Source organism: Streptomyces sp. NPDC096040 (assembly GCF_040303265.1).
GTDB lineage: Bacteria > Actinomycetota > Actinomycetes > Streptomycetales > Streptomycetaceae > Streptomyces.
The window spans coordinates 1-111,972 of sequence record NZ_JBEOTA010000019.1 but is presented as its reverse complement, the minus strand read 5'-3'; the positions used below and the strand labels follow the sequence as shown (position 1 = coordinate 111,972).

Annotated in this window: 107 protein-coding genes, 1 tRNA gene and 1 pseudogene (1 of these 109 only partly in view); 57 read left to right on the top strand and 52 right to left on the bottom strand. The window is 70.0% G+C overall.

The genetic code is table 11. The features are described 5' to 3' along the window. Positions 1-518 carry the end of a phosphatidylglycerol lysyltransferase domain-containing protein gene (locus tag ABTY98_RS26010; RefSeq protein WP_352223378.1) on the top strand. Its footprint begins 1,279 nt before the window's first position, so 518 of the gene's 1,797 nt are visible here — the last part of the coding sequence; the start codon falls outside the window, past its left edge; it ends in the stop codon at positions 516-518. Between the two features lie 10 nt (positions 519-528). Continuing rightward, positions 529-1,254, top strand: coding sequence for a hypothetical protein (locus ABTY98_RS26005; RefSeq protein ID WP_352223377.1), 726 nt, complete (start codon positions 529-531; stop codon positions 1,252-1,254). Here the strand turns inward: ABTY98_RS26005 and ABTY98_RS26000 are convergent. Next, positions 1,191-1,958: a hypothetical protein gene (locus ABTY98_RS26000; protein ID WP_352223376.1), complete on the bottom strand. Its 768-nt coding sequence runs from the start codon at positions 1,956-1,958 to the stop codon at positions 1,191-1,193. The genes ABTY98_RS26005 and ABTY98_RS26000 overlap by 64 nt on opposite strands. A gap of 60 nt (positions 1,959-2,018) precedes the next feature. On the opposite strand from ABTY98_RS26000, the gene ABTY98_RS25995 reads away from it, so the two are divergent. Further along, a complete protein-coding gene (locus tag ABTY98_RS25995) occupies positions 2,019-2,813 on the top strand; it encodes an adenosylcobinamide-GDP ribazoletransferase (protein ID WP_352223375.1) in 795 nt (264 codons plus the stop codon). Positions 2,814-2,834: 21 nt separating this feature from the next. Here the strand turns inward: ABTY98_RS25995 and ABTY98_RS25990 are convergent, their stop codons facing one another. Further along, the gene (locus ABTY98_RS25990; RefSeq protein WP_352223373.1) at positions 2,835-3,647 is read right to left on the bottom strand and encodes an endo alpha-1,4 polygalactosaminidase; all 813 of its coding nucleotides are present in this window, start codon (positions 3,645-3,647) and stop codon (positions 2,835-2,837) included. A gap of 288 nt (positions 3,648-3,935) precedes the next feature. Between ABTY98_RS25990 and ABTY98_RS25985 the strand changes: the two genes are divergently transcribed. The 7 genes from ABTY98_RS25985 (at position 3,936) to ABTY98_RS25955 (ending at position 14,456) form a co-directional block, all read left to right on the top strand. Next, positions 3,936-5,462, top strand: coding sequence for a leucyl aminopeptidase (locus ABTY98_RS25985; protein WP_352223372.1), 1,527 nt, complete (start codon positions 3,936-3,938; stop codon positions 5,460-5,462). 235 nt (positions 5,463-5,697) lie between these two features. Next, the gene (gene lpdA, locus ABTY98_RS25980) at positions 5,698-7,086 is read left to right on the top strand and encodes a dihydrolipoyl dehydrogenase (RefSeq protein ID WP_350790338.1); all 1,389 of its coding nucleotides are present in this window, start codon (positions 5,698-5,700) and stop codon (positions 7,084-7,086) included. Between the two features lie 60 nt (positions 7,087-7,146). Then, positions 7,147-8,979: a 2-oxoglutarate dehydrogenase, E2 component, dihydrolipoamide succinyltransferase gene (gene sucB, locus ABTY98_RS25975; protein ID WP_352223371.1), complete on the top strand. Its 1,833-nt coding sequence runs from the start codon at positions 7,147-7,149 to the stop codon at positions 8,977-8,979. 187 nt (positions 8,980-9,166) lie between these two features. Further along, on the top strand, positions 9,167-9,790 hold the full coding sequence (locus tag ABTY98_RS25970) for a GntR family transcriptional regulator (RefSeq protein WP_352223370.1): 624 nt from the start codon (positions 9,167-9,169) through the stop codon (positions 9,788-9,790). Between the two features lie 317 nt (positions 9,791-10,107). Continuing rightward, positions 10,108-12,810: a pyruvate dehydrogenase (acetyl-transferring), homodimeric type gene (gene aceE / locus ABTY98_RS25965; protein ID WP_352223369.1), complete on the top strand. Its 2,703-nt coding sequence runs from the start codon at positions 10,108-10,110 to the stop codon at positions 12,808-12,810. Between the two features lie 81 nt (positions 12,811-12,891). Further along, positions 12,892-13,881: a helix-turn-helix transcriptional regulator gene (locus ABTY98_RS25960; RefSeq protein ID WP_352223368.1), complete on the top strand. Its 990-nt coding sequence runs from the start codon at positions 12,892-12,894 to the stop codon at positions 13,879-13,881. A 56-nt stretch (positions 13,882-13,937) separates the two neighbouring features. After that, complete coding sequence (locus tag ABTY98_RS25955) at positions 13,938-14,456, top strand: DUF4240 domain-containing protein (protein ID WP_352223431.1); 519 nt, start codon at positions 13,938-13,940, stop codon at positions 14,454-14,456. A gap of 3 nt (positions 14,457-14,459) precedes the next feature. On the opposite strand, the gene ABTY98_RS25950 is transcribed toward ABTY98_RS25955, so the two are convergent. Next, the gene (locus ABTY98_RS25950; RefSeq protein ID WP_352223430.1) at positions 14,460-14,705 is read right to left on the bottom strand and encodes a hypothetical protein; all 246 of its coding nucleotides are present in this window, start codon (positions 14,703-14,705) and stop codon (positions 14,460-14,462) included. Between the two features lie 72 nt (positions 14,706-14,777). Continuing rightward, a complete protein-coding gene (locus tag ABTY98_RS25945; protein ID WP_502994350.1) occupies positions 14,778-15,722 on the bottom strand; it encodes a peptidoglycan recognition protein family protein in 945 nt (314 codons plus the stop codon). Positions 15,723-15,912: 190 nt separating this feature from the next. Here ABTY98_RS25945 and ABTY98_RS25940 point away from each other — a divergent pair, with 190 nt between their 5' ends. After that, on the top strand, positions 15,913-17,097 hold the full coding sequence (locus ABTY98_RS25940; RefSeq protein ID WP_352223367.1) for a MarP family serine protease: 1,185 nt from the start codon (positions 15,913-15,915) through the stop codon (positions 17,095-17,097). A 3-nt stretch (positions 17,098-17,100) separates the two neighbouring features. Here the strand turns inward: ABTY98_RS25940 and ABTY98_RS25935 are convergent, their stop codons facing one another. Beyond that, positions 17,101-17,589 carry a GNAT family N-acetyltransferase gene (locus tag ABTY98_RS25935; RefSeq protein WP_352223366.1) on the bottom strand — a complete coding sequence of 163 codons (489 nt, stop codon included), beginning with the start codon at positions 17,587-17,589 and terminating at the stop codon, positions 17,101-17,103. A gap of 72 nt (positions 17,590-17,661) precedes the next feature. Here ABTY98_RS25935 and ABTY98_RS25930 point away from each other — a divergent pair, with 72 nt between their 5' ends. Continuing rightward, the gene (locus ABTY98_RS25930) at positions 17,662-18,555 is read left to right on the top strand and encodes a TIGR01777 family oxidoreductase (protein ID WP_352223365.1); all 894 of its coding nucleotides are present in this window, start codon (positions 17,662-17,664) and stop codon (positions 18,553-18,555) included. 160 nt (positions 18,556-18,715) lie between these two features. After that, on the top strand, positions 18,716-20,074 hold the full coding sequence (locus tag ABTY98_RS25925) for an NAD(P)/FAD-dependent oxidoreductase (RefSeq protein ID WP_352223364.1): 1,359 nt from the start codon (positions 18,716-18,718) through the stop codon (positions 20,072-20,074). 228 nt (positions 20,075-20,302) lie between these two features. On the opposite strand, the gene ABTY98_RS25920 is transcribed toward ABTY98_RS25925, so the two are convergent. Beyond that, a complete protein-coding gene (locus ABTY98_RS25920; protein ID WP_352223363.1) occupies positions 20,303-21,769 on the bottom strand; it encodes an NsdA family TPR-like regulatory protein in 1,467 nt (488 codons plus the stop codon). A gap of 249 nt (positions 21,770-22,018) precedes the next feature. Between ABTY98_RS25920 and lipB the strand changes: the two genes are divergently transcribed. The 6 genes from lipB to ABTY98_RS25890 all read left to right on the top strand — a co-directional run bounded on the left by lipB (position 22,019) and on the right by ABTY98_RS25890 (position 27,470). Further along, entirely contained in the window at positions 22,019-22,816 is a 798-nt protein-coding gene (gene lipB / locus ABTY98_RS25915; protein ID WP_352223362.1) for a lipoyl(octanoyl) transferase LipB, read from the top strand. Positions 22,817-22,923: 107 nt separating this feature from the next. Then, positions 22,924-23,889, top strand: coding sequence for a lipoyl synthase (lipA, locus tag ABTY98_RS25910; protein ID WP_352223361.1), 966 nt, complete (start codon positions 22,924-22,926; stop codon positions 23,887-23,889). 248 nt (positions 23,890-24,137) lie between these two features. Beyond that, a complete protein-coding gene (locus ABTY98_RS25905; protein ID WP_181806529.1) occupies positions 24,138-24,335 on the top strand; it encodes an SCO2195 family GlnR-regulated protein in 198 nt (65 codons plus the stop codon). A 69-nt stretch (positions 24,336-24,404) separates the two neighbouring features. Beyond that, positions 24,405-25,106: a DUF4191 domain-containing protein gene (locus tag ABTY98_RS25900; protein ID WP_352223360.1), complete on the top strand. Its 702-nt coding sequence runs from the start codon at positions 24,405-24,407 to the stop codon at positions 25,104-25,106. 146 nt (positions 25,107-25,252) lie between these two features. After that, positions 25,253-26,338, top strand: a complete 1,086-nt coding sequence (locus tag ABTY98_RS25895) for a right-handed parallel beta-helix repeat-containing protein (protein WP_352223359.1) — start codon at positions 25,253-25,255, stop codon at positions 26,336-26,338. A 136-nt stretch (positions 26,339-26,474) separates the two neighbouring features. Continuing rightward, positions 26,475-27,470, top strand: coding sequence for a methyltransferase (locus ABTY98_RS25890; RefSeq protein WP_502994356.1), 996 nt, complete (start codon positions 26,475-26,477; stop codon positions 27,468-27,470). A 77-nt stretch (positions 27,471-27,547) separates the two neighbouring features. Here ABTY98_RS25890 and ABTY98_RS25885 read toward each other — a convergent pair whose 3' ends face one another. The 7 genes from ABTY98_RS25885 to ABTY98_RS25855 are packed head-to-tail and all read right to left on the bottom strand — an operon-like array spanning position 27,548 to position 32,721. Next, complete coding sequence (locus ABTY98_RS25885; RefSeq protein ID WP_352223357.1) at positions 27,548-27,880, bottom strand: TcmI family type II polyketide cyclase; 333 nt, start codon at positions 27,878-27,880, stop codon at positions 27,548-27,550. Positions 27,881-27,916: 36 nt separating this feature from the next. After that, positions 27,917-28,396, bottom strand: coding sequence for an SRPBCC family protein (locus tag ABTY98_RS25880; protein ID WP_352223356.1), 480 nt, complete (start codon positions 28,394-28,396; stop codon positions 27,917-27,919). A gap of 1 nt (position 28,397) precedes the next feature. After that, positions 28,398-28,649, bottom strand: coding sequence for an acyl carrier protein (locus ABTY98_RS25875; protein ID WP_352223355.1), 252 nt, complete (start codon positions 28,647-28,649; stop codon positions 28,398-28,400). 45 nt (positions 28,650-28,694) lie between these two features. Next, positions 28,695-29,939 carry a ketosynthase chain-length factor gene (locus ABTY98_RS25870; protein WP_352223354.1) on the bottom strand — a complete coding sequence of 415 codons (1,245 nt, stop codon included), beginning with the start codon at positions 29,937-29,939 and terminating at the stop codon, positions 28,695-28,697. Then, complete coding sequence (locus tag ABTY98_RS25865; protein ID WP_352223353.1) at positions 29,936-31,204, bottom strand: beta-ketoacyl-[acyl-carrier-protein] synthase family protein; 1,269 nt, start codon at positions 31,202-31,204, stop codon at positions 29,936-29,938. Before ABTY98_RS25865 ends, ABTY98_RS25870 begins: the two co-directional genes overlap by 4 nt. Further along, entirely contained in the window at positions 31,201-31,617 is a 417-nt protein-coding gene (locus ABTY98_RS25860; protein WP_502994349.1) for a cupin domain-containing protein, read from the bottom strand. The genes ABTY98_RS25865 and ABTY98_RS25860 overlap by 4 nt, the downstream gene beginning before the upstream one ends. A gap of 42 nt (positions 31,618-31,659) precedes the next feature. Beyond that, positions 31,660-32,721, bottom strand: a complete 1,062-nt coding sequence (locus tag ABTY98_RS25855) for a SchA/CurD-like domain-containing protein (RefSeq protein ID WP_352223351.1) — start codon at positions 32,719-32,721, stop codon at positions 31,660-31,662. A 201-nt stretch (positions 32,722-32,922) separates the two neighbouring features. On the opposite strand from ABTY98_RS25855, the gene ABTY98_RS25850 reads away from it, so the two are divergent. Beyond that, complete coding sequence (locus ABTY98_RS25850) at positions 32,923-34,566, top strand: FAD-dependent oxidoreductase (RefSeq protein WP_352223350.1); 1,644 nt, start codon at positions 32,923-32,925, stop codon at positions 34,564-34,566. Positions 34,567-34,821: 255 nt separating this feature from the next. Here ABTY98_RS25850 and ABTY98_RS25845 read toward each other — a convergent pair whose 3' ends face one another. Further along, positions 34,822-35,289, bottom strand: a complete 468-nt coding sequence (locus ABTY98_RS25845) for an RDD family protein (RefSeq protein ID WP_352223349.1) — start codon at positions 35,287-35,289, stop codon at positions 34,822-34,824. Between the two features lie 211 nt (positions 35,290-35,500). Between ABTY98_RS25845 and glnA the strand changes: the two genes are divergently transcribed. Next, positions 35,501-36,910, top strand: a complete 1,410-nt coding sequence (gene glnA, locus ABTY98_RS25840) for a type I glutamate--ammonia ligase (RefSeq protein WP_352223348.1) — start codon at positions 35,501-35,503, stop codon at positions 36,908-36,910. A gap of 170 nt (positions 36,911-37,080) precedes the next feature. Here glnA and ABTY98_RS25835 read toward each other — a convergent pair whose 3' ends face one another. From ABTY98_RS25835 to ABTY98_RS25765, 15 genes are all read right to left on the bottom strand, one after another. Continuing rightward, positions 37,081-38,328, bottom strand: coding sequence for a tyrosine-type recombinase/integrase (locus ABTY98_RS25835; protein ID WP_352223429.1), 1,248 nt, complete (start codon positions 38,326-38,328; stop codon positions 37,081-37,083). A gap of 86 nt (positions 38,329-38,414) precedes the next feature. After that, a complete protein-coding gene (locus ABTY98_RS25830) occupies positions 38,415-38,672 on the bottom strand; it encodes a helix-turn-helix domain-containing protein (protein WP_352223347.1) in 258 nt (85 codons plus the stop codon). Positions 38,673-38,713: 41 nt separating this feature from the next. Continuing rightward, positions 38,714-40,156 carry a DNA primase family protein gene (locus tag ABTY98_RS25825; RefSeq protein ID WP_352223346.1) on the bottom strand — a complete coding sequence of 481 codons (1,443 nt, stop codon included), beginning with the start codon at positions 40,154-40,156 and terminating at the stop codon, positions 38,714-38,716. Beyond that, complete coding sequence (locus ABTY98_RS25820; protein ID WP_352223345.1) at positions 40,153-40,500, bottom strand: hypothetical protein; 348 nt, start codon at positions 40,498-40,500, stop codon at positions 40,153-40,155. The genes ABTY98_RS25825 and ABTY98_RS25820 overlap by 4 nt, the downstream gene beginning before the upstream one ends. Next, positions 40,497-41,390, bottom strand: coding sequence for a bifunctional DNA primase/polymerase (locus tag ABTY98_RS25815; protein ID WP_352223344.1), 894 nt, complete (start codon positions 41,388-41,390; stop codon positions 40,497-40,499). The genes ABTY98_RS25820 and ABTY98_RS25815 overlap by 4 nt, the downstream gene beginning before the upstream one ends. After that, positions 41,387-42,211: a deazapurine DNA modification protein DpdA family protein gene (locus ABTY98_RS25810; RefSeq protein WP_352223343.1), complete on the bottom strand. Its 825-nt coding sequence runs from the start codon at positions 42,209-42,211 to the stop codon at positions 41,387-41,389. Before ABTY98_RS25810 ends, ABTY98_RS25815 begins: the two co-directional genes overlap by 4 nt. Positions 42,212-42,354: 143 nt before the next feature. Beyond that, the gene (locus tag ABTY98_RS25805) at positions 42,355-42,675 is read right to left on the bottom strand and encodes a MazG-like family protein (protein WP_352223342.1); all 321 of its coding nucleotides are present in this window, start codon (positions 42,673-42,675) and stop codon (positions 42,355-42,357) included. A 15-nt stretch (positions 42,676-42,690) separates the two neighbouring features. Beyond that, positions 42,691-43,194, bottom strand: coding sequence for a hypothetical protein (locus ABTY98_RS25800; protein WP_352223341.1), 504 nt, complete (start codon positions 43,192-43,194; stop codon positions 42,691-42,693). Positions 43,195-43,397: 203 nt separating this feature from the next. Then, positions 43,398-45,524: an ATP-binding protein gene (locus tag ABTY98_RS25795; RefSeq protein ID WP_352223339.1), complete on the bottom strand. Its 2,127-nt coding sequence runs from the start codon at positions 45,522-45,524 to the stop codon at positions 43,398-43,400. Next, positions 45,521-45,799: a hypothetical protein gene (locus tag ABTY98_RS25790; protein WP_352223338.1), complete on the bottom strand. Its 279-nt coding sequence runs from the start codon at positions 45,797-45,799 to the stop codon at positions 45,521-45,523. The genes ABTY98_RS25795 and ABTY98_RS25790 overlap by 4 nt, the downstream gene beginning before the upstream one ends. A 62-nt stretch (positions 45,800-45,861) precedes the next feature. Continuing rightward, entirely contained in the window at positions 45,862-46,179 is a 318-nt protein-coding gene (locus tag ABTY98_RS25785; protein ID WP_352223337.1) for a hypothetical protein, read from the bottom strand. Between the two features lies 1 nt (position 46,180). Beyond that, complete coding sequence (locus ABTY98_RS25780; protein WP_352223335.1) at positions 46,181-46,558, bottom strand: RRQRL motif-containing zinc-binding protein; 378 nt, start codon at positions 46,556-46,558, stop codon at positions 46,181-46,183. Beyond that, complete coding sequence (locus ABTY98_RS25775) at positions 46,558-47,433, bottom strand: protein spdB (protein WP_352223334.1); 876 nt, start codon at positions 47,431-47,433, stop codon at positions 46,558-46,560. Before ABTY98_RS25775 ends, ABTY98_RS25780 begins: the two co-directional genes overlap by 1 nt. After that, positions 47,430-47,723: a DUF6303 family protein gene (locus ABTY98_RS25770; protein ID WP_352223332.1), complete on the bottom strand. Its 294-nt coding sequence runs from the start codon at positions 47,721-47,723 to the stop codon at positions 47,430-47,432. Before ABTY98_RS25770 ends, ABTY98_RS25775 begins: the two co-directional genes overlap by 4 nt. After that, a complete protein-coding gene (locus ABTY98_RS25765) occupies positions 47,720-47,989 on the bottom strand; it encodes a DUF6284 family protein (protein WP_352223330.1) in 270 nt (89 codons plus the stop codon). The genes ABTY98_RS25770 and ABTY98_RS25765 overlap by 4 nt, the downstream gene beginning before the upstream one ends. Positions 47,990-48,564: 575 nt before the next feature. On the opposite strand from ABTY98_RS25765, the gene ABTY98_RS25760 reads away from it, so the two are divergent. From ABTY98_RS25760 to ABTY98_RS25745, 4 genes are all read left to right on the top strand, one after another. Further along, a complete protein-coding gene (locus ABTY98_RS25760) occupies positions 48,565-49,347 on the top strand; it encodes a GntR family transcriptional regulator (RefSeq protein WP_352223329.1) in 783 nt (260 codons plus the stop codon). Continuing rightward, on the top strand, positions 49,344-49,871 hold the full coding sequence (locus ABTY98_RS25755; protein WP_352223328.1) for a GNAT family N-acetyltransferase: 528 nt from the start codon (positions 49,344-49,346) through the stop codon (positions 49,869-49,871). Before ABTY98_RS25760 ends, ABTY98_RS25755 begins: the two co-directional genes overlap by 4 nt. 112 nt (positions 49,872-49,983) lie before the next feature. After that, positions 49,984-51,015 (top strand): GNAT family N-acetyltransferase, encoded by a 1,032-nt coding sequence (locus ABTY98_RS25750; protein WP_352223327.1) that lies wholly within the window; start codon positions 49,984-49,986, stop codon positions 51,013-51,015. A 28-nt stretch (positions 51,016-51,043) separates the two neighbouring features. Further along, a complete protein-coding gene (locus ABTY98_RS25745; RefSeq protein WP_352223326.1) occupies positions 51,044-51,451 on the top strand; it encodes a hypothetical protein in 408 nt (135 codons plus the stop codon). 134 nt (positions 51,452-51,585) lie between these two features. On the opposite strand, the gene ABTY98_RS25740 is transcribed toward ABTY98_RS25745, so the two are convergent. Continuing rightward, a complete protein-coding gene (locus ABTY98_RS25740) occupies positions 51,586-53,154 on the bottom strand; it encodes a PIN domain-containing protein (RefSeq protein ID WP_352223324.1) in 1,569 nt (522 codons plus the stop codon). A gap of 365 nt (positions 53,155-53,519) precedes the next feature. Here ABTY98_RS25740 and ABTY98_RS25735 point away from each other — a divergent pair, with 365 nt between their 5' ends. The 3 genes from ABTY98_RS25735 to pspAB all read left to right on the top strand — a co-directional run bounded on the left by ABTY98_RS25735 (position 53,520) and on the right by pspAB (position 55,514). Continuing rightward, positions 53,520-53,777 carry an SCO2583/SCO2584 N-terminal domain-containing protein gene (locus ABTY98_RS25735; RefSeq protein WP_352223323.1) on the top strand — a complete coding sequence of 86 codons (258 nt, stop codon included), beginning with the start codon at positions 53,520-53,522 and terminating at the stop codon, positions 53,775-53,777. Positions 53,778-54,006: 229 nt separating this feature from the next. Further along, positions 54,007-54,927 (top strand): zinc metalloprotease HtpX, encoded by a 921-nt coding sequence (htpX, locus tag ABTY98_RS25730; RefSeq protein WP_352223321.1) that lies wholly within the window; start codon positions 54,007-54,009, stop codon positions 54,925-54,927. Between the two features lie 2 nt (positions 54,928-54,929). After that, the gene (pspAB, locus tag ABTY98_RS25725) at positions 54,930-55,514 is read left to right on the top strand and encodes a PspA-associated protein PspAB (RefSeq protein ID WP_352223428.1); all 585 of its coding nucleotides are present in this window, start codon (positions 54,930-54,932) and stop codon (positions 55,512-55,514) included. Positions 55,515-55,532: 18 nt separating this feature from the next. On the opposite strand, the gene ABTY98_RS25720 is transcribed toward pspAB, so the two are convergent. Beyond that, positions 55,533-55,817 carry a hypothetical protein gene (locus tag ABTY98_RS25720; protein WP_352223320.1) on the bottom strand — a complete coding sequence of 95 codons (285 nt, stop codon included), beginning with the start codon at positions 55,815-55,817 and terminating at the stop codon, positions 55,533-55,535. A gap of 226 nt (positions 55,818-56,043) precedes the next feature. Here ABTY98_RS25720 and ABTY98_RS25715 point away from each other — a divergent pair, with 226 nt between their 5' ends. Beyond that, the gene (locus tag ABTY98_RS25715; RefSeq protein ID WP_352223319.1) at positions 56,044-56,772 is read left to right on the top strand and encodes an alpha/beta hydrolase; all 729 of its coding nucleotides are present in this window, start codon (positions 56,044-56,046) and stop codon (positions 56,770-56,772) included. Between the two features lies 1 nt (position 56,773). On the opposite strand, the gene ABTY98_RS25710 is transcribed toward ABTY98_RS25715, so the two are convergent. Together ABTY98_RS25710 and ABTY98_RS25705 are read right to left on the bottom strand one after the other, a co-directional pair. After that, positions 56,774-56,962, bottom strand: a complete 189-nt coding sequence (locus tag ABTY98_RS25710) for a DUF2252 family protein (RefSeq protein WP_502994347.1) — start codon at positions 56,960-56,962, stop codon at positions 56,774-56,776. A gap of 4 nt (positions 56,963-56,966) precedes the next feature. Continuing rightward, positions 56,967-57,281 carry a hypothetical protein gene (locus ABTY98_RS25705; RefSeq protein WP_352223318.1) on the bottom strand — a complete coding sequence of 105 codons (315 nt, stop codon included), beginning with the start codon at positions 57,279-57,281 and terminating at the stop codon, positions 56,967-56,969. 230 nt (positions 57,282-57,511) lie between these two features. On the opposite strand from ABTY98_RS25705, the gene ABTY98_RS25700 reads away from it, so the two are divergent. The 9 genes from ABTY98_RS25700 (at position 57,512) to ABTY98_RS25660 (ending at position 66,826) form a co-directional block, all read left to right on the top strand. After that, positions 57,512-57,880, top strand: coding sequence for an arsenate reductase family protein (locus ABTY98_RS25700; RefSeq protein WP_352223317.1), 369 nt, complete (start codon positions 57,512-57,514; stop codon positions 57,878-57,880). Between the two features lie 130 nt (positions 57,881-58,010). Continuing rightward, the gene (locus tag ABTY98_RS25695; protein ID WP_352223316.1) at positions 58,011-58,721 is read left to right on the top strand and encodes an SCO2207 family protein; all 711 of its coding nucleotides are present in this window, start codon (positions 58,011-58,013) and stop codon (positions 58,719-58,721) included. A 284-nt stretch (positions 58,722-59,005) separates the two neighbouring features. Then, positions 59,006-60,037 (top strand): glutamine synthetase, encoded by a 1,032-nt coding sequence (gene glnII, locus ABTY98_RS25690; RefSeq protein ID WP_352223315.1) that lies wholly within the window; start codon positions 59,006-59,008, stop codon positions 60,035-60,037. Positions 60,038-60,116: 79 nt separating this feature from the next. Beyond that, positions 60,117-61,055, top strand: a complete 939-nt coding sequence (locus ABTY98_RS25685) for a DUF6891 domain-containing protein (RefSeq protein WP_352223314.1) — start codon at positions 60,117-60,119, stop codon at positions 61,053-61,055. A gap of 329 nt (positions 61,056-61,384) precedes the next feature. Then, positions 61,385-61,966: a winged helix-turn-helix domain-containing protein gene (locus ABTY98_RS25680; protein ID WP_352223313.1), complete on the top strand. Its 582-nt coding sequence runs from the start codon at positions 61,385-61,387 to the stop codon at positions 61,964-61,966. A gap of 65 nt (positions 61,967-62,031) precedes the next feature. Continuing rightward, positions 62,032-63,042 carry an SDR family oxidoreductase gene (locus ABTY98_RS25675; RefSeq protein ID WP_352223312.1) on the top strand — a complete coding sequence of 337 codons (1,011 nt, stop codon included), beginning with the start codon at positions 62,032-62,034 and terminating at the stop codon, positions 63,040-63,042. Between the two features lie 171 nt (positions 63,043-63,213). Beyond that, complete coding sequence (locus ABTY98_RS25670) at positions 63,214-64,485, top strand: sensor histidine kinase (RefSeq protein WP_352223311.1); 1,272 nt, start codon at positions 63,214-63,216, stop codon at positions 64,483-64,485. Next, entirely contained in the window at positions 64,470-65,120 is a 651-nt protein-coding gene (locus ABTY98_RS25665; protein ID WP_352223310.1) for a response regulator transcription factor, read from the top strand. The genes ABTY98_RS25670 and ABTY98_RS25665 overlap by 16 nt, the downstream gene beginning before the upstream one ends. Before the next feature lie 173 nt (positions 65,121-65,293). Continuing rightward, the gene (locus ABTY98_RS25660; protein WP_352223309.1) at positions 65,294-66,826 is read left to right on the top strand and encodes a DUF1996 domain-containing protein; all 1,533 of its coding nucleotides are present in this window, start codon (positions 65,294-65,296) and stop codon (positions 66,824-66,826) included. 80 nt (positions 66,827-66,906) lie between these two features. Here ABTY98_RS25660 and ABTY98_RS25655 read toward each other — a convergent pair whose 3' ends face one another. Beyond that, positions 66,907-67,314 carry a hypothetical protein gene (locus tag ABTY98_RS25655; RefSeq protein ID WP_352223308.1) on the bottom strand — a complete coding sequence of 136 codons (408 nt, stop codon included), beginning with the start codon at positions 67,312-67,314 and terminating at the stop codon, positions 66,907-66,909. Positions 67,315-67,472: 158 nt separating this feature from the next. Between ABTY98_RS25655 and ABTY98_RS25650 the strand changes: the two genes are divergently transcribed. From ABTY98_RS25650 to ABTY98_RS25635, 4 genes are all read left to right on the top strand, one after another. Beyond that, the gene (locus ABTY98_RS25650; protein ID WP_352223307.1) at positions 67,473-69,401 is read left to right on the top strand and encodes a hypothetical protein; all 1,929 of its coding nucleotides are present in this window, start codon (positions 67,473-67,475) and stop codon (positions 69,399-69,401) included. 79 nt (positions 69,402-69,480) lie between these two features. Beyond that, a complete protein-coding gene (locus tag ABTY98_RS25645) occupies positions 69,481-70,386 on the top strand; it encodes a metal-dependent hydrolase (protein ID WP_352223306.1) in 906 nt (301 codons plus the stop codon). Further along, entirely contained in the window at positions 70,386-71,414 is a 1,029-nt protein-coding gene (locus ABTY98_RS25640; protein ID WP_352223305.1) for a PDR/VanB family oxidoreductase, read from the top strand. Before ABTY98_RS25645 ends, ABTY98_RS25640 begins: the two co-directional genes overlap by 1 nt. A 56-nt stretch (positions 71,415-71,470) precedes the next feature. After that, positions 71,471-72,160, top strand: a complete 690-nt coding sequence (locus ABTY98_RS25635; RefSeq protein WP_352223304.1) for a TetR/AcrR family transcriptional regulator — start codon at positions 71,471-71,473, stop codon at positions 72,158-72,160. Positions 72,161-72,297: 137 nt separating this feature from the next. On the opposite strand, the gene ABTY98_RS25630 is transcribed toward ABTY98_RS25635, so the two are convergent. Further along, on the bottom strand, positions 72,298-72,654 hold the full coding sequence (locus tag ABTY98_RS25630; RefSeq protein ID WP_352223303.1) for a 5-carboxymethyl-2-hydroxymuconate Delta-isomerase: 357 nt from the start codon (positions 72,652-72,654) through the stop codon (positions 72,298-72,300). Positions 72,655-72,746: 92 nt separating this feature from the next. On the opposite strand from ABTY98_RS25630, the pseudogene ABTY98_RS42400 reads away from it, so the two are divergent. Then, positions 72,747-72,893: pseudogene (locus tag ABTY98_RS42400) on the top strand (carbamoyl phosphate synthase preATP-grasp domain-containing protein); the annotation flags it as partial. A 15-nt stretch (positions 72,894-72,908) separates the two neighbouring features. Here the strand turns inward: ABTY98_RS42400 and ABTY98_RS25625 are convergent. Then, entirely contained in the window at positions 72,909-74,531 is a 1,623-nt protein-coding gene (locus ABTY98_RS25625; RefSeq protein WP_352223302.1) for a SpoIIE family protein phosphatase, read from the bottom strand. A gap of 72 nt (positions 74,532-74,603) precedes the next feature. Next, complete coding sequence (gene pulA, locus ABTY98_RS25620; protein WP_352223301.1) at positions 74,604-79,970, bottom strand: pullulanase-type alpha-1,6-glucosidase; 5,367 nt, start codon at positions 79,968-79,970, stop codon at positions 74,604-74,606. A 325-nt stretch (positions 79,971-80,295) separates the two neighbouring features. On the opposite strand from pulA, the gene ABTY98_RS25615 reads away from it, so the two are divergent. After that, the gene (locus tag ABTY98_RS25615; RefSeq protein ID WP_352223300.1) at positions 80,296-80,886 is read left to right on the top strand and encodes a DUF4232 domain-containing protein; all 591 of its coding nucleotides are present in this window, start codon (positions 80,296-80,298) and stop codon (positions 80,884-80,886) included. 28 nt (positions 80,887-80,914) lie between these two features. Here ABTY98_RS25615 and ABTY98_RS25610 read toward each other — a convergent pair whose 3' ends face one another. After that, entirely contained in the window at positions 80,915-81,691 is a 777-nt protein-coding gene (locus tag ABTY98_RS25610) for an SDR family NAD(P)-dependent oxidoreductase (protein ID WP_352223299.1), read from the bottom strand. Positions 81,692-81,778: 87 nt separating this feature from the next. Here ABTY98_RS25610 and ABTY98_RS25605 point away from each other — a divergent pair, with 87 nt between their 5' ends. Beyond that, positions 81,779-82,642 (top strand): helix-turn-helix transcriptional regulator, encoded by an 864-nt coding sequence (locus ABTY98_RS25605; protein ID WP_352223298.1) that lies wholly within the window; start codon positions 81,779-81,781, stop codon positions 82,640-82,642. On the opposite strand, the gene ABTY98_RS25600 is transcribed toward ABTY98_RS25605, so the two are convergent. From ABTY98_RS25600 to ABTY98_RS25580, 5 genes are all read right to left on the bottom strand, one after another. Then, positions 82,618-83,991 (bottom strand): alpha-amylase, encoded by a 1,374-nt coding sequence (locus ABTY98_RS25600; RefSeq protein WP_352223297.1) that lies wholly within the window; start codon positions 83,989-83,991, stop codon positions 82,618-82,620. The genes ABTY98_RS25605 and ABTY98_RS25600 overlap by 25 nt on opposite strands. A gap of 150 nt (positions 83,992-84,141) precedes the next feature. After that, positions 84,142-85,872 carry a glycoside hydrolase family 13 protein gene (locus ABTY98_RS25595; protein ID WP_352223296.1) on the bottom strand — a complete coding sequence of 577 codons (1,731 nt, stop codon included), beginning with the start codon at positions 85,870-85,872 and terminating at the stop codon, positions 84,142-84,144. A 224-nt stretch (positions 85,873-86,096) separates the two neighbouring features. Beyond that, on the bottom strand, positions 86,097-87,008 hold the full coding sequence (locus tag ABTY98_RS25590) for a sugar ABC transporter permease (RefSeq protein WP_352223295.1): 912 nt from the start codon (positions 87,006-87,008) through the stop codon (positions 86,097-86,099). 13 nt (positions 87,009-87,021) lie between these two features. Further along, the gene (locus ABTY98_RS25585) at positions 87,022-88,026 is read right to left on the bottom strand and encodes a carbohydrate ABC transporter permease (protein ID WP_352223294.1); all 1,005 of its coding nucleotides are present in this window, start codon (positions 88,024-88,026) and stop codon (positions 87,022-87,024) included. A gap of 103 nt (positions 88,027-88,129) precedes the next feature. Continuing rightward, the gene (locus ABTY98_RS25580; protein ID WP_352223293.1) at positions 88,130-89,404 is read right to left on the bottom strand and encodes an extracellular solute-binding protein; all 1,275 of its coding nucleotides are present in this window, start codon (positions 89,402-89,404) and stop codon (positions 88,130-88,132) included. Between the two features lie 393 nt (positions 89,405-89,797). Here ABTY98_RS25580 and ABTY98_RS25575 point away from each other — a divergent pair, with 393 nt between their 5' ends. Together ABTY98_RS25575 and ABTY98_RS25570 are read left to right on the top strand one after the other, a co-directional pair. Then, positions 89,798-90,835, top strand: a complete 1,038-nt coding sequence (locus ABTY98_RS25575) for a LacI family DNA-binding transcriptional regulator (RefSeq protein ID WP_352223292.1) — start codon at positions 89,798-89,800, stop codon at positions 90,833-90,835. A 129-nt stretch (positions 90,836-90,964) separates the two neighbouring features. After that, positions 90,965-91,786 (top strand): phosphatase PAP2 family protein, encoded by an 822-nt coding sequence (locus ABTY98_RS25570; RefSeq protein ID WP_352223291.1) that lies wholly within the window; start codon positions 90,965-90,967, stop codon positions 91,784-91,786. Between the two features lie 127 nt (positions 91,787-91,913). Here ABTY98_RS25570 and ABTY98_RS25565 read toward each other — a convergent pair whose 3' ends face one another. Both ABTY98_RS25565 and ABTY98_RS25560 read right to left on the bottom strand, forming a co-directional pair. Next, positions 91,914-92,501 (bottom strand): LysR substrate-binding domain-containing protein, encoded by a 588-nt coding sequence (locus tag ABTY98_RS25565; RefSeq protein WP_352223290.1) that lies wholly within the window; start codon positions 92,499-92,501, stop codon positions 91,914-91,916. A gap of 443 nt (positions 92,502-92,944) precedes the next feature. Then, complete coding sequence (locus tag ABTY98_RS25560; RefSeq protein WP_352223289.1) at positions 92,945-95,962, bottom strand: bifunctional [glutamine synthetase] adenylyltransferase/[glutamine synthetase]-adenylyl-L-tyrosine phosphorylase; 3,018 nt, start codon at positions 95,960-95,962, stop codon at positions 92,945-92,947. Between the two features lie 147 nt (positions 95,963-96,109). On the opposite strand from ABTY98_RS25560, the gene ABTY98_RS25555 reads away from it, so the two are divergent. Further along, positions 96,110-96,616 carry a pyridoxamine 5'-phosphate oxidase family protein gene (locus tag ABTY98_RS25555; RefSeq protein WP_352223288.1) on the top strand — a complete coding sequence of 169 codons (507 nt, stop codon included), beginning with the start codon at positions 96,110-96,112 and terminating at the stop codon, positions 96,614-96,616. A gap of 7 nt (positions 96,617-96,623) precedes the next feature. On the opposite strand, the gene ABTY98_RS25550 is transcribed toward ABTY98_RS25555, so the two are convergent. After that, entirely contained in the window at positions 96,624-97,538 is a 915-nt protein-coding gene (locus tag ABTY98_RS25550) for a DUF72 domain-containing protein (RefSeq protein WP_352223287.1), read from the bottom strand. 163 nt (positions 97,539-97,701) lie between these two features. Between ABTY98_RS25550 and ABTY98_RS25545 the strand changes: the two genes are divergently transcribed. From ABTY98_RS25545 to ABTY98_RS25535, 3 genes are read left to right on the top strand one after another with little or no spacing between them, the layout of a single operon-like run. Continuing rightward, a complete protein-coding gene (locus tag ABTY98_RS25545; RefSeq protein ID WP_352223285.1) occupies positions 97,702-98,589 on the top strand; it encodes an alkaline phosphatase family protein in 888 nt (295 codons plus the stop codon). Between the two features lies 1 nt (position 98,590). Continuing rightward, positions 98,591-99,862: an MFS transporter gene (locus tag ABTY98_RS25540; RefSeq protein ID WP_352223284.1), complete on the top strand. Its 1,272-nt coding sequence runs from the start codon at positions 98,591-98,593 to the stop codon at positions 99,860-99,862. Beyond that, positions 99,859-100,878, top strand: a complete 1,020-nt coding sequence (locus ABTY98_RS25535) for a TolB family protein (RefSeq protein ID WP_352223283.1) — start codon at positions 99,859-99,861, stop codon at positions 100,876-100,878. The genes ABTY98_RS25540 and ABTY98_RS25535 overlap by 4 nt, the downstream gene beginning before the upstream one ends. Before the next feature lie 75 nt (positions 100,879-100,953). Here ABTY98_RS25535 and glnA2 read toward each other — a convergent pair whose 3' ends face one another. Next, positions 100,954-102,315, bottom strand: a complete 1,362-nt coding sequence (glnA2, locus tag ABTY98_RS25530) for a gamma-glutamylpolyamine synthetase GlnA2 (protein WP_352223282.1) — start codon at positions 102,313-102,315, stop codon at positions 100,954-100,956. A gap of 418 nt (positions 102,316-102,733) precedes the next feature. Here glnA2 and ABTY98_RS25525 point away from each other — a divergent pair, with 418 nt between their 5' ends. From ABTY98_RS25525 to ABTY98_RS25515, 3 genes are all read left to right on the top strand, one after another. Further along, entirely contained in the window at positions 102,734-103,396 is a 663-nt protein-coding gene (locus ABTY98_RS25525) for a thioredoxin-like domain-containing protein (protein WP_352223281.1), read from the top strand. Next, positions 103,396-104,016, top strand: a complete 621-nt coding sequence (locus ABTY98_RS25520; protein ID WP_352223280.1) for a DUF305 domain-containing protein — start codon at positions 103,396-103,398, stop codon at positions 104,014-104,016. Before ABTY98_RS25525 ends, ABTY98_RS25520 begins: the two co-directional genes overlap by 1 nt. Before the next feature lie 285 nt (positions 104,017-104,301). Next, a complete protein-coding gene (locus ABTY98_RS25515) occupies positions 104,302-106,245 on the top strand; it encodes a S53 family peptidase (protein ID WP_352223279.1) in 1,944 nt (647 codons plus the stop codon). Positions 106,246-106,299: 54 nt separating this feature from the next. Here the strand turns inward: ABTY98_RS25515 and ABTY98_RS25510 are convergent, their stop codons facing one another. The 3 genes from ABTY98_RS25510 to ABTY98_RS25500 form a co-directional block, all read right to left on the bottom strand. Beyond that, positions 106,300-106,530 (bottom strand): DUF397 domain-containing protein, encoded by a 231-nt coding sequence (locus tag ABTY98_RS25510; protein ID WP_352223427.1) that lies wholly within the window; start codon positions 106,528-106,530, stop codon positions 106,300-106,302. Positions 106,531-106,534: 4 nt separating this feature from the next. Next, positions 106,535-108,280 carry a S8 family serine peptidase gene (locus ABTY98_RS25505; RefSeq protein ID WP_352223278.1) on the bottom strand — a complete coding sequence of 582 codons (1,746 nt, stop codon included), beginning with the start codon at positions 108,278-108,280 and terminating at the stop codon, positions 106,535-106,537. Between the two features lie 133 nt (positions 108,281-108,413). Next, positions 108,414-108,881, bottom strand: coding sequence for a hypothetical protein (locus tag ABTY98_RS25500; protein ID WP_352223277.1), 468 nt, complete (start codon positions 108,879-108,881; stop codon positions 108,414-108,416). 519 nt (positions 108,882-109,400) lie between these two features. On the opposite strand from ABTY98_RS25500, the gene ABTY98_RS25495 reads away from it, so the two are divergent. Next, positions 109,401-109,472 (top strand) — tRNA-Gln (locus ABTY98_RS25495). A 421-nt stretch (positions 109,473-109,893) separates the two neighbouring features. Here ABTY98_RS25495 and ABTY98_RS25485 read toward each other — a convergent pair. Both ABTY98_RS25485 and ABTY98_RS25480 read right to left on the bottom strand, forming a co-directional pair. Further along, positions 109,894-110,097 (bottom strand): DUF397 domain-containing protein, encoded by a 204-nt coding sequence (locus ABTY98_RS25485; protein ID WP_352223276.1) that lies wholly within the window; start codon positions 110,095-110,097, stop codon positions 109,894-109,896. Next, the gene (locus tag ABTY98_RS25480; RefSeq protein WP_352223275.1) at positions 110,069-110,932 is read right to left on the bottom strand and encodes a helix-turn-helix domain-containing protein; all 864 of its coding nucleotides are present in this window, start codon (positions 110,930-110,932) and stop codon (positions 110,069-110,071) included. Before ABTY98_RS25480 ends, ABTY98_RS25485 begins: the two co-directional genes overlap by 29 nt. Positions 110,933-111,067: 135 nt before the next feature. On the opposite strand from ABTY98_RS25480, the gene ABTY98_RS25475 reads away from it, so the two are divergent. Both ABTY98_RS25475 and ABTY98_RS25470 read left to right on the top strand, forming a co-directional pair. Beyond that, positions 111,068-111,292, top strand: coding sequence for a hypothetical protein (locus ABTY98_RS25475; RefSeq protein WP_352223274.1), 225 nt, complete (start codon positions 111,068-111,070; stop codon positions 111,290-111,292). After that, entirely contained in the window at positions 111,289-111,690 is a 402-nt protein-coding gene (locus tag ABTY98_RS25470; RefSeq protein WP_352223273.1) for an ATP-binding protein, read from the top strand. Before ABTY98_RS25475 ends, ABTY98_RS25470 begins: the two co-directional genes overlap by 4 nt. The last annotated feature ends 282 nt before the right edge of the window (positions 111,691-111,972 follow it).

The window sequence follows — 111,972 nt, the reverse complement described above, 5'->3', positions numbered from 1 at the left end:
TCGGGGACGCCCGGGACGGGCGGTGCGTGATGCTGGAGTGCACGGACGGGGAGGGACGGCTGCGGGCGCTGCTCTCCTTCGTGCCGTGGGGGCCCGGCGGGCTCTCCCTCGACCTGATGCGGCGGGACCGGGCCTGCGACAACGGGCTGATGGAGTTCATGGTCATCGAGCTGCTGCGGCGCGCCGGAGAGATCCGGATCACCCAGGTATCGCTCAACTTCGCCATGTTCCGATCGGTCTTCGAACGTGGCGCGCGTCTCGGCGCGGGGCCGGTGCTGCGGCTGTGGAGGTCCTTGCTGAGCTTCTTCTCCCGGTGGTGGCAGATCGAGTCCCTGTACCGGGCCAACGCCAAGTACCGGCCCATCTGGGAACCCCGTTTCCTGCTCTTCGAGAAGAGCGCGGACCTGCCACGCATCGGCCTCTCCGCGGCCCGTGCGGAGGGGTTCCTGGAGGCGCCGGTGCTGCCGAAGTGGCTGCACCGACGGCATCTGGACACGGACCGAGACTCGCACGGATGAGGACCACCGCATGAAGCCGCTCGCCCGCTGGGCCCGCGCCGAGTGGGGGCTGCTGTACGCCACCGTGCGCGGCCCGTTGGTGAAGCGGCGGCTGCGGGCGGCGCCGATGACGGTCGCGGCGGTCTGCCTGACGGCGCTGCTGCAGTTCGTCCAGAACCAGTCGTGGGGTTATCGGTTCGTCCAGGACATCGGTGGCGTGCGGGCCGAGGACCCGCTCGGGCTGGCCCTGCTGCGCACTCCCCTGTCGCTGTTCGTGCCGGCGCTGGACCTGCCGGTGTGGGGCGCGCTGGCGCAGATCCTGGTCGTCTTCGGCATCGCCGAGATGTGCCTGGGCTGGTGGCGGACGCTGACCGTCGCGTACGTCGCGACCCTCGCCGGCACGCTGTACGCCCGCGCCGGCGTCGCGCTGGGTCCGCACAGCCCCCTGGGCCTGGCCGCCTCGGACGCCCGGGTGGTGGACACCGGCCCCTCGGCCGCGGTCGTCGGGCTCGCGGTCTGCCTGGGCTGGCGGTACGGCGCGTATGTCACCGCGGGCGCGGTGGCGGCGGCGATGGTGGTCGAGGCGGTACTGAAGGACAACCTGGCCGGCAAGGAGCACCTGGCGGCCATCGCGGGCGTGGTCGTGCTGTACGCGGCGGTGGCGGTGGGGCGGCGGCTGCGGTCCCGGTGGCGTCAGCGGCGGCCGGGCAACCGGGCCGGTTCGGGGCGGTCGGGCTTGCCGCCGATCCAGTCCTGAAGGGTCCTGCTGAGCCGGGCCCAGCGGCGGTCGTGGCGGTAGGACCGCAGCCCGGCCCTGGCCCGGGCGCGCGGGCGGTTGCCGTAGAAGCGGCGGGCCCAGGCCGAGCCGGGGCGGGCCAGGCGGACCGCGCCGACGAGACCGACCAGCGGGACGACCACCCCGAAGATCGCGGTACGGGCCTTGCCCTTGCTCAGGGCGACGAGGGAGAAGAGGAAGTTCGCCACGACGTTGGCGATGACGGTGCCCCGGTCCTGGAGTTCGCCGGCCGAGATGTCGTTGACGCCGAACGGCGAGAAGCCGGCGAGCAGCAGCCCGACCAGCGCGGCGGTGATGACGACCACCTCGACGCTCTGGCGGCCCTCCTCGGTCCAGTAGACGTCGTCGAGATGCAGGATCAGCGCGAACTCGTCGAGGACGAGCCCCGCGCCGATACCGAAGACGATCGCGGCGAGGGCCGCGCCGAAACCCTGGCGGGCGCCGGCGACCGCGCCGAAACCGCCGACGATGACGAGGACGACCCCGGGGACCACGTGGTGGATGTGCAGCCCGCCCGCCTTCACATTCCCGAACGGGCCCCTTCCGGCGCGGATCAGCCGGGTGATGACCCGTGTGATCACAAAGGTCAGGACGAAGGCCGTCAGGGCGAGCAACAGGGGGAGTTTGCCCGGCTCGATGATGTTCCGTTCCAGCCAATGTCCCATGTGCGCACTTTATCCCTGGCCATGGCATGGACCCTTCTGGCCACCGGATAACCTGCGCCGGTGGCTGCGACCTCTGCGACTCCCTGGCGTGACGGCCTCCGTTTCGCCTTCGGCACACTCACCGTGTTTCCCGTGAGGGTGACCCGCTGGGACCGCGAGGCAGCCCGCGGCGGCATGCTGCTCGCGCCGCTGGCCGGCCTCGCCGTCGGGCTCTGCGCGGGAGCGGTCGGTGCGCTGCTGGCCCTGGCCGGGGCGAGTGCCTTGCTGGCCGCGGTCGCCGCGGTCGCGGTACCGGCCGTGCTCACCCGGGGGCTGCACCTGGACGGCCTCGCCGACACCGCCGACGGGCTGGGCAGCGGCAAGCCCGCCGAGGAAGCGCTGCGGATCATGAAGCAGTCGGACATCGGGCCGTTCGGGGTGATCACGCTCGTCCTCGTGCTGCTCGGTCAGGTGGCCGCGCTGGCCCAGGCCTACGGCGGCTCGTGGCAGCGGGGAATGCTGGCTGCGGTCGTCTCGGCGACGGTGGCCCGGCTGGCGATGAGCCTGGCCGCGGTGCAGGGGGTGCCCGCGGCCCGGCCCGAGGGGCTGGGGGCGGCGGTGGCCGGGGTGGTGCCCAGGGTGGGGGCGTCGGTGGTCACGGTCGCGGTGATGGTGGTGGCGGCGGGGGCCGGGGCGCTGGTGGGGTCGGCCGACAGTCTGCGGGCGTTGCTCGCGGTGGTGGTGGCGGAGGCGGCGACGGACGTGCTGCTGCGGCTCTGCAGGCGGCGGTTCGGCGGGGTGACGGGAGATGTGTTCGGGTGCCTCGCCGAGACCGCGGCGACCACCGCGCTTGTGGTGTTCTCGCTGGGTGGCTGAGGAGTCCCTGAAGGGGGCGCTTCAGCAGGCCTTTCTCCACACCCCCAGCTCGTACTTCTTCTCCAGTGAGCTCAACTTCAGCTTCCGCGACTGTGCGCAGAACCTGTTCGTCGGCAGTTCGTACTCCACGTGGAAGACGGCCTTGTCCGCCTTGACGAACGGCTTCAGGTCGCGGCACTCGCCGTACTGGGCGCACTGCTCGTTCACCGCGAAGTCGAAGTCGTCGACCAGCTGCGGTATCTGGTCCAGGTCGTTCTTCAGGCCCACCGACATGCCCCGGTCGTGGGCAAGTCGGGCGATGAGCCGGTTGTAGCGGAGCTGGTCGGCGGCCTTGAGGGGGAAGCCCGTGCGGTTCTTGTAGCCGTCCATGTTGTCGGGTTCCACCGCGTCGAAGCCCTTGTCCTTGCACATGTCGAAGCGGGCCGCCATCAACGGCTCCAGGACGTCCGTACGGCGGATGTCGAGCCAGCGCTCGCCCTCCCAGCCGTTGCCGCGCCCCAGCACCGACTCGGGGAACTTCTTCGCGTCGGGGCGCCAGTCCTCGAAGGCGCCGGTGGACAGGTAGCAGATGACCTTGCGGCCCTTGCCGTGCAGCGTGCCGACCGTCGCCTTGGACTGGTCGAAGCCGTCGATGTCGTACACCGACGCCGGCACGGACGTGTCCACACGGCCGCTCAGTTGCCACTGCCAGGTGACCCCGGGTTTCGGCTGCCAGCGTCCGGCGTCGTCCGCGGACCGGGTGCAACCGGTGAGCAGGGCCAGCGGGACGAGCAGGGGTGCGGTGGTGCGGAGTTTCACCGGGCGGCCTCCAAGGCGTGCGGCAAGGTACCCCATCGATGATCTCCCACGCCGGGTATCGCGCGGTACACCAAGGCCCCGTGCGGGGCCTCGGTTCAGAAGGTGAGAGAGGCGGGAAGTGGCCACGGCGCCACCCCCAGATGAACACCCGCAGGAATGAGCGAACGCATACACACGCGTAGGCTCGTCCCGGGTGTTCGCCGACAGGGTGAAGGCCCCGGTGGTAAAACGCCCCCAGGCCACTGCCTAGGGTCGCTTCCCGGGCCCGGTCGACCCACCCACTCGGCCACAGCAACTCAACATCGGAAGCGAGATCCCACCACCGTGACTGCTCTCACTCTCAGCACCTCAGCGGCGCCCGGCCTCCGGGCCGACGCGATCGTGATCGGTGTCGCCAAGGGCGCCAAGGGCCCGGTCGTCGCCCCGGGCGCCGAGGCCGTGGACAAGGCCTACGACGGCAAGCTCGCCGACGTCCTGGAGACCCTCGGTTCCTCGGGTGCCGAGGGCGAACTGACGAAGCTGCCCGCCCCGGCAGGCTTCAAGTCCCCGCTCGTCATCGCGGCCGGCCTGGGCGCCGAGCCCGACGCCGGCGCCGGCTACGACGCCGAGGCGCTGCGCCGGGCGGCCGGTGTCGCGGCCCGCACGCTGAACGGGGCGAAGAAGGCGGCCTTCGCGCTGCCCGTCGAGGACGCGGCCGCCGTCGGCGCGATCGCCGAAGGCGTGCTGCTGGGCGCGTACTCCTTCGACGTCTACAAGGACAACGGCGGCAACGGGAAGGCGAAGAACGGCAAGGCGCCGCTCGCCGAAGGCGTGCTGCTCGGCGGCAAGCCGCGGGACGCGGCCCACAAGGCGGCCCTCGCCCGCGCCACCGCGGTCTGCGAGGAGCTCAACCGCGCCCGCGACCTGATCAACACCCCGCCGAACGACCTCACCCCGGCCGCGTTCGCCGCCCTCGCGCAGGGCGCGGCCAAGGAGCACGGCCTCAAGATCCAGATCCTGGACGACAAGGCGCTCGCCAAGGACGGCTACGGCGGCATCCTCGGCGTCGGCGTCGGCTCCGCGGCGCCCCCGCGGCTGGTGAAGCTGTCGTACACGAGCCCCAAGGCGGACAAGCACCTCGCCTTCGTCGGCAAGGGCATCACCTACGACTCGGGCGGTATCTCGCTCAAGCCGGCCGGCCACAACGAGACGATGAAGTGCGACATGAGCGGGGCGGCGGCGGTCTTCGCGGCCGTCGTCTCGGCGGCACGACTCGGCCTCAAGGTCAATGTGACCGGGTGGCTGGCGCTCGCCGAGAACATGCCGTCCGGCTCCGCCGTGCGCCCGGGCGACGTGCTGCGCATGTACAGCGGCAAGACGGTCGAGGTCCTCAACACGGACGCGGAGGGCCGGCTGGTCCTTGCCGACGCGCTGTGGGCGGCGTCGGCGGAGAAGCCGGACGCGATCGTCGACGTGGCGACGCTGACCGGGGCGATGATGCTGGCGCTGGGCAGCCGGACGTTCGGGATCATGGCCAACGACGACGCGTTCCGTGCGTCGATCCACGAAGCGGCCGAGGAGGTCGGCGAGCCGGCCTGGCCGATGCCGCTGCCGGAGCACCTGCGCAAGGGGATGGACTCGCCCACGGCGGACATCGCGAACATGGGCGAGCGGATGGGCGGCGGACTGGTCGCCGGGCTCTTCCTGCGCGAGTTCGTGGGCGAGGGCATCACCTGGGCGCACCTGGACATCGCGGGGCCGGCGTTCAACGAGGGCGGCCCGTTCGGATACACGCCGAAGGGCGGGACGGGGTCCGCGGTACGGACGCTGGTGCGGCTGGCGGAGCTGACTGCCGAGGGTGACCTGGGCTGACGGTGCCGACGGGACCTCGTGTGCGGGCAGGGCGGGGTCCCGTCGCCTGACGGGCCGGGGCGCTGCATGTGGTGTCTCACACCCCGGCCCGGCGTCTCGTTCACCTCCGACAAGTGCGAAGATGGGGCTCGGCAGGACAGGGCCCCACCACAGGGCCGAAGAAGAGCGGCCGGACACCAGCCGCCGCCCGGTCACTGTTGACCGGCGTACGGCGCACATGCATGGAGGACGTGACGTGGCGAACGACGCCAGCACCGTTTTCGACCTAGTGATCCTCGGCGGTGGTAGTGGCGGTTACGCCGCGGCCCTGCGCGGGGCGCAGCTGGGCCTGGACGTCGCCCTGATCGAGAAGGACAAGGTCGGCGGTACCTGCCTGCACCGGGGTTGCATCCCCACCAAGGCCCTGCTGCACGCGGGCGAGATCGCCGACCAGGCCCGCGAGAGCGAGCAGTTCGGTGTCAAGGCCACCTTCGAGGGCATCGACGTGCCGGCCGTCCACAAGTACAAGGACGGTGTCATCGCCGGCCTGTACAAGGGCCTGCAGGGTCTGATCGCCTCCCGCAAGGTGACGTACATCGAGGGCACGGGGCGTCTCTCCTCCCCGACCTCCGTCGACGTGAACGGCCAGCGCATCCAGGGCCGGCACGTGCTCCTCGCGACCGGCTCCGTGCCGAAGTCGCTGCCCGGCCTGGAGATCGACGGCAACCGCATCATCTCCTCCGACCACGCCCTCGTCCTGGACCGCGTGCCCAAGTCCGCGATCATCCTGGGCGGCGGGGTCATCGGCGTCGAGTTCGCCTCCGCCTGGAAGTCCTTCGGTGCGGACGTCACCGTCATCGAGGGCCTCAAGCACCTCGTCCCGGTCGAGGACGAGAACTCCTCCAAGCTTCTTGAGCGCGCGTTCCGCAAGCGCGGCATCAAGTTCAACCTGGGCACCTTCTTCTCGAAGGCCGAGTACACCGCCGACGGCGTCAAGGTCACCCTCGCCGACGGCAAGGAGTTCGAGGCCGAGGTCCTGCTCGTCGCCGTCGGCCGCGGCCCGGTCTCCGCCGGCCTCGGCTACGAGGAGCAGGGCGTCGCCATGGACCGCGGTTACGTCCTGGTCGACGAGTACATGCGGACGAACGTCCCGACCATCTCCGCCGTCGGCGACCTGGTCCCGACGCTCCAGCTCGCGCACGTCGGCTTCGCCGAGGGCATCCTGGTGGCGGAGCGTCTGGCCGGTCTGAAGACCGTTCCGATCGACTACGACGGTGTCCCCCGGGTCACGTACTGCCACCCGGAGGTCGCCTCCGTGGGTATCACCGAGGCCAAGGCCAAGGAGATCTACGGTGCGGACAAGGTCGTCGCCCTGAAGTACAACCTGGCGGGCAACGGCAAGAGCAAGATCCTCAACACCGCGGGCGAGATCAAGCTCGTCCAGGTGAAGGACGGTGCCGTGGTCGGCGTCCACATGGTCGGCGACCGCATGGGCGAGCAGGTCGGCGAGGCCCAGCTGATCTACAACTGGGAGGCGCTGCCCGCCGAGGTCGCCCAGCTCATCCACGCCCACCCGACGCAGAACGAGGCGATGGGCGAGGCCCACCTGGCCCTGGCCGGCAAGCCGCTTCACTCGCACGACTGACCCTCGGTCGACACACGCGACGACTCAGACTTCCGCAATTCGTAAGGAGCAACCGAAACCATGGCGGTTTCCGTAACCCTTCCGGCGCTCGGCGAGAGCGTCACCGAGGGCACCGTCACCCGCTGGCTGAAGGCCGAGGGTGAGCGCGTCGAGGCCGATGAGCCGCTGCTCGAGGTGTCGACCGACAAGGTCGACACCGAGATCCCGGCCCCCGCCTCGGGCGTGCTGGCCTCGATCAAGGTCGCCGAGGACGAGACCGTCGAGGTGGGCGCCGAGCTGGCGATCATCGACGACGGCACCGGCGCGCCCGCCCCGGCCGCCCCGGCCCCGGCCGCCGAGCCGACTCCGACCGCTGCACCCGCCCCGGCCCCGGTGGCCGAGGCCCCCGCCGCCCCCGCCCCGGCCCCCGCCGCCGAGGCCCCCGCCGCTCCGGCCGGTGGCGCCTCCGGCACGGACGTGGTCCTGCCCGCGCTCGGTGAGTCCGTCACCGAGGGCACCGTCACCCGCTGGCTGAAGTCGGTCGGCGAGGAGGTCGCGGAGGACGAGCCGCTGCTCGAGGTCTCCACCGACAAGGTCGACACCGAGATCCCCGCGCCGGTCGCCGGTGTGCTCCTTGAGATCGTGGTCGGCGAGGACGAGACCGCCGAGGTCGGCGCCAAGCTCGCCGTCATCGGCGCCCCGGGTGCCGCTCCGGCGGCCGCCCCGGCCCCCGCCGCTCCGGCTCCCGCCCCCGCTGCCCCGGCCCCCGCCCCGGCCGCCCCGGCTCCGGCTGCCGCTGCTCCGGCCCCGGCTCCCGCCCCGGCTGCTCCGGCTCCCGCCCCGGCTGCTCCGGCTCCCGCCCCGGCCGCCGCCGCTCCCGCCCCGGCCGCCGCCGCTCCCGCCCCGGCCGCCCCGGCCCCCGCGCCGACGGCTCCGGCCCCGGTCACCCCGGCCGCGGCTCCTGCCGCTCCGGTCGACGAGGGCGCCTACGTCACCCCGCTGGTGCGCAAGCTCGCCGCCGAGAACGCTGTCGACTTGGCCTCCGTCAAGGGCACCGGCGTCGGCGGTCGTATCCGCAAGCAGGACGTCGTCGCCGCCGCCGAGGCCGCGAAGGCCGCCGCCGCTGCCCCGGCCCCCGCGGCCGCCGCTCCGGCCGCCGGTGCGAAGAAGGCCCCGAAGCTCGAGGTCTCCCCGCTCCGTGGCCAGACCGTCAAGATGCCCCGCATCCGCAAGGTCATCGGCGACAACATGGTCAAGGCGCTGCACGAGCAGGCCCAGCTGTCCTCGGTCGTCGAGGTCGACGTGACCCGCCTGATGCGCCTGCGCGCCCAGGCCAAGGACGCGTTCGCGGCCCGCGAGGGCGTCAAGCTCTCCCCGATGCCGTTCTTCGTCAAGGCCGCCGCCCAGGCGCTGAAGGCCCACCCGGTCATCAACGCCCGGATCAACGTGGACGAGGGCACGATCACCTACTTCGACACCGAGAGCGTCGGTATCGCGGTGGACTCGGAGAAGGGCCTGATGACCCCGGTCATCAAGCACGCGGGCGACCTGAACATCGCCGGTATCGCCAAGGCCACCGCCGAGCTGGCGGGCAAGGTCCGGGCGAACAAGATCACCCCGGACGAGCTGTCCGGCGCGACCTTCACCGTCTCCAACACCGGTTCGCGCGGCGCGCTGTTCGACACGATCATCGTGCCGCCGAACCAGGTCGCGATCCTCGGCATCGGTGCCACGGTCAAGCGTCCGGCCGTCATCGAGACGGAGGAGGGCACGGTCATCGGCGTCCGCGACATGACGTACCTGACCCTGTCCTACGACCACCGCCTGGTGGACGGCGCCGACGCGGCCCGCTACCTGACGGCCGTCAAGGCGATCCTGGAGGCGGGCGAGTTCGAGGTCGAGCTCGGCCTCTGATCCCCCGAGGGTTCTACGGTGCCCCGTCCGGAGCTGCTCCGGACGGGGCACCGTCGTCTCACCCTGGTCCACACGGCCGGGAAGCGTGTAAGTCTCGTCTCACCTGCATGAAAGCGCCCCCGTGCGCCCTTCCTGAAAGGCAGTCCGGGCTTATTGTCTAAGCGTCAAACGCCCTTAAGGAGCTCCCATGACCGCGCCCGTCGTCCACTCGCTGCGCGAACAGATCCGCGAGCACATCGTGGAGGGAATCGTCAGCGGGCGCTGGAAGCCGGGCGAGCGGATCGTGGAGCGGCGGATCGCCACCGAGCTGGAGGTCAGCCAGACGCCGGTGCGGGAGGCGTTGCGGGAGCTGGAGTCGCTGCGGCTGATCGAGTCGGCGCCGAACAAGGGCGTGCGGGTACGGAACCTGACGGCGGCCGACCTGGAGGAGAGCTACCCGGTGCGGGCCGGCCTGGAGGCGATCGCGGCGGAGTTGGCGGCGGAGAAGCTGGCGGGTGACTGCTCGGCGCTCGAACCGCATGTCGCCGCGCTCTACGAGGCCGACCGGAACACCGACGGCACGGCGCAGGTCCGCCACACGGTCGGCTTCCACCGCGAGCTGGTCCGGGCGGCCGGCAACTCGGTGCTGCTGCACACCTGGGAGGGCCTGGGCATCGAGGTCTTCACGGCGCTGTCGATCCGCTGGCTGGGGACGGTCCAGCAGTCGTACGCCGAGGAGCACCAGGAACTGGTGGCCGCGTTCCAGCGCCGCGACCCGAGAATCGCGGACATCGTGAAGGCCCATGTGCTGGGGTGCGCGCCGAGGCCGTGAGCTGTCGGGGGATTGCGGCGAGCACCGCCTCCGGCCCCCCTCCCCCGCACAAGAGCGCACCCCCGCTCAAACACCGCCTCACCTGCGCAAACGCCGGTCAGCTCACGTCACCCGGTGCCACCGCCGGGGGCACCCCGTGCCGACTTTCTCGGAATCGAGAAGTTTTGCCCCTCAACCCTTTGATCGATCATCGATCAGAGAGTTAGAGTCACCGACGGACTTCCACCGAAGTCCGCTGCCCTGTCCTGCCAAAGACCAAGGGCACCCCCGAACCCTTACCGATGAGGGAACCCCCTTCGACTGAGGAAGGCGGCGACATGACCGACCCCAACGCCATCCAGCCGAGCGCGCTCGACCAGCTCCCGGACCGGGATCCGGAGGAGACCGCCGAATGGCAGGCCTCGCTGGACGCCGTGGCCAGGGAGGCCGGGCCGCACCGCGCCGCATACCTGATGCGCCGCACGCTGGAGCGCGCCGAGGCGGGCGGCATCGCGCTGCCGAAGCTTCTTGAGACGGACTACGTCAACACCATCCCCACCGCCGCCGAGACGGCCGTCCCCGGCGACGAGGAGATGGAGCGGAGGATCACCGCGTGGAACCGCTGGAACGCGGCCGCGATGGTCACCCGGGGCAGCAAACACGGCGTAGGCGGCCACATCGCCACCTTCGCCTCCGCGGCGTGGCTCTACGAGACCGGCTTCAACCACTTCTTCAAGGGCAAGGAGGCGGACGGGTCGGGTGACCAGCTCTACATCCAGGGCCACGCCTCCCCCGGCATCTACGCCCGCGCCTTCCTCGACGGCCGGCTGACCGAGGCGCACCTCGACAACTTCCGCCAGGAGGCCGGCGGCAACGGTCTCCCGTCGTACCCGCACCCCCGCCGCCTCCCCTGGCTGTGGGAGTTCCCGACGGTGAGCATGGGCCTCGGCCCCCTGTCGGCGATCTACCAGGCCCGTTTCAACCGCTATCTGACGGCGCGCGGCATCAAGGACGTCTCGTCCTCGCATGTCTGGGCGTTCCTCGGTGACGGCGAGATGGACGAGCCGGAGTCGACGGCCGCCCTCGCACTGGCCTCCCGTGAGGGCCTGGACAACCTCACCTTCGTCATCAACTGCAACCTGCAGCGCCTCGACGGCCCGGTGCGCGCCAACTTCAAGATCGTGCAGGAGCTGGAGGCCCAGTTCCGCGGCGCCGGCTGGAACGTCGTCAAGTCGCTGTGGGGCACGGCGTGGGACGAGCTGTTCGCACTCGACGCCACCGGTGCGCTGGTACGGCGGCTGCGTGAGGTACCGGACGCGCAGGTGCAGACGTACCAGACCCGCGACGCCGCCTACATCCGCGCCGACTTCTTCGGCAAGGACCCGGCGCTTGCCGAGATGGCGAAGCTGATCGGCGACGACAAGATCATCGAGTGCTTCCACCTCTCGCGCGGTGGTCACGAGGCCCGCAAGGTCTACGCGGCCTACAAGGCGGCCCTGGACCACAAGGGCGCGCCGACCGTGATCCTCGCCCAGACCGTCAAGGGCCACACCCTCGGCGACGGCTTCGCGTCGAAGAACGCCAACCACCAGATGAAGAAGCTGACGGTGGACGAGTTCAAGACGATGCGTGATCTGCTCGAACTGCCCATCAGGGACAGCGACTTCGTCGACGGCAAGGTGCCCTACGGCCACCCCGGCGCCGACTCCCCCGAGGTGCGCTACCTCCAGGAGCGCCGGGCGGCCCTCGGCGGCCCGGCCCCGGCCCGCCGTACGCACGCCCTGGCCCCCCTCCCGGCCCCCGACGACAAGGCGTTCGCCTCCTTCGACAAGGGCTCCGGTTCGCAGAACGTGGCGACGACGATGGCCTTCGTCCGGCTCGTCAAGGACCTGGTCCGCGACAAGGAGACGGGTAAGCGCTGGGTGCCGATCGTCCCGGACGAGGCGCGCACCTTCGGTATGGAGAGCCTCTTCCCCTCGCTGGGCATCTACTCGCCCAAGGGGCAGACGTACGAGCCGGTCGACCGCGACCAGCTGATGTACTACAAGGAGGCCGAGAACGGCCAGATCCTCAACGAGGGGATCACCGAGGCCGGTTCGATGGCCGACTTCATCGCCGCGTCGACCGCGTACGCGACGCACGGCGAGGCGATGATCCCGTTCTACATCTTCTACTCGATGTTCGGCTGGCAGCGCACGGCCGACCAGATGTGGCAGCTCGGCGACCAGCTCGGCCGCGGCTTCCTGGTCGGCGCGACCGCCGGCCGTACGACCCTGACGGGCGAGGGCCTCCAGCACGCCGACGGCCACTCCCCGGTGATCGCCGCGACCAACCCGGCCGCCCTGTCGTACGACCCGGCCTTCGCCTACGAGATCGCGACGATCGTCAAGGACGGTCTGCGCCGTATGTACGGCGAGCCGGCCCCGGGCGAGGACCCGAACGTCTTCTACTACCTGACCGTCTACAACGAGCCGCTCCCGCAGCCCGCGAAGCCGGCCGGTCTCGGCATCGACGAGGGCATCGTCAAGGGCCTGTACCGCTTCAACACGGCGGAGTCGGCCGGGCTCTCGGTGGTGGCGAACGCCCCGCGCATCCAGCTGCTCGGCTCCGGTACGGCGATCCACTGGGCGCTGAAGGCGCAGCGGTTGCTCGCCGAGGAGTGGGGTGTGGCGGCCGACGTCTGGTCCGCCACCTCCTGGACGGAGCTGCGCCGTGACGCCATGGAGGCGGACGCCGCGCTCCTGCGTGGCGAGGAGCGGGTGCCGTACGTCCGTCAGGCGCTGCAGGGCGCCGAGGGCCCGGTGCTGGCCGTCTCCGACTACATGCGTCAGGTCCCGGACCAGATCGCGCAGTGGGTCGAGCAGGACTACTCCTCCCTGGGCGCCGACGGCTTCGGCCTCTCCGACACCCGGGACGCGGCCCGCCGCCACTTCGGTGTCGACGCGGAGTCGGTCGTCGTCGCGGCCCTGGCCCAGCTGGCCAGGCGCGGCGAGGTGAAGGCGACGTCGGTGAAGGAGGCCCGGGAGGAGTACGGGCTGTAGGCACCGAGGTCCGGTGAGGGTGAAGGGGTACGGCGGCCGCCGTGCCCCTTCCTTGTCGGTGGGCCCCGGCATCATGAAGGCATGCGCGCCGCCCGTCTGATCAGAATGGTGCTTCTGCTCCAGTCCCGGTCCGCCATGACCGCCGGTGAACTGGCCGCCGAGCTGGAGGTGTCCGAGCGGACCGTGATGCGGGACGCGCAGGCCCTGTCGGAGGCGGGGGTGCCGGTGTACGCGGACCGGGGGCGCGGGGGCGGGTACCGGCTGGTCGGGGGGTATCGGACGGGGCTGACGGGGCTGGGGCGGAGTGAGGCCGAGGCGCTGTTTCTGAGCGGGGTGCCGGTGGCGTTGCGGGAGATGGGACTGGAGGACGCCGCCAGTGCCGCCCGGCTGAAGGTGTCCGCCGCGTTGATGCCGTCGCTGCGTGACGCGTCCCGGGCCGCCGCCCAGCGGTTCCATCTGGACGCGCCCAACTGGTTCGCCGAGCCCGGGACGCCCGCGCTGCTGCCGGCCGTCGCCGGCGCGGTGTGGGACGACCGGCGGGTCGTCGCGTACTACCGGCGCGGGGAGTCGGAGGTTCGGCGGGAGCTGGAGCCGTACGGGCTCGTGTTGAAGGCCGGCGTCTGGTATCTGTGCGCGCGGGTCGCGGAGACCGACTCCTACCGGGTGTACCGGATCGACCGGTTCCGCTCGGTCGAGGCCGGCGACGAGCGGTTCCATCGGGACGAGGAGTTCGACCTGCCGGGGTTCTGGGACCGGCGGGCGGAGCAGTTCGCGCGGTCGATCCTGCACGCCGAGGTGGTGGTGCGGCTGTCGGCGGTCGGCGTGCGCAGGCTGTCGTACGCCGTCGATCCGGTGGCCGCGCGGCAGGCGGTCGCGGGCGCCGGTACCCCGGACGGGCGGGGGTGGGTGACGGTGACTCTGCCGGTGGAGAGCGAGGAGGTCGCGCACGGTCAGCTGACCGCGCTCGGGCCGGAGGCCGAGGTGCTCGCGCCGCCGGGGCTGAGGGCACGCTTCGCGGCGGACGCACGGCGCCTGGCGGGGCTGTACCCACCGGCGGGTGACGGTGGATAACAATCCGCACCACTCCGCGTGCGCCCCCGGCGCCCAGGCACGATGCTTGACCCGTGATGGACGAGACGGAGTTCTGGGAGCTGATCGACGCCACCCGCGAGGCCGCCGAGGGCGACCCCGAGGACCAGGCGGATCTGCTCGTGGAACGGCTGCTCCAGCTGGACCCGGACATGGTGCTGGACTTCGCCCGTCACTTCGAGGCCCGCTACAACCGCGCCTACCGCTGGGACCTGTGGGGTGCCGCGTGGGTGCTGCTCGACGGGGCCAGCGACGACGCGTTCGACTTCTTCCGGTGCTGGCTGATCGGCCAGGGCCGGGAGGTGTTCGAGGGCGCCGTGCACGACCCGGACGGGCTGGCTGAGTCGCTGGGCGACTTCGACGAGGAGATCGACGGCGACGGCGAGGAGCTCGGGTACGCGGCGGACGAGGCGTACGAGCAGCTCACCGGGACCGTGGCCCCGGACCTGGGCATCGCCCCCGCGCCCTCCGAACCGGAGGGCACCCCGGTCGACTTCGAGGACGAGCGGGCGCTCGCGGAGCGGTTCCCCAGACTCTGGGAGCGCTTCAAGGAGTGAGTGCTAGGCGGTGCGGCGCCGGGTCACGTCCGACGGGATGTACGCCTGGGTCTGCTCGGCCTTGACCGGGTGGTGCATGGGCGCCGCGTTGGCCTGGTCGAGGGCGGACGCGGTGACCGCGGCCGGGCCGAGGACGACCGTCGCGACCGCGCAGACCACGGCCCAGGGGCCGCGTGCGGACCTGGCCCAACCGTCCTTCTCCGTGGTCCCCTTGGTGTCCTTGCGGGCTTCGGTACGACTGCTGTTCATGATCCCCGCCTCCAGTCGGCTTGTGTTGTCCATGACGTTAGGACGCGGGGATCTGAGCTGCCTGCGTGCCACCTATGGGATTCCTGTGGACGCCTTCACGGGCGCCCTCAGGGGTGTTTTCACCGGTGTTCCCGGGGGCGTTCGCACCGGGGTCGCCGGGGTCGCCGCGGGTGTGCTCGCCGGGGTCGCCGTGCGCGGTCCCGTCGGGGTCGCGGTGGCCGCTCCCGCCGGCACCCTGCCCTGCAGCCGGGCCGCCGCCTCCCTGATCTCGGGGAGGCGGGCGGTGAGGGCGGCACCGGGGCAGTTGGTCCGGTAGCCGTCCTGGTGGCCGGCCACGGCGGGCAGGGTGACGACGGTGCCTTCCCGGAAGCGGCTGAGCCCGTTGCTGGAGACCAGGCGGGTCCTGGCGCGGGGGTCGATGTCGGCCAGGCCGAGCTTCCAGGCGGCGACGGCGGCGATCGAGTCGGTCATGGCGCGCGGCACTGGGACCCCGGCGGTGAAGGTGCCGAGGGCGGCGATACCGGCGGTGCGGTGGTTGAAGCCCTGGGTGTGGGCGCCGGTGACCGCCCGTTCGGCGCCGCCCGCGCGGCCCTCGTAGATGGTGCCGCAACGGTCGACGAGGAAGTTGTAGCCGATGTCGTCCCACGCACGGTCGCCGGTCTGGCCGGTGTAGAGGCGGCGGATGATCTCGGGCACCTCGGCGCAGTCGTAGCCGTTGGGCGAGTCGGTGTGGTGCACGAAGACGGCGACGACCTTGTCGTCGTAACGCGGCGGCGGCTGGTTGCGGCGGACGGTGGCGTCCAGCCAGACCGAGCGCGGCACGATACGCGGCCGGGGCGCCCGGTAGCGGGTGGCGGGGCTGGCGGGCGCGGGCGCGGCGAGGTGGATCGCGACGGGGCGGTCGGCGCCCTGGACGCACAGCACCAGCGCGAGGACGGCGGCGAAGCCGGGCAGGCAGCCGAGCAGCGTCAGGACGGTGATTCCGCTGCGCCGCCCTGCTCTGGGGAAGACACGCATGGCACCCACTCTCGGGTTGATCCACTCCGCCCGCGATGTGTGCTGTGCCACCTGGTGGAACCAAGGTCCCGGTCCGAGGCGTTTCAGGGGGTACACGCACGCGTGGCGGGTTCCCGGGGTTCTCGCGCGCGTCGACTGATCACCGGACCTGTCCGGACCGTATTAAGGGCACCGAGAGAAAGGCGGCTTCGTGGACCTGCTCGACCTGGTGCTCGTACTGGTGGTCCTCGGCTACGCGGCGTCCGGTTACCGGCGCGGGCTGGTGGCCGGCTGTGTCTCGCTGGCCGGGTTCGTGGGCGGCGCGGTCATCGGCGTGTGGGTGCTGCCGTGGGTGATGGAACTGGTCACGCGCGGCACGGCGACGGCGACGGTGGTCGCGGTGCTGGCGGTGCTGGTGCCCGCGGTGCTCGGGCACGAGCTGGCGGGGCGGCTGGCGCTTCGGCTGCGCCGTGAGCTGGACCAGGGGCCGCTCCGGGTGGCGGACGGGGTCGGCGGGGCGGCGGCCAACTCGGTGGCGGTGCTGATCGTGGCCTGGGTGGCGGCGAGCGTGCTCGGCGCGTCCTCGTCGCCCGCGGTGACGACGGCGATACGGGACTCGAAGCTGCTCGGCGCGGTCCAGGACACCATGCCGGACACCACTCCGGCCTGGTTCTCGCGGGCCACCTCGGCGCTCACGGAGGCGGGTTTCCCGCAGGTCTTCAACCCGTTCGAGAACGAGTCGACGGCGCAGGTCGCCAGGCCGACCGGCGACAGCGTCACGGCGGCCGCCACGAATGCGGCCAAGCGCAGCACGGTCAAGATCGAGGGTGTCTCGGGCTCCCAGGGCCGCGAGGGCAGCGGGTTCGTGTACGCGCCGGAGCATGTGATGACCAACGCCCACGTGGTGGCCGGCATCACCGACCCGAGCGTGCGGATCGGCGGGGTCGGGACGTCGTACGAGGCGCGGGTGGTGCTCTTCGACCCGGACCGGGACGTGGCGGTGCTGTACGTGCCGCAGCTGCGGGCGCCGGTGCTGAGGTTCGACACCGGTGCGTCGCGCGGCGACTCGGCGGTGGTGGCCGGCTATCCCCAGGACGGCGACCTGAACCTGCAGGCGGCCACGGTGGCGAACAAGGTGCCGGCCACCGGGCAGAACATCTACAACGACGCCACCGTGACCCGGGAGATCTACTCGATCCGCTCCACGGTCCGCCCCGGCAACTCCGGCGGCCCGCTGCTGACCACCGGCGGCGAGGTGTACGGCGTGGTGTTCGCCCGGTCCACGTCGGACAACGAGACGGGGTACGTCCTGACGGCCGACGAGGTGGCCTCGGACGCCACGCGCGGGGCGAACGCCACGTCGTCGGTCGACACCGGCGAGCTGATCACGTCCTGACGGTCACAGCGCCCGGCCCATGATGACGTCGTCGACGTACTGGCCGTCCAGGAGGAACTCCCCCGGCAGCACGCCCTCGACGGCGAAGCCCTCCGACTCGTAGAGCCTGCGCGCCGGGGCGTTGTGCGCGAGGACGCCCAGCCGGATCCGGCGGGCGCCACGGCGGCGGGCCTCCTCCATCACCGCCCGCAGCAGCGCGCGGGCGACCCCGTGGCCGCGGGCCTCCTCGGCGACCGCGAGGCCCTGGATCTGCCGGACGTGCGCGTTGGAGGCGATCTTGTGGCCGAAGCCGAGACGGATGTAGCCGACGATGCGCCGGTCGAGCTCGGCGACCAGGGTGTCCTCGGGGGCGTGGCGCTCACTGAAGAAGGGGTCGTACGGCGGCTGCGGCTCGGGCAGCACGGCGTGCAGATACGACCAGGTGGCGCGGTCGAGGGCGCAGAGTTCCTCGTCGTCGTCGGGCAGGGCGGTGCGTATGTACGGTTCCGGCATGGAGTCACCCTAAGTCGGGCGACACCCGGGGCCCACGGGTTTTCGGGTGCCGGGCCCGGCATGCTGGGAACCATGGAACGCTCTCGTATCGCGGTGGCCGGTGCGTCCGGTCTGATCGGCAACGCCCTGGTGCGCTCCCTGCGGGCGGACGGGCACGAGGTGGTGCGCCTGGTGCGGCGCGCGGCCCACGGCGCCGACGAGGTCTGCTGGGACCCAGGCGGGCAGTACGTGGACACGGCCGGGCTGGCCGGGTGCGACGCGGTGGTGAACCTCGCCGGGGCCGGGATCGGCGACCGGCGTTGGACGGCCGCCTACAAGCGGGAGATCCGGGACAGCCGGGTCCTCGGCACGGCCGCGCTCGCGGAGGCCGTGGCCGCCTTGGAAGAGCCGCCGCGGGTGTTCGTGAGCGGCAGCGCGATGGGCTTCTACGGCGACACGGGCGACCGGGTCGTCGACGAGGACGCGCCGCCCGGGGACGGCTTCCTGCCGTCGCTGTGCGTGGAGTGGGAGGAGGCGGCGGCCCCGGCGCGGGAGGCGGGTGTACGGACGGTGTTCGTCCGCACGGGCCTGGTGGTCGCCCGCGGGGGCGGGGCCTGGGCCCGGCTGTTCCCGCTCTTCAAGGCGGGCCTGGGTGGCCGGCTGGGCGACGGGCACCAATACTGGTCGTACATCGCGCTGCACGACGAGGTGGCCGCGATCAGGTTCCTGATGGACGCCGAAGGTCTGGCGGGCCCCTTCAACCTCACCGCGCCCCACCCCCTGACGAACCGTGAGATCACCGCGGCGATGGCCCGGGTGCTGCGCCGTCCGGCGCTCTTCCCGGTCCCCTCCGCGGCGCTGCGGCTGGCGCTCGGCGAGATGGCGGGGGACGTGCTGGGCAGTCAGCGCGTGGTGCCGAAGCGGCTGCTGGAGTCGGGGTTCACCTTCGCGTTCCCGGGCATCGAGGACGCGATTCGCGCGGCCTGACAACACATGTGACCGTATGCGACCGGTGTGCGACCGTGCTCTGTCCATGCGCGACTGCCCTTGACCGGTCACCGCCCTAACCTCGACCCGAACTCGGGTATCCCCGGAGCTGGTTGGGGGCATCACGTCTCCACCGGACGCGCAATCGAGGAGGGGCCTCGTGCATGAGCCCGCGTACCAGGCGGACGTCGTCATCGTGGGAGCCGGTATCGCCGGGCTCTCCGCGGCTCATCGGCTGAACAGCGCAGGAGTAACGACCGCGGTCCTGGAGGCCGCCCCTTACGCCGGCGGCCGTATGTCGACCGAGAAGGTCGATGGCTTCCGGCTGGACCGGATAGGACAGCTCCTCTCCACGTCCTACCCGGAGCTACGGCTGGCGCCGGGACTGGACGCACTGGTTCTGCGCCGGTTCGCGCCCGGCGTACTGCTGCATCGCGACGGGCGCAGGCACCGGGCGGGCGCTCCGGCGGGCGGCGGGAGCGCGAGGGGCGCACTGCACGCGGTGCGCGCCCTGGCAAGCGCCCCCAGGGGCGGCTCGGCCGTGTCACCCGCGCGGGCGACCGCGCCGATGGGCGGCGCGGTCGACCAGGCGCGGCTCGGCGCGGCGCTGGGCCGGATCGCCACCACACCTGTGGAACGCATCCTCGCCCGCCCCGAACTCCCGGCCGCGGACGCCCTCGCGGAGCGCGGGGTGCCCGCCCGGACGATCGACGGCTTCCTGCGCCCGCTGCTCGCGGCCCTGCTCTGCGACCCGGAGCTGACGACGTCCAGCCGCTGCGCCGACCTCGCCCTGCGCTCCTTCGCGAGCGGCCGGCTGTGCGTGCCGGAGGGGGGCGCCGAGGTCCTCCCGGAACTCCTCGCCCGCGCCCTCCCTCCCGGCACAGTACACACGGGCGTACGGGTCACCTCGGTCTCGACGACGTCGGTGACGACGGCCGAACACGGCCAGATCCACTGCCGGGCGGTGCTGCTGGCGACGGACGCGCGGGCCGCCGCCGAGCTGCTGCCCGGCCTGCGCGTCCCGGACTTCCACCAGGTGACGGTGGTCCACCACACGACGGACGAACCGGCGGCGCTCACCACGGGCACGTCGCTCCTCCTCGACGCCGACCGGGGCGGGCCCGTCTCCCACACCTCGGTCGTCAGCAACATCGACCCGAGCCGGGCCCCGCAGGGCCGTGCGCTGATCTCCTCGACGGTCCTCGGCACCCCGCCCTCCGGCATCGACACGGCGGTCCGTATGCACCTGGCCCGGCTCTACGGCACGTCGACGCACCGCTGGGAGACCCTGGCCGTCCACCACACCCCGGAGGCGATCCCGGCGATGCGCCCCCCGCACGACCTCCGCCGCCCGGTCCGCCTCCTGGCAGGCCTCTACGTCTGCGGCGACCACCGGGACACCAGCACGGTCCAGGGAGCGCTGCACTCGGCCCACCGGGCGACGGCGGCGATCCTGACGGACCTGGGCGTATCAGGATCGATGCACAGCGCGGAGACCATGCAACGCCGGGCAGCGTAACCGCGCCCCGCCGGGGCGCGGGGCTGTATTCGGCATGCGGCTCCGCCGCGCGGGCGCGACCAGCCACGACGGCCGCACCCGGCGGCGAACCGGAACCGGCCACGGCGAGTGGCACCGGCCGCCCCGGCACCGCCGGACAACGCCGTCGTGGCCGATCACCGCCGCAGCGGACAAGACCCCCAGGGGTCGGCGGACCGGTGCCGAGCCGCGCGCCGACCCGACCGGTGGTCAGCTCAGCGCGGCGACCTTGTCGCGGTAGCCCCTCACCGGTGCCGCGTCCTTGTACGGCTCCAGTCGGCGTTCGAAGTCCCTGACGTACTCGATCGCCCGTACCGAGCGCATCTCCGCGGCGGCGCCCGCCGCCTCCGCCCCGAGCGCGCACGCCTGGTCGAGTTCGCCGAGGCCCAGGCGGGCCGTGGCGAGGACGACGCGGCAGAAGAGGCGGCTGCGCGCATAGGAGGGCGCACGGAGTTGCAGCGAGCGCTCCGCGTGCTGCGCGGACGCCCGGAACTGCTGGAGATCCCGGTGGCAGTGGCCGAGCTCGTCGGCGAGCTGCGCCTCGTCGAAGAAGCGTGCCCAGTGCGGGACCTCGTCGCCGGGCCGGGCCGCGTCCAGGGCGCGTTCGGCCCGGACCAGCGCGCCGGTGCACGCCCGCACCTCGCCGAGGACCCCGTGGGCGCGGGCCTCGGCCGCGTGCAGGAGTGCCTGGACGATCGGCGGGGCGCTGGTGCCCACGCCCTGCTGGGCCACGCGGGCCAGCTGTACGGCCTCCCGGCCGTGGCCGAGGTAGACGGCCTGGCGGCTCATGGTGACCAGGACGTAGGAGCCGTAGGAGCGGTCCCCGGCCGCCTGGGCGAGGCGGAGGGACTGGACGAAGTAGCGCTGGGCGAGACCGTGCGCGGCGATGTCGTACGACGTCCAGCCCGCGAGCCGGGTCAGGTCCGCGGCCGCGCCGAACAGCTTGCGGCCGGTCTGCTCGCCGTACGTGCCGCGCAGCATCGGCTCGCACTCGTGCTCCAGATAGCGCACCAGGGCCTGCCGGGCGTGCCCGCCGCCGTACTGGTCGTCGAGGGAGCGGAACAGCTCGCCGACCGAGCGGAGGGCGGCGATGTCCCCGCCGGTGACCCGCTGGCCGGGCCCGCGTTCGGCCTGCCCGCGCGAGCGTCCCGGCAGGGCCGGCGGCTTGGGTGCGGCGGGCCGGATCTGCGCCGGCACCCGGACCGCCGGCGTTGCCGTCTCACCGCGGGCCACCTTGTCGTCGGCACGGCCGATCAGCCAGTCCCGGCTGGGCACCACGAGCCCGGCCGGGGTGAACGCGATCTTGCGGAGTTCGGCGTGGCTGCCGGAGTCCTTGCGCCACAGCCCGCTGACGATGTCGACGGCCTCCTCGGGGGTGGCCGCGAACTCCAGCCCGGCGTACACCGGGGCGCAGGCGTCCAGGCCCAGGTCCTGGGCGGTGAGCCGGCGGCCGAGGCGCCGGGTGAAGACCTCGGCGATCAGGGCGGGGGTGGTGCCCCGGGGCTGCTGGCCGCGCAGCCACCGGGTGACCGAGGTCTTGTCGTATCTGAGATCCAGCCCGTGTTCGAGACCGAGTTGGTCGACGCGACGGGCCAGACCCGCGTTGGAGAACCCCGCTTCTGCGATGAGCGCGGCGAGCTGGCGGTTGGGGGTGCGCTGCGCGGGTCGGTCCGTCATCTGCGGTGCGGTCTCCTGCCTTTCGGGCTCAGCTCGGTCGCTTGTGCCCGGATTGCCGGTGAGCTGCCCTTTTGGCACTCATGGACGGCGCGAATGTAGCGGAGAGTGAGCAGGTGATCGCACTCTTCGCCGTTCATTCATCCGATCGTGTGAGGATTGACCCCAAGGCTGACGCGCGACGGGCGGACGTACAGTGGCTTGGGCGCGTTATGTGCCTGACACACCCATCGCCTGAGGGAGGCGCTTGCCGTGAGTGAGTTGCGGTTCGTCCGCGTGGGGTTCGGCGTGGACGCCGTCGAGTACCAGGAGGCGTGGGACGAGCAGCGCCGCGTGCACGCGGCGCGGTTCGCGGACGAGGTGCCCGACACGGTGCTGCTGCTCGAACACCCCCCGGTGTACACGGCAGGCCGCCGCACCGCGGACAACGAGCGGCCGCTGGACGGCACCCCGGTCATCGACGTGGACCGCGGCGGCAAGATCACCTGGCACGGCCCGGGTCAGCTGGTGGGCTACCCGATCCAGAAGCTCCCGCGTCCGGTGGACGTGGTCGCGCACGTACGGCGCCTGGAGGAGGCACTGATCCGGGTCTGCGCCGAGTTCGGCCTGGCGACCACCCGGGTCGAGGGGCGCAGCGGGGTCTGGGTGCTCGGTGACCCGGTCGAGCAGCGGCCGGCGTCGGGCGGGCTTTCCCTGGACTTCGACCCCCGGCTGCAGGACGAGGAGTTCGACCCGCGGCTGAACGGCCCGGAGTACGCGCCCTCCAACGCCGGGCAGCGCCGCGAGGACCGGAAGATCGCCGCGATCGGCATCCGGGTGGCCAAGGGCGTCACCATGCACGGCTTCGCGCTCAACGTGAACCCCGACAACAAGTGGTTCGACCGGATCATCCCGTGCGGCATCCGGGACGCGGGTGTCGCCTCCCTCGCCGGCGAGCTCGGCAGGGACGTGACGATCGAGGAGGTGCTGCCGGTGGTCGAGCGGCACCTGAAGGACGTCCTGGAGAACGCGGAGCTCAAGCCGCGGGAGATCGAGAAGGCCTCCGCCTGACCGAAGGAATGCGGCCTGCGGCTGAGGGGTTGGCCTCTCAGGAAAGGCCCGGCAATCACGGGCGTACCCTGGTGTACGCCGAGGAATCGAAGTTACAGGGAGCCGACGTGTCCGCAGTCTCACCCGACGGACGCAAGATGCTGCGCCTGGAGGTCCGGAACGCCCAGACCCCCATCGAGCGCAAGCCCGAGTGGATCAAGACCCGGGCGAAAATGGGCCCCGAGTACACGAAGATGCAGAACCTCGTGAAGAGCGAGGGCCTGCACACGGTCTGCCAGGAAGCCGGCTGCCCGAACATCTACGAGTGCTGGGAGGACCGCGAGGCGACCTTCCTCATCGGCGGCGACCAGTGCACCCGGCGCTGTGACTTCTGCCAGATCGACACCGGCAAGCCCGAGGCGCTGGACCGCGACGAGCCGCGCCGCGTGGGTGAGTCCGTGGTCACCATGGACCTGAACTACGCCACCATCACCGGCGTCGCCCGCGACGACCTGGAGGACGGCGGCGCCTGGCTGTACGCCGAGACCGTGCGCCAGATCCACGCGCAGACGGCGGAGCGCGAGGCCGGCCGTACCAAGGTCGAGCTGCTCGCCCCGGACTTCAACGCCGTCCCGGAGCTGCTGCGCGAGGTCTTCGAGTCCCGCCCCGAGGTGTTCGCGCACAACGTCGAGACGGTGCCCCGGATCTTCAAGCGGATCCGTCCCGGCTTCCGCTACGAGCGCTCGCTGAAGGTCATCACCGAGGCCCGTGACTTCGGCCTGGTCACCAAGTCCAACCTCATCCTCGGCATGGGCGAGACCCGCGAGGAGGTCAGCGACGCGCTGCGCCAGCTGCACGAGGCGGGCTGCGAGCTGGTCACCATCACGCAGTACCTGCGCCCGAGCGTGCGGCACCACCCCGTGGAGCGCTGGGTCAAGCCGCACGAGTTCGTGGAGCTGAAGGAGGAGGCCGAGCAGATCGGCTTCTCCGGTGTGATGTCCGGGCCGCTGGTCCGCTCCTCCTACCGGGCCGGGCGGCTGTACCGGATGGCCATCGAGAAGCGGGGTGCGTTCGTCGCCGCACAGGCGGTCTGATCCCCGCCCGCTTCCCCACGGCTCCGAGCGTGTGAATTCGCGCACGAGCTACTACCGGCCAGTAATGACCGAATGGACGCGGTCCTGACCGTCCTCGCTGATGAGGACGCCCGTCAGGACCGCGTCAGCGTGCGGAGCCCGCGTATCAAGGTTTCATTGGTGTTTGACCGGTCGGTCACGCCCTGGTAACACCGAACAGTGACCCTGGTATCACAGCATGTACACCCACTTCGAGGGGGACCTCCACCATGCAGGCCGCGCCCGTTCGCGCCACCGCGATCCCGTCCTTCACCGACGCGCTGCGCGCCGTCGAGTCCCTCCTGATGAGCGGCGGCCAGCGCACCGCCCGCCAGAACGCCTGGACCTCCGTGCTGGAAGACCGCCGTCGCGCCAAGGACCGGGTCGAGGCGCAGCGCTTCCTCGAGCAGGCCGCCGGCCGCTCCTGACGGCCCCCTGCGGCCCTTCTCCGGGCACTGCCGTCGTCGGCACTCCCGGGGCCACGTAGACTTCGGGGCATGGCGAGGAAGGAACCCGCAGCGGACGCTGCGAATGCCGGGCGACTGAAGCAGATCGTCCTGACGTACAAGATGACCCGCAAGGCCGATAAGACGATCGGCCTTGTACTCGCGGGTGTCGGTCTCGGCACCCTTGCTGTCTTCCTCGTGATCGGCTTCCTGATCGGGCATCCGGTCTATGCGGGCATCCTGGGCCTGCTGCTCGCCCTCCTCGCGACGGCGATCGTCTTCGGCCGGCGGGCCGAGCGGGCGGCCTTCGGCCAGATGGAGGGCCAGCCGGGCGCCGCGGCCGCCGTCCTGGACAACGTCGGGCGGGGCTGGACGACGACACCGGCGGTGGCGATGAACCGCAGCCAGGACGTGGTGCACCGGGCCGTCGGCAAGGCCGGCATCGTCCTGGTCGCCGAGGGCAACCCGAACCGGGTGAAGACCCTGCTGGCCGCCGAGAAGAGGAAGATGGCCCGGATCGTGGCCGACGTGCCGGTGCACGATGTGATCGTGGGCACGGGTGAGGGCCAGGTCGAGCTGAAGAAGCTGCGGACCACGATGCTGAAGTTCCCGCGCGTGCTGACCGGTCCGCAGGTGACATCCACCAACGACCGGCTTCGGGCGATGGGTGACCTGATGTCCAACATGCCGCTGCCGAAGGGGCCCATGCCGAAGGGCATGCGGATGCCCAAGGGCGGCCCTCGGGGGCGGTAGAGGCCCAGGGATTCGGGGCGCGGCGGTCGCTGGTGCGACCGCCGCGCCTTCGTCGTTTCCGGACCGGTTTTCCGCGGCCCGGATGACACGCCGCCGAACGGAGTATCCAGCGGGTAATCGGGTCATCCACTCCTAGCCTGCTAAATGTGACAAAACGCCATATCTCATACCTCGCCTGTGCCGCCGCCCTGTGCGGCTCCCTCCTCGGCGCCGCCCCGGCGACCGCCGTCCACCGCACCCTTGTGGTGCATCCGGGTGAGTCGATCCAGAAGGCCGTGGACGCGGCCGAGCCCGGCGACACCGTCCTCGTGCTGGCCGGCACGTACCACGAGAGCGTCAAGGTGACCACGCCCCAACTCACCCTGCGGGGTATGGGCCCGGACACCGTGCTCCAGCCGGCGGCCAAGAAGGCCAAGAGCACCGCGAAGAAGGCCGCCGAGAAGTCCTGTGCCGCGATGGGCAACGGCATCTGCGTGGTCGGGACCAAGAGCAAGGCCGTCGACGACGTCACCATCGCCCGGATGACCGTGACCGGGTTCTCCCGGACCGGCGTCATGGCCGTCGGCACCGCCAACCTGAACGTGCACGGCGTGGCCGCCGTGAAGAACGGGCAGTGGGGCATCGCCGAGGAGCGCTCGGTGCACAGCACCTACCGCAACAACGTCGCCCGGAGCAACGGCGACGCAGGCCTGTTCCTCGCCAACACCATCACGGCCGAGAAGGGCGCCACCGACACCGACGGCACGGTGGTCGAGCACAACCTCCTGGAGAAGAACCGGATCGGCGTCACCGTGCGCCGGCTGCGCAACCTGACCGTCTCGGACAACTCGGTCACCGGCAACTGCGCGGGCGTGTTCGTCGTCGGCGACGAGAACAAGCCGAAGGCCGGTCGCATCACCGTCGCCGACAACCAGGTCGTCAAGAACAACAAGTACTGCAAGAAGACGGCCAAGCTGTCCTTCCTGCAGGGCTCCGGCATCGTGCTGACCGGCGCCGAGGACACCCTGGTGACCGGGAACGTGGTCACCGGCAACTCCGGCAAGTCCCCGCTGTCGGGCGGTGTCGTGCTCTTCAAGAGCTTCGTGGGTGCCACCAGCGACAAGAACCAGATCACCCGCAACAACCTGTCGGGCAACGCCCCCGCCGACCTGATCAACCAGGAAACCGCCAAGCGCGGCAACGCCTTCAAGGACAACACCTGCAAGAAGTCCAAGCCCGCCGGCCTGTGCTGACCTGACGGCCGTACGGCACGCCCAGAAGGCCACACAAGGCCCACCCAAGGAAGGAAGGCGGCACATGACCGCACCAGCACGTGACCTCCCGGCGGCGCCGCAGGAGGCGCAGGCGGAGGGCGCACCGCCGCCGTCGATGCGGCTGCGCGAGCTCGTGTTCGGGGCGGCCTGTGCCGCCGCCGTCCGCGCGGCCGCCCGGCTGCGCGTCGCCGACGCGCTCGGGGACGCCCCGATGACCGTGGAGGGCCTGGCGTCCGCGGTGAGGACCGACCCGAGGCCGCTGCGCCGGCTGCTGCGGGCCCTGTCCTGCTACGGCGTCTTCGCCGAGCGCCCGGACGGGACGTTCGCCCACACCGAGACCTCCCGGCTGCTGCGGGAGGACGACCCGCACAGCCTGCGTTACATCGCCCTGTGGTGCACCGAGCCGTGGACCTGGGACGCCTGGCCGAAGCTCGACGAGGCCGTGCGCAGTGGCCGTAACGTCGTCGAGGATCTCTACGGCAAGGAGTTCTTCGTCTACCTGAACGAGGACGCCCCGGAGTCGGCGGACGTCTTCAACCGGGCGATGACCACCTCCAGCGAGCAGTCAGCCCGTGAGGTCGCCGCGCTGCTCGACCTGTCCGGCAGCCGGTCGGTCGCCGACCTCGGCGGCGGCCAGGGGCACGTGGTGGCCTGTCTGCTGGACAAGTACCCGGCGATGAAGGGCTATCTGCTTGATCTCCCCAAAGTGGTGGAGAAGGCCCTGCCGCGGCTGCGCCCGGGCGGCGACCTGGAGGACCGGGCGCGCATCGTGCCGGGTGACATCCGGGAGGCCGTGCCGGTCGACGCGGACGTCTACATCATCAAGAACATCCTGGAGTGGGACGACGACTCCACCGCCCGGCTGCTGGCCAACGTGGTCGCGGCGGGCGGTCCGGGAGCCCGGGTCGTGGTGATCGAGAACCTCGTCGACGACACCCCGTCGATGCGGTTCAGCACCGCGATGGACCTGCTGCTGCTCCTGAACGTCGGCGGGGCCAAGCACACCACCGACAGCATGGTGCGCCGGCTGACCGACGCGGGTCTGAGCGTCAACGACATGCGGCCGGTCAACCCGTATCTGCACGCCTTCGACTGCACGGTGCCCGCCTGAGGCGGGGCCGGACACGCCGGTGCCGGGCCCGCGTTCTGCGCGGGTCCGGCACCGTCGGCGTACGGCGGTACGACGGTTCACGCGCCGCCGTCGCGCTCCCAGAGGTAGAAGCGCTGGGCCATCGCGTCCTTCGGGGAGCGCCAGGTCTCCGGGTCGTACGCGCTGACGTACGCCTGGAGACGGTCGCTGACGTCCCTGAACTCGGGGTGCGAGGTGACCTTGGCGATGGCCGGTCCCGGCTCGCGCTCGGACTCGATGAGGTGCATGTACACATCACCGAACTGGAAGAGGCTGCGCCGGACCACCCCGACGAGGTTCGGCAGCTCTCCCCGGTCGGACTCCGCGAACACCTTCGCGATGTCGGGAGCGGAGCCCGGTGCCATACGGGCGACGATCAGGGCCTGGTGCACGGTGTCTCTCCGTTCTTCGCTTTCCTGACGGCCGGCTCAGTCGGCCAGGGCCGGGTCGGGGCGCCGGCCGGTGGCCGCCTTCTCGATCTTGTCGCGGATCAGGGCCATCTGGACCTTGGAGTTCTTGTTGATGTTGTCGGTCATCCACTCGTCGTCGACGGGGGCTTCCGGCTTCATCGCGAAGTCCTGGACCCAGACCATCCGGGTGCCGGCCGGTACTTCCTCGTACTGCCAGCGGATGTTCATGTGCGCGAAGGGACCGGTCTCCACCCGGCGGGCCCGGACGGTCAGGTTGGGGCGGTCGGTCTCGCGCTCGGAGACCCAGCTCCACACCTTGCCGTTCTCGTCGGGGTGCATGGTCAGCCGGAAGGTGACCTTGTTCCCCTCCTCGGAGAGGATCTCGACACCGGCGTACTCGCTGAACAGCTGCGTCCAGTTGGCCACGTCGTTGGTCATGTCCCAGACCAGGTCGACGGGCGCGGCGATGGTGATCTCGTTCTGGGTGTGTCCGGTCATGTCAGGCTCCCGCGGGCATGGCGCTGTTGACGAGGTCGAGGAACTGGCGGGGGGTCTTGCACCGCTCGGCGTCCACCGGCATGGGCACGCCGTGCCGGTTCTCCAGCTCGCCGACGATGCCGAGCAGGCCGAGCGAGTCGACACCGAACGCGTCGAAGCCGGTGTCGCGCCGGTCCTGCAGGTCGGCCGGGGCGACGGTGACGCCGGCGGCCTTCTTCATGAGTTCGGACAGTTCGTCCACGGTGATGCTCATAGGGACTCCTTCTTCTTAGCTGCAGGGCAGCTGGTTTTCTCCGGCTCACCCGGCCGTGCCGTGGCGCAGCACGAGTGCCGAGTTCGACCCCATGAGTCCCCGGCTGAGGACCAGCGCCGTGCGTGGTGCGGCGGCGCGGGCGCTACCGGTCACGAGGTCGAGGTCGTGGCAGATGTCGTGGACACCCGGGGTCGGAGGGATCAGGCCGTGTTCCATCGCGAGCACCGCGGCGGCGGTGTCCAGGACGGGGGCCGCGCAGTACCCCCGGCCGATCCCGGTCTTGGGCGCGGTGACGGGCACGCGCCGGCCGTGCGCGCCGAGGGCGTCGGTGATGGCCAGCGCCTCCGCCCGGTCGGCCGCCGGGACCCCGAGGGCGTCGGCGAAGACCACGTCGATCTCCTCCGGGGCGCAGCCGGCCTCGGCGAGGGCGCCGCGGATCGCCTGGGCGAGCCCTGCCCTCGACTCGGCCCAGCGGGAGGCCCCGGTGAAGGTCGACGCGTGACCGTCGAGGGTGGCCCGTACCGGCAGCCCGCGTTCCCGGGCCGAGCCGACGTCCTCCACGACGAGCATGGCGCCGCCCTCGGCCGGTACGAACCCGCAGGCCTGCTCGGTGAACGGGCGGTAGGCGCGGGTCGGGTCGGTCTCCCGGCTGAGCTCCTCGTATCCGAGCTGGCAGACCATCGAGTACGGAGCTATCGGCGCCTCGGTGGAGCCGGCCACGATGACGTCCGTGCCGCGCCGCACCGCGCGGGCGGCGTGTGCCAGGGCGTCCAGGCCGCCGGCCTCGTCGGCGGCGACCACCGAGCAGGGTCCCTTGAAGCCGCGCCGGATGGAGATCTGGCCGGTGCTGGCCGCGTAGAACCAGGCGATGGACTGGTAGGGGCCGACGAACCGGCTGCCCTTGCCCCAGAGTTGCTGGAGTTCGCGCTGGCCGAACTCGCCGCCGCCGGAGCCGGCCGCGGTGACCACGCCGACGTCGAACGGCGAGCCGTCGGTGTCACCGCGGCCGAGCCGGGCATCTTCGAGTGCCAGGTCGGCCGCGGCCATCGCGAAGTGCGTGAAGCGGTCGGTCTGGACGATGAGGCGTTCCTCGACGGCGGCCGTCGGGTCGAAGTCGCGGACTTCTCCGGCCACCTTCATGGGCAGGTGCTCGCAGCCGTCGCGGGTCACCTTGTCGAGGACGTTGCGTCCCTCCTGGACGGATTTCCAGAAGGTCTCGGTGCTGGTTCCGTTGGGCGCGACGACACCGATGCCGGTGACAGCCGCCCGCCGAGGACGGGATCCGCTCATCGTGTCCTTCCTCTCGGCCGGGTCAGGATCACCGCGGACTGGAATCCGCCGAACCCGCTGCCCACGGACAGGACGCCGCCCAGGGGCCGTTCGCGGGCGACCCGCGGTACGTAGTCGAGGTCGCACTCGGGGTCGGGGGTCTCGTAGTTCGCGGTGGGCGGGACCACCTGGTGGACCAGGGCGAGCACGCAGGCGACGACCTCGATCGCGCCGATGGCGCCGAGCGAGTGGCCCACCATCGACTTGATGGAGCTCATGGGTGTGTCGTACGCGTGCTGCCCGAGCGCCTTCTTCACGGCCGCGGTCTCGTGGCGGTCGTTCTGCCGGGTGCCGGAGCCGTGCGCGTTGACGTAGTCGATGGCGGTGGGGTCGAGGCGGGCGTGGTCGAGGGCGGTCTCGATGGCGCGGGCCATCTCCAGGCCCTCACTGGTGAGACCGGTCATGTGGTAGGCGTTGCCGAAGGTGGCGTAGCCGTCGAGCTGGCAGTAGATGTGCGCGCCGCGGGCCTTGGCGTGCTCCAGCTCCTCCAGGACGAGCACCGCGCCGCCCTCCCCCATGACGAACCCGTCACGGCGGTTGTCGAAGGGGCGCGAGGCGTGCTCGGGGTCGTCGTTGTTCGGGGAGGTGGCCTTGATCGCGTCGAAGCAGGCCATGGTGATCGGGGAGATCGGGGAGTCCGAGGCACCGGCGATACAGATGTCGGCGCGGCCCTCCTGCACGGTGTGGAAGGCGTAGCCGACGGCGTCCAGGCCCGAGGTGCAGCCGGTGGAGACGGTCTGCACCGGACCCTGGGCGCCGAAACGTTCCGCCACCGCGGAGGCGAGGGTGCTCGGCGAGAACGCCCGGTGCAGCTGGGGCCCCGCCTGCCGGTGGTCCACGTCCCAGTGCTGGCCCCCGGCGCTCACCAGGACGTAGTCGTGCTCGAGGCGGGTGGTGCCACCGACCGCCGTACCCAGGGACACCCCGACCCGCCAGGGGTTCTCCCGGCCCAGGTCGAGACCGGAGTCCCGGACCGCCTCGTCACCGGCGACCAGGGCGAACTGTATGTAACGGTCCGCCCGTTCGATCTCCTCGGCGTCCAGGCCGTGCGCCGCCGGGTCGAAGTCGCACTCGGCGGCGATCCGCGACCTGAGGCCGGAGGGGTCGAAGAAGGTGATGCCGCGCGTCGCGGTCCGGCCCGAGGCGAGCAAGTCCCAGAACGCCGGTACGCCCACACCCCCCGGAGCCACGATGCCTATGCCCGTAACCGCCACGCGCCGGGTCACGACCGGACCTGCCCCACGGCGACGGCGGCTTCCGTCTCCTCCGTGTCGACATGACCCTGGCTCGGGCGCGGGGCCAGCGGACCGAGGTGGAAGACGATCCGCGCCTCGACATTCCCCACGTTGCGGAAGCGGTGGCGCATGTTGATGGGGATCATCAGCCCCTGCTCGGGCCGCAGCGAGTGCGGCTCGCCGTCCAGGTCGACCTCCATTTCACCGCAGACCACGTACACGAACTCCTCGGAGTACGGGTGGTAGTGCTCGGCGATGCGGTCGCCCGGCTGCACGATGGCCACACCCATGAAACCGCTGGTGGAACCCACCGTGGCCGGGGTGAGCATGGCGCGCACATCGCCGCCGCGCCGCGTGTTGGGCTCGACCTCGCTGAGGTCCACGATCTTCGGAATGGGCTTCATCACTACGTTCCTCCGTGAGTGTGATCCGACGGTGGTGGGGGGTCAGGCGTCCGGCGAACGGCGGTCGGTGATGAGCCGCATCCGCACCGCGTCGCCGTCCAGCAGGGCGGTCAGCGCATGAGCCGGGGTGACGTCCACGGGCGTACCGGACCGCTGCTCGACCAGCCGTACGACGACGTCGTCGCGCTGGAAGACCGTGCTGTGCAGCATCGGGCTCGCCTGGTCCTCGGCCGCGGCCTCGTCCTGCTGCGCGAGCAGCTCCGCGAGCCGCATCCCGCAGCCCGGCCGGGCCGGGTAGTACAGCGCGTGGCGGTCGCCGTCGGCCGGCGCCTCGGGACCGACGTGGTGCACGGCCGGCAGCGCCGCCCGGGTGAAGAACACCCGTGCCGAGTCCTGGTCGTCGAGGTCGCGGTCCTGCTCCAGGTAGGGGTTGATGGCCTCCTCGACGGCCCGCACCTCGGGCTGCCGGGCGACATGGCGCAGGGCCGCCATCAGGTCGCCGCGCACCTCGATGGCCCGCACCACCCGGTTGCCGTGCATGAACAGGGAGGTACGGCACAGCCGGGTGGACGCGTCGACCTCCGCCTGGGGCGAGGCGTAGTCCGCGAGGATCTTCGCGACCTCGGCCTCACTGCCCGGCCGGACCGTGAAGGTGAGCGCGTGGCGGATCACGCCGTCGCCCATCCGCGGCTCGGCCTGCAGGACACGCACGGCGTCCGCCGCCGGCCCGCCCGTCTCGCGTACGACGTGGAAGCGCAGCGAACGGGTGTCGCGGACGCAGTTGTGCAGCGGCTTCACCATCTCCACGTGCTCCTCGCTGTTCACCCAGGCGAGGAACGGCGGGGCGCTCTCCCACTCGCTGGTGATCAGCCACTGCGAGGGGGTCTCGATCGACTGGCAGAGCTGGTCGCTGACGTGGCCGGGCACCTGGGCGACCTGGTTGCACAGCTGCTCGTAGGCCTTCAGGAACTGATGCTGCGCGCCTTCGTAGACGTCCACCAGCAGGACGACCCGGAGCCGGGAGCCGTCGAAGACGGACTGGGAGACCCGTTTCGACACCGGGCGGGTCAGCTTTTCCGAAACCTTTTCCGAGATCGTCGTCATGCTTCGCACATCTCCTTCGCGGGGGCAACGGCCTGCGCCTTCGCCGATGACGCGGCGTCAGCGCTTTTTGATCCTGTGCCGGTCCTCCGAAGCGCGCGACTCGCGTGAACCAGGTGGGTGATTGGTACGCGGAACCCCTCCGGAAGGGGCATGGAAGTTCCGACGCACCTGACGCACCACCATCCGCCCCTGGAGACCCCGATGCAGCAGAGAACCGATCACCAGGTCCCCGTCCTCGTCGTGGGCGGCTCCCTCGTGGGCCTGTCCATGTCCCTCTTCCTGGGCCGTCTGGGCGTACGTCACATGCTCGTCGAACGGCACTCCGGGACCTCGATCCATCCCCGCGGCCGTGGCAACAACGTGCGGACGATGGAGCTGTTCCGGAAGGCCGGGATCGAGCCCGACATCAGGTCCGCCGCCTCACTCCTCGCGGACAACCACGGCATCCTGCAGACCCCGACGCTGGTCGGCGACGCCGGCGAATGGCTGTTCAAGGAGATCGACCCCGGCGGCGGGCTCGCGAAGTTCAGCCCTACGGGTTGGTGCCTGTGCAGCCAGAACGACCTGGAGCCGGTGCTCCGCCGGGCGGCCGAATCCCTCACCGGCGACCTTCGCTACTTCCACGAGATGGAGTCCTTCGAACAGGACCCCGAAGGAGTGACGGCGTACGTCCACGACCGTGACTCCGACCGGATGTACACGGTCCGCGCGGACTACCTGGTCGCCGCCGACGGCCCGCGCAGCCCGGTCCGGGGCCGGCTCGGTATCGGCCAGACGGGCCCCGGCGACCTGTTCGCGAACGTCAGCATCACCTTCCGCTCCAAGCTGCTCGCGGAGACCGTCGGGGAGCGGCGGTTCATCTGCTGCTACCTCACCGACCCCGAGGCCGACGGTGCGCTGCTGCCCGTCGACAACAAGGAGCGCTGGGTCTTCCACGCTCCGTGGCACCCCGAACGCGGCGAAACCCTCGACGAGTTCACCGAGGAACGCCTCACCCGGCACATCCGCCGGGCCGTCGGCGTCCCCGACCTCGACGTCGAGATCACCGGCCGCGCCTCCTGGCGGGCCGCCGAACGGGTCGCCGAACGGTACTCGTCCGGGCGGGTCTTCCTGGCCGGCGACTCCGCGCACGAGATGTCCCCGACCGGCGCGTTCGGCTCCAACACCGGCATCCAGGACGCGCACAACCTGGCGTGGAAGCTGGCGGCCGTCCTCGACGGCTGGGCCGGCCCCGGGCTGCTGGAGTCGTACGACAGCGAGCGCCGCCCCGTGGCCGTCGCCACCAGCGCCCGCGCCTCGGCCCGCTCCGTGGAGCACAGCCACCCCGGCTTCGCGCCCGCGCCCGGTATCGGCGCCGGCAAGCGCGGCGGCATCCTCAACATCGTTCTCGGCTACCGGTACCCGAAGGGCGCGGCCGTCGGCGCGGAGCCCGGCCGGCCGGTCGTACCCGACGGGATGAACCTGACCGGACAGCCGGGCAGCCGGGCCCCCCACCTGTGGCTGCGCCGCGCGGACGAACGGCTCTCGACGCTCGACCTGTACGAGCGGTCCCTGGTACTGCTCAGCGACGCGGGCTCGGCGGCGGGCGCGGCCTGGCACGCGGCCGCCCGCCGGATCGCGGACACGGAGCGGCTACGACTGGACACGTATCGCATCGGGGAGGCGGGGGCCGACCTCGTGTACGACGGGGAGGCCGGTGACTGGGCGGCGGCACACGGCACGACGGCGGACGGCGCGGTGCTGGTACGGCCGGACGGATTCGTGGCGTGGCGCTCGGAGGCCGCGGTGCCCGATCCGGAGGGAGAGCTGAGGGACGTACTGGCGCGGCTGCTGCGGAGGAGGTGAGCCGGGGCGGGGGCTGAGGTGGAGCCGGAGGCGAGCCGGGGCGGAGGCTGAGGTGGAGCCTTACCGGCGCTTGCAGGGTGCCGCCGCGCCCACCCGTGCCGCCTGGGGCGGGATTCTCCGCAGCTGGTGGCTGACGCGACTACGGCGCCCCGTAAGGGGCGCGGGGAACTGCGCGACCAGAGCCCCCACCGGTCCGCACCCCGCCGGCGAAGCAGCACCGGCAGACGAGTGGGGCACGCGCTCCCACCCCTCGCCTCAGATACGGACCTCCACGGTCCCCGCCAGCCGGTCGTGCAGCCCCCTGCCGTCCCGGTCCCACACCAGCGCCGGGATCGCGAGGCACAACAGCGCCGTGCGGGCCAGCGCGCGCAACGGCTGCACCCGCCCCGTCCCGACACCGACCACCCGCAGCCGGAAGAGCCGCTTACCCGGCGTAAAGCCGACCGTACCGACGGTCAGGATTCCGAGGATGAAGAACACGAGGAGCGCCCAGTTGCTGGTAGCGGGGCTGTAGCCGTCGGTGATCAGGCCGTATGCGATCAACACGCACAGCGCCCAGTCCACGACCAGCGCGCCGAGCCGCCGCCCCGGACGGGCGATGGAGCCAGGGCCGTCCTCCGGCAGTCCGAGCTGCTCGCCCCGGTACCCGAACTCCGCACCGGCCTCTTCCATGGCCGCGCGGGGCCCCGAGAGCCACGATCCCATTGCTTGCCTGTTGTCCACCCGAACACGGTACTGCCCGGGCGAACGCCCGCGGTCCTGCGGGGTGCCCCGGGGCTACGGTGGAACAAGGCCGGTTAACTTCAGCGAAACAAATGGGTCACGCCCGAGAAATCACCCGTCCCTAGGGTCGGGGACAGCGTGTGCCACCGCACTGGCCGCACGAACGAACTACCACCCCGGCACGGGAACGGCCGGGAGTAGGAGGAGCTGGATGTTCCAGAACGCCGACGAGGCCAAGAAGTTCATCGCGGACGAGGACGTCAAGTTCGTCGACGTCCGGTTCTGCGACCTGCCGGGCGTCATGCAGCACTTCACGGTGCCCGTCGAGGCGTTCGACCCGGATGACGAGCTCGCCTTCGACGGATCCTCGATCCGTGGTTTCCAGGCGATCCACGAGTCCGACATGGCGCTGCGCGCCGACCTGTCGACGGCCCGGGTGGACGCCTTCCGTCGCGACAAGACGCTCAACATCAACTTCTTCATCCACGACCCGATCACGGGCGAGCAGTACTCCCGTGACCCGCGCAACGTGGCGAAGAAGGCGGAGGCGTACCTCGCGTCGACGGGCATCGCCGACACCGCGTACTTCGGCCCCGAGGCCGAGTTCTACGTCTTCGACAGCGTCCGTTTCGCCACCACCGCGAACGAGTCCTTCTACCACATCGACTCCGAGGCGGGCGCCTGGAACACCGGTGCCCTGGAGGACAACCGTGGTTACAAGGTCCGCTACAAGGGCGGCTACTTCCCGGTCCCGCCGGTCGACCACTTCGCCGACCTGCGCGCCGAGATCTCCCTGGAGCTGGACAAGGCCGGCCTGAAGGTCGAGCGCCAGCACCACGAGGTGGGCACGGCCGGCCAGGCGGAGATCAACTACAAGTTCAACACGCTGCTCGCCGCCGCCGACGACCTCCAGCTCTTCAAGTACATCGTGAAGAACGTGGCCTGGCGCAACGGCAAGACCGCGACCTTCATGCCGAAGCCGATCTTCGGTGACAACGGCTCGGGCATGCACGTGCACCAGTCGCTGTGGGCCAACGGCGACCCGCTGTTCTACGACGAGGCCGGCTACGCGGGCCTGTCGGACACCGCCCGCTACTACATCGGCGGCATCCTGAAGCACGCCCCGTCGCTGCTGGCCTTCACCAACCCCACCGTGAACTCGTACCACCGCCTCGTGCCCGGGTTCGAGGCCCCGGTGAACCTGGTGTACTCGCAGCGCAACCGTTCGGCTGCGATGCGTATCCCGATCACGGGTTCGAACCCGAAGGCCAAGCGCGTCGAGTTCCGTGCGCCCGACTCCTCCGGCAACCCGTACCTCGCCTTCTCGGCCCTGCTGCTCGCGGGTCTGGACGGCATCAAGAACAAGATCGAGCCGGCCGAGCCGATCGACAAGGACCTCTACGAGCTGGCCCCCGAGGAGCACGCGGGTGTCCCGCAGGTCCCGACCTCCCTCCCGGCCGTCCTCGACTCCCTGGAGCGCGACCACGAGTTCCTGCTCGCCGGTGACGTCTTCACGTCCGACCTGATCGAGACGTGGATCGACTTCAAGCGCACCAACGAGATCGCCCCGCTGCAGCTGCGCCCGCACCCGCACGAGTTCGAGCTGTACTTCGACGTGTGATATCGCCCCAGGTCAGAGCGGGTATCCGCTCCCCTGGGCCGTCTGTGGGCCGTCGGCCGTGCTCTTCCTCCGCTGGAAGGGCACGGCCGACGGCCTGTTTCGGGCCCAGCACCGCTGGGCCGGTGCCGGGAGCTCCCGGCCGCGCCGTCGCTCAGGTCAGCCCAGCGGCCTCACCTGGGCCCCGTGTCCGCGCCCGGTACGCCGAACGCGGCGTCGATGGCCTTGCGCGCACGGTCCTGGCTGTTGGGCATGAGGTGCGTGTACGTCCGGAGCGTGAATCCGGGGTCGGAGTGACCGAGGTACTCGGCCAAGGCTTTGATGTTCTCCCCCGAGTCCAGCAGCACCGACGCGTAATAGTGCCGCAACGCGTGCATACCGTGCTCGCGCGACTGTTTGAACCGCTCCCCCGGAGCCCGTTCCGGAATGACGCCGGCGGCGATCAGGGCGGGCTTCCACAGGTACATGTTGAAGTAGTTCCTGTTCAGCGCCTTCCGTTCCCGTGAGTAGAAGAGCAGTTTCGCCGTGACCGGCGGTCCGTCCGGCGTCTTCCACGGCAGGGTGACGTCGATAGGCGACCGATGGGTGATGTGCGCGGCAAGCACGTCCGACACCACGTCGGGCAGCGGTACGTCACGCAGTTTGCCGCCCTTGGGTGGGGCGAACACCATCTGTGGCCCAACCAACTTGACCTGTCGCACGACGTGCACCACTCCCCCGACGAAGTCGACTTCGTCCACGGCGAGCCCGAAAATCTCGCCCTGTCGCAAGCCACACCCGGCACCGATGTCGACGGTCGTCGCGTACTGAGTCGGGAGTCCGTCCCGGACGGCGACCACCCGGTCACGCGTCCACGGCTTGAGCTTCCGCCGATCCAGCTTGGGCGCCCGCACGGAGCCCGCACGGCAGGGGTTCCGAGCCAGAATGCCATCGTCCACGGCGGCGCCGAACACAGCGGAGACGTTCGCAAAGACCGTCCGCTGATATGACGCCGCCATCCCGGAGTCTGCGAGGGCCCGTGCCCACGTTCGGATATGGGCGGGTTGGAACGCGCTCAAGGAGCGGGAACCGATGTAGGGGAAGGCATGCAGCCGGAACCTCAGCTCCATGTTCACGATGGTGGAAGGGTCCGTGGTCTGGGATGCCAGCCACTGAGTGGCAAACTCCCTGAACGTCACCTTGCCGGCGGACGGGTCGACATACTGACCGCGGGTCATGTCAGCTGCGATCTGCGTCAGCCACGTCTCTGCGAGTCGCTTCTGTTTGTCCGGGAAGGATTTGCTTCGTTCGCTCCCGTCCGGAGCGACGTAGCGGGCCCGGTAGCGCAGGCCCGTCCCATAGCGGTCGGTCTTTGCCCTGGTGGTCTTGCCGTTGGATGCGGTTTCGGTCCTGAACCAGCGGTCTTGAATATGGCCCGGCATGTGGAACAGCGGCCCTTTCTGCATACGAGGAAGGGAGGGCCACCGGGTGGCCCTCCCTGGGAGTCGCACGGGTAGATGACTGTTCGTCAGGCGATGCTCTGGTCCGCGGTCTTGCGGCGGGCGACGTAGGCCCGCACGTCGGCCGGGTCGTAGCGGAGGTGCTTGCCGATACGGAAGCCGGGCGGTCCCATGTGCTTCCGGCGCCACTGGTAGACGGTCTCTTTCGGCACCTCGAACATTTCGGCGATGTCGTCGGGGGTGAGGTACCGGTCGGGGAGCCCGCCGCGAAGGGTGGCGCGCGGGTCGGCCGGGGAAGGGGCGGTCGCGCTCACGGGGTCCTCCATCAGTTGGATTCACATTGCTCTGAGTCGCGACTCATCGGCACTCAGCGGCTCTCAGCGAGGCTTTGAGACGCGATGAGTCGCGACTCAGGCAAATGTGGTTCGGACTTGTTCAGGGTGATCCCGGTGTACGTGACGACCTGCCGGCCGTACTCGTCGCGCGGGCGGGAACGGCTGAGTTGGGGGACGACGGACAGGAGGTTGCGGCCGAACACCTGCTTCGTGCCGGGGCGTACGCCGTTGTCTTCGGCCCAGTCCCGCCAGACGTTCCAGAGAGCGTCCACGGGCACGCTGCACGTCGGTCCGGTGGTGCAGCGCTCGCGGATGAACGCGCTGGTGGGTGACGAGGTGTCCTGCATGGTGGTGACGGCTTCGCGGCTGGACTTCGGTTCGGTGAACCGGCCGGTGGCTTCCAGGCGGGCGAGTCCTTCCAGTGCCCAGTTGAGGATGCCGGGCATTTCGGCGGCGAGCTTGTCGGTGAGGGTGGTGTCTTCCTTGCCGAGCCAGGACACCGTCATGCTCAGGACGACGAACCGGCGGGCGATGACGCCCGAGGAGTCGCCGAAGTGCGGGAGTTCGTTGGACAGGAGCATCAGCCGGGTGGGCAGCCGTCCCGTCCATGCCTCGCGGTACTTGCGGTCGATGTCGATGGTGTCCTCACCCGAGATCGTCAGCAGCCGTTCCACGACCTGGCTGTTGTCGTTGCCGGACAGGCGTGCGTCGGAGATGACCGCGAGCGGCTTGCCGATCAGGGTGGCAAGGCCGAAGTTCGTGCCCAGTCCGGCCAGGGTCGGTCCGGCGAGGTTCTCCTTGCCGACCAACTCTTTGAGCACGCGGGCGATGGTGCCCTTCCCGGAACGGGAGGGGCCGACCATGAGCAGGATCTTCTGCTGGTCGGTACGGCCCGAGAGGACGTAGCCGAACCATTCCTGAACCGCGGCGATGGCGTCGGGGGCATCGGGCCAGACCTGAGCTAGGAAGCGTTCCCAGGTCGGGGCGGTCGCAGTGGGGTCGTATGCGAAGGGGACGGAGACGAGGTTGAAGAAGTGCGGGCCGTGCGGGAGCAGGGCACGGTCACGGATGCGCAGCAGCCCGTTGTCACACGCGACGATCGGCCCCCACTCCTCGGTGGTCGCGTCGTCGGTGTCGAGCCAGGCCGGGGCGTCGGTGTCCGTGGGCAGCAGGGTGATGGCCCCCAGAGCATCGAGCAGGTTGCCGATCTTCTGCTTCGTCGGTGCCCAGTCCCGTTGTTCGGGCTTGCCGTCCTTGCCGGGGGCGAGGTAGGCGGCGTGCTCCAGTCGGGTGTACATGCCCGCCCGGATCTGTGCTTCGTCCAGCTCGCGCCAGCACGTACCGGTCCAGCGCATCCATGAACCGCGCCAGCGCCGGCACCCCAACCGCCCGTCCTCGGTCTGCCAGTCCGGCAGCAGACGGCGGGCGACCGCCAACGGGTTCGAGGGCGGGGGAAGTTCTTCCTGCTCGGTCATGCGGCGGCCCTCCCTTCCTGGGGGGTGAGGAGCGGGCAGGTGTCGCGGTGCAATTCGTGGTCGGCGATCAGTGCCAGAACGCGCGGCTTGCCGACGGCACGGCGGTCCCTGCCGCACCGGCACGTGGATGTCGCGGTCGGGATGGCGTTGCGCGGGGCGCGGATCGTGAGCCACGCGACCGGATACCGGCCATCGCCCTGGCGCGGGTCAGGACGAACGGCAATGGGGACGCCTTCGGCGACGCCCTTCGGTTCGCCCACGGCCGCCGTGTCCACAGGCTGTGGAGCGGCGTGCGAGCCGTCCGGGGTGGTGGTGATGCTCTTCAGGAGGGGGCGGGGGCTCATGCCGCCTGCCTGCGAGCCGTGTTGTGGGTGATGGACCAGTCCAGGGCGCTGCGGAGGGTCGACCGGCACTCGGCGGCGGACAGTCCGGCCCCCTGCCCCGCCTCCTGAAGAGCCTGCTCCACCACGTGCCGGGGGAGGTCGCCCCACGCGACGAACCGCCCCAGAGCGCGCGCCGCCCGGAACAACGATGCTTCCCTCGCGCCCTGGTGGGCCATGGCCACGCTTCGCGTCTCGTTGGCGAGCGCTACATCCGCATATCGCCGCGATTGTCCCGCTACGCCCCCTGAGGGTGCCTGTGCGGGCTTGGGGGCGGGTTGCAGGATGGTTTGGAGCCAGGACGGCACAGGGGCCGCCACCGGGGCGCACAGCGCTTCGTAGGCTCCGGTAGGAGTGGTGGAGCCGGCGGCGACGACGTATCCGCCCCATGCGCGGGTGTCGACCGAACGGGCCACGGTCCCGGCGGTGTTGGCGAAGCGGATCCCGGTGGGGGTGGTGAAGTACAGGTGCTCCCCGCCGCTCGCGGTCCGCACCCGGTAGGTGTCGGGGACGGCGTGGCCGGCGCGCTCGCAGAGCGCTCCGAAGGTCGCCGCGCCGTCAGGCGCGTCCGCACTGCCTTTGTCCTTGGGTAGGTCCAGGTCGATGACCAGCAGTCCGGATGGACCGGTGGCGATGCCGACGTTGAACGGGGCCCGCGACCATGCGGCGCGGATGCGGTCCGGGTCGGTCGTGGCGCGCTGCTCCCACTTCCGGTGCCCGCTCGCGCACTCCCCGGTGTGGGGGCAGGACGCCTCTCCGTGCAGGGCGGGGGGCTTGCCGCCGGGGCGCAGGGGGAAGACGTGCCAGCCGCGTGCGGCCGCGTCCAGGGCGGCCCGCATCAGGTGCTCGCTCATGCCGCCCTCCGGTCGGTGAGCATCAACTGGTGTTGGGTGGGGATGGCGCGGATGACGCGCTGGCGCCAGTTCAGGGCGTAGTCGATGCAGTTCGCGCAGTTCTTGTGCGTGTGGCCCGGCAGCGGAGGCCGGCGGCGCGCGTGGGCACTCCAAGCAGCCGAATCGGCTGAGGCCAGCAGGTGACCGACGCGTTCCAGGCCGAGGATCTTGAATCCGAAGCCGTGCAGCTTGAAGCCGTGTGCGGCCATCGCGGTGACGATCGCGGCGCCCTGGCGGGTGGACTGCAAGCGGCAGACCGAGCCCAGCCCGACGACGGGTTCGGCGCGCAGGTCGACACCGGCTCGCTCGTACAGCTCCACGCAACGCTCATAGGCCGGCACGGTGTCGCCCTGGATGACGGGGGCGATGCGCAGGTCGGGGGCGAGGGAACGCAATTCCAGGAAGTTGGCGACGGTGCGGCGCTGGTGTTCTTCCACGCTGAGGTGGGTGCCGACGAAGTACAGTCCGCCGAACCGGCCGCCCTTGATGATGGCTTCCTCGCACATCCAGTCTTGCGGGGCGGCCCAGTCGTAGGGGCCGACGTGTTCCCAGATGCGGCGCAGATCCTGGACGTACTGGCGGGGCGTGCGGGTCCAGGTTCCTTTGTCTTTGAGCTCCGAGAATCCGCCGGAGTCGACCGCGTACGGGCCGCGGGCGGGGTAGAGCTTGGCGGCGGCCGCGAAGTGTTCGGACTTCAGGAACAGCGGCACATCGGTGAGCTTGATCCAGTGCCGTTTGTGGGTGGTCAGGTAGAACCGCATCGCGCCGGGAGCTCCCAGCACGGGCGCGAGCGGGGCGGGCGGTAAGGCTCGCCGAACGAGGGCGGGTTGGGTCATTCTGGATGTCTCCAGTTCCTTGGATGGTCCTGGTTGGCAAGGGCGGCCCCGCGTTCTTTGGCGAGAGGTGGGGGCCGCCCTTGGCGTAGCTACGGCCGCGGCGCGTTCAGCCGGCGGGCGACAGCGTCCAACTTGGCCGTCAGGTCGGCGCCAGGGATCGCGGTGAAGGAGTGCAGGGCGACGGTGGCGGCGATGATGACGTCGCACAGCTCGTCGGCGACGTCCGCGGTGGTGTGGGTGATGTTCTTGCGGGGGTTCTGGCCGATCATCCCGATGTAGGCGGCGGACGCCTCGCCGGCCTCTTCGGTGACCTTGATCAGGCGCATGGCGGTCTCGTGTTCGCCGTGGCCGTTGGCGGTGTTCAGGGCGGCGGCGATGCGGGCTGCGACGGGGAAGAGAGTGGCGCTCACGCCGGTGTTCTCCTGTCAGTTGGTGTGCTGGTTGTGGGTGCGGGCGGACAGTCCGTAGGTCTTGCTGGTGGTGTGGTGCTGGTTGATCGGGCCGGTGTAGTGGTGGTGGTTCTCGGTGTGGACGCCCTTGAGGGAGCGCAGCGCGGTGCCGATCGCGGCGAAGACGCCGGCGACGGCGGCGATGGGCAGGGTGACGAACAGGACCGAGGTGAGGGAGACGGCGGCGAAGCCCTGGCAGGCGAGCCAGAGTCCGCAGCCGACGCCGACGAACGCGGCCCCGACGCCGATGCCGGCCACGGCGGTCCCGGCGGCCCACGCGGGCACGATCCGCCGGTCCGGCTGCATCACCGGGGGCGTGTCGCCGTAGGCGGGAAGCGGGCTGTCGTCGCGGTAGGAGGTCGGGGTCTCGGGGGCGGGGCGGTAGGCATCGGCGATGATCCGAGCCGCTTCGGCGGCGGCCACGTCCTCGCTCATCCGGACGCCCTGCGTGGACGTCTTGGGGGTGGTGTTGGGGTACATGCGGAATCCCTTCCGGTGCGGGTCGGGGGAGGCAGGGACACCCCCTGTCGGGGGCGCTGAGAGGGGGGTTTCGGGGCGCTGAGCTGGGCGCCTCCCCGCCTCCCCGAAATGATGTTTTCGCTGATCAGTGCGGGGGAGGCGGGTTGGGGAGGCGGTTGGGGAGTTCTCCCCACCTCCCCGGGCGTAGACCGGTTGCCTCCCCGCTACTCGGAAGCGGAAGTGGAACCCGTGGCGTCGCGGTTGGCGATGGCCCGAAGGACGTGATCACGGTGGACGGACATGCGCCCGTGGGACTTGCGGGGCTCCTCGCCGTAGGCCTCCATCGCGTCCTTAAGGTCGCTGAACGTCCACGCCCCGTAGGCGTCCTCACTCAGCACGGCGAGCCGCTTGAGAACGTCTTGGGTGAGCAGGCGCGGCGCGTCCCCGAGCACGCTGAGAATGTCGGCGAGCGCGTCACGCTCCTCGGTGCGGTCGACCGCGCGCAGGGTGGTGATGCCGGCGCGCAGGGCCTTGGCCCACTCGCAGATGGCCTTGGCGTCGTCGTCGTTGATGTAGTGGGTGCGCACCGTGATGGATGCCTGGCCGGCCGGGACCGTGATCCCGTCCGAGGCGACCACCAGCGTGCCCTTGTCCAGTCCCTGCCTGAGCAGGTGCGGGGCGGCGCCGCCGTCAACGGCCTTGTCCCCGAGCGCCATACGGGCCTGCGACTCGGTGCCCAGCGCGAGGGAGGCGCGGGTGTGGGCGCCTTCCCGGACCAGCTTGGGAAGGTTCTGGTCGGTGGGGTCCTGGGTGCCCTGCCACATCAGCACGTCCACCGCGCGGCCCTGGTTGTGGATGCGGCGGACCGCCATGAAGTACCGGGAGGTGGCCTTGGAGCCGCCGTAGGGGTTCTTCTGGTCGTCCTTGACCGGGCACATGAACGCCACCTGCGCTTCGTCCACGATGACCACCAGCGGACTGAACTGCGCTTTCGGGTCCTGCTGCCGGACCGAGATCCGCCGGTTCATCTCGTCCAGCGCGTCCTCCACCATCCACGTGGCGTCGACCACGTCGTCATCGGTCGGCCCCTGGATCAGGACGGTGGCGAGCCCGTCGAACATGCCCCAGTCCCCGACGCCCTTGAGGTCGGCGATCCGGAACTCCACCGTGCGATCGAGCGCCGCCCACAGGGCGAGCGCGCGCAGGGATGCGGTCTTGCCCTGGTTGGAGAGACCGGTGACCAGGAGGTGACGTTGGAACAGGCTCAGGGCCGCCGCGTCGCCGCGCAGGTCCTGACCCCAGGGGGCCTTGCCCTTCTTGTAGTCGGCGGTGGCTGTCTCGTCGGTGACCAGCGGAGACGGCCCGATCGGCTCATCCAGCGCCCCGGAGTCGGCGATCCACAGCCGGACCGTGCGTGCGGCCACGGGGAGCATGATGAACACCTCGTGCTCGTGCCGAGTCAGGTTCTCCGCGAGCTTGCGGCGCCGGTTCTGCACCTCGATCGTGGACACCCCGGACGGGAGCGTGACGTCGACTTCTACGCCGCATCCGGCGATCCGGATCGGTCCGAGCATCGATGCGCCGGCGTCGCCCATCTCCTTAATGGCGTTGCGAAGCGCGGGCACCCCGAGGTCGCGCAGGGCCTTGACCACGATCGAGGGAGTGATGGGCTCACCCTCGCTCGATCGCTGCTGCTCAGGCATCGACCACGACGGCGCCGCCTTCTGGTGCGCGCCCACGGTCCACAGGGCGAGGAGTGCGAGGAACGGGCCGATCGTGAGGGCCGGTCCCCAGACCACGCGGACGATGGTGATGATCAGGTTGATGAACTTGATGACTGCCATGAGCGGGGTGATGACCTCGGTGGCGTCTTTGGTGGCGATGGCCATGCAGACCCCGAGTGCGACCAGTAACCCGACGCCGGTTCCGGCGGAGACGGCGGCGCCCTTGGCGGCTTCGATCGGGGAGTGGAGGAGGTCCATGCGGCGGCGGTGGCGTGCCTCGCGGAAGTGCTGGCCGCGCTCTTCCCACTCCCGGGCCTCTTCCAGGTTCCCCGCCGCTTCCGCCGCCCGCATGAGCCGCTCGTAGCGGGCGGGGGTGCGGGCCTCCCACGCACGGCGGGTGATGATGCAGGTGCCGCCGTAGACGTAGAGGGCGTGCCGGGCCGCCGCGCGGGCGGTCGTCTTCGTGACGTCGTGCGTCACAGCCGTACGGATGGCCCGACCGGAGCGGATCCACAGCGGCAGCCGCGGGGCGGGTGCCGGGTCGGGGACGACCGTGAGGACGGTCGGGGTGTTCGCACCGGTCGGGGGGTCGGTGGGCTTGTGGAGGTTGATGACGTTCTCGGTCATGACGGCAGGTCTCCTGAACGGGAGGCGAGGGAGGGTAAGTCGGTGCACCGTGCGCGCTGTTCGGCACGGCTGAGCTGGGACGGGGCGGTGCGGGGGCCGTCGACCCAGCAGAACGGGCGCAGGGTGTCGGCGGCGGTGAAGACGCGGATAGCGCTGCCGGCGGGGGCGTCGGGCAGGGCGTAGACGCGGGCCCCTTCCAGGCTGGCCAGCAGACGGGCGCCGTGGTGCTCGCACCCGTTCGCGCCGGCGTTGAAGGCGTCCAGCACGGTCACCACGACCGAACCGACACACGGGGTCGGGTCATCCGGGTGAGCGGCGGGGCAACGGCGGTCCACGCTCACCACCACCCGGACGACTTCATGTTGGCCTTGGCCTGCGCGTACTCGGTGACGATGCGCTGGCGCTCGCCGTACAGGGCGGTCAGTTCCGCGTTCAGCCGGGCCTCGACGGACGATCCGATGGAGTCCATGCGGGTCTCGGCACGACCGGTGCTGCGTCCCTGGTGGATGCTGCGGGCACCGCCGGCCATCGCCCGGAACATGTCCCGGCGTTCCTTGCCGGTCAGCGGCCACCACTCGCCCCGGCGGACCGCTTCCAACTTCTTCTGGGTCTTGGTGATCTCGCGGTCCACACGGCGGGTGTCGGGCTTGCCCATGTCAGGCGGTCCCTTCGGGGTAGGCGCACAGCACGCACATCCCGAGGGAGCGCGGCATGCAGTAGCTGTAAGTGACCTGGCACTTCGGGCACGTCTGGCGGGCGAGCATCGCCAGCGCCAGCGCACCCCACTTCCGCGACGTCATCGGCCGCACCGGAAGCGCCCGGTCGACGTGGTACAGGTAGGCGACCCTGGGGGTGCCGGTCCGGCGGTTCGTGCGCATGACCTGCGCCGCGACCGGCTGACCGCCAGGGCGCAGGCCACGGCCCCGTAACTGCCGGCGCGTTGCCATCCCGTCGGGGGCGAGCTTCCAGGGGTAGGTGGGCACTCCGTACCGGGCGCCGGACGGGTCGTAGCACTTGCCCCACGCGGCGGACATCAGGCAACCCGCTTCCATGAGGCCCGAAGGCGGACCTCGGATGCGGAGTGACCGGCCGCGCGGAAACGGGTGGCCATCTCCCGGTACGACAACGGCGGCTGCTCACTGAGCCGGATCCCGTCCACCACGACGTCCAACGCGTCATCGGTGAGCGCGGGCCCCTGCTCCAGCGCCGCAACCGGCTCGACCGGGCCCCACACCGGGAGCTCCCACGAGGGTGTGACGTCCGGTGTGACGCGGCCCGTCACGCTGGTCAGCGCGCGTCCGGTGCTCTCGCCCTTGCGGGCCGTCTCCAGCTTCGACCACGCATCGGCGAGCGTGTCGGCGGTCCTGGCCTGGACGCGTGCGACGCGCGCACCCGCCTCCGTCACGGCCGTCAGCCGCGTCTCCTCCGTGGACGCTTCCGCCCGCAGTCGGGCACGGGCCACGGCCGCATCGTCGCGGGCGTCCTGCTGGATACCCCGGATCGTGTCCAGGGCCGCCGGCGTGAGTGCGGTCCGCTCCCACAGGCCGTGGACCAGCCACAGGGCCTTGGCGGCGATCGGTAGCCACGCGACGGCCAGCCACGCGCCCCGAGACGTCGCGTCGGCGAGCAGGGCGTGGGTGACCAGGACCCCGGAAGCGACGGCGCCGAAGGACCAGCCGACGCCGGTCACGGCGTTGCTGTGGTCGCCCTGCGCCGCCAGTCGGCGTTCGTAGGCGAGGGTGGCGAGCCATCCGCCGTCGATGCCCAACCCGACGACCAGGGCGACGCCCTTGGGCATCGACTCACCGAGCCACATCACGACCACGGCCAGCGTGAGCACCATGGACACGGCGGTCATCGCGACCGCCGGCAGCACGGTCAGCAGCCGTTTGGTGTTGATCTGCCTCATGCCGCACCACCCGTCCGCTCCCGGACCTTGAGAGAGGCGAGCAGCTCAACCGGCTGGTCGGGCGACGAACTGTCCTCTTCCCACTCCCACGTGCCGTTGGCCACGGGCTCGTCGCCCAGTCGTGCGAGCGCCGCCATCCGGGCGGTGAGCGTCGGAACCTCCGCGGCGCCGAACACATGCTCCGGCCACACGTCGGTCGTGCCGAGCACGGCCACGAACAGACGCCACGTGCCGGTGTTTGGCGACACCGACAGCACCGCCGTGTGGACGCGTACGGTCTGCGTCCTCATGCGGCACCGCCGGGAAGGGTCACGCCGACCGTGCGGTTGGCGAGTGCCAGCCGTTCGGCGAGCACCCGGCGGCGGGCCCGGCGGATACGGCGGGCGTCCACCTCGTTCGGGGTGCGGTCCAGGGTGATGATCTGCGCGTCCAACAGGTCGACGTCCGCCAGGATCGCGGGCATCTCCAGCTCGATCGCGTCCAGCTCCATGTCCGTCGGCTCCATGAAGTCGGCGAACGCGGTAACAGCGTCCTGAACAGTCACGATGGGGTTCATAGGGTCTGGTTCCTTCCAGAGAGGAACGGCCCGAACAGCGGCCCCGGTGTTCCAGCACCGGGGCCGCACGCCGTTGGAGCGGCTTGCCCGACTCCCCGCGCTCCCGTCCGTCCGGTCCGGCGCTTCGGCCGACGCGTACGGGCGGGAGAGGCAGCCGGCGCAGCATCACGCGCTGCGAAACCGAGAGACGGACCGGAGGAGAGTGCAGGCGTCACCGGCCGGTCCTAACCAGCAACGCCGTCGTATGTCGTCGGCTCATGCCGACCTCCCTGTTGGGAAGCAAGAGCTCAGGGGGCACGGCGCTGCGCCGTGCAGGCCGTCTTTTCGACTCGGGGAGACGGGGCCCACCTATGCAGTTGTCAAGAAACGACCAGCTCAGGGCCCCAAAAGCACGAGCTATCCCGACCGGCAGCACCGCCCCGGTGCCCTACGAAGGCGCACGACACCCCGGAACGTTGTAGCCATTGTCCGTACAATGGCTACAGTCAGGATGTTGGCAGAACCACAGTCGATACGCAAGGGCATTGGCCGCATTGACTAGACAATGGGGTCGGCGACCGGCTTCCATGGGAGGCATGGCAGTGACACGTCTCGGGCGAAACCCGATGTATCAGCAGATCGCGGACGCTCTGCGGGAGCAGATCACGTCCGGCAGGCTCGAACCTGATGCGAAGCTTCCGACAGAAGCGGAGCTGCGGGATCAGTACGGCGTGTCACGGGAAACCGTGCGCAAGTCGCTCGCCCAGCTCGTTAACGAGGGTCTTGTCATCTCGGCGCGCCCGCAGGGTCACTTCGTCCGCCGCCGTCGGCCGATGGTGTTCCGGCCCCAAGCCGAGTTCCGTAAGCGGCCGTACTCGCCGGAGATGGACGCCTTCATGACCGAGTACTCGGCAGAGGGGCGCGAGCCACGGCAGGCAATCGAGGTGGCCATCGTGGAACCACCGGAGGACGTGGCCAAGCGCCTTCGCCTGGAGCCAGGCGAACTAGTCGCAGTGCGCAAGCGCGTGCGCTACCTCGACGGCGAACCGTTCAACATCAATGACAGCTACTTCCCGCTCGCCCTCGTGCGGGACTCGGAGATCATGCGCCCCGAAGACATCGCCCGGGGCGCCAACGAGGTTCTAGCCGAACTCGGGTACCGCCAGGAACGCGCGCTGGATGAGGTGTACGTCCGAATGCCCACTCCTGAGCAAGCGCAACGCCTTGACCTGGGTCCCGGAACGCCGATCGGAGTTCACGTCGTCACCGGATACACAGCGGAGGGGAAGCCCGTACGAGTCGCGGTGACTGTGCTGCCTGGCGACCGACACGTCATCTCCTACGAACGACAGCGTGAAGCGCCGAACGAGGACGCATGAAAGACCTGCACATCCGCGCCGGCCGCCCCGATGAACTCGGGGCAGTGGAAGCGCTGCTAAGCGAGGCCTCCGCATGGCTCGCCTCGCGCGGCATCGACCAGTGGCAGTACCCACCACACCGCGACCGCATCACAGCAGCCCTAGAGCGGGGGGTGTGCTTCCTCGCGTTCAAGGACGGCAAGCCAATCGCGACTGTCCAGTTGGACGACTTCGCAGACCCTGAATTCTGGACACCGGACGACGAGCCAGACACGGCCCTCTACGTTCACCGCATGGCCGTGAGACGGGAGACTGCCGGCATCGGCGTCGGCGTCATGCTGCTCGATTGGGCATCGGAGCGCGCCGCAACGCAGGGCAAGCAATGGCTGCGGCTGGATGCCTGGAAAGACAATCAGAGCTTGCACCGGTTCTACCGGGGCGCAGGGTTCACGCTCGTCCGCATCACAGACCTCCCACACCGCAGGTCAGGAGCACTCTTCCAACGCCCTACGGGCTACGACAGCGAAGGCAACGTCCCGAGCTGATCGAATCTTTCTCGGACGATCTCCCAGAAGCGGAAAGTTTGACGCCCAGATGGAGCTTGGCGGGTAGCGTATGACCTGCGCTGCAGCCCGCAGAGAACAGGGGGTCAGAGTCATGACATCCGGGAAGCAAATGCCATGGGATCTGATATCACCAAAAGACGGCCGCAGCCTCTGGCTCTCGGCACGTATTCTGTCGGGTGATCCGCACCAGCGCTGGACGTTCAGCCGTTTCTTGCACAGGTCAATGGTCAGCGCAGAGCCCGGACTTTCCTGGGTTTATGAAGAACTTTACACCTGGGCAAAGGTCAAACGTGCGCTAATAATCGGCGAATCTCTGCAAAAACAGGCACCCGCCTTTCCTCAAATGTCCGTAGGGCTCGGCATGGGAGTATTTGAATCAGCGTTGCGTTCCCGCACCGGGAGATTCAAAAGCCATACAGACGAGGATAAATTTATTGGACGCCATTCCGTTCCAGTCGCTAAGTGGAAATCAGATACCGACGATCTCGTCATTGTGAACAATTGGGGGAAGAGATGGGGTGATGGCGGCACCGGTTACATAGACCGCGAGTATTTTGATGGTTACGTTGACTCAGCAATACTGCTGCGCCCTTCCTGGATCGGCCCTTCGCCCGAGATGGCCGCCGCCGAAAAGCGACAATCTCCATCCGCCTCAATGTCCGACTATGTCAAGTGCTGGCTCACCGGGAATAAGCACCACAGACTACCTGAGGAGTACTCTGGTGGGCATACGCACTCGGCCTATCGGGTCATAGAGACGTTCGACAATCGGCAGCCTCTGATAATTGCAGAAATTCGCGACAAAGACAAGGAGTTTCACGGAAGGGTTCACGTCAGTTACGACAGACGTGATCACCTCTGCTCGATCCTTGAACTCTGGGTTCCCCCAAGGCATCGTCGGCAGGGCTACGGGCAACGCCTTGAGGCTTTCGCGAGGGCGATCGCGGCCGATGCAGGGGCTGAAGCGATTGCCATTCCCGTACACGAGGCGGACGGCGGCCAAGAATCCCTTTCCCGCGCGCAAGCTTTTACATCATCACTTGGGTACTCGTGGGAAGTTTTTGAGCCCTATCGGTACTTTCGACCCAATCTAGTTGCATGTGCGATGAAGTCATTGAACTGAAGCTGGAATCGGGAGGGCAGTTCACCCCATGGCAAGTTTCTACATCGTCACGCCAAATCCCTACGATTTCTCGGGCGATGAGCTGGATGAAGTCGTCAAGGTCGTTAAAAGCGCTGATCCGTCTCTTGATTTGGAGGCGGGTGCTCAATATGAGCGCGGCTACGGCGTAGACACATACGAAGTGCTAGACGTTATTGCCACTACCGGCGGTGCTGCGGCGGCAGTGAACCAAGTCCGCGTCGCTTTGACCGCCTTGACCAAGTGGACTCGTGCGCGCTGGACTCGTGACCGGGACGAGCATCCAGACGAGAATCCGCGCCCCAGGATGATCAGAGTCTTGTACGGGCCCACGGGCGAGGTGCTATTGCGTGTTGCGATTGATGAGCCTGAAGGGGAACCCGAGGAGGTTGACTCGGATCACCCCGACAGTGACTGATACGGGCTCTGTAGTCAGGGCATGTGACATCGGGTTGCGGGCGAGAGTAGCCGAGTGAACCGCAGGTCACCTTTACCGGTGACCAGCGGTTGTAATTTCGGCTCTGGAAGAGACCCGCGACTCGCGAGTAGGGCTCAATCTATATCAGAGATCCGCATTTGAATAGCGTTCGATTCGCTGTTAATTCGCTCCTCGATGAGACGTCGAGTTTGACTAGTTACGGCATCGACATCGGCAATGCGAACCAGAAGTTCGTGCTGCGTTTGCTCTGCTGACCTCAGGGCATGCTCGGCCTCTGCGAGCCGCATTCCTCCCTCCTCAGCCATTCGCAAGGAATCGACTTCCGCTCTGATTACATGGACGTGCCGACGGACATCCTCGTACTCGGTGGCCAGAACCATGCGCATCCGCTCTTGGCCTTCAAGAACCTGCACCAAGTCCCGATATGGAAGCGAAGTTTTTACGGCTGGTGATTCGGTGCTGCGTGCTTCCCTATACAAGCTCTGACGTTGAATCACGTCAGACAGGATTTGGTAATCTTCGGCGGTTAGCGCCAGACGGACCTCACCGCCAGGGAGTAGCGTCTTCGGGAATATGGCCAATCGCTCAATCAAGTCCGCTACGCGCGCCGCACTTCTCCCAGCCTCGCGTCTCGCCCGAAAACTACGTTTGGTATCGCCGGTTAGAGACTCCAATCGGCGTACTTCAGCGCGAAGTGCATCAGGAATGATGCGCATCATTTCCTGCTCGAAAGCGACTTCTACCGCATCGTTCAACTTCTGGTTATCCTGCAGATTCTTCGCCTGCTCCAGGGTCGAAGGGCTGATTGCAGCGCCGAGTTCTTCCTTGGCGAACCTCAGGAAAGAACTTAGCTGGACAACTAGGAAATCCCCACCGTTTCGCCGATCCTTAAATTCGGCGATCAACTCGGGGCGCGCGCCGATTACCAGCCCACTTTCCTTCGCGACCCAGTCCTCCTTTGTGTCGTTCGTAACAAAGAGCAGCGATGCTTCCCGCTTCAAGGCCTCACGTAGCATCTGCTCCCAGATGAAGAAATCCCCGTGTGAATTCTCTTCTTTTCCGGCATCTTTATAGCCCGGAGGGATTTGGGCTGCGTATCTGCGATCCGCCTCCTTTATCAAATCCTCGGTCTCTTCAGGGTTGAAGGGCTGCCCAACCCTTTCGTCAAGAATTCGCGCAAGACTGGATAGGATTGGATCGTCCGAAACGACGCTTTCTAGCGTAAGATCAAACGCCTTCGACTGTCGTTGAACTTCACCTATCGCGCTAGCAAAAGAGGCTTCGATAGGGGAAAGCAGCTTCTCCTTGTCCTCGTCCGTGAGTGAGCATCGCCTTGCGAATACTTGCAACTCCTGAATGGCTTTCCTCTTCAAGTCTTCCAGGGACTTCGGAATCGCCTCGTGAAGCTTCAGTCGTTCTTTTACTGCATCCATCCTGCGCGCGTAGAATTCTGATGCTACTTGATTGGGAATCCAAATACGTTCGCGGAGCTGCTCGATCACATTCAGCAGCTCATCTCTCGCTGCCGGCGTGAAACGATAGAGTTCCAGCAGAACGTTCGTATCAAGAGTGATCATGTGCGATCGAACGGCCGCTTTGTAATCAACTGCAGGGCGACGCCAACGACCCTCAAAGCCGCTCAAAAATGTCGACATGTCGAACCTCTCGCTCAGAACCGACATGCTGACCTTAGCGAGCGGAACCCATCGTGTCTGCCGATTGCCTGCGGGCACATACCCACTGATAGGCGCTCTCTACTCCAGCGCTGACTTCCGCTGTAAGACCACCGGGACTGCCTGGGGCTGGGCCGTCTCCGGGCCGTCCGAGGGTGGCCATCGGCGACCAACAACGACAGACAATGACGACGTCCCGGCTGGTCAGTGCGACCCTGCGAACAGGGCTCCGAGGTCGCGCCACCGCACCATCACTTCTTCGACGTGTGACAGGCGCCGTTCCCGGCCCTCGACGCCCCCGTTCCTGCTTTCTCAGGGCGGGGGCGCCGTCGTATCGTGCATGTGTACTCATGTTCGAGACGGGGGGAACCGTGATGTCCCGACAGGACGACGAGGAGCGGGAGTTCGACCTGCGCTGGGCCGACCAGGCCGAGCACAAGGAGCCCTCCGCGCGAGCCCGGATGCTGGCCGCACGCTGGAAGGAGAACCCCCCGGACCCGGCACCGTTCCGTGCGGACCCGGGACCGGTGGAGCCCCGCCGGTCGTCGTGGCGGTCGACGGCTCTGGTACTGGGCTGCGTGGCGGCGGTGATCGTCCTGCTGGGCTATCTGCAGACCCACTCGCCGTACTAGCTAGGGCCTGTCTGACAATCCCCGTCGTCGCCCGGCGGGCGGCCTCGCGGCGTCAGGTGCGTGCTCTGGGGGTCCCCCCGGCCGGAGGCTGGGGGAGTTGCCGGGCGTAGGCCCTCGTACTCGCACAGGGAGCCTTTGCCGCTACTAGGGCCGTTCGGGGCCTCCGCATTGCCCCCGGCAGGTGCACACTGGACAGCGGGACGAGTGCCTGACTGCGGGGTGATGGCAGATGCAGAGCCGCTTCCGGAGCGACCGGCGACTGACCGTACGAATGACGGTCACGCTGTTCCTGCTCGGGTTGTTGTACGTCGGTTTCGTTGCCGCGTTGATCGTGTTGCTGAAGTCGTGGCTGCTGGTCGTCGTACTGGTGGGCGCGATGTTCGTGGCGCAGTTCTGGTTCTCCGACCGGATCGCGATGTTCGCCATGCGCGGGCGGGTCGTGGAGCGGGAGGAGTATCCCGAGCTGCATGCGGTGGTGGACCGGCTGTGTGCCATCGCCGACATGCCGAAACCCGTGGTCGCCGTGTCCGCGATGGACATGCCGAACGCGTTCGCCACCGGGCGGAATCCCGATCATGCCGTGGTCTGTGTGACCACGGGGCTGCTGCGGCGGCTGGAGCCCGCCGAGCTGGAGGGTGTGCTCGCGCACGAGCTGTCGCACGTCGCGCACAAGGACGTCGCCGTGATCACGATCGCGTCCTTCCTGGGCGTGATCGCGGGACTGATCGTGCGGTTCGCCTTCTATTCGCAGATCTTCGGCGGGGGCAGGCGGGACCAGAACACGGCCGCCGTCTTCGCCGTCATCCTCGGGGTCTCCGCGGCCGTGTACGCGATCAGTTTCCTGCTGATCAGGGCGCTGAGCCGGTATCGGGAGCTGGCCGCCGACCGGGCTGCCGCCCAGCTCACCGGGCGGCCCTCCGCGCTGGCGTCGGCGCTCACCAAGGTCTCCGGTGACATCGCCCGGATCCCGACCAAGGACCTCCGCACGGCCCAGGCCTTCAACGCGTTCTACTTCACCCCGGCGACCGGCAAGGAGCCCGGCATCGAGCGCTTCTTCTCCACCCACCCGACCCTGGAAGCGCGGCTTGAGCAGCTGGGGCGAATCTCGGCGGAGCTGGGTGAGGCGGCGACGCCCGGGAAAGCCGGGTGAGCATGGGGTTCCTGGACATCCTGCTCGGCCGTACCAGGCCCGTCGCCCCCGACCTCGACCAGCTGTTCGCACTGCCGTCGGCGGCGGTGACCCTGGAGGCGGCGGCCGGGTTCAGGCCGACCGGCCTCGGCGCGGTGTGCTTCGCCACCGTGGAGGGCGCGGCCTTCGAGCAGACCCACCGCGAGGTGCAGGCACTGCTCGACGCGGACGCCGATCGCAACGGCTCCCCGGTCGAGCTGCACCAGGACGACTACGGCTACTCCTGGCTCGTCTCGCGGCGCACCCCCGACCAGCTTCCGCAGCTGGTCAACGATCTCCACGCGGTGAACAGCTCGATGGAGGTCAACGGCTTCGGCCCGCAGCTGCTCTGTTCCCTGGCCTCCTTCGAGGACGAGCGCGGGCGCAGGCTCGCGCTCGTCTATCTCTACAAACGGGCGACGTTCTACCCCTTCGCTCCGCTGCCCGGTTCCGGTGAACGTCGGAACAGCGCACTGGAGTTGCAGGTGAAGGCGGCCCTCACGAACGACCTGAGGCTCGAGCAGGACCTCAGCCGCTGGTTCCCGGTGTGGGGTGCCCCCGGCCTCTGACCGGCCGGGGACAGCAGCTCACTGGCCCTTCTGCCGCTTCTGACGCCGGAACTCCAGGGGGCGCTCGCGCCGGTAGCGGCGCTCCCACTTGGCCTGGCGGTCACGGCGGTCGCGGTACGTCCTGTAGTCGTCCGGCATACCCCCGCCCCCGCCGGACGGACCGCCCGACGAGGATGCCGACGACGAGCCCCGCCCGTAATGGACGTACAGGAAGAGCAGGGCGATGGCGGCGAGCCACCAGTTGTGGTTTCCGAATCCGAGGATGACGAGGACGACAGTTCCGGATAGGACAATGGTGCCCATGACGGGCCTCCGTGGCGTGGTGTGTGAGCGGTCGACGGATCCGACGGCACGCGGGGGACGGGCGGCCGTCCGTCGGTGCGTAGCAGAGTAGCCCCGAGTTCCCAGGGTGCGGTCGCCCCTTCGGAAAGCGGTGGTGGACGGCTCCGGAACGCATGTCCAGCGTAGGGAGCCGGTCACTGGGTGTGCATCTCGTTTTCGGGAGCGACCGTATGAGTGAATGTGCGGCATGGCTGAACTCACCGGCTTCACCTACGCGTACGACGGCGAACGGCTCAGTGGGGTCCGAAGCCAAGCGGTGGCCTGCGCGGGTGGCGGTCCGGCCGTCGTCCTGCTGCACGGCGCCGGCAACGGCAGCAAGCACCGCCTCCGTCCGCTGATCGCCGAGTTCACCGCCCACCACTGCACCGCCGTGGCCTTCGACTTCTCGGGCCACGGCGAAAGCACGGGAGAACTACGGGAGTTGAGCCTGCGCCGCCGCTTCGGGCAGGCGACGGCGGTGATCGACGCACATGTGCCGCCGGACAGCCCCCTGATCCTGGTCGGCTTCAGCATGAGCGGCCAGACAGTCACGGATCTCGTACGGCACTACGGCGAGCGTGTGTCGGCGATCGGCCTGTGCTCACCGGCGGTGTATCCGCCGGAGGCGTGGGACGTGGCCTTCGATGACGGGACCGGACGTTTCACGGAGATCATCCGCACCCCGGACGCCTGGCACAGGTCACCCGCACTGGAGGTGCTGCGGGCGTACGAGGGGCGCGCGGTGCTCGCGGTCCCGGGCACGGACGCGGTGATCCCCCCGGCCGTGACCGAGGCCGTCGAGGACGCCCTCGCCGCCCGCGCCCGCTTCACCCGCTTCGAACTCCCGGACGCGGAGCACCGGTTGGGTCTGTGGTTCCAGGACCACCCGGAGGACCGGCGGGAGTTCGTGACGCTGCTTCTGGAGCGGCGGGTCTGACTCAGACCCCCTGCGCCGCCGTCAGAACGCCCGCCGTGACGGCCGCGTCGAGGGCGGCGTGGTCGGTGGCGGTCTGGTCGGCGTAGGCGAGGGCGAAGTCGGTGACCGCGTGGTCGAAGGTGTCGGTGCCGCCGAGGTAGGCGGCGATGGCGCCGGGGGGCCGGGTCGGACACAGGGCACCCGGCGCCACCGGCTCACCGCGAATATCGCATCAGTGCCCGCACCATGTGGCAGGTCGTGTCCGACGGCGGCTGGACACCGATGCTCTCCGCCGTGCTCCGGATCGTCTCGTTGCGCGCCTGGCTGGGCAGGTAGACGCCGGAGTCGAGCAGGGCGATGGCGAGGCGCATGGCCTTGAGGCGGCGGTTGTGCGTGACGTACCACTCGCGTGGCCGCCCGGCCGGCAGCGGGCGCTTCTCCGCCGGCGCGTAGGGCGAGTCGAACAGGACGGCACGCTTCGCGGTGGACTGGGTCGGCAACGGCTTCGGCTTCAGTGCGGCAGCGGGCACAGGCATCCTCCTGTCGCGGGCTGAGGGCCTCCGGACACCCCGGCGACTCTCTCGAACACTGCTTCCAGTGTACCGGCCGCCACTGACAATCGGGGGTCTGGACGATCCGTCAAAGCAGCAGGTGACGAGGGGAATTGGGGTTCCGTTTCTGCGGTTTCGGATGAGGCGCATGGGGTCGCGTAAATTCGAACAACGCCGGTCGCGGAGCCTCGGCGGCTACCGTGTCCGGTATGGAGATCTGGATCAACCCGGCCTGCTCGAAGTGCCGTACCGCGATCGGCCTGCTCGACGCCGAGGGGGCCGACTACACCGTCCGCCGCTACCTGGAGGACGTGCCGAGCGAGGGCGAGATCAGGGACGTACTGGAGCGGCTCGGGCTCGAGCCCTGGGACATCGCCCGCACCCAGGAGGCGGCGGCGAAGGAACTGGGGCTGAAGGAGTGGGCGCGGGACGAGGCGGCACGCGAGCGCTGGATCACGGCCCTCGCCGAGCATCCGAAGCTCATCCAGCGGCCGATCATCACCGCGGACGACGGGACGGCGCTGGTCGCCCGTACCGATGAGGCCGTCCGGGAAGCGCTGGCCAGGGGCAAGAGATGAAAGGAGATGAGCGATCCTCAACTTCCTTGTGACGCAGGTTACTTCAGTGACTCCTGTAACCACTGAGTAACTCCGTTCGGTATCTCGTACATAGCGGCGTACGCTCCCCCACCCCTCTCAGGAGGCGCGCATGTCGCGTAGGAGAACTGTCAGCGCCAGGAAGAAGATCGCGCTGCTCGTCAGCGCCGCCGCGGTGGCGAGCGGCGGGGCCTTCGCCCTGGCGTCCACCTCGAACGCCGCGCAGACCCCGCAGAACGCGAAGACGCTGTCGTCGGCCGCGGACTCGACGGTCTGCCAGGGGCTGGCCACCGCCCTCGGCAACAACGAGAAGTTCATCGCGGACCAGAAGGCGAACCCGGACGCCCAGTCGGCGGCCCGGATCACCAACCGCGAAGCGGTGGTCGCGCAGATCAAGGTCCAGCAGAAGGCGTCCGGTTGCGTCGTTGGGGAGTCGGCTCAGGGCTCCCAGGCGGCGAGCGGTGCGCAGACGGGCCAGACCGGTCAGACGGGCCGGACCGGCGGGCAGACCGCCACGGCGACGCCTTCGCAGAGCGCGGCCACCGGGAACACCGGCGGCGGTGCCGCCGCCTCCGGGCAGCAGGTCTGCAACGGCTCGACCGTCACACTGTCCGGCGAGGCCGGTGCCCCGGCCGCCTCCAGCAACCAGTTCCCGGCGGGAACCACGCTGAAGGTCACCAACCTGGACAACAACAAGTCCACGACGGTGAAGGTCACCTCGGTCTCCGGCAGTTGTGTGCTGCTCAACAACGCCGCCTTCGAACAGGTCCGGGAACCCGGCAAGTTCCTGATCCGCCGGGCCCTGATCGAGAAGGTCGGCTGACCGACGAGACAGGCCGAGGCTCGGCCGCCGGCTTTCACGGAGGGAAAGCCGGCGGCCGCCGCGCAGGGGTTGCGCAGGGCGCCCGAAATGGGCTCTCTACCCCGGCCGCCCGAGTCTCACAACGTGAGTCGCACCACAGAACCACCGGGTAACACGGGGTTCACATCCGAGCAATGATCGGGAAATCGCCTGTTGACAGGCTGCCGGGCAACACCGAAGGCGCCCAGTGCCGTAGCGCCAGCGCACCCGCATGTGCGCCCGACCCACCCCGAAGGATGTGGCCCGTGACCTTCAAGGCTGAGTACATCTGGATCGACGGCACCGAGCCGACGGCCAAGCTGCGTTCGAAGACGAAGATCATCGCGGGCGCCCCCGCCGGTCTCGACGCGCTGCCGGTCTGGGGCTTCGACGGGTCCTCCACGAACCAGGCCGAGGGGCACTCCTCGGACCGTGTGCTGAAGCCGGTCTTCATCTGCCCGGACCCGATCCGCGGCGGCGACGACGTACTCGTCCTGTGCGAGGTCCTGGACATCGACTTCACCCCGCACTCCTCCAACACGCGTGCCGCGCTGGTCGAGGTCGCGGAGAAGTTCGCCGCGCAGGAGCCGATCTTCGGCATCGAGCAGGAGTACACCTTCTTCGACGGCGCCCGTCCGCTGGGCTTCCCCGAGGGCGGCTTCCCGGCCCCCCAGGGCGGCTACTACTGCGGTGTCGGCGCCGACGAGATCTTCGGCCGCGAGATCGTCGAGGCGCACCTGGACAACTGCCTGAAGGCGGGCCTGGCCATCTCCGGCATCAACGCCGAGGTCATGCCCGGCCAGTGGGAGTTCCAGGTCGGCCCGGTCTCACCGCTGGAGGTCTCCGACCACCTGTGGGTGGCCCGCTGGCTGCTCTACCGCACCGCCGAGGACTTCGGTGTCTCGGCGACCCTCGACCCCAAGCCGGTCAAGGGCGACTGGAACGGCGCGGGCGCGCACACCAACTTCTCCACCAAGGCGATGCGCGAGGGTTACGACGCGATCATCACCGCCTGCGAGTCGCTCGGCGAGGGCTCCAAGCCGCTCGACCACGTCAAGAACTACGGCGCCGGCATCGACGACCGCCTGACCGGTCTGCACGAGACCGCCCCGTGGAACGAGTACTCCTACGGCGTCTCCAACCGCGGTGCCTCGGTCCGTATCCCGTGGCAGGTCGAGAAGGACGGCAAGGGCTACATCGAGGACCGCCGCCCGAACGCCAACGTCGACCCGTACGTGGTGACCCGGCTGATCGTCGACACCTGCTGCTCCGCCCTGGACAAGGCCGGCCAGGTCTGATCCGCGAGTTCCCCGAAGGGGCGTCCACCGTCACGGTGAGCGCCCCTTCGTTGTCGGTGGCGCGTGCCATGGTGGGCGCATGGAGATCGACAAGGTGCTCGCCGTCAAGGTCTGCACGGAGAACCGGCAGACGTACATGTGGACTTCGCCGGACGAGTTGCGGGAGGCCGTGCGCGGGCTCGGCGCGGCCGGGAACCGGTTCCTGATCGCCCAGCGCATCCCCGACCTGCCGAAGGTGTTCGCGCAGGTGTGGCACGGGGAGGGCGGCGACCACCGCCTCGAACACCGGTGCGGCGCGGACGAGTTCGCCGGTACGAACCTCACGGACCCGGACCGGGTGGCGGACCTGCTGGCCGGCTGGGCGCGGGAGGACGAAGGCTGGGACACGGACGTCGCCTGGGAACCGGTCCCGGTGCTGCCCCGCGAGGAGACACCCGCGCTCGAACCCGAGGTGGCGACCCGCGTCGAGGACCAGGTGCGCGCCCTGCTCCGGGACGGCTACCTGGGGATCGACCGGCTCGTCCAGGAGACCGTGGACCTGATGGCGGACGGTGACCCGGGCGGCGCCGCGCCGGTCTCCTCGGCGCAGGCGCGCGAGATCGTGGAGCGGCTCTGGGTGGTGCGGGTGGCGGAGCAGCGGGCGTGGGCCGGGCTCACCGACCCGGACCGGCTGACGCGGGCGTTCGCCGCCCTGGAGCGCGAAGGCGTCGTCGCCCGCGAGGACTTCGCCTGCTGCCGCTCCTGCGGCATGGCCGAGATCGGCGCCGAGGCCGAGGACGCCGTCGGGGCCCGGGGCTTCGTCTTCTTCCACCACCAGGGCACCCGCTCCGCGGCCGAGGGCCACGGTCTGAGCCTCTACTACGGCGGCTTCGACGGCTCCGCCGGGACGACCACGGCCGTCGGCCGCGAGGTGGTGGCCGCCCTCACCGCCGCCGGGCTGTCCGCAGTGTGGGACGGCAATCCGGACAAGGCGATCGAGCTCACACCGCTGACCTGGCACAAACGCCTGGTGGGATGAGTCGGCCGGCGTCGGCGTTCCGCCGGGAACGCGTCCAAGCAGTGAGAGGAGGGTCCTGTTTCCGGGCTGTGTCTGCTTCAATGGGCGCATGGTCAGCTACCAGAAGTACACCGCGACGGGTCGCCATGACCTCGAGCCCTTCTGGCCTTCCCGTCAGCACCACGACTTCGACCGGGTGTGTTGCCGCGCGATGAACGCGCGGGCCCTCTAAAGCCGTACACCCCGGCCTTCGGCCAGCGCGAAACGCAGAACGTCCCCGGCGCGCCCGACCACGAATCGCGGCCGTCGTCCCCACCGACGAACTCCTCGCGCGAAAGAGCTGACGTCTCATGGCGACCACTCGTTCTCTCACCCCCGCCTCCGCCCTGACCGCCTCCTCCCCCGCCCGGCACCGGCTGCGTGCCGTCGACCGGGACGAGGTGGTGGACATGGCGGACTTCCTGCCGCCGGGCGCCACCTGGCTGCCCGCCCCGCAGCACACCCTGCCCACCCTGCCGGGCCGGCCGCCGATGATCGGCTACCTGGTGCTGGTCCCGGCGGACCAGCGACCGCCGTTCCTGCCCGTCGCGGTACCGGACGCACAGGAGACGACCGACGAGCCGGCCGCGAGCGGCACCCGGCCGCTCGTCACCGTCGACTCCGTACAGCGCACCGCCCAGGTCGACGGCCGTGAACTCGACCTCACCTACCTGGAGTTCGAGCTTCTCGCCCATCTGGTCGCGCACCCGAACCGGGTGCACACCCGCGACCAGCTGGTCACCACGGTCTGGGGCTACGGCCATGTCGGCGACGGCCGCACGGTCGACGTCCATGTGGCCCGGCTGCGCCGCAAGCTCGGCGCGGAGCACCGGGGCGCGATCCAGACGGTCCGCCGGGTCGGCTACAAGTACACGCCGCCGACCGGCCGCTGACGGGCCGCTCTGCCCTCGGCAGAGGCATGTTCCGTCCGGCGTCCCTTCCGGGCACGATCACCGGCATGAGACTTCTCGTGCTGGGTGGTACGGAGTTCGTGGGGCGGGCCGTCGTGGCGGCGGCGCTGGAGCGCGGCTGGGAGGTGACCGTCTTCCACCGGGGACACCACCGGCCCCCGCCGGGTGTGCGGTCGCTGCACGGCGACCGCACCGCGCCCGACGGCCTCGCCGCACTCGCCGGCGGTACCGAATGGGACGCGGTCGTCGACACCTGGTCGGCGGCGCCCCGCGCCGTGCGGGAGACGGCCCGGCTGCTTCGGGACCGCACCGGACGGTACGTGTACGTGTCGAGCTGCTCGGTGTACGGCTGGCCCCGCCCGGCCGGTTACACCGAGGACGCGGCCCTGGTGACGGGGGCCGCGGCCGACGCGGAACGGACCGAGTACGCGCAGGACAAGCGGGGCGGTGAGCTGGCCGCCGTGGAGTCCTTCGGCGCGGGCGGCTCGGTGCTGGTGCGGGCCGGGCTGATCCTCGGGCCGTACGAGAACGTCGGCCGGCTGCCCTGGTGGCTGACCCGGATCGCGCGGGGCGGCCCGGTGCTGGCACCGGGCCCGTACGACCTGCCCGTCCAGTTCGTGGACGCCCGCGACCTCGCCGAGTGGACCCTGGGCGCGGTCGAGCAGGGCCTGTCCGGACCGTACAACCTGGTCGGCCCGCCCGGCCACACCACGATGGGCGCGCTGCTGGACGCCTGCCGGCGGGTCACGGGCTCGGACGCGGAGCTCCGCTGGACCGACCCGGAGGTGATCCTCGCCGCCGGGATCGAGCCGTGGGTCCAGCTGCCGGTGTGGGTGCCGCCGGGGAGCGAGATGCACGACAGCTTGCATCGCGTGGATGTGTCGCGGGCGGTGGCGGCGGGGCTGCGGTGCCGGCCGGCGGAGGAGACCGTGGCGGACACGTGGGGATGGCTTGAGCAGATGGGCGGTGCGGCACCGGTGCGGGCGGACCGTACGGCCACGGGGCTGGACCCGGCGGTGGAGGCGAGGGTGCTCGGCCTGTCGGCAGGAGGGTCGTGATCGATCCGCGGGCCGGTGGGGGCTGGTCGCGTCCACGCGGCGGAGCCGCATGTCGATTCAGCCCCGCGCCCCTGATGGGGCGCCGCGGTCCCGTGGTGTACATAGCACCACCCCCTGACATGGGGCCTCGGGCCAGTGACCTGTGGAGAGCCGCTCGGACAGACTGGCCGCATGACGACGAACACGAACAGCGGCGGCTTTCGTGACAGGGCGCGTGTGGTGCTGCTGGCCGCCGTACGCGGGCTGGTGCTGGCGCTGGTGATGCCGGCGATCTCGATCCTCTGTCTTGTCCTGACCGCGGTCACCGTCGCGCTGATCCCGAGCGGCCTCGGCATCCTCACGACCCCCGGAGTCCTGGGCGGTGTGCGGGACGTGGCGGATGTGCGGCGGAGGCTCGCCCACGAGTGGTGCGGGGTGCGGATCCGGTCGGCGTACCGGCCGGTGCCGGCGGACGCCAACCCCTGGACCCGCACCCTCGGCCTGCTTCAGGACCCGCAGGTCGGGCGGGACGTGCTGTGGCTGCTGGTGGACATGACGGCCGGGTTCGTGACCGCCCTGCTGCCGGCGGTGCTCGTGTTCTATCCGTTCGAGGGGTTCGCGGTGGCCGCCGGGCTGTGGCGGGTGCTCGCGGACGGTGAGACCTACTGGTACGGCTTCGTGCCGGTCACCGGGCAGGCCACGGCGTTCGCCGCCGCAGCGCTGGGCGCCGTCATTCTCGCCGTCGCCTTCCACTACGCCCCCGCCCTGCTGACCGTCCACTTCCGGCTCACCCGTGCCGTCCTCGACCCCGGGCAGGGCGAACTCAACGAGCGTGTACGGGTGTTGACCGAGACCCGGAAGGACGCCGTGGACGCCTCGGCGGCCGAGCTGCGCCGGATCGAGCGGGATCTGCACGACGGGGCGCAGGCCCGGCTGGTCGCCATGGGCATGGACCTCGGGACGATCGAGATGCTCCTGGACAAGAACCCGGAGAAGGCGAAGCAGTTGCTCGCGCGGACCCGGCAGGCGTCCGTGGAGGCCCTCGGGGAGCTGCGGGACCTGGTCCGGGGCATTCATCCGCCGGTGCTGGCCGAGCGCGGCCTCGGGGACGCCGTACGGGCGCTGGCGCTGCGGCTGCCGGTGCCCACGGAGGTGACCGTGGACCTGCCGGGCCGGGCGGACGCGCCGGTGGAGTCGGCGGCGTACTTCGCGGTGAGCGAGGTGCTGACCAACGCGGTCAAGCACTCCGGTGCCGACCGGATCTGGGTGGACCTGCACCACACCGAAGGGATGCTGCGGATCTCGGTCACCGACCACGGCAGGGGCGGCGCGGTGATCGGCGTCGGCTCGGGGCTCGCCGGGGTGGAGCGGCGGCTGGGTACATTCGACGGCGTCCTGGCCGTCAGCAGCCCCGCGGGCGGCCCCACCATGGTCACCATGGAGATGCCGTGCGCGTTGTCCTAGCCGAAGACCTGTTCCTGCTCCGCGACGGGCTGGTCCGGCTGCTGGAGGCCTACGACTTCGAGATCGCGGCCGCCGTCGAGACCGGCCCCGAACTCACCCGCGCGCTGGCCGCGTTGGAACCGGACGTGGCCGTGGTGGACGTACGGCTGCCGCCCACGCACACCGACGAGGGGCTGCAGTGCGCGCTCAGGGCGCGGCAGGACCGTCCGGGACTGCCGGTGCTGGTCCTCTCCCAGCACGTGGAACAGCTGTACGCGCGGGAGCTGCTGGCCGACGGCAGCGGCGGGGTGGGGTATCTGCTGAAGGACCGGGTGTTCGACGCGGAGCAGTTCGTGGACGCGGTACGGCGGGTCGCGGCGGGCGGTACGGCCATGGACCCGCAGGTGATCCAGCAGTTGCTGTCCCGGCGGGCGGACGACCGGCCGCTCGGCAACCTGACAGCACGCGAGCTGGAGGTCATGGAGCTGATGGCGCAGGGCCGGTCGAACGCGGCGATCGCCGCACAGCTCGTCGTCACGGAACGGGCCATTGCCAAACACACCTCCAACATCTTCACCAAACTGGGACTTGAGGTGTCGGACGATGACAACCGGCGCGTCCTGGCGGTGCTCGCGTATCTCGACCGCGACCGCTGAATTTCCAGAACTTTCCCTGCTCAAACGGCAGTTGTGCCCCAAGTCCGTAACAAGTCTCTGATGAATTTGTGAGACGGCTGAACACCACTGTGACGGCCCGCGTATGAAAGGGCGCCGCTTCACTCCTGTCGGGCGCCTCGATGCTGCCCCGCCAAGGAAGTCAGAGGAGTTCCATGGGACGCAACACACGCAAACGCCGTACGCCGCTGGCCACCAAGGCCATAGCCGCATCGGCGGCCCTAGTGCTCGGTGGGGGCGGGCTGCTCTGGGCGCAGATGAACGCTTCGGCGCACGAGTCGAACAACTCGGCCCAGAACTACACCAAGGCCGCCGCCGCCACGGTCGCGACGATCTCCTGCCCGGACGTCGGGCAGAAGTTGACGAGCGTGCCGGACAGGGCCAAGCAGGGGGTGGCGACCGAACTGGCCAACCTCGACAAGCAGATCACCGAGGCCTACGCCCGTCTCGCCTCCACCCGCCAGGCCCAGGCCAACGACGCGAACTTCGTGCAGAACGCGATCGTCGGCCCCCTGAAGGAGAAGCGGGCGGCGACGATCGACCGGATCCGGATCGACGTCACCCGGGTCGGCGGGACGTTCGACAGCGCGCTGGCCCAGCTCGCCGCCTGCACCACGCAGACCGCCAACCAGACCACCGCCGGCGGGGGCAACAACAACGGTGGTCAGAACAACAACAACGGCCAGAACAACAACGGGAACAACGGCCAGGCCACGGCTGCCCCGAGTGCCAGCGCCAGCGCCCCGGCCAACATCGGCGGGCAGGCGGGCAACGGCCCGGTCGCGGCCGACTTCGTGGACATCACGAAGGTCGCGCCGAACGTCCTGGCCAAGCCGCAGAAGCAGCAGAGCGCGTCGACCGGTAGCTTCACCACGCGCTGCGGTGTGAACGCCAACAAGAACCACAACTCCGACAACGTCATCGTGGCGCCCGGCGTGACCAACGGCGCGCACCACACGCACGACTACGTCGGCAACCAGAAGGTCAACGCGTTCTCCACGAACGACTCGCTGCTGGCTGCGCCGAGCTCCTGCCAGAACCAGAGCGACCTGTCGGCGTACTACTGGCCGGTCGTGCGTGTGCAGGACGGCACGCAGGACTTCGACCAGAACGCGCTCGGCGGTGGCAAGGAAGGCAACGTCGGCAAGATCCTGACCCCGCAGTCGGCGCAGATCAAGTACGTCGGCAGCCCGGCCGCCAAGGTCGTCGCGATGCCGCAGTTCCTGCGCATCATCACCGGTGACGCCAAGACCACGACCAACGGTCTGGCCAACGCCAACGCGCACTGGAGCTGCACCGGCTTCGAGAACAAGGTCCAGCTGACCGAGCAGTACCCGATCTGCCCGCAGGGCAGCAACGTGGTCCGGACGTTCGCCTTCCAGAGCTGCTGGGACGGCGTCAACGTCGACAGCGCCAACCACCGTACGCACGTGGCCTTCGCCGACCCGGCGAGCGGTGTCTGCCCGAACGGCTTCAAGGCCATTCCGCAGCTGACGATGCGCCTGGTCTACAAGATCACCCCGCCGACCATCCAGAACGGCCAGGTGAAGAACGCCTACGCGGTGGACGGTTTCCCGGAGCAGCTGCACAAGCCGTCGACCGACCACGACGACTTCATCAGCGTCACCAAGAACAACCTGGCGGCGAAGATCGCCAACTGCATCAACACCGGCCGCAAGTGCCAGTGAGCAACACCTAGCAGGCCGACAGCGAGAAGGCGGGCGGTGGGAATCTCCCACCGCCCGCCTTCTTGTGTGTGCCGGGAGGTTCAGCTGGTGTGCTTGCTGTGGTCGGTCCCGATCTCCTCTTCGCCGCCCAGCGTGGTCTGGAGGGACTTGACCACCTTGTCGTCGCCGACGGCGACCCACTTGCGGCCGACGAGGTAGAAACCGCCGTAGTCCTTGGCGTCGTTGATCCACTCGCGCTGGCCGCGGTCGGTGGCGAAGGTGGCGAAGACGAACTTGCCGGCCGTGTTCTTGCAGATGGCCTGGCGGACCTCGTCGGAGTCGATCTGCATGTCCGGGGTGCACTTCACCTTGGCGGCCAGGCTCTCCAGGCTGCCGGTGGCGGTGACCGGTATCTTGGCCTCCGCGCTGCCGTCGCCGGATCCACAGCCCGCCAGCGCCAGGACGGCCGCGGCTGCGGCCACGGCGAGCATCGGTCGGGTCAACCTCATCTGTTCCTCCGGTCGCGTTGCTGGCCCTGGGAGTGCCTTCGGGCCCTCCCCTTCGATACGGCTGTGGGGCGCGGGGCGCTCAAATCGAATAGGGGTCCAGGGTGCCGCGGTCACCCGAGTAGCGGTGACCTACCAACGGGTCGCTCGTTCTCCAGGACGTGCAGTCACAGGATGTAGCCCAGCGTCACGCAGCCGCCTCCGCCGGAGCCCTGGGCCCGGCCGTCGATGTCGAGCAGGCCGAGGCCGCGCTCGTCGAGCACTATCCACGGCTGGTCCGGCTCGCCTATCTGGTGCTGCCGCCGGGCCTGGCCCGGGGCCGCCGCGTCCTGACCGCGCACTCCCTGGTCCAGCGGGCGCTGCCCCGCGGCCGCAGCCAGGCCCCGGTGATCCCGGCCCAGTCCACCGGACGGAACACCGACCCCGGGTACGCCCTGGTCCGCCTCGAAGTGGTGCGTACGGCACTGGAGGCGGGCCTGCCGCTCAAGCTGACCGCGTGGCCCAAGCGGGCCCAGCTTCCGCCGCTGCTCCCCCAGGTGTGGGGCCTGCGGCTCTTCCCGCGCTCCGGCGGCGCCGACGAACTCGCCCTGGACCAGCGCCTCGCCGCCCTGTCCGGGCCGGCCCGGGCCGCCTACGCCCTGCGCGGTCTCGAACAGCTCCCCGACGCCGACGTCCGCAAGATCCTCCGGGCGGCCGGGGCGGAGGACCCGGACGGCGCGCTCGCCGAGGCGAACGGCGTGCCGGCCGAGTACCCGCTGCTCGACTCCCCCGAGTTCGATCCCTGTTCCCTGCAGGCCCGGCCCACGGATCTGATGCGGCGCCGGCAGCACACCAAGGCCGCGCTCGCCGCCGCTGCCGCGCTCGCGGTCTGCGGGGCGCTGGTCGCGCTGCCGGGCGGCGGCTGGGGCGCCGACGGCGCGGCCGCCCCGGTGTACGCGCAGAACCCGGCCGCCCAGGCCGCTCTGGACCCGGCCCAGCTGACGAAGGCCCCGGCCACCGCCTGGAAGACCGCCGCCCGGACCGACTTCTCCGTGTGGCCCGCACGCGGCGCCCTCACCGGCGACACCGCGCTGCTGCGCCGCGCCCTCGCCGTCTGGGCCCGCCCCGGCGAAACCGTCCGTGTCTCGGCGACGCCCGGCACCCAGACCGGCGGCCCGGCCGGACCGCCCCAACTGCTGTACGCGGGCGTCGTCGACAGCGCCCGGGTGGTGATCTTCTACGACGGTCTGCGCATCGCCCGCTACGCCGAACCGAAGGACGGCACCCAGGGCGCGGCCCTGGACTTCGCCCGCGCCGACGGCGCGACCGGCGTCGAGGCGGAGGCCCTGGTCCTCGGCCGTTCCGACGGCAACGTCCGCTATCTGACGGCCCCTTGGGTGACCCAGGCGGCGGAGCGGGACCTGGTGAAACCGACCGCGGGGGCGATGGACCTCGGGCTGACCGACGGGGTGACCGGACCACTGGCCAGCTCCGCCCTGCGACAGGGGGCGTGTACGTCCTGGAACGTGCTCCAGCTGACCGACGCGGACGGCACCCATCTCTCCACCGACCTGGGCGAGCTGGTGCCGGCCCGGCTCACCGCGGGCAAGCCGGGATACACCGACGAGGCCTCGGGGGCGAAGGCGCTGCGCGACTGGGCGCCGTTCGCCTGCTCGCTGGCGGCGGAGCGCTCCGCCGGGGTGCGCAGCGTCAACGCCTGGGCGTTCGCGGAGCAGCCGCTGCCGGACGCCAGTGGCTCCGGGTCGTGGGTGTGCACACGCGCGGAGACCTGGCGGGGCGACGGCACGGTGTCGCTGGCCCAGTTCCGCACGCCGGGCGGCCAGTACGGGGCGGTGGCGGCGAAGGGGTCCGATGTGACGGCGTGCGGTCCGCGTGATCCGCATGTGCTGGCCGGGGTGTTGTGGAAGTCCGGGGCCGGGCAGTGGTACCTGCTGGCCGCGGGCAGCCGTGACACGGCGTCGATCCGGGCGACCGGCGGGGTCACCGCGTCGGCCCAGGGGACGCTGCTGGCGGCCAGGGCGAAGCAGGGGGCGCAGGCCGACCTGAAGGGCACGCTGGAGGACGGCAGCGGGATCAGCGGGCTTCGGTGAGAACGCCTTGCTGACACATCCGTAAACAAGCTCTGCCACGGATCTTCTCAGGTCGGCTACCCGTCAGTACATTGACGCCATGTCCAACAAGCAGCCGCAACCGGTGGAATCCGAGCACACAGCGCTCACGGCCCGCAATGTGTCCTTCGCCTGGCAGGACACCCCGCTGCACTGGGTGCCCGGCGATCCGCTCGCCACGCACACCATCAATGTGCTGCATCTGCTGCTGCCCGCCGGTGAGCGCTGGTTCGTGCACGTCTACAAGCAGGTGCTGCCCCTGATCCGGGACGAGCGGCTGCGCGAGGACGTCGTCGGGTTCATCGGCCAGGAGGCGATGCACTCCCAGGCCCATGACGAGGTGCTGCCCCACCTCAGGGAGCTGGGGCTCGACCCGACGCCGTACACCGCGCAGGTCGACTGGTTCTTCGAGAAGCTGCTCGGCGACCGGAGCCTGCCGCCGGGGAAGGCCAGGCGCTGGTGGCTCCTTGAACGGGTCGCGCTGATCGCGGCCATCGAGCACTACACCGCCTTCCTCGGCGACTGGGTACTCAACGCCGGCGAACTGGACCGGCGCGGCGCCGACCCGACGATGCTGGACCTGCTGCGCTGGCACGGCGCCGAGGAGGTCGAGCACCGGGCGGTCGCCTTCGACCTGTTCCAGCATGTCGACGGCAGCTACCGGCGGCGGGTGCGGACCTGGGCGACGGCGTTCACGGCGATCGTGTTCCTGTGGCAGCGCGGCGCCCGCTTCTTCATGGCGAACGACCCGACGCTCCTCGAAGGCCGAGCCCGCCTCCGGGACTTCTGTCTCGCCGGCAGGCGCGGCACCCTGCCCGCCACCGGCGACATGCTCAAGTCCATACCCAGGTACCTCGGCCGCGGCTACCACCCCTCCCAGGAGGGCTCCACCGCCCAGGCGGTCGCCTACCTCGCCTCCTCCCCCGCCGCGCTGGCGGCGGAGCACGCCGGGAAGGGGGCCGAGTGATGCCGAGGTTGCGGACCGTCGTCGCCCTCGCGGGCGCCGCGCTGCTCGTCAAGCGGGCCATGAGACGCCGTATCGAGGTCTCCCCGCTGTGGCCGGTGCCGGCCCTGGACCCGCCGACCTCCGGACAACCGCGCTCCCGGGCGCTGCGGCTGCGGGTCGCCTCCTGCCGGACGGTCGCGGACGGGGTCGTACAACTGCGCCTGGAGGGTGGCCGGTTGCCGGGATGGGAGCCGGGGGCGCATCTCGACGTCGTGCTGCCGTCGGGACTGGTCCGGCAGTACTCGCTCTGCGGGGACCCGGCGGACACCTCGTCGTACACGATCGCCACCCGGCTGGTCGCGGACGGGCGGGGCGGTTCACGGGAGGTCCATGAGCAGGTGGCCGAGGGCATGGAGCTGGAGGTGCGCGGGCCGCGGAACCGCTTCCCGCTCGTCGAGGCCGAGTCCTATCTGTTCGTCGCCGGGGGCATCGGCATCACCCCGTTCCTGTCGATGGTGCGGGCCGTGCCGGCGGGTGCGGAGTGGAGGCTGCTGTACTGCGGGCGGAGCCGGGCGTCGATGCCGTTCCTGGACGAGCTGGCCGGGGACGAGCGGGTCACGGTCGTCGCGGAGGACTTGGACGGCCGGCCTGACCTCGACGCGCTGACGGTCCCCGAGGGCGCGCTGGTGTACTGCTGCGGTCCGCAGGGGCTGATGGCGGCGGTGGAGGAGCGGTTCCCGGCCGTCCGGCTGGAACGCTTCGCGCCGCGCACCAGCAGCGAGGGCAACCGTGAGTTCGAGCTCGAACTGCGGCGGAGCGGTCGGACGTTGACGGTGCCGGCCGACTCGACCGTGCTGGCCGCGGTGCGGGCGGAACTCCCCGACACGGCGTACTCCTGTGCGCAGGGATTCTGCGGGACCTGCCGGCAGCGGGTGCTGGCAGGGGAGGTGGAGCACCGGGACGAGCTGCTGACGGACGCGGAGCGTGCCGACTCGATGCTGATCTGTGTATCCCGGGCACGCGGTGGAAGACTTGTGCTGGATCTGTGAAAGCCCATGACGGGTCAGGTCCGTTGGAGGCCGGATCCGATCGGTAAGGTGTTCGCATGAGTACCGGGGTACGCCGCAGATTGGGAGTCGAGGAGCGGCGGCAGCAGTTGATCGGCGTCGCCCTCGAACTGTTCAGCCGTCGCTCGCCCGACGAGGTCTCCATAGACGAGATAGCGTCGGCCGCGGGCATCTCGCGGCCGCTCGTCTACCACTACTTCCCCGGCAAACTCAGCCTGTACGAGGCCGCGTTGAAGCGTGCCTCGGAAGATCTCGCGGGCCGCTTCGCCGAGCCGCAGGAAGGTCCGCTCGGGGCGCGGCTGCTGCGGGTGATGCACCGTTTCTTCGATTTCGTCGACGAACACGGGCCCGGTTTCGCCGCGTTGATGCGCGGCGGCCCGGCGGTCGGCTCGTCCGCGACCAACGCGCTCATCGACTCCGTGCGGCAGGCCGCGTACGAGCAGATCCTCGCGCACCTCGACGTAAGCGAGGCACCGGCCCGACTGGAACTGGTCATCCGCTCCTGGATCTCCCTCGCCGAGTCGACCGCGCTGATCTGGCTGGACGGTCGGCGCATCCCCCGCGCCGAACTGGAGATCCAGCTCGTCCACGACTTCGCGGCGCTGGCCGCCGTCAGCGCCGCCCACGACGAGGAGATGACCGCCCTGCTGAAGCGGATGGTCAAGGACGAGCCGGGCGACGGCCCGTTCGCGGACCTCGCCGTCCGACTGCTCGCGTTGGCGGGCTGAGCGGGGCGGCTGCGGTTCGGTAGCGCCCCGAAGGGGCGCGGGGCCGCATCAATATGCGGCTCCACCGCGGGTGCGCGACCAGCCACGACGGCGCCGCAGCCGAACGACGGCACATCACGGCGCTGACAGTGAAGCGCTCAGCCCTCGTACTTCCGGTACGACGGGTCCAGGTCGCGGACCTCCGCTGAGGCGTGCAGGACGAAGCCCTCGGGCTTGAGGTGTTCGCGCAGCAGTTCCAGGGCCGTCTCGGTCAGCCTGGCCTTCGTCTCGTCGGTGCGGCCGGCCAGCAGACCGAAGGTGATGTGCACGATGACGTGGGCACCCTCCTGGTCGTAGCCGTACGCCGTGCGGTCGGCGGCGCGGAACAGCGTCTTGCAGGCCTCGGGCTTGGCGGCCGCGATCTCGACCACGGCAGTGTGCAGGGCCCTGGCGAAGCCCTCCCGGTCGAAGACGCCGTCCGCGGCGGCGGAGTAGTCGACGGTGATCTGCGGCATGGGCCCTCCTGGTCAACGGGAACTGGCCCTCAGCCTAGGTCCTGCCGTCACATTCCCGTCGTCGCCCGCGAGGCAGACGGGAATGTGACGGCATGACGTATCTCCTGGCCCGGCTGGTCGAGCCGTTGCTCCGGCTCTTCCTGCCCGCTCGCGGACGACGGCGCCGTAGGCCGGTCGTACTGGTCAACTGCAACCCGGAGACCGTCTCCACCGGCTACGACACCTCCGACCGGCTGTACTTCGAGCCGCAGGGCCTAGTCGGCCAGGCTGAGGGCCAGCAGGGCGACGTCGTCCTCCCTGTCGCGGCCGAAGCAGGCCAGGAGGGTGTCGCACAGGGCCTCCAGGCCGGGCAGGGCCCCGACGGCGGCGGCGCGGAGGTGTTCCATCGAGACCGTGAGGTCGGTGCCCCGGGTCTCGATCAGGCCGTCGGTGACCATGAGGAGCCGGTCGGTGGGTCCGAGGACCAGCTCGGTGGGCGGCGGGTGCGGCAGGCCCACGCCGAGCAGCGGACCGGACGCCTTGACGTACTCGGCGCTGCCGTCGTCACCGAGTATCAGCGGCGGGATGTGGCCGGCGTTGGCGATGCGGGTGCGCCCGGTTCCGGGATCGATCAGGGCCAGGCAGACAGTGGCCGTGACCTCGGCGTGGTAGTGCTGGAGCAGCCGGTCGAGCCGTTCGGCGAGGGCGGCCGGGTCGCTCTCCGCGAGGCAGTAGGCGCGCAGCGCGTGCCGCAGTTCGACCATGACGGTGGCCGCGTCCAGCGAGTGCCCGACGACGTCCCCCACCGCGGTGAGGATTCCGTCGCCGACCCGTAGCGCGGCGTAGAAGTCGCCGCCGATCTCCGTGTCCTGGGAGGCGGGCTCGTAGCGCACCGCTATGTCGACGCCGGGCAGCTCGGGCAGCTGGTGCGGGCGGGGCAGGAAGCTGTGCTGGAGGGTGAGCGCGACATGCCGCTCCACCTGGTACATGAGCAGCGGCTCGGCGGCGAGCGCGGTGGCCTGGGTCAGCTGGGCCAGCAGCGCCTCGTTCTCGGGGCTGACCCGGCGCCGGCCGCGGGTGGGGGTGGCCAGGCACACCGGCACCTTGCCGTCCTGGGTGAGGACCAGCGTCAGCCGGGCGTCGTGCTGCACGCCGGGCCGGAAGAACCCGGTGGGCCACAGCGGCGCCGGCACGGTGGTGATCTGAACGCCGGACTGTCCCCGGGTGAGCCGCCTCAGCAGGCCGGCCACGTCCCGGTGGGCGCTCGCGTCGGGCAGGGCGAGGGAGGTGCGCTCCCGGCTCAGGCCGCGGTACAGCTCGTCGTCCCGGTCGAGGACGAAGACGGCGGCGGGACCGCCGAGCAGCCGTGCGGCACCGTCCGCGGCGGCGTCGGCCAGCTCGTGCAGGGAGCGCGCCGACTGGATGGTGACGATCGTCTCCGACAGCTGCCTGAGCCGCCGTACCAGTGCCTGGTCGTCGGCGCGCAACCGGGCGGCGCGGACGGCGGACCGGACCGCGGCCTCGATGTCCTCCGGCTCGGCCGGCACCGTCAGATAGGCCTCGGCGCCCACGTCAAGGCCGGGGCAGCGGTCCACCGGGACGCCGGAGAGCGCCGAGAAGTGCACCACGGGCAGACCTGCCATGTGCGGCCGCTCCTTGAGCCGGCGGCACAGCTCGAAGCCGCTCATGTCCGGCAGGTGCACATCGATGAGGGCCACGTCGGGCAGCCGGCCCTTGCGCAGCCGTACGTCGAGTTCACCGAGTGCCTCCTGGCCGGAGGCGACCGGGACGACCTCGTGGCCGGCCCGGCGCAGCACGGTGCCCATCGCGAGCCTGCTCGCGGCCTCGTCGTCCACGATCAGCACGGTGGTGTCTGTCAGCTTGCCGTTGACGTCCATATACCAGCCCCTGGACAACGCCGGTGGGGCAGCGCCCGGTTCTGGGCCTGCCCCACCAAAGTAGTGCGGATGTCATGCGGTCCGGGAGAACACCGCCACAGTGCGTCCCGGAACCGTGAACGTACCCGCTTCCCGCTCGTACGATGCCGACTTGACGACGGAATCCGCGCCCGCCGCCTGCACGGGGTGCAGCCGGTAACCGGTACCGGCCAGCGCGTTCACCCGCTGCTTCTGCCGTTCCGGCGTCGCGTTGAACACGACGACGAGGTCACCGAGCTCCATGGTGATCACGCCGGGCGTCTCGTCCTTCCCGGACAGAGGGAATGAGAGCTTCGACTGCACCTGTCCAGCTGTGTCCAGCGAGAACACGCTGTCGGTCGTACGGATTCTCAGCAGATCGCGGTAGGCGGCGGAGGATCCGTCGATCTCCGCGCACCCGACGCGCACCGAACTCAGCAACGGCTTGGCGTAAGGCCACTTGGACGCGTTGTCGGCGGCCATGGGCAGCCCACGTCCGAAGCCGTTGCCGTCGGAGCAGTTCCAGTGGATGGCGTTGAACCAGTCGCCGCTGTCGAAGGAGTTGCGGTCCAGGGACTTGGAGCGGAGGAGATCGGTGCCCGCCTGGGAGAGCGACGGGCCCTGCGACAGGGCTGCCGTGGCCATCGCGAGGACCTGCATCCGGGCCCGGTCGGAGGCGCTGGTCGTGGCCGGCAGCTTGTACGTCAGCGCGTCGAACAGCGACTCGTTGTCGTGCGCGTCGACATAGGCGAGGGCATCGCCGGGCGCGGCCGCGTAACCGGCGGGCGAGCCGTTGTAGTCGACCTCGGCGCCGGTGACCTCCTTGCCGTCGGTGTCGGTGAAGGTGTACTTGGCGAGGTTGCCGCTCAGACCGACCTTGATCAGGTCCTGGTAGTGCAGCAGGCGGGCCTTCTGCTCGGCCGGAGTGCCGTTGGCCGTGGACGCGTTGGGGTCGGTGTACAGCCCGGACGCGAAGCCCTGGACACCGGGGTCCTCGTCGAAGGGGCTGCCGCCGCGTACGGCGTCCCGGGCGCGGTCGGAGAAGGTGGCGATGCCGGTGCCGGCCATGTTCGCCTGCGTGGCCTGGACGAACCGGGCGTCGTTGGCGACCTCGCCGAAGTTCCAGCCCTCGCCGTAGAGGATGATCTTCTTGCCGTCGACGCCGTCCTTCTTCGGGGTCAGCGCGTCCAGGGCCTTGCGGACCGCCAGGATGTTGGCCTTCGGGTGGTGGCCCATCAGGTCGAAGCGGAAGCCGTCGACCTTGTACTCCTTGGCCCAGGTGACGATCGAGTCGACCACCAGCTTGCCCATCATGGCGTTCTCGGGCGCGGTGTTGGCACAGCAGGTGCTGTTCGCCACCGAGCCGTCCGCGAGCAGCCGCTGGTAGTAGCCGGGCACGATCCGGTCGAGGACGGATGTGTCGGCCTGTCCGCCGGCCGCCGTGTGGTTGTAGACGACGTCCATGACGACCCGCAGGCCGTCCTCGTTCAGCGACTTGACCATCTGCCGGAACTGGACCGTGCGGGCGGTGCCGTCGGGATCGGTGGCGTACGCCCCCTCGGGAACCGTGAAGTGGTAGGGGTCGTACCCCCAGTTGTAGGCGTCCTTGGCGGCGACCGCCGAGACGCACGCCTGCTGCTTGTCGGAGTCGGCCGCGTAGGAGGCGAGATCGCAGTCGGGGCTCGCCTGGTCGGCCTTCTTCTCGGGCACGGTGGCGAAGTCGAAGGCCGGGAGGAGATGGACGTACGACGTCCCGGACCTGGCGAGTTCGCGCAGGTGCTTGGAGCCGTCGCTGCCCTTGTCGGTGAAGGCCAGATACGTGCCCCGGTCGGCGGCCGGGACCGTGGAGTCCGCCACCGAGTAGTCCCGGATGTGCAGCTCCTGGATCTGGGCGTCCTTCAGCGGTACGGCCCTGGGCTTGGTGTAGGTCGACCAGCCACCCGGGGTCAGGGACCTGTCGTCCAGGTCCACGACGAGACTGCGTTCGGAGTCGGCGGTGAGGGCGACCGAGTACGGGTCGGTGACCTTGTTGGTCACCATCTTCTGCACGCTGGGCGCCCAGACCTTCACGACATACCGATAGGGCTTGTTCTTCCAGGACTTCGGGCCGGTGACGGACCAGACGCCGGTGGTGGGGTTCCGCTTCATGGCCACGGTGGAGCCGTCGAGTTCCAGGCCCACGCTCTGCGCGGTCGGCGCCCAGACGGAGAGGGTCGGCTTCCCGCGGTGGAAGACCGGACCGAGACTCGCCGTCGTCGCCTTGGCGTACACGTCGTCGAGCACCCCGGCGATCTGCACGCCGGTCGCGGCCAGCACCGCCCCGTTCGCGGCGCGCTGGGAGGCGACGAGCTGTCCGGCGAGCGCCTCGCGCACCCGGTCGCGGTCGCGCGGGTCGACCGACCAGGCCGTGTAGTCCTTCAGATGCGGGAACCTGGCCTTCTGGGCGTCGGTGAGGGTGGTCTTCGTCAGCCGCAGCCACCGCTCGTCGTCGCTCGTCAGCGTCCCGTCCTTGACGGCGATCGAACCGTCGTGGGAGTAGAGCAGCTGGGTGGAGGCGGCACCGTCGGCGCCGTCCCAGGCGACCGTGTCCCGGTCGATCCAGACCGCCTTGGAGGTGGTCAGGTCGAGGGCGGCCGCGCTGCCGGCGGACTGCGGGAGCAGGTACTTCTCCTGGCCGTTCAACAGCCACACCTCGTAGCCGTTGGACGTGAGATCCAGGGACTGGTCGGCGGAGAGATCCTTCTCGTCGCCGTTGTGGATGATGTAGCTGAGGCTGGTGGCACCCTCGGTGAGCGGTACCTCGAAGACCGCGCCATAGGCGTCAGTCTTCACCGGCTTCAGGGGGTTCGACCAGTCGGTGGGGTTCGCGGCGCCCGTCCAGACGTGCAGGCCCCAGCCGTCGTAGTTGCCGTCGGCGCGGTGGTAGTGGATGACCGCCTTGGTGGTGTCCTGGGCGGGGTAGGCGGGCCGTTCGGTCATCACGTCCGCCTTCCCCTGCGCGATCCAGACCTCACCCGTCCTGGTGACGTCGATGGAGCGGTCGGCGGAGACGTCCTTGTTGCCGTCCTTGTCGACGACGAGGAAGCCGACGTTCGAGGCGCCGGGCTTCAGCTTGACGTAGGCGAAGGCGCCGTAGGCGTCCCGGCCGACGAAGGGGTGGCCGGCGGGCCAGGTGGTCGCCTCGCCGTCGGCGATGTCGCCCCAGGCGTACAGGCCCCAGTCGGCGTAGTCGCCGTCGGTGCGCTGGTAGTGGACGATCGCGTAGTCGCGGGAGGAGGCGGTGGGGGTCTCGGGGGCGGGCGGGGTGCCGGACGTGCTTTCCGCGAGCGCGCTGCCGGTGTGACCGGCCGAGTCGACGGCGACCGCCTTGTAGCGCAGGGCGGTGCCGGCCGGAATGTCCTCGGCGAGAGTCTGGGTGACCTTGTAGGGGGCGTGGTCGGCGGAGCCGAGGGTGGTCCACCTGCCGTTGCCGATCTGGGCGGCGAAGACGACGCGGTTGAGCTGTCCGCCGGTGACGTTCGCGGTGACGTCGACGGTGCCGGTGGCGCCGGTGGCCGGGGCGGTGAGGGTGACCTCCGGGCCTGTGGCGGGCTTGGCGAGGGCGCCGGTGGCCTTGTAGACGACGGCGGATCCGGCGGGGACGGAGACGGTCAGCCGGTCCGCGCCGTCGGAGGTCAGGGTGCCGTCCGCGCCGTGGATCGCGCGGTAGCGCATGTCGGCGGAGCCGGTGGTGAAGGCCGCGGTCTTCACCGTGTCGGCGTTGTTGAACGCGACGACGTACTCCTGGCCGGTCTTCGCGTCCGTCCGGGTGAACGCGTAGACGCCGGCGCCGTCGGCCGCGTAGCGCTCGGTCTGCACGCCGTCGGCGAGGGCGGGGTTGGCCTTGCGCAGCTTGGAGAGAGCACTGATCTGCCGGTAGAGCGGTGCACTGGTGTCATAGGCGTCGCTCGCGGCGGTCCGGTCGGTGCCGATCTCGTCGTCGTCGAGATAGTCGGCGACCTTCGACGCGAACATCGTCTGCCGGGCGTCCTTGTCCCCGCCCGAACCGGTGAAGCCCTGCTCGTCGCCGTAGTAGACGACCGGGTTGCCGCGGCTGAGGAACATCAGCTCGTTGGCGAGCCTGTCCTTGGCCAGCAGCTGGGCGTCCGTGGCCTTCGGGTTGTCCTGCTTCAGGAAGTACCCGATCCGGCCCATGTCGTGGTTGCCGAGGAAGGTGACCTGTTCGTAGGCGTTGGCCTTGTCGGTCGTGTACTTGTAGTCGTCGCCGAAGACCGAGGCGAGCTTCTGCGCGCTGCCGCCCTGTGAGGCGTAGGCGCGGGCCGCGTCCTGGAAGGGGAAGTCGAGGGTGGCGTCGAGGCGGCCCTGGGTGACGTACGGGGAGGTGACCGAGGTGTCGGCCGAGTAGGTCTCGCCGAACATGAAGAAGTCGCTGCGGCCGTGCCGGGCCGCGTACTTGTCGAGCGCGGTCGCCCACTGGGTCCAGAACTCCATGTCGACGTTCTTCACGGTGTCGATCCGGAAGCCGTCGACGTCGTAGTCCCGTACCCATCGCTCGTAGATCTTCTCCATCCCGCTGACGACCTCGGGACGCTCGGTCCACAGGTCGTCGAGGCCGGAGAAGTCGCCGTAGGTGGCGGACTCGCCGGCGAAGGTCGAGTCGCCCCGGTTGTGGTACATCGTCGGGTCGTTGAGCCAGGACGGCACCTTGCTGTCGCCGGTCACGATGGGTGTGCGCGGGAAGGAGGCGGTGGAGACGGCGGGGAACCTCTTGCCGCCGGCCACGTAGTCGGCGTCGTCGAAGGGCTGTCCGTCCTTGGTCAGGTAGGGGAACGCGCCTTTCGACAGGTAGTCGTAGGACTTCTCCTCGTAGTCGACGACATCGGCCGTGTGGTTGGTGATGACGTCGAAGAAGACCTTCATCCCCTTGGCGTGCGCCTTGGAGATCAGGGTCTCCAGGTCCTTGTTGGTCCCGAAGTGCGGGTCGACCTGGGTGAAGTCGGTGATCCAGTAACCGTGGTAGCCGGCCGAGGCGTTGCTGCCCGTGCCCTGTACCGGCTTGTTCTTGAAGATGGGGGCCATCCAGAGGGCGGTGGTGCCGAGCCCCTTGATGTAGTCGAGCCGCTTGGTCAGGCCCTTGAGGTCACCGCCCTGGTAGAAGCCCTTGTCGGTGGGGTCGTAGCCGGTGGAGAGACGGGAGCCGGTCAGGCCGCCCCGGTCGTTGCCGGTGTCACCGTTGGCGAAACGGTCCGGCATGACGAAGTAGAACTGCTCCCGGGTGTCGTCGTGCCGGGCGGGCTCGGCGGCGAGCTTCGCGTCGGAGGGCGGTGCGGGCGGGGCGGCGGCGTGTGCGGCGAGGGGCTGCACGAGCGCGGCGGCGAGGGCGGCGACGGCAACGGCCGCGACCCGTCTGACATGTATCACCGGTGTGAACTCCTAGCGATAGCGGCTCTCTTGGGTCCGACCCCGCGCGACCGTACCGCTGCCGAAAGGCTTACAGCAAGAGGCTTGCAATTCACGGAAAGGACTTTCAACAACGGGGAACGTGACATGGGAGTCGGGCACGAGCCGCTCGTACACGAGGGACACGCGAAGAGCCGGCAGGCGGGAGAAATTCCCCGCGATCCGGTGAACAAATCGGCTGTGTCCCGCATCGAACCTGGTGTAGGTCACCAGAGGACGGCGCGGGGCGTGGGTACGGACACCGCCGCCGACCGCGCCGCGGAGCACGAGTGGAGCACCCGTCACCGTGAACGAACACCGGAACACCACCGACCAGACAGGCACCGCCAAGCACCGCACCGGCCGCAGGTTCGGCCGCACGGTGCTCGCCGTGACCGCCGTCGCCGGCCTGGGGCTCGCCTGGGCGGGCACGGCCGAGGCCGCGAGCCCGAGCACCGTGAAGTCGACGCCGACCTGCTCCGCCGCCGGGCTCAAGGCCACCTTCGGCCAGCAGCTCGCCGGCGGGATGAACCACCAGGGGGTCGTCATCAGGCTGCGCAACCTCAGCGGCAGGACCTGCGCCCTGCGCGGCTACCCCGGCCTGGGGCTGGAGAACTCCGCGCACCGGACGCTGACGACCCACACGCACTGGGGCAACACCTGGTACGCCAAGGACCCCGGCAAGAAGACCCTCGTCCTCGGGAACGGCGAGAGCGCCGAGGCCGTCGTCGCCTGGACCCACGCCAACACCGGCACCTCGGGCGCGGTGCACGCCTCCTACCTGGAGATCACCCCGCCCGCCGCCACCCAGCACAAGACGCTCGCCTTCCCGCAGTGGGTCGACCACGGCGACCTCTCGGTCACCGCGCTGGCCAGGCACATCAACGTCACGCCCTGACCATGCGCACCGCGGACGGCGGGGGTGTCTAGGCCCGTGCCCCGCCGTCCACCCGCAGTACCGTGCCCGTCACATAGGACGCGCGGTCGCTCAGGAGCCACGCGGCGGCCTCGGCGATCTCGGCGGGGTCGGCCGTGCGGCCCAGCGGGGTCGTGGACCTCATGCGGTCGATGACGCCGGGGGTGGCCGCCTCCCACGCGCGGACCATGTCGGTGAGGGTGCCGCCGGGCGCGATGGCGTTGACGCGGATGCCCTCGGGGCCGTACGTGACGGCCGCCGACTCGGTGAGGCTGTTGACGGCGCGCTTCAGGGCGCCGTAGACGGGCAGGACCGGGTTGGCGCCCAGGCTGCCGACGGAGGAGTTGTTGACGATGGCGCCCCCGGTGGCGGTCGCCCGGATGGCCTTGACCTCCGCTGTCATGGCCAGCCAGACGCCCTTGAGGTTGACGTTGGTGATGTGGTCGAAGTCGTCCTCGGGGAGTTCGTCCATGGGGCCGGGGTGCTGGATCGTGGCGCCGTTGTTGAAGGCGATGTCCAGGCGGCCGTAGACCTCCACCGTGCGGTCGACGGCGGCGCGGACGGAGTCCGTGTCGGCCAGGTCGCAGAGGGCGTAGTCAGCGGTGCCGCCGGCCGCCCTGATCTCCTCCGTGACCGTCTTGAGCTGGTCCTCCGTGCGGGCCGCCAGCAGGACGCGGGCGCCCTCGCGGGCGAAGAGCCGGGCGGCGGCCGCGCCGATCCCGCGGCCGGCGCCGCTGATGAAGGCGACCTTGCCGGTCAGCAGGCCCTGGTTCGTGGTGTTGTCCATGTCTTCCAGCCTGCGCCCGGTCCCCCGGCCCAGCCAGGCACCGGCGGTACCTGGCTGGGCCCCGCCGCAGGGCGGCACACTGGGGGCGTGGACAGGCAAGAACTCGCGGCATTTCTGCGCACCCGCCGGGAGCGGATCTCCCCCGCCGAGGTGGGGCTGTCCCGCGGCCCGCGCCGCCGCACGCCCGGGCTGCGACGCGAGGAGGTGGCGCAGCTGGCATTCATCTCGACCGAGTACTACACCCGCCTCGAGCAGGCGCGGGGGCCGCGGCCGTCGCGTGAGGTGCTGGGCGGCCTTGCGCGGGCGCTGCGCCTTTCGGACGCCGAGCGCGGTCATCTGCACCACCTCGCCGGGGCCCCGCCGGGACCGCCGCCCGGACCCTCGCGCGAGGTCCGGCAGAGCCTTCTGGACCTGCTGCGCCGGCTGCCGCAGGCCGCCGCCTTCGTGACGTCGGCGACCTTCGAGGTGCTGGCGTGGAACGACCTCGCGGCCGCCCTCATGGAGGACTTCTCCGCCCTGCCCCCGCGCGAGCGCAACATCGTGCGCCGCGCCTTCCTCAGCCCGCGCCCGGGCGGCCGGACGCTCTACGGGGTGTCGGACGTCGACGCCTTCGCCCGGCACTCGGCACAGCGCCTGCGGGCCGCCGCCGCCCGTTACCCGGACGCCCCCGAGGTGACCGGCCTGGTGGACGAACTCCTCGCCGGGAGCGAGGAGTTCAGGCGGCTGTGGGAGTCGCACGACGTGAGCGCCGAGCCCACCCTGTGCAAGACCTTCCAGCACCCCGTGGTGGGCCCGGTCACCGTCAACTGCGACGCCCTCGACATCACCGACCGGGACCAGCAGGTGGTGATCTACACCGCCACCCCCGGCTCACGCTCCGAGGAGGCGCTGCGGCTGCTGTCGGTGATCGGTACGCAGCGGATGGATCAGCAGGTGGACTTCCCGGCGTAGATCGCCAGGGCGGTGTTCGAGGCCAGGGTGGCGGTGAACTGGCCGCTGGAGTTCACGGTCACCGACGTGTTCGCCTGAACGTTGCAGTACGTCCCCGCCGGCAGCGACGTCTGGTACGTCCGGGTCAGCGAGCCCGACTCGTGGTTGATGGCGACGTACCCCTTCGCGCCCCGCCCGAAGGCGATCGCGTCGGCCCCGTCGTCCCACCAGTTCGTCACCGACTCGCCGCGCACCGCGTTGCGGAAGGCGACCATGCGGATGATCTCCGGCCAGGCGTGCTGGCACTTCCAGCCGTCCTGCCAGCAGGCGTTGACCGTACCGCCGTTGGGCGGCCCCGCGTCGGCGTCGGTCCACTCGTAGCCGGAGTTGATGTCCGGGGCGCCGTAGGGGTAGGCGAGCATGAAGACGTTGGCCAGGGTGTAGTTGGCGCCGTCCTTGTAGTTCAGGGTGCTGCCGTTGCGCTCGGTGTCGTGGTTGTCGACGAAGACCCCGGCGACCGAGCTGCTCATGTACCCCCATCCCTCACCGTAGTTCTTCAGGTAGGCGAGGTTCTCGTTGTTGAAGACGCGCTTGAGGTCGTAGGCGTAGCGGAACTCCTGGACGTCCCCGTTGCCGGTGTACTCGGTCGGCTGGACGGCCTCGCCGGCGCCGTAGATGACCTCCTGCTTCCAGTAGACCGACGGGTTGGTGAGCCGGGTCTTGATGTTGGCCAGGTCCTCGGCCGGGATGTGCTTGGCCGCGTCGATACGGAAGCCGTCGACGCCGAGGCCCAGCAGGTCGTTCATGTAGCCGGCGATGGTCTTGCGGACGTACTCCTCGCCGGTGTCCAGGTCGGCGAGGCCGACGAGTTCGCAGTGCTGGACGTTCCAGCGGTCGGAGTAGTCGGAGACGAGGGAGGTGCAGTCGTCGAAGTCGTAGGAGGAGTACAGGCCGGGATAGTCGTACTTCGTGTACGAGGAGCCGCCGGTGCCGGTGCCGCTGCCCGCCGACATGTGGTTCACGACCGTGTCGACGACCACCTTCACACCGGCCGCGTGGCAGGTGTTCACCATGTTCTGGAAGGCCGTGCGGTCGCCGAGCCTGCCCGCGATCTTGTACGACACCGGCTGGTACGACGTCCACCACTGGGAGCCCTGTATGTGCTCGGCGGGCGGGGAGACCTGGACGTATCCGTAGCCGGCGGGGCCGAGGGTGGCGGTGCACTCCTTGGCGACCGAGGCGTACTTCCACTCGAAGAGGACGGCGGTGACGTCCTTGGTGCCGGGCGGGGAGGCGTCCGCGACGGACGGGGTCATGACAACGCTGAAGGCGGCCAGCGCCAGCGCGGCGGAGAGGGTCTTGGGTGCCATGTGGGGGTCCTTCGTCGTTGAAGGTGCCGTTGAAGGCTCTTGCTGAAAGGTTGCTGAAACCTTGCGGTTGCGCAGATGTTAAAGGCCCGCTCCCCGGATGGGTAGCGGGCCCTCAGAAGTTGCCGCAAGAAGTTGCCGAGTGATGGCCCGTCAGGCGGTCGTCCACCACACGGTCGTGTCGGCCGGCACCTTCGCCTCGCCGCCCGCCTCGGTCACCTCACCGCTGGTGAGGAGCACCCGGCCGTACGCCGGAGTGGTCACCGACTCCCCGCCGGTGTTCGCGACGCACACGAACTCCCCGCGACGGAAGGCGAGTACACCCTCCGGGGCACGCAGCCACTCCACCGCCTCACCGGCACCCAGATCGGACTGTGCACGACGGACGCTCAGCGCGGTGCGGTACAGCTCCAGGGTGGAACCGGCCACCCCGGTCTGCGCCTCGATGCTCAGCTCACCCCAACTCGCCGGCTGCGGCAGCCAGCTGCCCCCGCTGCCGAAGCCGTACGACGAGCCCTCCCGCGTCCACGGGATCGGCACCCGGCAGCCGTCCCGGAAGCCGTCCTGGCCCGCGCCACGGAAGTACGCGGGGTCCTGCCGGACCTCGTCGGACAGGTCCACGACGTCCGGGAGGCCCAGCTCCTCGCCCTGGTAGATGTACGCCGATCCGGGCAGCGCCAGCATCAGCAGGGTCGCGGCCCTGGCCCGCCGCAGGCCGAGGTCCCGGTCCCCCGCCGTGCGGATCTGGGTGCCGAGGCCCGGCGGGTTGGCGAACCGGGTGGCATGCCGGGTGACGTCGTGGTTGGAGAGGACCCAGGTGGCGGGGGCACCGACCGGGCGCATCGCCTCCAGGGTGCGGTCGATGACCGTCCGCAGTTCCTTCGCGTCCCAGTCGGTGCTCAGGTACTGGAAGTTGAAGGCCTGGTGCAGCTCGTCCGGGCGGACGTAGTTGGCGGTGCGCTCCACGGTCGGCGTCCATGCCTCGGCGACGAAGACGCGCCCACCCGTCGCCCACCACCGCCCTTCTGCGGAAGGCCCTTCGGGCCCCATTTCGTTTTCGGCGTACTCGTCGAGGACGTGCCGCCACTGCCGGTAGATCTCGTGCACACCGTCCTGGTCGAAGAACGGCATGACATCGTTGCCCAGCAGCTTCAGCTGTTCGGCGCCGCCGAGGTCCGGCAGCCCCTCCGCCTTCACCAGGCCGTGCGCCACGTCGATCCGGAACCCGTCCACGCCCATGTCCAGCCAGAAGCGCAGGATGGAGCGGAACTCGTCGCCGACGGCCGGGTGTTCCCAGTTGAAGTCGGGCTGCTCGGGGGCGAAGAGGTGGAGATACCACTCGCCGGGGGAGCCGTCCGGTTCCGTGACCCGTGTCCAGGCCGGCCCGCCGAAGATGGACTCCCAGTCGTTGGGCGGGAGTTCGCCGTTGCCGCCCTTGCCGGGACGGAAGTGATACCGCTCCCGCAGCGGCGAGCCGGGGCCCTCGGCCAACGCCCGCCTGAACCACTCGTGCTGATCGGAGGAGTGGTTCGGAACCAGGTCGACGATGATCCTGAGGCCCAGCTCGTGGGCGTCACGGATCAGCGCGTCCGCGTCGAGCAGGTTGCCGAACATCGGGTCCACGGCCCGGTAGTCGGCGACGTCGTAGCCGGCGTCCGCCTGCGGGGAGGCGTAGAACGGGCTGAGCCACACGGCGTCGACGCCGAGGTCACGCAGATACGGGAGTCTGGAACGTACGCCCTCCAGGTCCCCCATCCCGTCACCGTTGCTGTCGGCGAAGCTGCGCGGATAGACCTGGTAGATCACCGCGTCCCGCCACCAGTCGCGACGACGGGCGACGGTGGTCGTGGCGGTGGCCGGGGCGGCGGATTGCTGCTGGCTCATGGCGTCCTTGATATGTAACGGGGTCATCGGGTCAGAGGTGGATACGGGGCGGGTGACAAGGCGGCCGCGGTGAAAGCGGGGTCGGATATCCACCGCGACCGCCGACCGCGCCCCGCAAGGGGCGCGGGGCTTTATCGATATGCGGCTTCCGCCGCGCGGGCGCGACCAGCCACAACGGCGCCGCAGACGAACGACGGCCGAGGCGGCTTCTTCGGCTCCCGGCGTCAGCCCTTCGTGCCGCCCGCGGTCAGCCCGGTCACCAGGTTCTTCTGCACGAGGTAGAAGAACACGGCGACGGGTATCGCGATCAGCACCGCGGTCGCGGTCATCAGGTTGCGCTGGGCGTCGTGCTCGCTGATGAAGCTCTGCAGCCCCACCGCGAAGGTGTACTTGTCGTCGCTCAGCATGAACGTGGACGCGAAGGCGACCTCCCCGAAAGCGGTGAGGAAGTTGTAGAACGCGGCGACCGCGAGACCGGGCTTGGCGAGCGGCAGGATCAGCCGGCCGAAGGTGCCGAAGGGCGAGAGCCCGTCGACACGGCCGGCCTCGTCGATCTCGAAGGGGATCGTGTCGAAGTAGCCCTTGAGCAGCCAGGCCGTGTAAGGGACGACGGTGGTGCAGTAGACCAGGATCAGCCCGAGGTAGCTGTCGATGAGGCCGAGGTTCGACAGGATCTGGTACATCGGCACGATCAGCACGGCGATCGGGAACATCTGGGTGACCAGCAGCAGCCACATGAACTTCCGGTAGCCGGGGAAGCGCATCCGGGAGACCGCGTAGCCGGTGGTGGAGGCGAGGATCAGGCCGATGACGGTGGTACCGCCGACGACGATCATCGTCGTCCTGAACCAGTCCCAGAAGCCGGTGTGCTGGAGGACGAAGGAGTAGTTGTCCAGCGTCATCTTGTGCCAGATGCCGCTCGGATGGAGGTAGTCGTCCTTGTCCGGGCCGAGCGAGAGGAAGATCAGCCAGCCGACCGGGAAGAACGCGATCAGGCTCGCGACGCCCAGGATGCCGTGGGTGACGGCGGTGGCGAGGGGGCCGCGCTCGCCCCGGCGGTGGACACGGCGCGGACTGCTGGTCACAGGGGCCTCCTCGGCGACCTGGGCGGAGGTCTCGACAGTGGTCGTACTCATGGAAACTCCTGCCTCAGATCGCGAGCTGCTGATCGTTGCGGTTGAGCCAGCGGCGGTAGAAGGAGGTGAAGACGATCAGGATGGCCAGCAGCAGCATGCCGTAGGCGGCGGACTGGGCGAAGTCACGCGGCTGCTGTCCGAAGCCGAGGAAGTAGGCCCAGGTGACCAGGATCTGCGCGTCCGGGGCGGTGTCACCGAACAGCAGGAAGATCACGGCGAACTGGTTGAACGTCCAGATGATGCCGAGCAGGACGACCGTGGAGCTGACGGACCTCAGGCCCGGCAGGGTGACGTACCGGAAGCGCTGCCAGGCGCCGGCGCCGTCCATCTCGGCGGCCTCGTAGAGGGTGCCGTCGATGGCCTGGAGGCCGCCGAGCAGCGAGAGCATCATGAACGGCACACCGCACCAGGTGTTGACGAGGATCGCGGCGGCCCGCTGCCAGAACGTGTCCTCCAGCCATGCGGGTTGCGGCAGATGGAGGAAGTGGAGGGCCGCGTTGATGATGCCGCCGTCGGCGAGCATGAACCGCCAGCCGAACACGGTGACGAAGGTGGGCACCGCCCAGGGCAGGACGAGGACCATACGGTAGAAGGTGCGGCCGCGGAACTTCTCGTTGAGCAGCAGGGCGAGGCCCAGACCGATGGTGTAGTGCAGGGTGACGCAGAGCGCGGTCCAGACGAACGTCCAGAGGAAGTGCGACCAGAAGCGGTCGTAGGACGTCGGGCCGAACAGGATGTCCTTGTAGTTGTCCAGGCCGATGAACTTGTAGGTGGCGTCGATGTGGTTGACGCCGATGGTGCGGGCGGTGTTGAGGCTGTTGGCGTCCGTCAGCGTCAGGTAGAAGCCGTACACCAGGGGGTAGACGACGAGCGCCCCGAGCACGACGGCCACGGGGGCGATCATCGCGTAGGCGTACCAGTACTTCTGGTAGCTGTTCCGGATCCGCCGGCCCAGCCCGGGGCGGGGCGCGCGGTCGCCGTGGCGCTTGCCGGTCGCACGGTCGATGGCGACTGTCATGGTTCGACACCTTCTGGGTTTTCCGGGATCGGGCTGGGCACAGGCCGGTGGCCGCCGGATCCCTTCCCCTGTCTTTCAGGGGGATCCGACGGCCACTCGGGGCTTACTTGCTGAAGTCGGGGACGAGCTTCTCGATCCCGAGTTCGGCGTTGCTCAGGCCCTTGTCGAGGGACTCCTTGCCGCCGGCGACCTTGGTCAGCTCGGTGCCGACCGGACCCCACAGGGAGGAGTACTCGGCGAGCGCCGGGCGCGGCTGCGCGGAGGAGAGGACGGCCTGGTAGCCGGCGATGCCCGGGTCGGCCTTGACCTCGGCCGTGTAGGCGTCGGAGCGGGTCGGCAGGGTCGAGTTCTTCAGGGCGATCTCCGTCTGGGACTTGGCGGAGGTCATGAAGGCGACGAACTTCTCGGCCGCCGTCTGGTGGGCCTTGTCCGAGCCGGCGTAGATGGAGAGGTTGTGTCCGCCGGTCGGGGCGCCCGCCTTGCCGGTGGAGCCGGCCGGGACGGTGGTGATGCCGAGGTTGGACTTGTCGCCGAACGCGGAGCCCTTGTAGAAGTTGGTGATCTCCCAGGGGCCCTCGATGGTCATGGCGACCTTGCCGTTGACGAAGGCGTCCTGGCGGTGGGCGTAGGCGTCGGCGGTGGTGTCCGCCTTCTGCAGGCCCTTGCCGGAGTAGAGGTCCAGCCAGGTCTGGTAGCCCTTCTTGGCCGCCGCCGAGGTGATGGTGATCTTCTTGGCGGAGGCGTCGACCATGTCGGTGCCCTCGCCGTAGAGGAAGGGCTGGGTGTAGTACGCGGCCTCGGGGCCCCAGTAGCCGGTGACCTTGGCCTTGTCCTGGATCTTGGCGGCGTCGGTCTTCAGCTCGTCCCAGGTCCTGGGGGCCGCGGTGATGCCGGCCTTCTTCAGCAGGGCCTTGTTGTAGACGAGGGCGAGGGTGTCGGTGACCAGCGGGACACCGTAGGTCTTGCCGTCGTACTTGGCCTGGGTGATCAGGCTGGACTGGAACTTGGCCTGGTCCGCGAGGGCGCTGGTGCCGTCCAGCGGCAGGAAGTAGCCGGCCTTGGCGAAGGCGGGGGTCCAGCCGACCTCGGAGCGCAGCACGTCGGGGGCGCCCTTGCCGGACTGGGCGGCCGTGTCGAACTTGTTCTGCGCCTGGTCGAACTGGACGTTGACGTAGTTGACCTTGATGTCCTTGTTCGCGGCTTCGAACTCCTTGACCAAGGCCTTGTACGTCGGTGCCTCATTGGTGGCGTTGGAGGTGTCCCACCAGGTGATGGTGACCGGGCCGTCCGACTTGCTGTCGCTGCCGCTCCCGCCGCACGCCGTCGCCGTGAGGGCGAGGGACGCCACCAGCGCGGAGGCCGCTATGCCACGCCGCATGATTCTCCTTGAGGGTGAAAAGCCCGAGTGATGCGAGGGCGGCCCCGTCCGCCGTCCTCGCCGTCGTGCCGACAGCGCCGTTGCGGCGGCCGGGCGTCAGGGAACGTAACAGCGATGTAAGCGCGACGAAAGACCTTGCAGCAAAAAAGCGCAAGGGATCTCCGAAGTTATCCGGGTGTGACCTCCCGGCGACCACCGCGAGACGCTTGCTTGCCGCTTGTTTACGGGGGTAGAGCGCTACGAGGGCTACTTGTGCAAGACTCTGCAAGCTCTTGCCATCACGTTTCACGAGGGAGTGCGATGACGCAGCAGCCCGGACCGGGCCGCCCCCCAGGCCGCATCAGGCGCCCGATCGGTGTGCAAGGGGACATACGGCCGGTACAGTCCAGTGGCGTGACCACACGGCTTGCCGACATCGCAGCGCAGGCGGGGGTGAGCGAGGCGACCGTCAGCCGGGTCCTCAACGGGAAGCCGGGCGTCGCCGCCACCACCCGCCAGTCCGTGCTCGCCGCCCTGGACGTGCTCGGCTACGAGCGTCCGGTACGGCTGCGGCAGCGCAGCGAGGGCCTGGTGGGGCTGATCACCCCCGAGCTGGAGAACCCGATATTCCCGGCCCTGGCCCAGGTCATCGGGCAGGCGCTGACCAGGCAGGGATACACGCCCGTGCTCGCCACCCAGACCCCCGGCGGGTCCACGGAGGACGAGCTGACCGAGATGCTGGTGGACCGCGGGGTCGCGGGCATCATCTATGTCTCCGGCCTCCACGCGGACACCACCGCCGACATGCAGCGCTATGAACGACTGCGGGCGCAGGGCGTGCCGTTCGTCCTGGTGGACGGCTTCTCGCCGAAGGTGCAGGCGCCGTTCATCTCCCCGGACGACCGGGCGGCGATGACCCTGGCGGTCACGCATCTGGTGTCCCTGGGGCACACGAGGATCGGTCTCGCCCTCGGCCCGAAGCGGTTCGTCCCCGTGCAGCGCAAGATCGAGGGCTTCGTACGGGCCATGCAGGACCAGTTGGGGCTGCCGGCCGACGCGGTCGAGTCCGGGCTGGTCCAGCACTCCCTCTACACCCTGGAGGGCGGTCAGGCGGCGACCACGGCGCTGATCGACCGCAACTGCACGGCGATCGTCTGTGCCAGCGACATGATGGCCCTCGGCGCGATACGGGCGGCCCGGCAACGGGGTCTGGACGTCCCCAAGGACATCTCGGTGGTCGGTTTCGACGACTCCCCGCTGATCGCCTTCACCGACCCGCCGCTCACCACGATCCGCAAGCCGGTCCCGGCGATGGGGCAGGCCTCGGTGCGCACCCTGCTGGAGGAGATCGGGGGTACGCCGGCTCCGCACAGCGAGTTCGTTTTCATGCCCGAATTGGTGGTACGCGGTTCTACGGCGTCGGCACCGGGGGACCGCACCAACCGCCCTTGACGACGCCGCAGTACCTCGGCATCAGCTGAGCAGTACCTGGGAAGTAGTCGTCGTGCCGTAGAAAATGCGCGGTGAACCGAACCTTGGGATGATCTGTCGAAGACGTCTTATCTGGCAGACTCTGTGCCTATGAGTGACTCGACCGTGACAGAGCCGGAAGGTCGCGCACAACAGACCCTTCCGCAGACCGTCACGGGCGAGGGAGAACAGGGATTCCTGCGCCGGCTGCGCACACCGGGCCGGCCCCGGCTCTGGTTCGAGATCCTGCTGATCGCGGTGAGTTACTGGACCTACTCGCTGATCCGCAACGCGGTCCCGGAGCAGAAGGCGCAGGCGCTGCGCAACGCGGACTGGATCTGGCGGGCCGAGCACCACCTGGGCATCGCCGTCGAGGCCTCGGTCAACCACGCCGTGAACTCGGTGACTTGGCTGATCATCGGCATGAACTACTACTACGCGACACTGCACTTCGTGGTGACGCTGAGTGTGCTGGTGTGGCTCTACCGCAGCCATTCCGGCCGCTACGCGGCGGCCCGCCTCGCTCTCTTCGCCACGACCGGCGTGGCCCTCCTCGGCTACTACCTGTTCCCGCTCGCCCCGCCGCGGCTGATGACCGGCGGCCGCTTCGCCGACACCGTGATGATCCACCACACCTGGGGCTCGATGGCCTCAGGCGACCTCAAGCACATGTCCAACCAGTACGCGGCGATGCCGTCCATGCACATCGGCTGGTCGCTGTGGTGCGGCCTGACGATCTTCGCGCTGGCATCGGTGCCGTGGGTACGGATCCTGGGCCTCCTCTACCCGACGGCGACCCTGCTGGTCATCGTGGCCACGGCCAACCACTTCTGGCTGGACGCGGTGGGCGGCATGCTGTGCCTGACCTTCGGCTTCACGGTGGCGAGGCTGTGGTACGGCGCGCTGCCCTACGCGTTGCCGAGACAGACCTAGCTAGCCCTGCGGAGCGGCTGAGGGGGCTCCTGAACCACACGCGGGCATGATCAGACAGTGGCCCCGGCCGCCGCCCGCAGTGCGTCGGGGAACGTCTCCCGCGCGGGCTGCGGCGGGGCGGTCTCCCTTACCACCGCGTGGATGACGGACCTCCCGTACGACCACCCCCGGATGGCGGCTGCCGAGCCCCGGCCGGGGCACCAGGCTCACCCCGAGCCCGGCGGTGACGAACCCCTGGGCGGTGACATAGTCCTCGCTGCCCAGACAGGGTCCTGGCCACTCGCCCGCGGGGCGGCACGGTGAGACAGGGGTCGTCGAGCAGCCGCAGCAGCCGTACGCCGGTCTCCTGCCGCCCCTCGGCCCGCACCAAAACCGCCAGGCCCGCCCGGCCCTCCTTCACATCGGCCAGCGGCTCCTTCGCGTCGCTGGCCGGCCGCAGTTCGATCCGCCCCCCGGGGTGCTCCGCGCGCAGCCGGGCGACCGCCGGGGCGACCAGGGCCGCGCCCGCTGTGGCGAAGTACCGCACCGACAGCCGCCCCGTGCGCCCCACGAGTAGGTCGGCAAGGGCGGTCTCGGCCTCGGCGACCTGCCGGGCGACCGCGTCGGCGTACTCGGAGAGCAGCAGCTCGGCGGCGGCCGGCCGCCCCCCGCGCCCGACCCGCTCCGGGAACGCGGCCCCGGCCTCCTTCTCCAGCGTGGCGATCTGCCGGCTCACCGCGGAGGGCGTGTAGCGAGGGTCACCGCCGCGCCGGTCACCGACCCATCGGCCACCGACCCATCGGCCACCACGGCCCGGAGCATCCGCATCCGTCGCACATCCATCCTGCAGCGCAGCTTCCCTGTGGTCCCTGCTCATCGGCCTCACCGTCGGCACCGACCGCGGCCTGTCCGGCGGCCGTCCGACCGGCCTCCTCGTGGGCTTCGCCGGTACGGTCCTGATCTTCGCCCCCTGGCATCGCTCGGACCTGCTGAGCTGGGGCCCGCTGTTCCGGTGGACGCGGACATGATCGGCGCCCTGGGCGCTGGGGGCCCTGGTACCGGGTGAGCACATCGGCCGGCGGGTGGTGGCAGGCGTCATCAGCGGCTCCGCCGTGGGGCGCGACGAGCCCCAACGGCGCCGCACCCGAAACACGACCGAACTCCCCGAAACGCAACCCCTCAAGCCCCGTAGAAAAGCTCCTCCACGACCGCCCTGGCCCGCCGAGCAGTCCGCCGATACGCGTCCAGCATGTCTCCCACATGCCCGTCCCCGTACCCCAGATACCGCCCCACCGCGGCCAACTCCCGGCTCTCCGGGGGGAACGTGTCGCCCGCCCGCCCCCGCACCAGCATCACCGCGTTCCGCACCCGCGTGGCCAGCACCCACGCCTCGTCCAGTGTCGCGGCCTCCTCGGCCCCCAGCAGCCCTGCCGCACACGCCGCGGCCAGCGCCTCGCGCGTCCGGGTGGTTCGCAGTCCCGGCTCGGCCCAGCCGTGCCGCAGTTGCAGCAGTTGCACGGTCCACTCGACGTCGGACAGCCCGCCCGGCCCGAGTTTGGTGTGCAGTTTGGGGTCGGCCCCGCGCGGCAGCCGCTCGGACTCCATACGGGCCTTCAGCCGCCGGATCTCGCGGACCTCGTCCTCGCCGAGCCCCTGCGCCGGATACCGCAGCGGATCGACGAGCTCGATGAACCGGCACCCCAACTCCTCGTCCCCGGCGACCGGTTCGGCCCGCAACAGGGCCTGCGACTCCCATACCAGGGACCACCGGCGGTAGTACGCCTCGTAGGACTTGAGCGTGCGCACCAGCGGCCCGGACTTGCCCTCGGGCCGCAGGTCGGCGTCGATCAGCAACGGCGGGTCGGCGCTGGGGATCTGGAGCAGCCGCCGCATCTCGGAGACGACCTTGTTCGCCGCGTCGGCGGCCTCCCGCTCGTCCACGCCCTCCTGGGGCTCGTGCACGAACAGGACGTCCGCGTCGGAGCCGTAGCCCAGCTCGTGTCCGCCGAACCGGCCCATGCCGATGATCGTGAACCGGGTCGGCAGGGTGTCGCCCCAGCCGTCGCGGACCACCGCCCGCAGCGTCCCGGCCAGTGTCGCCGCCGTGAGGTCGGAGACCGCGCCGCCGACCCGGTCCACCAGGGCGCCCTGGTCGGCCTCGACGGGCGTGTTCTCGGTGCCGTAGGAGTCGACGATGTCGGCGGCGGCCGTACGGAACAGCTCGCGGCGGCGCACGCCACGCGCGGCCCGGACCCCGACCTCGGCGTTGTCGGCGCGGCCGACGGCGGCGAGGATCTCCCTTTCCAGCTGGGCGCGTTCGCGGTGTTCCAGACCGCCGCCGGGGCCGCCGCCCTCGCGGGCGCCGTCGCTGTCGCCGAGCAGGGCGACCGCCTCGGGGGCGCGCATCAGCAGGTCGGGGGCGAGACGGCCGGCCGACAGCACCCGGGCGAGGTTCTCGGCGGCGGCACCCTCGTCCCGCAGCAGACGTAGATACCAAGGGGTCTTGCCGAGGGCGTCGGAGACCTTGCGGAAGTTCAGCAGGCCCGCGTCCGGGTCGGCGGAGTCGGCGAACCAGCCCAGCAGGACCGGCAGCAGGGTGCGCTGGATCGCGGCCTTGCGGGTGACGCCCGAGGCGAGGGCCTCCAGATGGCGCAGGGCTGCGGCCGGGTCGGTGTAGCCGAGGGCCTCCAGGCGTTCCCGGGCCGCCTTGGTGCTCAACCTGGCCTCGCCGGGGGCGAGTTGGGCGACGGCGTCGAGCAGCGGGCGGTAGAAGAGCTTCTCGTGCAGGCGTCGTACGACACCCGTGTGCCGTTTCCACTCGCGGATCAGCTCGGTCACCGGTTCGGTGCGCAGGCCCAGGGAGCGGCCCAGGCGGCGCAGGTCGGCCTCGTCCTCGGGGACCAGGTGGGTGCGGCGCAGCCGGTAGAGCTGGATGCGGTGCTCCATGGAGCGCAGGAAGCGGTAGGCGTCGTCGAGTTGCGTGGCGTCGGCACGGCCGACGTAGCCGCCGGTGGCGAGGGCCTGGAGGGCGTCGAGGGTGCTGCCGGAGCGGAGCGTGGCGTCGGCCCGTCCGTGCACCAACTGGAGGAGCTGGACGGCGAATTCGACGTCGCGCAGACCGCCGGGGCCGAGCTTCAGTTCGCGGTCGACCTCGGCTACGGGGATGTTCTCCACCACCCGGCGGCGCATCTGCTGCACGTCGGTGACGAAGTTCTCGCGCTCGGCGGCCTTCCAGACCAGCGGTTCGAGGGCGTCGATGTACTGCTGACCCAGTTCGGGGTCGCCGGCGACCGGGCGGGCCTTGAGGAGGGCCTGGAACTCCCAGGTCTTGGCCCAGCGCTGGTAGTAGGCGCGGTGGCTGCTCAGCGTGCGGACGAGGGGGCCGTTCCTGCCCTCGGGACGCAGGTTGGCGTCGACCGGCCAGATCGAGCCCTCCACCGTGGTCTCGGAGCAGATGCGCATCATGTGTGAGGCGAGTTTGGTCGCGGAGCGGAGGGCCTTGGCCTCGTCGGCGCCGGCGGCGGCCTCGCCGACGAAGATGACGTCGACGTCGGAGACGTAGTTCAGCTCGTGGCCGCCGCACTTGCCCATGGCGATCACCGCGAGCCGGCAGGCGGCCGCGTCCTCGGGCGCGGCGCGCTCGGCGAGGGCGAGGGCGGCGCGCAGGGTCGCGGTGGCGAGGTCGGCGAGCTCGGCGGCGGTCTCGGCGACATCCGTGGTGCCGCACACGTCCCGGGCGGCGATGGACAGCAGGCAGCGGCGGTAGGCGACCCGGAGGCCGACCGGGTCGGCGGCCCCGGCCAGGCCGCGCTCGAACTCCGCCACGCCGGGGTGCAGGTCCCGGGGCTCGTAGGTGACCAGGGCCTCCCAGTCCCGCGGATGCCGGGCGAGGTGGTCGGCGAGGGCGGCGGAGGCGCCGAGGACGCCCAGCAGACGGTCCCGGAGCGGCTTGGCCGCTATCAGGGTGTCGAGCAGTTCCCGGTGGGCGCTGGGACCGGGCTGGGCCTCCAGCAGCCGTACCAGGCCGTGCAGGGCGAGGTCCGGGTCGGCGGTGGCACCGAGTGCCTCGAGGAGGACCGGATCATCGCGTACGGCGGCCAGCTCGGCGCTGTCCAGCAGCCGCTCCGCGGCCGAGGCATCGGTGAAGCCGTGCCGCAGCAGTCGCGTGAAGGTACTGCTCCTGCGCCCCGGCGTCATCCGCGGCCTCCCTCCGGATCAAGGTCGTCGGATCAAGGTCGTCCACGCCAGAGCCTAACCGCAGACCCTGTCACGAGCGCCGATGAGTTTGCGGCGGGATCGTGGTCTGTACCGGGTCTGTACCGGCAGGGAACCGAAGGAGGCATCATGCGCGAACCCGAGGGTGTGCTGGACGCCCGCTACAGCAGCAAGGGCACCCGGGCCCACGACTGGTCCGACGCGGAGAAGGTGCTCACCGACTCCGAGCTGTTCTGGATCTCGACGGTACGGCCGGACGGGCGGCCGCATGTCACCCCGCTGCTCGCGGTGTGGCACGACGGCGCGCTGCACTTCGGCACCGGCCCCGGCGAACACAAGGCGCACAATCTCGCCGGGAACCCGCACGTCGTCCTGACGACCGGCACCAACAGCTGGACCAGGGGGTACGACCTGACCGTCGAGGGCGAGGCGGTACGGGTCACCGACGACGACCGGCTGCGCGAGCTGGCGGCGGCCTGGGAGGAGAAGTACGGCCCGTTCTGGCACTACGAGGTGGCCGACGGCTACTTCCACCGGGAGCCGGGACGGACCCTGGTCTTCGCGGTGCGGCCCCGCAAGGTTCTCGGCTTCGGCAAGGGCGAGCCGTTCAGCCAGACGCGCTGGCGGTTCGAGTAGTCCCTCGTCAACTCGCGGGGCAACCGCGGAAGTCCACTCGGCGGCTCACCTGGTGGGGCACCGTCCCGCCCAGCAGGCGGCGCATGGTGTCCGCCGCGGTGACGGCCGCGTCGGCGCAGCAGTTGTTGAACAGGACGTGGACCCGGTCGGTGCGGTCGGCCAGGGCGCGGATACGCGGCAGCCACGGTGTCAGTTCCCGTTCGGTGTAGACGTGCCGGAAGCGGTCCTCCTTGCTGCCCGTCCCCCAGTGCGGGCTGCGGCCGTGGAACCGGACGACCGCGAGCCGGCTCGTCGTGGCGGGCGTGACGGGCGGCATGGAGGTGGGCAGCCCCTGCGCCGTGTCGACGGCCACCGCGGTGGCGTCGAGGTCGGTGAGCAGCGCGGCCGTGGCGTGCTCGCGGTCGCCCTGCCACCACCCGGGATGCCGGAACTCCACGGCGAACGGCCAGCCCCGCGCGCGTTCACGGCTCGCGCTGACGACGGCCTCGGAGCGGGGGCCGGGGGCGAGGGAGGGCGGGTACTGGAACAGCACGGTCCCGAGCCGCCCGGCGCGCCGCAGCGGCTCCACGGCCTCCGCGTACCGGGCCCACACCTCGTCCAGCAGCCCCGGATCGGTGGCACGCCCGCGCGTGAACGCCGCCCGTAAGTCGGCGGGCAGCGCGGCGGGCCTGGTCGGATGCCCGGTCAGCAGGGAGAAGGCCTTGACGTCGAAGCGGAAGCCGCCCGGGGTGCGCTCCGCCCACAGCCGGGCGGTGCGCGGGCTCGGCAGCGCGTAGTACGGCGAGTCCGCCTCGACCACGCCGAACCGCTCGGCGTAGTACCGCAGCCGCCCCTCGGCGTCGCGCTGCCCGCGCGGATACCAGCCGCTCGTCACCAGGGCGCGGTCGGTCCAGGAACAGGTGCCCACGAAAATCTCCGCCATGGACGGCGGGTACCCCACGGGACGGCTCGGCACCCGTCGGCCCGGCAGCAGTCGTTCATGCGGTTTTCATCCGTCTGGTTGAGTTCCGTGGCACACGGGAATGTTGGCGTGTGCATGCTCTGTCCGCACCGCCAGCCCCGCCCATCCCCCACCGGAGGTTGATGTGTCCGGCAGTTCCGTGTACCGCCGTGCCCGTACCGTCGTAGCGTCCGCGACCGCGCTCGCCGCGGCCGCGATCGGACTGTGGACCGGTTTCGGCGGCGGCTCCGCGCATGCCGCGGGTGCCGTGCCGACCCCGGACCACGTGGTCGTCGTGGTCTTCGAGAACCACGCATACAGCCAGGTCATCGGCTCCTCCAGCGCGCCGTACATCAACTCGCTCAAGACCGGCGGCGCCAACCTCACCCAGTCGTACGCCATCACCCACCCGAGCCAGCCGAACTACTTCGCCCTGTTCTCCGGCTCCACCCAGGGCATCACCGACGACAGCTGCTACACCCCCGGCTTCTCCTCGGCCGCCAACCTGGCCTCCGAGCAGCTCGCCGCGGGCCGCACCTGGGCCAGCTACAACGAGACCCTGCCCAGCCAGGGCTCGACCACGTGCAGCAGCGGCAACTACGCGCAGAAGCACAACCCGTGGTTCGGCTTCAGCAATGTGCCGACGTCGTCCGCGAAGACGTTCACCCAGTTCCCGACGGACTACACGACGCTGCCCCAGATGTCCTTCGTGGTCCCCAACCTGTGCAGCGACATGCACGACTGCTCGGTGTCCACCGGTGACACCTGGCTGAAGAACAACCTCGGCGCGTACGCCACCTGGGCCAAGACCCACAACAGCCTCCTGGTCGTCACCTTCGACGAGGACAACCGGCTCAGCGGCAACCGCATCCCGACGGTCCTGTACGGCCAGCCGGTGACGGCGGGCTCCTCGTCCTCGACGACGTACAACCACTACGACCTGCTGCGCACCCTGGAGGACACCCAGGGCCTGACCGCGCACGCGGGCAACGCGGCCTCCGCCAAGGACATCTCCGGCATCTGGGCGTCCTGACGTGTACGTAGCGGACAGCCGCGCGAGCACTCCGGCGGCGTCCGCGGAAGGTACCGCCCGGCCGGTGACGGCCGGGCGGTACCGCACCGCGGTCGCCCCCACCGTCCTCGCCCTCGGCACGGTCAGCCTGGTCACGGACGTGTCCTCCGAGATGGTGACAGCGGTCCTCCCGCTGTACCTGGTGGCGGGCCTGGGCCTGTCCCCGCTGGGCTTCGGGCTCCTGGACGGCGTCTACAACGGATTCTCCGCGGTCGTACGCCTGGTCGGCGGCCATCTCGCCGACCGCGGCGGCGGCCGGCACAAGTGGGTGGCGGGCGCGGGCTACGCGCTGTCGGCGGTGTGCAAGCCACTGCTGCTGATCGCCCACACCCTGACGCCCATAGGCCTGGTCCTCGCGGCGGACCGCACGGGCAAGGGCCTGCGCACGGCTCCGCGCGACGCCCTGATCTCCCTCTCCAGCACCCCCGAGACCCGGGGCCGTGCCTTCGGCGTGCACCGGGCGATGGACACGGCGGGCGCCCTGCTCGGGCCCCTGGTCGCGTTCCTGATCCTGCGGGCGACGGTGGACGGCTACGACGCCGTGTTCATGGTGAGCTTCTGCGTGGCCGTGGCCGGGGTGCTGGTCCTGGTGCTGTTCGTGCCGGGCGGCGGACGTACCCGGGCGGCTCCTTCCGGCACGCGCCCCACCCTGCGGGCGGCGCTCGCCCTCCTCACCCACCGCGACCTGCGCCGGCTCACCATCTGCGCGCTGCTCCTGGGCCTGGCGACGGTGAGCGACTCGTTCGTGTACCTGCTGCTGCAACGGCGGCTGGGCGTCCCGGACCGCTGGTTCGCACTGCTCCCGCTGGGCACGGCGGCCGCGTTCCTCCTCCTGGCCGTGCCGCTGGGCCGGCTGGCGGACCGCTGGGGCCGCTGGCGGGTGTTCCTCACCGGCCACGGAGCCCTGCTGCTGGCGTATGTCCTGCTGCTGACGTCCTGGCACGGTACGGCGCTGCCGTACGTGGTCCTCGCCCTGCACGGCACGTTCTACGCGGCGACCGACGGGGTGCTGATGGCGGCCGCCTCGGACAGCGTCCCTGAGGCGCTGCGCTCGTCGGGCCTCGCGCTGGTCCAGACGGGCCAGGCTGGAGCACGTTTCGCCTGCTCACTGGCGTTCGGCGCGGCGTGGACACTGTGGGGCGACCGTACGGCGCTGAGCGTGTCGGCGGTGGCCCTGGCGGTGTGCGCGGCGTACGCCCTCACCCTCCGTCCCTTCCGGAAGGCAGCCGCATGACCCTGCGTTCCCGCATCCTGATCCTGCTGTCGGCGCTGGCGGTCCTGGCGGCCGTAGCGCTGGCCTCCGTGCTGCACGCGTCGGCACGGGCGGAGCGCCGCGACCAGACCCAGGCGGGCGGCCCCCAGATCACCGGAGGGACGGTCACCCTGACCACCCCCGGTCGCATGGTCTTCCGCAACCTGGCATGGGGCCCGCACCGGGACGAGCTGACGACGGTCCCGGCGACCGACCCGGCCGGCCCGCGCACCGCGTCGGGCGTGAAGTGCCTGCGGTTCTACGCCGCTTCGGGCACGGGGGTGTGTCTCCAGGCGGTCCACGGCCCGGTCTCGGACACCTACCGCGCCCTGATCCTGGACGCGAGACTCCACACGAAGGCCCACTACAACGTCCCCGGCATCCCGTCCCGCGCGCGCGTCTCACCCACCGGCCACTACGCCGCATGGACGGCGTTCGTGGGCGGCGACTCCTACGCGGGCACGAACTTCTCCACGCGTACGGCGATCGTCGACACCCGCACGGGCTCGCTGATCCCCTCCCTGGAGACGTTCCGCGTCCTGAAGGACGGCCGTGTCCACCACTCGGCGGACACCAACTTCTGGGGCGTGACCTTCGCGTCGGACGACCACACCTTCTACGCCACGCTGGCGACGAGGGGCTCGACGTATCTGGTCCGGGGCGACCTGCGCACCCGTACGGTCACCACCCTCCACGCGAACGTCGAATGCCCGTCCCTCTCCCCCGACGGCACCCGCGTCGCGTACAAGAAGCGGGTCAAGGGCCTCCCCAAGGACGCCCCCTGGCGCCTGTACGTCCTGAACCTGACGACGATGCGCGAAACCCCGCTGGCCGAGGCCCGGAGCGTGGACGACCAGGCGGTATGGAAGGACGGCCGCACGATCGTCTACGCGCTGCCGGGCGACTACGGGGCGGACCTGTACGAGGTACCGGCGGACGGCACGGGCACGCCGCGGCGGATCAGCGTGTCGGCGGTGTCTCCGGCGTACGTCGGCTGATCCTCCCTCGACGCCACGGCCCCGGGGTACAGGACGTACCCCGGGGCCCCGTCTGTGCCGCCGTACCGCGAGTGCCTACAGCACCGGCAGGTTCTTCCGCAGTTCGAAGGCCGTGACCTCGCTGCGGTACTCCTCCCACTCCTGGCGCTTGTTGCGCAGGAAGAAATCGAAGACGTGTTCGCCGAGGGTGTCGGCGACCAGGTCGCTGTTCTCCATGAGGGTCAGGGCCTCGCCGAGGTTCTGCGGGAGCGGCTCGATGCCCATGGCCCGCCGCTCGGCGTTGGAGAGGGCCCAGACGTCGTCCTCGGCGCCCGGCGGGAGTTCGTAGCCCTCCTCGATGCCCTTGAGGCCGGCCGCCAGCAGGACGGCGTAGGCCAGGTACGGGTTCGATCCGGAGTCGATGGAGCGGACCTCGACGCGCGCCGAGCCCGTCTTGCCGGGCTTGTACATCGGGACGCGGACCAGCGCACTGCGGTTGTTGTGGCCCCAGCAGATGTACGACGGGGCCTCGCCGCCGGCGCCCGCGGTGCGCTCCGAGCCGCCCCAGATGCGCTTGTAGGAGTTCACCCACTGGTTGGTGACCGCCGAGATCTCCGCGGCGTGCTTGAGCAGGCCCGCGATGAAGGAACGGCCGACCTTGGAGAGCTGGAACTCCGCGCCCGACTCGTAGAACGCGTTCCGGTCGCCCTCGAAGAGGGAGAGGTGGGTGTGCATGCCCGAGCCGGGGTGCTCGGAGAAGGGCTTCGGCATGAAGGTCGCATGCACGCCCTGCTCCAGCGCCACCTGCTTCATGACCAGGCGGAACGTCATGATGTTGTCGGCCGTCGACAGGGCGTCCGCGTAGCGCAGGTCGATCTCCTGCTGGCCCGGCGCGCCCTCGTGGTGGGAGAACTCGACCGAGATGCCCATCGACTCCAGCATGGTGATCGCCTGGCGGCGGAAGTCCATGCCGACGTTGGTGGGGGTGTGGTCGAAGTAGCCCGAGTTGTCGGCCGGGATGGGGCGGGAGCCGTCCAGCGGGCGGTCCTTCAGCAGGAAGAACTCGATCTCCGGGTGGGTGTAGAAGGTGAAGCCCAGGTCGGAGGTGCGGGCCAGGGCACGCTTGAGGACGTAGCGCGGGTCCGCGAAGGACGGGGAGCCGTCCGGCATGAGGATGTCGCAGAACATACGGGCCGTGCCGGGGGTCTCCGCGCGCCACGGGAGGACCTGGAAGGTGGAGGGGTCCGGCTTGGCGATCATGTCGGACTCGTAGACCCGGGCGAAGCCCTCGATCGCGGAGCCGTCGAAGCCGATGCCCTCGTCGAAGGCCTGTTCCAGCTCGGCCGGGGCCACGGCGACGGACTTGAGGAAGCCCAGCACGTCCGTGAACCACAGGCGTACGAACCGGATGTCGCGCTCCTCCAAGGTCCGGAGCACGAACTCCTGCTGCTTGTCCATCTTCCGCTTCCCCATCCTTGCTGGTCAGGCCGCCTGCTCCCGGTCCCACGGGAAGGCGGTCGGGCACCTGAGCATCACACCACAACAGCATTTCATGCGCGTTGCAGACCTTGATCGCCCCGGCGTCCTCGGGCTGAACGGCTCCCGTACGGCAGGTGTACCGCCCTGACGCCCATCTTGCCTGCTCGCAGCGACATCCGTAATGGCCGATTCGATTCCGGCGCGAGTCACCTCCGGCCCACGAACATGAATATCAGGTGCAAAAATCGTCCGTGGCCGTACGTTCCGGTTATCGGCCTCCTGTCGAACACCGGCATTTCCAGGTCTTTCCTGTGTCCTCGCTACGACTGGCCCCGTCTCCCCCATTACGATCAGCGGGCCCCACCTTCCACGTCCCTTTCCCCCAGAAGGACACCCCATGGGTTCCGCGAAGAAGAGCAGCAGTGCCGAGCGCAAGGCGCGTATAGAGGAGATGCGGCGCGCCGAGCAGGCGCGTGAGCGCCGTGGCCGGATCCTCACGATCGCCGCCGGCGTGGTGGTCGTCCTCGGTCTCGTCGCCGGCGGTGTGGCGCTCGCGAAGAACCGGTCCGGTGACGACACCGCGGCGGCCGACGCGAAGAGCTCGGGACACTTCGTGACCGGCGCGGACGGGGTGAAGACCTGGAAGGGCACGCTGGGCCGGACGCATGTGACGACCACCGTGCACTACCCGACCGAGCCCCCGGTGGGCGGCAACCACAACCCGGTCTGGCAGAACTGCAACGGTGACGTCTACACCGAGGCGCTCGACAACATGAACGCCGTGCACTCGCTGGAGCACGGCGCGGTCTGGGTGACGTACAACAGCAAGGCGAAGAAGGCCGACGTCGACGCGCTCGCGGCGAAGGTGAAGCAGACGCCGTACACGCTGATGAGCCCGGACGACAAGCAGAAGGACCCGATCATGATGACGGCGTGGGCGCACCAGCGCACCGTGACCGGGGCCGGCGACCTGAACGTGGGCAAGTTCTTCGAGGAGTTCGTGCAGGGCAAGCAGACGCCCGAGCCGGGTGCCGCGTGCACGGGAGGCAAGAGCCAGTGATGCGGACGGTGCTCATCGCGGGCTCCGCGGTGGCGGTACTGGTCGCGGCCGGCGCGATCAGCTACGCGGTCGCGGGTGAGAACGGCGGCGGCAGTACGGTCCCGAGCGCCGACTCGGCGGACGCGGGGTTCGCGCGGGACATGGCGGTCCATCACCAGCAGGCCGTCGAGATGTCGTACATCGTGCGCGACCGCACGAAGGACACCGACGTACGGCGCCTCGCCTACGACATCGCGCAGACGCAGGCCAACCAGCGCGGCATGCTGCTGGGCTGGCTGGATCTGTGGGGGCTGCCGAAGGTGTCGGCCGATCCGCCGATGACCTGGATGGGCATGGGCGACATGGCCTCCGGCAAGGACGGTTCGCTGATGCCGGGCATGGCGACCAACACCGAGATGAAGAAGCTGGGGACGCTGAACGGCAAGCAGGCGGAGATCTTCTATCTGCAGCTGATGACGGACCATCACAAGGGCGGTATCCACATGGCCGAGGGGTGTGTGGCCAAGTGCACCGTCGAGGTGGAGAAGAACCTCGCCCAGGGCATGGTGGACGCGCAGCAGTCGGAGTTGACGACGATGGCGCAGATGCTGAAGGAGCGGGGCGCGAAGCCGCGCACCTGAACGGGCGTACGGCGTGGGCGATTTGTCGACTTAACGGCACCGCAAGGGCTTGCCGACAATCGCAATCGATCCGTAACGTTCGGTACGACATCGAAATCCAACCAAAAGCCCCTAATCAACGCCCACTTGGGGTTTCCTTGGCCTTTTCATTCCCCTGGCATGAACAGTTCACCGCAAGAGTGACCCCCATCGTGTGATCCATTCACGGGCCGTTCCGCCGCCGGCCTCCTGGTGATCACGGTTGACCGACCACTCCATGCGTCGAACCGCATAGCAGGGGGCAGTATGAGATCGAACCGTGCCAAGGTGCGGGCCAGCGTGAGCATGGCAGCGACACTGCCGATGATCGCCGGCGCGCTCGCACTCGGCATACCCGCGGCCCACGCCGCGGACAGCCCGGCCCGTGACACCCTGAAGGGCACCAAGCCCACCTGGGCCACGGCCAAGGCGGACAAGGGCGCGACCTCCAACAGCGCGCAGGTCAAGGCCCGGGTCTACCTGGCCGGCCGGAACGCCAACGGCCTCGCGGCCTACGCGAAGGCGGTGTCCGACCCCAGCTCGCCGCTCTACGGCAAGTACCTCAGCGCCAAGCAGGTGCAGGCCCGCTTCGGCGCCACCGCGGCCCAGGTGAAGGCCGTCAAGTCCTGGCTGACCGCGTCCGGCCTGAAGGTCACCGAGGTCACCCAGCACTACATAGCCGTCTCCGGCGACGTCTCCGCCGCCGAGCAGGCGTTCGGCACCCAGCTGCACAACTACGCCAAGGGCTCGAAGACCTACCGCGCGCCGGAGAAGACCGCCTCGGTGCCGGCGGCCGTGAGCAGCTCCATCCTGACCGTCACCGGCCTGGACAGCGCGCCGCACAAGGCCAGCCACGACGACACGCTGCCGCCTCCGGACGCCGTGTTCAAGAACGCCGGACCGTTCTCGTCGTACTACGGCTCGAACACCGCGACCACGCTGCCGTCGGCCTACGGCTCCAAGATCCCGTACGCCATCAAGGGCTACACCGGCAAGCAGCTGCGGGCCGCCTACGGCGCCGGCGAGTACACCGGCAAGAAGGTCCGCGTCGCGATCACCGACGCGTACGCCTCGCCGACCATCGCCTTCGACGCCGGCACCTACGCCCAGAAGAACGGCGACGCGGCCTGGAAGACCAGCCAGCTGCACCAGGTGCTGCCGGGCGCGTACACCAAGACCGAGGAGTGCGGGGCGGCCGGCTGGTACGGCGAGGAGACCCTCGACGTCGAGGCCGTCCACGCGGTCGCGCCGAACGCCGACGTCACCTACGTGGGCGCCGCCTCCTGCTACGACGACGACCTGCTTGACTCGCTCAGCAAGGTCGTCGACAACCACCTGGCCGACATCGTCTCCAACTCCTGGGGCGACATCGAGGCCAACCAGACCCCGGACCTCGCGGCCGCCTACGACCAGGTCTTCCAGCTGGGCGCGGTGCAGGGCATCGGCTTCTACTTCTCCTCCGGCGACAACGGCGACGAGGTCGCCAACACCGGTACCAAGCAGGTCGACACCCCGGCCAACTCGGCGTGGGTGACGGCGGTCGGCGGTACCTCGCTCGCCGTCGGCAAGGGCGACAAGTACCTGTGGGAGACCGGCTGGGGCACCGAGAAGGCGACCCTGTCGGCCGACGGCAAGAGCTGGACCTCCTTCCCGGGCGCGTTCACCTCGGGCGCGGGCGGCGGCACCAGCGCGACGGTCGCCGAGCCGTACTACCAGAAGGGCGTCGTCCCGGACTCCCTCGCGAAGGCCAACAGCGCCACCGGCAACCGCGTGGTCCCGGACATCTCGGCGATCGCCGACCCGAACACCGGGTTCCTGGTGGGCCAGACCCAGACCTTCCCCGACGGGTCGCAGCAGTACAGCGAGTACCGCATCGGCGGCACCTCGCTGGCCGCGCCGACCATCGCGGCGGTCCAGGCGCTCGCCCAGGAGGCGGCCGGCGGCAAGGCCCTCGGCTTCGCCAACCCGTCGATCTACGCCAAGTACGGGAAGAAGGGCGTCTTCCACGACGTCACCGACAACCCGACCGGCTCCGGCCTCGCGGTCGCCCGCGTCGACTTCGCCAACGCCTACGACGCCACCAACGGCCTGCTGACCTCGGTCCGCAGCCTCGGCAAGGACAGCTCGCTGTCCGCGGTGAAGGGCTACGACGACGTGACGGGCGTGGGCTCGCCGGCGGGCGGGTACGTGGAGTCGTACCGCCGCCACTGATCGACCAGCCAGTGGTAGGGGCGTGGGGTCTTCCGGACCTCACGCCCCTTTGCGTTACCGCGACTTGAGGGAGGCGACGAAGGGGGCCCAAGCGGTGGCGGTGAGGACGAGAACGGGAGCGTGAGGGGCCTTTGAGTCGCGGGCGGGGACGAGGCCGGGAGAGTCGGTGGAGACCTCAACGCAGTCGACACCGCTGCCGTTGCTGTAGCGCGACTTCGAGCCTGGCTGGCCCGCAAGCCGGACGGCCCCCGTCCTCGGGGCCGGCCGGCTTGCAGGCCGCGGCAGGCATCTACCCGGTCATGGAGGGGGCAAAGGGGGACAGGGCTGGGGCGAGTTGTGTGCCGGGAGCCAGGCCGAGGGCGGTGAGAGCGTCGGGCAGGCCGCGCCCGGTACGGGCCGCGTCCAGTGTTCCCGGTGCGGCCAGTGGACGGCAGCTGGCGGCGATGATCTCGAACAGGTGCTGCACGCGGCCGGCTCCGCGGGGCAGCAGCTGGCCGTGGAAGTCCTCGTGGTGGGCCAGCACGAGCGCGGCCAGGCCGGCGATGTGAGCGGACGCGGTGCCGGTGCCGTCGAGGGCGGTGTAGCCGCCGTCCGGGGAACAGGACAGGACCGCGACCCCGGGGGCGGCCGCGTCCACTCCGGGACCATGGCAGCTGAACGGCGCGGCGAACAGCCCTTCGGGACTCAACTGTGGCCCGATGTGGGCGGCATGGGAGGTGTCGGGCGGGTAGGTGCCGAAGGCCCCCAGGGCGCCCACGCCGAAGACGGTGGGCAGCGAGGCGGGGAAGGAGACCGGACCGCCGTTGTCGCCTGCCGGAGCGATGCAGGCGATGCCCGCCGCGGTGGCGTCGGCGAGTTTGCGGGAGACCAGCGCCGAGGGGTAGGGGGTCGCCACCTCGATGTGGGCGATGTCGAGTTCATGCTCGATGCAGTAGTCCAGGGCGGCGATCAGGTCGCTGAAGTGGCCGTCGGGCATCACCTGGCAGACCTCGACCTCGGCGTCGACGGCGATGCCGATGATGCCCTTGCCGGTGTCCGCCCCGGCGATGACGCCGGCCGCGTGGGTTCCGGTGCCGACCGGGTCATGGGCCCAGCCCTCTTCTGTGTGACGCACGAGGTCGGTGCCGGTGCGCACCTGTGGCTTCAGGTCGGGGTGGTCGATGCTGACGCCCGTACCGATGACAGCGATCTTGGTGCCGAAGGCGCGGAACGTGGGCGGCAGCCGGTCCAGCCGCATGGCCTGCTGGCCCCAGCCGTAACTCTGCCGCTGTTCCAGTTCCGGGTAGATCTTGGACAGCGGGGTGAGGGTGACGAGGTTTTCCTGGGTCGCCGACAGGTCGGGGCGGTGGATCCAGCGGTCCGTGTAGCCGCCCGCGGGCCGGACGTAGAGGGACTGGATGGACTGCGCGGTCTCCGTCGCCGGGGTGAGGGTGACCCTCCCGTCGGGGCCGGTGATGCCCTGGCTCGGCCATGTCGCCCCGATCAGGAACACCCCGGCGTCGGCCAGCGGTTCGCCGTCCGGGCCGCAGACGCGAACCGAGACCTCCACAGGCTCCTCCAGCGGCATCACCAGCCCCGGGTCGCGCAGCGGCAGCATCCCCGCGGTCGGCATGGCAACGGGTACGGCTGCGCACAGCGGCAGATCCGGCTCGATGTGCACATACAGCGACCGCATCGCCGGCACCTGCGCCTCGGGGGCCTCGACGACCACGAGTTCGGGGCAGGAGGGCTGCACTCCCACCGCCTGCAGCTTGTCCGACGGCGTGAGTCTGCGGACCACCGTGACCTCGGGCATCCGCTCCAGACGGTCGCACACCGCGTCCATGCCGAGTTCGGGCACTCCCACGGGCCGAAGCTGCTGCGGCAGCGGGGTCACCATGTAGCGAGACCGGCGCGGCTGTACCGCGATCGGTGACGGTCCGCCCTTCTTGCGTGGCGCCGACTTCTCCTCGGGGCCCGGCCCGCTGGCCCCCGCGCCCTCGGATTCGCTCTGGCGGTTGTTCCGGGGCTTGCTTCCGGGCCTGTCCTTGACCATTACATCCACCTTAACCATGCCTGCGTCGGTTCCTGAGCTTCTGATCCATGTGACGGGCGGCTCGCGCCTTCCACGGCTGTGCGGTGTGCCCGGGAACCGGCCCCGGGCACACCGCACAGCTCACTGCCTCATGTCAGCCGATACCGAAGGGCTGACCCATCTGGCCGAAGCCGAGGCCGGGCTGCTGGTACTGCTGCGGGTGCTGCTGGCCGAAGCCGCCGCCCCACTGCTGCTGGCCCTGCTGGCCCGGCTGGCTCTGCTGCACCAGCGCCAGGATCGCGGTCGGCAGCGCCTGCTGCACGGACTGCTCCACGGCGCTGCGCACGCCCTGGATCAGGGTGTGATGCAGCGCGACGGCCAGGTACGGGTGGGCGTGGTGGGCCATGCCCTGCTGCTGCAGCTGCTGCTGGACCTGCTGGATCTGCTGCAGCGTCTGCTGCATGCGCTGCGCGATCTGCTGGCCCGCCTGCTGGCAGGCCTGCTGGATGGACTGCTGGACGACCTGCGCGAACTGCTGCTGCGGCCCGGCGAACTGCTGCTGCGGCCCGCCGAACTGCTGGCCGAACTGCTGCAGGGGCGGGGTACCGGTCATCACCGACATGAACGCTCCGTTCAATACCAGAGGAAAGCCGACATAAATTACGATGTTGGCTTTTTCGGAATTATTCCGACGCGTTGAACCTAAGCTGCCGTCACTCCGCCCACAATCGGGCAAGCCGCTCAGGACGAGGAATCCCCCGTTCGGATCCGGCGACGGGCGAACCGGCCGGGTACGCGGCAGGATGAGCTGCTGCTGGAGGTGGCGGACGACCGTGCGAGCGGCGCCGGCGACAGGGGCTCTCAGGACTGCGGCTTGCAGGACCACCGCAGCCCTCGGCTGGTTCCTGCGCATCACCTTCAGCCACGCCGTTGGCCGCGGCGGCCACGGGGCGAAGGTGGAGAACGCGGCGTGGATCGACCACCGGACGCTGTTCGCCGCCACACTCCAAAACTCTGCTCGACACTCCGGGCGCACATCACCGAACATCACGGAGAGTGTGAATAGATTGGGCAAGGTTCTACAGCGACACGCGGTAGGGCAACGCCCGGCTGACCGAGCTCCCGCGGTCTTCGGGGCGAATGGGATATGGGGTAATTGGCAGCCCGGCGGTTTCTGGTTCCGCTAGTTCAGGTTCGAGTCCTGGTATCCCAGCAAGCACGGACGCCGCCCGCCGTCAGGGCAGAAGAGTGAGTGCCGGGGCGTGTGCGGGGCGGACGACGCCGGAACTGGCGGCGGGTCACGGCATGTTGGAGTACGGCATCGGCGGCACCTCGCCGGCCGCCCCGGTGATCGCGACTGTCCGGGCCCTGGCCCAGGAGGCGCGCGGCGGCAAGGGCCTCGCGGTCGTCCGCGTGGACTTCTATCGGCTACCACGCCACCGGCGGCCTGCTGACCTCGGTCCGCGGCCTCGGCAAGGACAGCACCCTGTCCGCGGTGAAGGGCTACGACGACGTGACGGGCGTGGGCACGCCGTCTACGAGTTACGTGGAGTCGTACCGCAAGCACTGATCCGCTGCGCGGCTTGAGTGGAGGGGCGCGGGGTCTTCATTAGGAGAACCCACGCCCCTTCGCGTCAGGCGGACTTGAGGGAAGCCACGAAGGGAGCCCAGGCGGCAGCGGGGAGGAGGATGGCGGGTCCGTCGGGGGACTTGGAGTCACGCACGGGGACGAGGCCGGGCATGTTGTCGGCGACTTCGACGCAGTTGCCGCCGCTTTCGTTGCTGTAGCTGCTCTTGAACCAGAGAGCGTCACTCAAGTCGATCCGGTTGCTTGCCATTTCGGTGATCCTCTGCCGCTGACTTGATCATGGCGAGGGACGTGTCTGGTGACAGCGCGACGGCCCTGAGCCGATCGTATGCCTTGCGGTACTCCTGCACGAGGGCAGGATCATCGATGGTGTCCCCGCTGTAGGACGCCTCGGTGTAGATCAGCGGTGGAGCCTCCGAGAACGTCATGCCCGTGACGGAGGCGGCCATCAGGGGATACGCCCTTCCATTCCGCGGGACGATCTGCGGAGTGATCCGGCGCCGGTCCGCCAACTCCACGATGCGGTCGAGTTGTTCGGCCATGTCTTGGCCGGACAGGAACGGGTCCCGGATCAGCGACTCATGCAGGATCACCCAGTACTCCGGAGTGCGCTGGTCAGCCTCGAAAAGCTCGGCGCGTGCCATTCGCGCGCCGACCTTCTCCTCCACCTCAGCGTCGAGGGACATCGGGAGGCCCGCCAGGATGACGGCCCGTGCGTAGGCCGGAGTCTGAAGCAGCCCCGGAATCAGGATCGGGCACCACTCCTCAATGGTCAGGGCGTGCTTCTCGGCGTCCAGGACCTTCTCGAAGTACTCAGCGTGCCCCGCTCTTCTCGCCCGCCGCACATCCTCGCAATGCCGCTCGAAGTAGCCGTCCGTGCCCAGCACCCGATCCACATGCCGGGCCAGCTCCAACGGCATCCGCCGCTCACCGCGCTCGATGTCACTCAGATGGGACTTGCCGTAGAAGCTGCCCTCGACCAGCTTCTCCAACGACAGTCCCGCCGCCTCCCGCTTCCACCGCAACTCCTTGCCGTAGAAGGTCGGGACGCTCACCGAGCCGTCGATGTCCTTACGCCGCACCACGCGCTCACCGCCGTAACTCACCGGGCCGTTTCCGCAGTTCGCGTCGCGGACGCGAATGCCCTTCCACGGTAGCGAGCCGGACGACACTCTGTGAGGCATTGATCACACACGGCACACAGAAGGTTGCCCACCCTCATGCCCGACCACTCCCCCACGGCCTACGACGTCACCCTGTGCGTCGAGGACCTCCGCACCGCCCTCGCCGAGCACGGCATCACTCTCCCCTCCCTCCGGGTCGACCTGCCGAGCTTCGCGGGTACGTACGCCCCGCCGACGGGACTCATCGCGCTGGGGAACTGCAACACGGCCACGGCCCGCGCCCTCACCGCCGTACTGCGAAAGTCGGCGGGAGAACGATGACCCACCTCGAACTCCGCCTGCTGGCCACCCCGAAGGCGGCACCGGAACTACGCCACCACCTGCGCGACCACCCCTACGACGTCCGCCTCTGTGCGACGGAGTTGCTGACGAACGTGATCACCCACGTGGGCGAGGGCACACCGGTGACCGTCCGCGTCACCGGCACACCACGACACGACGGCACCCGAATCGAGATGACGGACCCCGCCCCACGAACGCCGCCCGTCCTGCGGGCGGCCGCGGAGACGGAGGAGTCCGGCCGCGGCCTGGCCCTCCTCGACGAACTGACCGACCGTTGGGGCGTGAACCAGACCCTGGACCACAAGACCGTCTGGTGCGAGATCAGTCACCCCGCACTTCGCGGCCACGCCAGGCACCCCGGCGAAGACAGACACTGAGGACCAGACAGACCAGCCCCGGCGGCAAGAGGGCACCCTCCCAGGCCAGTCGATGGGCGTCGGGAATCCATGAGCCCAGGCAGAGTGACATGGCGATCCCAGAGAGAAGGTTGGCCCAGGCGAGTTGGCGCCCGCCGTCTCGCCCGGGGCCGATAGCGGTTTCCCGACCGGCAAGGTGCAGCAGGGTGTTTAACAGTCGACGTATTGGCTTGGAGATCCTGGGTGATATGGGGTATCACGTTGAGGTTCTTTTGTTTGATTTTCTGACACTTTTCACTGCTT

Bases quoted from the DNA above. Each gene is read 5' to 3' on its own strand.
- ABTY98_RS26005 (WP_352223377.1), top strand. From the start codon at position 529: ATGAAGCCGCTCGCCCGCTGGGCCCGCGCCGAGTGGGGGCTGCTGTAC.
- ABTY98_RS26000 (WP_352223376.1), bottom strand. From the start codon at position 1,958: ATGGGACATTGGCTGGAACGGAACATCATCGAGCCGGGCAAACTCCCC.
- ABTY98_RS25990 (WP_352223373.1), bottom strand. From the start codon at position 3,647: ATGGGGTACCTTGCCGCACGCCTTGGAGGCCGCCCGGTGAAACTCCGC.
- sucB (WP_352223371.1), top strand. From the start codon at position 7,147: ATGGCGGTTTCCGTAACCCTTCCGGCGCTCGGCGAGAGCGTCACCGAG.
- ABTY98_RS25970 (WP_352223370.1), top strand. From the start codon at position 9,167: ATGACCGCGCCCGTCGTCCACTCGCTGCGCGAACAGATCCGCGAGCAC.
- aceE (WP_352223369.1), top strand. From the start codon at position 10,108: ATGACCGACCCCAACGCCATCCAGCCGAGCGCGCTCGACCAGCTCCCG.
- ABTY98_RS25960 (WP_352223368.1), top strand. From the start codon at position 12,892: ATGCGCGCCGCCCGTCTGATCAGAATGGTGCTTCTGCTCCAGTCCCGG.
- ABTY98_RS25955 (WP_352223431.1), top strand. From the start codon at position 13,938: ATGGACGAGACGGAGTTCTGGGAGCTGATCGACGCCACCCGCGAGGCC.
- ABTY98_RS25950 (WP_352223430.1), bottom strand. From the start codon at position 14,705: ATGAACAGCAGTCGTACCGAAGCCCGCAAGGACACCAAGGGGACCACG.
- ABTY98_RS25945 (WP_502994350.1), bottom strand. From the start codon at position 15,722: ATGCGTGTCTTCCCCAGAGCAGGGCGGCGCAGCGGAATCACCGTCCTG.
- ABTY98_RS25935 (WP_352223366.1), bottom strand. From the start codon at position 17,589: ATGCCGGAACCGTACATACGCACCGCCCTGCCCGACGACGACGAGGAA.
- ABTY98_RS25930 (WP_352223365.1), top strand. From the start codon at position 17,662: ATGGAACGCTCTCGTATCGCGGTGGCCGGTGCGTCCGGTCTGATCGGC.
- ABTY98_RS25920 (WP_352223363.1), bottom strand. From the start codon at position 21,769: ATGACGGACCGACCCGCGCAGCGCACCCCCAACCGCCAGCTCGCCGCG.
- ABTY98_RS25905 (WP_181806529.1), top strand. From the start codon at position 24,138: ATGCAGGCCGCGCCCGTTCGCGCCACCGCGATCCCGTCCTTCACCGAC.
- ABTY98_RS25900 (WP_352223360.1), top strand. From the start codon at position 24,405: ATGGCGAGGAAGGAACCCGCAGCGGACGCTGCGAATGCCGGGCGACTG.
- ABTY98_RS25890 (WP_502994356.1), top strand. From the start codon at position 26,475: ATGCGGCTGCGCGAGCTCGTGTTCGGGGCGGCCTGTGCCGCCGCCGTC.
- ABTY98_RS25880 (WP_352223356.1), bottom strand. From the start codon at position 28,396: ATGACCGGACACACCCAGAACGAGATCACCATCGCCGCGCCCGTCGAC.
- ABTY98_RS25875 (WP_352223355.1), bottom strand. From the start codon at position 28,649: ATGAGCATCACCGTGGACGAACTGTCCGAACTCATGAAGAAGGCCGCC.
- ABTY98_RS25870 (WP_352223354.1), bottom strand. From the start codon at position 29,939: ATGAGCGGATCCCGTCCTCGGCGGGCGGCTGTCACCGGCATCGGTGTC.
- ABTY98_RS25860 (WP_502994349.1), bottom strand. From the start codon at position 31,617: ATGAAGCCCATTCCGAAGATCGTGGACCTCAGCGAGGTCGAGCCCAAC.
- ABTY98_RS25855 (WP_352223351.1), bottom strand. From the start codon at position 32,721: ATGACGACGATCTCGGAAAAGGTTTCGGAAAAGCTGACCCGCCCGGTG.
- ABTY98_RS25850 (WP_352223350.1), top strand. From the start codon at position 32,923: ATGCAGCAGAGAACCGATCACCAGGTCCCCGTCCTCGTCGTGGGCGGC.
- glnA (WP_352223348.1), top strand. From the start codon at position 35,501: ATGTTCCAGAACGCCGACGAGGCCAAGAAGTTCATCGCGGACGAGGAC.
- ABTY98_RS25835 (WP_352223429.1), bottom strand. From the start codon at position 38,328: ATGCCGGGCCATATTCAAGACCGCTGGTTCAGGACCGAAACCGCATCC.
- ABTY98_RS25830 (WP_352223347.1), bottom strand. From the start codon at position 38,672: ATGGAGGACCCCGTGAGCGCGACCGCCCCTTCCCCGGCCGACCCGCGC.
- ABTY98_RS25825 (WP_352223346.1), bottom strand. From the start codon at position 40,156: ATGACCGAGCAGGAAGAACTTCCCCCGCCCTCGAACCCGTTGGCGGTC.
- ABTY98_RS25820 (WP_352223345.1), bottom strand. From the start codon at position 40,500: ATGAGCCCCCGCCCCCTCCTGAAGAGCATCACCACCACCCCGGACGGC.
- ABTY98_RS25815 (WP_352223344.1), bottom strand. From the start codon at position 41,390: ATGAGCGAGCACCTGATGCGGGCCGCCCTGGACGCGGCCGCACGCGGC.
- ABTY98_RS25800 (WP_352223341.1), bottom strand. From the start codon at position 43,194: ATGTACCCCAACACCACCCCCAAGACGTCCACGCAGGGCGTCCGGATG.
- ABTY98_RS25795 (WP_352223339.1), bottom strand. From the start codon at position 45,524: ATGACCGAGAACGTCATCAACCTCCACAAGCCCACCGACCCCCCGACC.
- ABTY98_RS25785 (WP_352223337.1), bottom strand. From the start codon at position 46,179: ATGGGCAAGCCCGACACCCGCCGTGTGGACCGCGAGATCACCAAGACC.
- ABTY98_RS25780 (WP_352223335.1), bottom strand. From the start codon at position 46,558: ATGTCCGCCGCGTGGGGCAAGTGCTACGACCCGTCCGGCGCCCGGTAC.
- ABTY98_RS25775 (WP_352223334.1), bottom strand. From the start codon at position 47,433: ATGAGGCAGATCAACACCAAACGGCTGCTGACCGTGCTGCCGGCGGTC.
- ABTY98_RS25770 (WP_352223332.1), bottom strand. From the start codon at position 47,723: ATGAGGACGCAGACCGTACGCGTCCACACGGCGGTGCTGTCGGTGTCG.
- ABTY98_RS25765 (WP_352223330.1), bottom strand. From the start codon at position 47,989: ATGAACCCCATCGTGACTGTTCAGGACGCTGTTACCGCGTTCGCCGAC.
- ABTY98_RS25760 (WP_352223329.1), top strand. From the start codon at position 48,565: ATGGCAGTGACACGTCTCGGGCGAAACCCGATGTATCAGCAGATCGCG.
- ABTY98_RS25755 (WP_352223328.1), top strand. From the start codon at position 49,344: ATGAAAGACCTGCACATCCGCGCCGGCCGCCCCGATGAACTCGGGGCA.
- ABTY98_RS25750 (WP_352223327.1), top strand. From the start codon at position 49,984: ATGACATCCGGGAAGCAAATGCCATGGGATCTGATATCACCAAAAGAC.
- ABTY98_RS25745 (WP_352223326.1), top strand. From the start codon at position 51,044: ATGGCAAGTTTCTACATCGTCACGCCAAATCCCTACGATTTCTCGGGC.
- ABTY98_RS25740 (WP_352223324.1), bottom strand. From the start codon at position 53,154: ATGTCGGTTCTGAGCGAGAGGTTCGACATGTCGACATTTTTGAGCGGC.
- ABTY98_RS25735 (WP_352223323.1), top strand. From the start codon at position 53,520: ATGTCCCGACAGGACGACGAGGAGCGGGAGTTCGACCTGCGCTGGGCC.
- htpX (WP_352223321.1), top strand. From the start codon at position 54,007: ATGCAGAGCCGCTTCCGGAGCGACCGGCGACTGACCGTACGAATGACG.
- pspAB (WP_352223428.1), top strand. From the start codon at position 54,930: ATGGGGTTCCTGGACATCCTGCTCGGCCGTACCAGGCCCGTCGCCCCC.
- ABTY98_RS25720 (WP_352223320.1), bottom strand. From the start codon at position 55,817: ATGGGCACCATTGTCCTATCCGGAACTGTCGTCCTCGTCATCCTCGGA.
- ABTY98_RS25715 (WP_352223319.1), top strand. From the start codon at position 56,044: ATGGCTGAACTCACCGGCTTCACCTACGCGTACGACGGCGAACGGCTC.
- ABTY98_RS25700 (WP_352223317.1), top strand. From the start codon at position 57,512: ATGGAGATCTGGATCAACCCGGCCTGCTCGAAGTGCCGTACCGCGATC.
- ABTY98_RS25695 (WP_352223316.1), top strand. From the start codon at position 58,011: ATGTCGCGTAGGAGAACTGTCAGCGCCAGGAAGAAGATCGCGCTGCTC.
- ABTY98_RS25685 (WP_352223314.1), top strand. From the start codon at position 60,117: ATGGAGATCGACAAGGTGCTCGCCGTCAAGGTCTGCACGGAGAACCGG.
- ABTY98_RS25680 (WP_352223313.1), top strand. From the start codon at position 61,385: ATGGCGACCACTCGTTCTCTCACCCCCGCCTCCGCCCTGACCGCCTCC.
- ABTY98_RS25675 (WP_352223312.1), top strand. From the start codon at position 62,032: ATGAGACTTCTCGTGCTGGGTGGTACGGAGTTCGTGGGGCGGGCCGTC.
- ABTY98_RS25670 (WP_352223311.1), top strand. From the start codon at position 63,214: ATGACGACGAACACGAACAGCGGCGGCTTTCGTGACAGGGCGCGTGTG.
- ABTY98_RS25660 (WP_352223309.1), top strand. From the start codon at position 65,294: ATGGGACGCAACACACGCAAACGCCGTACGCCGCTGGCCACCAAGGCC.
- ABTY98_RS25655 (WP_352223308.1), bottom strand. From the start codon at position 67,314: ATGAGGTTGACCCGACCGATGCTCGCCGTGGCCGCAGCCGCGGCCGTC.
- ABTY98_RS25645 (WP_352223306.1), top strand. From the start codon at position 69,481: ATGTCCAACAAGCAGCCGCAACCGGTGGAATCCGAGCACACAGCGCTC.
- ABTY98_RS25640 (WP_352223305.1), top strand. From the start codon at position 70,386: ATGCCGAGGTTGCGGACCGTCGTCGCCCTCGCGGGCGCCGCGCTGCTC.
- ABTY98_RS25635 (WP_352223304.1), top strand. From the start codon at position 71,471: ATGAGTACCGGGGTACGCCGCAGATTGGGAGTCGAGGAGCGGCGGCAG.
- ABTY98_RS25630 (WP_352223303.1), bottom strand. From the start codon at position 72,654: ATGCCGCAGATCACCGTCGACTACTCCGCCGCCGCGGACGGCGTCTTC.
- ABTY98_RS25625 (WP_352223302.1), bottom strand. From the start codon at position 74,531: ATGGACGTCAACGGCAAGCTGACAGACACCACCGTGCTGATCGTGGAC.
- ABTY98_RS25610 (WP_352223299.1), bottom strand. From the start codon at position 81,691: ATGGACAACACCACGAACCAGGGCCTGCTGACCGGCAAGGTCGCCTTC.
- ABTY98_RS25600 (WP_352223297.1), bottom strand. From the start codon at position 83,991: ATGGCACCCAAGACCCTCTCCGCCGCGCTGGCGCTGGCCGCCTTCAGC.
- ABTY98_RS25595 (WP_352223296.1), bottom strand. From the start codon at position 85,872: ATGAGCCAGCAGCAATCCGCCGCCCCGGCCACCGCCACGACCACCGTC.
- ABTY98_RS25590 (WP_352223295.1), bottom strand. From the start codon at position 87,008: ATGAGTACGACCACTGTCGAGACCTCCGCCCAGGTCGCCGAGGAGGCC.
- ABTY98_RS25585 (WP_352223294.1), bottom strand. From the start codon at position 88,026: ATGACAGTCGCCATCGACCGTGCGACCGGCAAGCGCCACGGCGACCGC.
- ABTY98_RS25580 (WP_352223293.1), bottom strand. From the start codon at position 89,404: ATGCGGCGTGGCATAGCGGCCTCCGCGCTGGTGGCGTCCCTCGCCCTC.
- ABTY98_RS25570 (WP_352223291.1), top strand. From the start codon at position 90,965: ATGAGTGACTCGACCGTGACAGAGCCGGAAGGTCGCGCACAACAGACC.
- ABTY98_RS25560 (WP_352223289.1), bottom strand. From the start codon at position 95,962: ATGACGCCGGGGCGCAGGAGCAGTACCTTCACGCGACTGCTGCGGCAC.
- ABTY98_RS25555 (WP_352223288.1), top strand. From the start codon at position 96,110: ATGCGCGAACCCGAGGGTGTGCTGGACGCCCGCTACAGCAGCAAGGGC.
- ABTY98_RS25550 (WP_352223287.1), bottom strand. From the start codon at position 97,538: ATGGCGGAGATTTTCGTGGGCACCTGTTCCTGGACCGACCGCGCCCTG.
- ABTY98_RS25535 (WP_352223283.1), top strand. From the start codon at position 99,859: ATGACCCTGCGTTCCCGCATCCTGATCCTGCTGTCGGCGCTGGCGGTC.
- glnA2 (WP_352223282.1), bottom strand. From the start codon at position 102,315: ATGGACAAGCAGCAGGAGTTCGTGCTCCGGACCTTGGAGGAGCGCGAC.
- ABTY98_RS25525 (WP_352223281.1), top strand. From the start codon at position 102,734: ATGGGTTCCGCGAAGAAGAGCAGCAGTGCCGAGCGCAAGGCGCGTATA.
- ABTY98_RS25520 (WP_352223280.1), top strand. From the start codon at position 103,396: ATGCGGACGGTGCTCATCGCGGGCTCCGCGGTGGCGGTACTGGTCGCG.
- ABTY98_RS25515 (WP_352223279.1), top strand. From the start codon at position 104,302: ATGAGATCGAACCGTGCCAAGGTGCGGGCCAGCGTGAGCATGGCAGCG.
- ABTY98_RS25505 (WP_352223278.1), bottom strand. From the start codon at position 108,280: ATGGTCAAGGACAGGCCCGGAAGCAAGCCCCGGAACAACCGCCAGAGC.
- ABTY98_RS25500 (WP_352223277.1), bottom strand. From the start codon at position 108,881: ATGTCGGTGATGACCGGTACCCCGCCCCTGCAGCAGTTCGGCCAGCAG.
- ABTY98_RS25485 (WP_352223276.1), bottom strand. From the start codon at position 110,097: ATGGCAAGCAACCGGATCGACTTGAGTGACGCTCTCTGGTTCAAGAGC.
- ABTY98_RS25475 (WP_352223274.1), top strand. From the start codon at position 111,068: ATGCCCGACCACTCCCCCACGGCCTACGACGTCACCCTGTGCGTCGAG.
- ABTY98_RS25470 (WP_352223273.1), top strand. From the start codon at position 111,289: ATGACCCACCTCGAACTCCGCCTGCTGGCCACCCCGAAGGCGGCACCG.